Annotated in this window: 106 protein-coding genes, 1 tRNA gene and 5 pseudogenes (1 of these 112 running past the window's edge); 61 read left to right on the top strand and 51 right to left on the bottom strand. The window is 62.9% G+C overall.

All coding sequences use genetic code 11. From position 1 onward, the window contains the following. The 3 genes from HMPREF0291_RS00545 to HMPREF0291_RS00535 form a co-directional block, all read left to right on the top strand. Positions 1-92, top strand: partial view of a PucR family transcriptional regulator ligand-binding domain-containing protein gene (locus tag HMPREF0291_RS00545; RefSeq protein WP_005286298.1) — the final stretch only. The gene continues 1,462 nt to the left of window position 1, outside the view; only the last 92 of its 1,554 coding nucleotides appear in the window; its start codon lies off the left edge, out of view; its stop codon occupies positions 90-92. A 152-nt stretch (positions 93-244) separates the two neighbouring features. Then, on the top strand, positions 245-1,735 hold the full coding sequence (locus HMPREF0291_RS00540; RefSeq protein ID WP_040423411.1) for an NAD-dependent succinate-semialdehyde dehydrogenase: 1,491 nt from the start codon (positions 245-247) through the stop codon (positions 1,733-1,735). A 104-nt stretch (positions 1,736-1,839) separates the two neighbouring features. Further along, on the top strand, positions 1,840-3,084 hold the full coding sequence (locus HMPREF0291_RS00535) for an aromatic amino acid transport family protein (protein ID WP_005286293.1): 1,245 nt from the start codon (positions 1,840-1,842) through the stop codon (positions 3,082-3,084). Positions 3,085-3,151: 67 nt separating this feature from the next. Here HMPREF0291_RS00535 and HMPREF0291_RS00530 read toward each other — a convergent pair whose 3' ends face one another. Together HMPREF0291_RS00530 and HMPREF0291_RS00525 are read right to left on the bottom strand one after the other, a co-directional pair. Then, a complete protein-coding gene (locus HMPREF0291_RS00530; RefSeq protein WP_005286290.1) occupies positions 3,152-4,912 on the bottom strand; it encodes an acetyl-CoA carboxylase biotin carboxylase subunit in 1,761 nt (586 codons plus the stop codon). 145 nt (positions 4,913-5,057) lie between these two features. Then, a complete protein-coding gene (locus HMPREF0291_RS00525) occupies positions 5,058-5,936 on the bottom strand; it encodes a sulfurtransferase (protein WP_005286288.1) in 879 nt (292 codons plus the stop codon). A gap of 222 nt (positions 5,937-6,158) precedes the next feature. On the opposite strand from HMPREF0291_RS00525, the gene HMPREF0291_RS00520 reads away from it, so the two are divergent. Next, entirely contained in the window at positions 6,159-7,220 is a 1,062-nt protein-coding gene (locus HMPREF0291_RS00520; protein WP_005286285.1) for a Cj0069 family protein, read from the top strand. Positions 7,221-7,307: 87 nt separating this feature from the next. On the opposite strand, the gene HMPREF0291_RS00515 is transcribed toward HMPREF0291_RS00520, so the two are convergent. The 3 genes from HMPREF0291_RS00515 to betT are packed head-to-tail and all read right to left on the bottom strand — an operon-like array spanning position 7,308 to position 12,650. After that, positions 7,308-8,882 (bottom strand): GMC family oxidoreductase, encoded by a 1,575-nt coding sequence (locus HMPREF0291_RS00515; RefSeq protein WP_005286282.1) that lies wholly within the window; start codon positions 8,880-8,882, stop codon positions 7,308-7,310. 15 nt (positions 8,883-8,897) lie between these two features. Continuing rightward, positions 8,898-10,382 (bottom strand): aldehyde dehydrogenase family protein, encoded by a 1,485-nt coding sequence (locus HMPREF0291_RS00510; RefSeq protein ID WP_005286279.1) that lies wholly within the window; start codon positions 10,380-10,382, stop codon positions 8,898-8,900. A 51-nt stretch (positions 10,383-10,433) separates the two neighbouring features. Next, positions 10,434-12,650, bottom strand: coding sequence for a choline BCCT transporter BetT (gene betT, locus HMPREF0291_RS00505; protein ID WP_005286276.1), 2,217 nt, complete (start codon positions 12,648-12,650; stop codon positions 10,434-10,436). Between the two features lie 245 nt (positions 12,651-12,895). On the opposite strand from betT, the gene HMPREF0291_RS11140 reads away from it, so the two are divergent. Continuing rightward, on the top strand, positions 12,896-14,119 hold the full coding sequence (locus HMPREF0291_RS11140; protein ID WP_005286273.1) for a DUF4282 domain-containing protein: 1,224 nt from the start codon (positions 12,896-12,898) through the stop codon (positions 14,117-14,119). A 7-nt stretch (positions 14,120-14,126) separates the two neighbouring features. Here HMPREF0291_RS11140 and HMPREF0291_RS00495 read toward each other — a convergent pair whose 3' ends face one another. From HMPREF0291_RS00495 to HMPREF0291_RS00445, 11 genes and pseudogenes are all read right to left on the bottom strand, one after another. Then, positions 14,127-14,522 carry a DUF3151 domain-containing protein gene (locus tag HMPREF0291_RS00495; RefSeq protein WP_005286270.1) on the bottom strand — a complete coding sequence of 132 codons (396 nt, stop codon included), beginning with the start codon at positions 14,520-14,522 and terminating at the stop codon, positions 14,127-14,129. Between the two features lie 4 nt (positions 14,523-14,526). Next, complete coding sequence (locus HMPREF0291_RS00490; protein ID WP_005286268.1) at positions 14,527-14,772, bottom strand: DUF3253 domain-containing protein; 246 nt, start codon at positions 14,770-14,772, stop codon at positions 14,527-14,529. Continuing rightward, a pseudogene (locus tag HMPREF0291_RS11705) lies at positions 14,773-14,907 on the bottom strand (DoxX family protein); the annotation flags it as partial. A 49-nt stretch (positions 14,908-14,956) separates the two neighbouring features. Then, positions 14,957-15,547: a Maf family protein gene (locus HMPREF0291_RS00480; RefSeq protein WP_040423409.1), complete on the bottom strand. Its 591-nt coding sequence runs from the start codon at positions 15,545-15,547 to the stop codon at positions 14,957-14,959. Continuing rightward, positions 15,547-15,771 (bottom strand): acyl-CoA carboxylase subunit epsilon, encoded by a 225-nt coding sequence (locus HMPREF0291_RS00475; protein ID WP_005286259.1) that lies wholly within the window; start codon positions 15,769-15,771, stop codon positions 15,547-15,549. The genes HMPREF0291_RS00480 and HMPREF0291_RS00475 overlap by 1 nt, the downstream gene beginning before the upstream one ends. Positions 15,772-15,794: 23 nt before the next feature. Continuing rightward, positions 15,795-17,312, bottom strand: a complete 1,518-nt coding sequence (locus HMPREF0291_RS00470) for an acyl-CoA carboxylase subunit beta (RefSeq protein ID WP_005286256.1) — start codon at positions 17,310-17,312, stop codon at positions 15,795-15,797. An 83-nt stretch (positions 17,313-17,395) separates the two neighbouring features. Next, positions 17,396-18,112, bottom strand: a complete 717-nt coding sequence (locus HMPREF0291_RS00465) for a hypothetical protein (protein ID WP_005286253.1) — start codon at positions 18,110-18,112, stop codon at positions 17,396-17,398. A gap of 62 nt (positions 18,113-18,174) precedes the next feature. Beyond that, entirely contained in the window at positions 18,175-18,723 is a 549-nt protein-coding gene (locus HMPREF0291_RS00460; RefSeq protein WP_005286250.1) for an RNA polymerase sigma factor, read from the bottom strand. Between the two features lie 68 nt (positions 18,724-18,791). Then, entirely contained in the window at positions 18,792-19,145 is a 354-nt protein-coding gene (locus HMPREF0291_RS00455) for a hypothetical protein (RefSeq protein ID WP_005286248.1), read from the bottom strand. A 4-nt stretch (positions 19,146-19,149) separates the two neighbouring features. Beyond that, a complete protein-coding gene (locus HMPREF0291_RS00450; protein ID WP_005286245.1) occupies positions 19,150-20,967 on the bottom strand; it encodes an Hsp70 family protein in 1,818 nt (605 codons plus the stop codon). 124 nt (positions 20,968-21,091) lie between these two features. Beyond that, positions 21,092-22,606: a DUF7373 family lipoprotein gene (locus HMPREF0291_RS00445; protein ID WP_040423408.1), complete on the bottom strand. Its 1,515-nt coding sequence runs from the start codon at positions 22,604-22,606 to the stop codon at positions 21,092-21,094. Positions 22,607-22,846: 240 nt separating this feature from the next. On the opposite strand from HMPREF0291_RS00445, the gene HMPREF0291_RS00440 reads away from it, so the two are divergent. Both HMPREF0291_RS00440 and HMPREF0291_RS00435 read left to right on the top strand, forming a co-directional pair. After that, positions 22,847-24,673 (top strand): dynamin family protein, encoded by a 1,827-nt coding sequence (locus HMPREF0291_RS00440; RefSeq protein ID WP_005286240.1) that lies wholly within the window; start codon positions 22,847-22,849, stop codon positions 24,671-24,673. 3 nt (positions 24,674-24,676) lie between these two features. Continuing rightward, positions 24,677-26,164, top strand: a complete 1,488-nt coding sequence (locus HMPREF0291_RS00435; protein WP_005286235.1) for a dynamin family protein — start codon at positions 24,677-24,679, stop codon at positions 26,162-26,164. 36 nt (positions 26,165-26,200) lie between these two features. Here HMPREF0291_RS00435 and HMPREF0291_RS00430 read toward each other — a convergent pair whose 3' ends face one another. The 8 genes from HMPREF0291_RS00430 to HMPREF0291_RS00395 form a co-directional block, all read right to left on the bottom strand. Next, on the bottom strand, positions 26,201-27,151 hold the full coding sequence (locus tag HMPREF0291_RS00430; protein WP_005286232.1) for a DUF3800 domain-containing protein: 951 nt from the start codon (positions 27,149-27,151) through the stop codon (positions 26,201-26,203). A gap of 452 nt (positions 27,152-27,603) precedes the next feature. Continuing rightward, positions 27,604-30,483 carry an exonuclease domain-containing protein gene (locus HMPREF0291_RS00425; RefSeq protein ID WP_005286230.1) on the bottom strand — a complete coding sequence of 960 codons (2,880 nt, stop codon included), beginning with the start codon at positions 30,481-30,483 and terminating at the stop codon, positions 27,604-27,606. Positions 30,484-30,874: 391 nt separating this feature from the next. Further along, positions 30,875-31,129: a hypothetical protein gene (locus HMPREF0291_RS00420; protein WP_005286226.1), complete on the bottom strand. Its 255-nt coding sequence runs from the start codon at positions 31,127-31,129 to the stop codon at positions 30,875-30,877. Positions 31,130-31,402: 273 nt separating this feature from the next. Then, positions 31,403-32,263, bottom strand: a complete 861-nt coding sequence (locus HMPREF0291_RS11435; protein ID WP_005286224.1) for an alkaline phosphatase family protein — start codon at positions 32,261-32,263, stop codon at positions 31,403-31,405. A 15-nt stretch (positions 32,264-32,278) separates the two neighbouring features. Next, positions 32,279-33,418 carry an ABC transporter ATP-binding protein gene (locus HMPREF0291_RS00410; protein WP_005286220.1) on the bottom strand — a complete coding sequence of 380 codons (1,140 nt, stop codon included), beginning with the start codon at positions 33,416-33,418 and terminating at the stop codon, positions 32,279-32,281. A 2-nt stretch (positions 33,419-33,420) separates the two neighbouring features. Further along, a complete protein-coding gene (locus HMPREF0291_RS00405; protein WP_005286213.1) occupies positions 33,421-34,275 on the bottom strand; it encodes an ABC transporter permease in 855 nt (284 codons plus the stop codon). Continuing rightward, positions 34,260-35,213: an ABC transporter permease gene (locus HMPREF0291_RS00400; RefSeq protein WP_005286211.1), complete on the bottom strand. Its 954-nt coding sequence runs from the start codon at positions 35,211-35,213 to the stop codon at positions 34,260-34,262. Before HMPREF0291_RS00400 ends, HMPREF0291_RS00405 begins: the two co-directional genes overlap by 16 nt. After that, positions 35,213-36,346 (bottom strand): ABC transporter substrate-binding protein, encoded by a 1,134-nt coding sequence (locus HMPREF0291_RS00395; RefSeq protein WP_198002207.1) that lies wholly within the window; start codon positions 36,344-36,346, stop codon positions 35,213-35,215. Before HMPREF0291_RS00395 ends, HMPREF0291_RS00400 begins: the two co-directional genes overlap by 1 nt. A 202-nt stretch (positions 36,347-36,548) precedes the next feature. On the opposite strand from HMPREF0291_RS00395, the gene HMPREF0291_RS11135 reads away from it, so the two are divergent. The 4 genes and pseudogenes from HMPREF0291_RS11135 to HMPREF0291_RS00370 all read left to right on the top strand — a co-directional run bounded on the left by HMPREF0291_RS11135 (position 36,549) and on the right by HMPREF0291_RS00370 (position 40,805). After that, positions 36,549-37,214: an HAD family hydrolase gene (locus HMPREF0291_RS11135; RefSeq protein WP_156774772.1), complete on the top strand. Its 666-nt coding sequence runs from the start codon at positions 36,549-36,551 to the stop codon at positions 37,212-37,214. Positions 37,215-37,641: 427 nt separating this feature from the next. Continuing rightward, entirely contained in the window at positions 37,642-39,288 is a 1,647-nt protein-coding gene (locus HMPREF0291_RS11430) for an ATP-dependent nuclease (RefSeq protein WP_156774771.1), read from the top strand. A 288-nt stretch (positions 39,289-39,576) separates the two neighbouring features. Further along, positions 39,577-39,771: pseudogene (locus HMPREF0291_RS12040) on the top strand (transposase); the annotation flags it as partial. After that, positions 39,720-40,805: an IS3 family transposase gene (locus tag HMPREF0291_RS00370; protein WP_232210340.1), complete on the top strand. Its 1,086-nt coding sequence runs from the start codon at positions 39,720-39,722 to the stop codon at positions 40,803-40,805. The pseudogene HMPREF0291_RS12040 and the gene HMPREF0291_RS00370, both read left to right, overlap by 52 nt. Positions 40,806-40,911: 106 nt before the next feature. On the opposite strand, the gene HMPREF0291_RS00365 is transcribed toward HMPREF0291_RS00370, so the two are convergent. The 4 genes from HMPREF0291_RS00365 to HMPREF0291_RS12035 all read right to left on the bottom strand — a co-directional run bounded on the left by HMPREF0291_RS00365 (position 40,912) and on the right by HMPREF0291_RS12035 (position 43,944). Continuing rightward, a complete protein-coding gene (locus tag HMPREF0291_RS00365; protein WP_005286191.1) occupies positions 40,912-41,658 on the bottom strand; it encodes a hypothetical protein in 747 nt (248 codons plus the stop codon). Beyond that, positions 41,655-42,362 carry a 3'-5' exonuclease gene (locus HMPREF0291_RS00360; protein WP_198002206.1) on the bottom strand — a complete coding sequence of 236 codons (708 nt, stop codon included), beginning with the start codon at positions 42,360-42,362 and terminating at the stop codon, positions 41,655-41,657. The genes HMPREF0291_RS00365 and HMPREF0291_RS00360 overlap by 4 nt, the downstream gene beginning before the upstream one ends. 42 nt (positions 42,363-42,404) lie before the next feature. Then, a complete protein-coding gene (locus tag HMPREF0291_RS00355) occupies positions 42,405-42,857 on the bottom strand; it encodes a hypothetical protein (RefSeq protein WP_156774770.1) in 453 nt (150 codons plus the stop codon). 232 nt (positions 42,858-43,089) lie between these two features. Further along, the gene (locus HMPREF0291_RS12035) at positions 43,090-43,944 is read right to left on the bottom strand and encodes an excalibur calcium-binding domain-containing protein (protein ID WP_005286182.1); all 855 of its coding nucleotides are present in this window, start codon (positions 43,942-43,944) and stop codon (positions 43,090-43,092) included. Positions 43,945-44,135: 191 nt separating this feature from the next. On the opposite strand from HMPREF0291_RS12035, the gene HMPREF0291_RS00350 reads away from it, so the two are divergent. Together HMPREF0291_RS00350 and HMPREF0291_RS00345 are read left to right on the top strand one after the other, a co-directional pair. Continuing rightward, on the top strand, positions 44,136-44,462 hold the full coding sequence (locus tag HMPREF0291_RS00350) for a nucleotide pyrophosphohydrolase (protein WP_005286179.1): 327 nt from the start codon (positions 44,136-44,138) through the stop codon (positions 44,460-44,462). A gap of 11 nt (positions 44,463-44,473) precedes the next feature. Then, positions 44,474-46,375: a DUF2075 domain-containing protein gene (locus HMPREF0291_RS00345; RefSeq protein ID WP_005286177.1), complete on the top strand. Its 1,902-nt coding sequence runs from the start codon at positions 44,474-44,476 to the stop codon at positions 46,373-46,375. 207 nt (positions 46,376-46,582) lie between these two features. Here the strand turns inward: HMPREF0291_RS00345 and HMPREF0291_RS00340 are convergent, their stop codons facing one another. After that, the gene (locus tag HMPREF0291_RS00340; protein ID WP_040423404.1) at positions 46,583-46,924 is read right to left on the bottom strand and encodes an ArsR/SmtB family transcription factor; all 342 of its coding nucleotides are present in this window, start codon (positions 46,922-46,924) and stop codon (positions 46,583-46,585) included. 82 nt (positions 46,925-47,006) lie between these two features. Here HMPREF0291_RS00340 and arsB point away from each other — a divergent pair, with 82 nt between their 5' ends. Next, a complete protein-coding gene (gene arsB, locus HMPREF0291_RS00335) occupies positions 47,007-48,128 on the top strand; it encodes an ACR3 family arsenite efflux transporter (protein WP_005286170.1) in 1,122 nt (373 codons plus the stop codon). Between the two features lie 12 nt (positions 48,129-48,140). Further along, positions 48,141-48,560, top strand: coding sequence for an arsenate-mycothiol transferase ArsC (locus tag HMPREF0291_RS00330; RefSeq protein WP_040423403.1), 420 nt, complete (start codon positions 48,141-48,143; stop codon positions 48,558-48,560). 23 nt (positions 48,561-48,583) lie between these two features. Here the strand turns inward: HMPREF0291_RS00330 and HMPREF0291_RS11925 are convergent, their stop codons facing one another. Then, positions 48,584-49,018, bottom strand: coding sequence for a DUF488 domain-containing protein (locus tag HMPREF0291_RS11925; RefSeq protein ID WP_005286164.1), 435 nt, complete (start codon positions 49,016-49,018; stop codon positions 48,584-48,586). Between the two features lie 158 nt (positions 49,019-49,176). On the opposite strand from HMPREF0291_RS11925, the gene HMPREF0291_RS00320 reads away from it, so the two are divergent. After that, complete coding sequence (locus tag HMPREF0291_RS00320; protein WP_040423402.1) at positions 49,177-49,908, top strand: biotin--[acetyl-CoA-carboxylase] ligase; 732 nt, start codon at positions 49,177-49,179, stop codon at positions 49,906-49,908. A 10-nt stretch (positions 49,909-49,918) separates the two neighbouring features. Beyond that, the gene (locus HMPREF0291_RS00315; protein ID WP_005286159.1) at positions 49,919-50,356 is read left to right on the top strand and encodes a hypothetical protein; all 438 of its coding nucleotides are present in this window, start codon (positions 49,919-49,921) and stop codon (positions 50,354-50,356) included. Here the strand turns inward: HMPREF0291_RS00315 and HMPREF0291_RS00310 are convergent. Together HMPREF0291_RS00310 and budA are read right to left on the bottom strand one after the other, a co-directional pair. After that, positions 50,353-51,159, bottom strand: coding sequence for a hypothetical protein (locus HMPREF0291_RS00310; RefSeq protein ID WP_005286156.1), 807 nt, complete (start codon positions 51,157-51,159; stop codon positions 50,353-50,355). The genes HMPREF0291_RS00315 and HMPREF0291_RS00310 overlap by 4 nt on opposite strands. 196 nt (positions 51,160-51,355) lie before the next feature. Further along, positions 51,356-52,081 (bottom strand): acetolactate decarboxylase, encoded by a 726-nt coding sequence (gene budA / locus HMPREF0291_RS00305; protein ID WP_156774768.1) that lies wholly within the window; start codon positions 52,079-52,081, stop codon positions 51,356-51,358. 247 nt (positions 52,082-52,328) lie between these two features. Here budA and HMPREF0291_RS00300 point away from each other — a divergent pair, with 247 nt between their 5' ends. From HMPREF0291_RS00300 to HMPREF0291_RS00290, 3 genes are read left to right on the top strand one after another with little or no spacing between them, the layout of a single operon-like run. Then, positions 52,329-53,510, top strand: a complete 1,182-nt coding sequence (locus tag HMPREF0291_RS00300; RefSeq protein ID WP_040423401.1) for a 5-(carboxyamino)imidazole ribonucleotide synthase — start codon at positions 52,329-52,331, stop codon at positions 53,508-53,510. Next, the gene (purE, locus tag HMPREF0291_RS00295) at positions 53,511-54,014 is read left to right on the top strand and encodes a 5-(carboxyamino)imidazole ribonucleotide mutase (protein WP_005286147.1); all 504 of its coding nucleotides are present in this window, start codon (positions 53,511-53,513) and stop codon (positions 54,012-54,014) included. Further along, positions 54,007-54,492: a YdcF family protein gene (locus HMPREF0291_RS00290; protein ID WP_005286144.1), complete on the top strand. Its 486-nt coding sequence runs from the start codon at positions 54,007-54,009 to the stop codon at positions 54,490-54,492. Before purE ends, HMPREF0291_RS00290 begins: the two co-directional genes overlap by 8 nt. A gap of 10 nt (positions 54,493-54,502) precedes the next feature. On the opposite strand, the gene HMPREF0291_RS00285 is transcribed toward HMPREF0291_RS00290, so the two are convergent. Then, a complete protein-coding gene (locus HMPREF0291_RS00285) occupies positions 54,503-55,195 on the bottom strand; it encodes a TIGR03089 family protein (RefSeq protein WP_040423846.1) in 693 nt (230 codons plus the stop codon). Between the two features lie 179 nt (positions 55,196-55,374). Next, positions 55,375-56,997: an LCP family protein gene (locus HMPREF0291_RS00280; protein ID WP_083770205.1), complete on the bottom strand. Its 1,623-nt coding sequence runs from the start codon at positions 56,995-56,997 to the stop codon at positions 55,375-55,377. Between the two features lie 90 nt (positions 56,998-57,087). On the opposite strand from HMPREF0291_RS00280, the gene HMPREF0291_RS00275 reads away from it, so the two are divergent. The 3 genes from HMPREF0291_RS00275 to HMPREF0291_RS00265 all read left to right on the top strand — a co-directional run bounded on the left by HMPREF0291_RS00275 (position 57,088) and on the right by HMPREF0291_RS00265 (position 59,765). Beyond that, a complete protein-coding gene (locus tag HMPREF0291_RS00275; protein ID WP_005286136.1) occupies positions 57,088-57,966 on the top strand; it encodes a glycosyltransferase family 2 protein in 879 nt (292 codons plus the stop codon). 85 nt (positions 57,967-58,051) lie between these two features. Further along, the gene (gene manB / locus HMPREF0291_RS00270; protein WP_005286134.1) at positions 58,052-59,140 is read left to right on the top strand and encodes a mannose-1-phosphate guanylyltransferase; all 1,089 of its coding nucleotides are present in this window, start codon (positions 58,052-58,054) and stop codon (positions 59,138-59,140) included. Between the two features lie 334 nt (positions 59,141-59,474). Continuing rightward, positions 59,475-59,765 (top strand): WhiB family transcriptional regulator, encoded by a 291-nt coding sequence (locus tag HMPREF0291_RS00265; RefSeq protein ID WP_370687010.1) that lies wholly within the window; start codon positions 59,475-59,477, stop codon positions 59,763-59,765. On the opposite strand, the gene HMPREF0291_RS00260 is transcribed toward HMPREF0291_RS00265, so the two are convergent. Continuing rightward, on the bottom strand, positions 59,766-60,188 hold the full coding sequence (locus tag HMPREF0291_RS00260) for a metallopeptidase family protein (protein ID WP_083770338.1): 423 nt from the start codon (positions 60,186-60,188) through the stop codon (positions 59,766-59,768). It abuts the gene before it with no gap. A gap of 233 nt (positions 60,189-60,421) precedes the next feature. On the opposite strand from HMPREF0291_RS00260, the gene HMPREF0291_RS00255 reads away from it, so the two are divergent. The 6 genes from HMPREF0291_RS00255 to manA all read left to right on the top strand — a co-directional run bounded on the left by HMPREF0291_RS00255 (position 60,422) and on the right by manA (position 65,347). Beyond that, positions 60,422-60,886 carry a DUF3499 domain-containing protein gene (locus tag HMPREF0291_RS00255; RefSeq protein WP_083770202.1) on the top strand — a complete coding sequence of 155 codons (465 nt, stop codon included), beginning with the start codon at positions 60,422-60,424 and terminating at the stop codon, positions 60,884-60,886. Between the two features lie 66 nt (positions 60,887-60,952). Further along, entirely contained in the window at positions 60,953-61,192 is a 240-nt protein-coding gene (locus tag HMPREF0291_RS00250) for a type II toxin-antitoxin system Phd/YefM family antitoxin (protein ID WP_005286123.1), read from the top strand. After that, positions 61,192-61,611 carry a type II toxin-antitoxin system VapC family toxin gene (locus HMPREF0291_RS00245; RefSeq protein WP_005286119.1) on the top strand — a complete coding sequence of 140 codons (420 nt, stop codon included), beginning with the start codon at positions 61,192-61,194 and terminating at the stop codon, positions 61,609-61,611. The genes HMPREF0291_RS00250 and HMPREF0291_RS00245 overlap by 1 nt, the downstream gene beginning before the upstream one ends. A gap of 22 nt (positions 61,612-61,633) precedes the next feature. Beyond that, positions 61,634-63,022 carry a phosphomannomutase/phosphoglucomutase gene (locus tag HMPREF0291_RS00240; RefSeq protein ID WP_005286117.1) on the top strand — a complete coding sequence of 463 codons (1,389 nt, stop codon included), beginning with the start codon at positions 61,634-61,636 and terminating at the stop codon, positions 63,020-63,022. Further along, the gene (locus tag HMPREF0291_RS00235; RefSeq protein WP_005286114.1) at positions 63,019-64,020 is read left to right on the top strand and encodes a hypothetical protein; all 1,002 of its coding nucleotides are present in this window, start codon (positions 63,019-63,021) and stop codon (positions 64,018-64,020) included. The genes HMPREF0291_RS00240 and HMPREF0291_RS00235 overlap by 4 nt, the downstream gene beginning before the upstream one ends. Before the next feature lie 67 nt (positions 64,021-64,087). Next, positions 64,088-65,347 carry a mannose-6-phosphate isomerase, class I gene (manA, locus tag HMPREF0291_RS00230; protein WP_005286111.1) on the top strand — a complete coding sequence of 420 codons (1,260 nt, stop codon included), beginning with the start codon at positions 64,088-64,090 and terminating at the stop codon, positions 65,345-65,347. Positions 65,348-65,601: 254 nt separating this feature from the next. Here manA and HMPREF0291_RS11130 read toward each other — a convergent pair whose 3' ends face one another. Continuing rightward, a complete protein-coding gene (locus HMPREF0291_RS11130) occupies positions 65,602-66,537 on the bottom strand; it encodes a hypothetical protein (RefSeq protein ID WP_005286108.1) in 936 nt (311 codons plus the stop codon). A gap of 223 nt (positions 66,538-66,760) precedes the next feature. On the opposite strand from HMPREF0291_RS11130, the gene HMPREF0291_RS00220 reads away from it, so the two are divergent. From HMPREF0291_RS00220 to secA, 9 genes are all read left to right on the top strand, one after another. After that, positions 66,761-67,123, top strand: coding sequence for a DUF4259 domain-containing protein (locus tag HMPREF0291_RS00220; RefSeq protein WP_040423400.1), 363 nt, complete (start codon positions 66,761-66,763; stop codon positions 67,121-67,123). Positions 67,124-67,219: 96 nt separating this feature from the next. Beyond that, on the top strand, positions 67,220-68,668 hold the full coding sequence (ahcY, locus tag HMPREF0291_RS00215; protein ID WP_005286099.1) for an adenosylhomocysteinase: 1,449 nt from the start codon (positions 67,220-67,222) through the stop codon (positions 68,666-68,668). Further along, positions 68,668-69,294: a dTMP kinase gene (locus HMPREF0291_RS00210; RefSeq protein WP_005286098.1), complete on the top strand. Its 627-nt coding sequence runs from the start codon at positions 68,668-68,670 to the stop codon at positions 69,292-69,294. Before ahcY ends, HMPREF0291_RS00210 begins: the two co-directional genes overlap by 1 nt. A 9-nt stretch (positions 69,295-69,303) precedes the next feature. Continuing rightward, the gene (mtrA, locus tag HMPREF0291_RS00205) at positions 69,304-69,978 is read left to right on the top strand and encodes an MtrAB system response regulator MtrA (protein WP_005286095.1); all 675 of its coding nucleotides are present in this window, start codon (positions 69,304-69,306) and stop codon (positions 69,976-69,978) included. Between the two features lie 63 nt (positions 69,979-70,041). Then, positions 70,042-71,664, top strand: a complete 1,623-nt coding sequence (gene mtrB, locus HMPREF0291_RS00200) for an MtrAB system histidine kinase MtrB (RefSeq protein WP_408639915.1) — start codon at positions 70,042-70,044, stop codon at positions 71,662-71,664. 8 nt (positions 71,665-71,672) lie between these two features. Continuing rightward, a complete protein-coding gene (locus HMPREF0291_RS00195; RefSeq protein WP_040423834.1) occupies positions 71,673-73,463 on the top strand; it encodes an LpqB family beta-propeller domain-containing protein in 1,791 nt (596 codons plus the stop codon). Positions 73,464-73,583: 120 nt separating this feature from the next. Continuing rightward, positions 73,584-74,108, top strand: coding sequence for a ComF family protein (locus HMPREF0291_RS00190; RefSeq protein WP_232210310.1), 525 nt, complete (start codon positions 73,584-73,586; stop codon positions 74,106-74,108). A 136-nt stretch (positions 74,109-74,244) separates the two neighbouring features. Next, complete coding sequence (gene hpf / locus HMPREF0291_RS00185) at positions 74,245-74,919, top strand: ribosome hibernation-promoting factor, HPF/YfiA family (protein ID WP_005286086.1); 675 nt, start codon at positions 74,245-74,247, stop codon at positions 74,917-74,919. A 164-nt stretch (positions 74,920-75,083) separates the two neighbouring features. Beyond that, positions 75,084-77,654 (top strand): preprotein translocase subunit SecA, encoded by a 2,571-nt coding sequence (gene secA, locus HMPREF0291_RS00180; protein WP_005286080.1) that lies wholly within the window; start codon positions 75,084-75,086, stop codon positions 77,652-77,654. Between the two features lie 3 nt (positions 77,655-77,657). Here secA and HMPREF0291_RS00175 read toward each other — a convergent pair whose 3' ends face one another. Next, on the bottom strand, positions 77,658-78,032 hold the full coding sequence (locus tag HMPREF0291_RS00175; protein WP_040423399.1) for a hypothetical protein: 375 nt from the start codon (positions 78,030-78,032) through the stop codon (positions 77,658-77,660). A gap of 130 nt (positions 78,033-78,162) precedes the next feature. On the opposite strand from HMPREF0291_RS00175, the gene HMPREF0291_RS00170 reads away from it, so the two are divergent. Further along, a complete protein-coding gene (locus tag HMPREF0291_RS00170; RefSeq protein WP_040423832.1) occupies positions 78,163-78,573 on the top strand; it encodes an HAD-IA family hydrolase in 411 nt (136 codons plus the stop codon). A 1-nt stretch (position 78,574) separates the two neighbouring features. After that, positions 78,575-79,069, top strand: coding sequence for a DUF6912 family protein (locus HMPREF0291_RS00165; protein ID WP_005286071.1), 495 nt, complete (start codon positions 78,575-78,577; stop codon positions 79,067-79,069). A gap of 245 nt (positions 79,070-79,314) precedes the next feature. Here the strand turns inward: HMPREF0291_RS00165 and rsgA are convergent, their stop codons facing one another. Together rsgA and aroA are read right to left on the bottom strand one after the other, a co-directional pair. Beyond that, positions 79,315-80,463: a ribosome small subunit-dependent GTPase A gene (gene rsgA, locus HMPREF0291_RS00160; RefSeq protein ID WP_005286068.1), complete on the bottom strand. Its 1,149-nt coding sequence runs from the start codon at positions 80,461-80,463 to the stop codon at positions 79,315-79,317. Then, on the bottom strand, positions 80,456-81,757 hold the full coding sequence (aroA, locus tag HMPREF0291_RS00155; protein ID WP_005286064.1) for a 3-phosphoshikimate 1-carboxyvinyltransferase: 1,302 nt from the start codon (positions 81,755-81,757) through the stop codon (positions 80,456-80,458). Before aroA ends, rsgA begins: the two co-directional genes overlap by 8 nt. Between aroA and HMPREF0291_RS00150 the strand changes: the two are divergent. After that, positions 81,756-82,061, top strand: a pseudogene (locus HMPREF0291_RS00150) (SOS response-associated peptidase family protein); the annotation flags it as partial. The gene aroA and the pseudogene HMPREF0291_RS00150 overlap by 2 nt on opposite strands. A gap of 2 nt (positions 82,062-82,063) precedes the next feature. Here HMPREF0291_RS00150 and ybaK read toward each other — a convergent pair. Beyond that, entirely contained in the window at positions 82,064-82,534 is a 471-nt protein-coding gene (ybaK, locus tag HMPREF0291_RS00145; RefSeq protein WP_040423398.1) for a Cys-tRNA(Pro) deacylase, read from the bottom strand. A 28-nt stretch (positions 82,535-82,562) separates the two neighbouring features. On the opposite strand from ybaK, the gene HMPREF0291_RS00140 reads away from it, so the two are divergent. Both HMPREF0291_RS00140 and HMPREF0291_RS00135 read left to right on the top strand, forming a co-directional pair. Further along, the gene (locus tag HMPREF0291_RS00140; protein WP_005286057.1) at positions 82,563-83,138 is read left to right on the top strand and encodes a sigma-70 family RNA polymerase sigma factor; all 576 of its coding nucleotides are present in this window, start codon (positions 82,563-82,565) and stop codon (positions 83,136-83,138) included. After that, positions 83,138-83,413, top strand: a complete 276-nt coding sequence (locus tag HMPREF0291_RS00135) for a hypothetical protein (RefSeq protein WP_005286055.1) — start codon at positions 83,138-83,140, stop codon at positions 83,411-83,413. The genes HMPREF0291_RS00140 and HMPREF0291_RS00135 overlap by 1 nt, the downstream gene beginning before the upstream one ends. A 77-nt stretch (positions 83,414-83,490) precedes the next feature. On the opposite strand, the gene HMPREF0291_RS12175 is transcribed toward HMPREF0291_RS00135, so the two are convergent. Both HMPREF0291_RS12175 and HMPREF0291_RS00130 read right to left on the bottom strand, forming a co-directional pair. After that, entirely contained in the window at positions 83,491-83,565 is a 75-nt protein-coding gene (locus tag HMPREF0291_RS12175; RefSeq protein WP_408639916.1) for a 50S ribosomal protein bL37, read from the bottom strand. Positions 83,566-83,673: 108 nt separating this feature from the next. Then, positions 83,674-83,931 carry a WhiB family transcriptional regulator gene (locus tag HMPREF0291_RS00130; protein WP_005286053.1) on the bottom strand — a complete coding sequence of 86 codons (258 nt, stop codon included), beginning with the start codon at positions 83,929-83,931 and terminating at the stop codon, positions 83,674-83,676. 527 nt (positions 83,932-84,458) lie between these two features. On the opposite strand from HMPREF0291_RS00130, the gene HMPREF0291_RS00125 reads away from it, so the two are divergent. Next, positions 84,459-84,941, top strand: a complete 483-nt coding sequence (locus tag HMPREF0291_RS00125; RefSeq protein ID WP_005286051.1) for a hypothetical protein — start codon at positions 84,459-84,461, stop codon at positions 84,939-84,941. Here HMPREF0291_RS00125 and HMPREF0291_RS00120 read toward each other — a convergent pair. Both HMPREF0291_RS00120 and HMPREF0291_RS00115 read right to left on the bottom strand, forming a co-directional pair. After that, positions 84,938-86,164, bottom strand: coding sequence for an Rv3212 family protein (locus HMPREF0291_RS00120; protein ID WP_005286049.1), 1,227 nt, complete (start codon positions 86,162-86,164; stop codon positions 84,938-84,940). The two genes, HMPREF0291_RS00125 and HMPREF0291_RS00120, sit on opposite strands and share 4 nt — an antisense overlap. Further along, positions 86,161-87,483, bottom strand: a complete 1,323-nt coding sequence (locus HMPREF0291_RS00115) for a DEAD/DEAH box helicase (RefSeq protein ID WP_005286046.1) — start codon at positions 87,481-87,483, stop codon at positions 86,161-86,163. The genes HMPREF0291_RS00120 and HMPREF0291_RS00115 overlap by 4 nt, the downstream gene beginning before the upstream one ends. 77 nt (positions 87,484-87,560) lie before the next feature. Here HMPREF0291_RS00115 and HMPREF0291_RS00110 point away from each other — a divergent pair, with 77 nt between their 5' ends. From HMPREF0291_RS00110 to HMPREF0291_RS00080, 7 genes are all read left to right on the top strand, one after another. Continuing rightward, positions 87,561-87,785, top strand: coding sequence for a DUF3107 domain-containing protein (locus HMPREF0291_RS00110; protein WP_005286043.1), 225 nt, complete (start codon positions 87,561-87,563; stop codon positions 87,783-87,785). Between the two features lie 21 nt (positions 87,786-87,806). Then, positions 87,807-88,703, top strand: a complete 897-nt coding sequence (locus tag HMPREF0291_RS00105) for a DUF3152 domain-containing protein (protein WP_005286040.1) — start codon at positions 87,807-87,809, stop codon at positions 88,701-88,703. Positions 88,704-88,717: 14 nt separating this feature from the next. After that, positions 88,718-89,437 carry a hypothetical protein gene (locus HMPREF0291_RS00100; protein ID WP_005286037.1) on the top strand — a complete coding sequence of 240 codons (720 nt, stop codon included), beginning with the start codon at positions 88,718-88,720 and terminating at the stop codon, positions 89,435-89,437. 258 nt (positions 89,438-89,695) lie between these two features. Next, on the top strand, positions 89,696-92,818 hold the full coding sequence (locus HMPREF0291_RS00095) for an ATP-dependent DNA helicase (protein ID WP_005286034.1): 3,123 nt from the start codon (positions 89,696-89,698) through the stop codon (positions 92,816-92,818). A gap of 1 nt (position 92,819) precedes the next feature. Beyond that, positions 92,820-96,113, top strand: a complete 3,294-nt coding sequence (locus HMPREF0291_RS00090) for an ATP-dependent helicase (protein ID WP_040423827.1) — start codon at positions 92,820-92,822, stop codon at positions 96,111-96,113. Between the two features lie 11 nt (positions 96,114-96,124). After that, entirely contained in the window at positions 96,125-97,243 is a 1,119-nt protein-coding gene (locus HMPREF0291_RS00085; RefSeq protein ID WP_005286028.1) for a potassium channel family protein, read from the top strand. Between the two features lie 3 nt (positions 97,244-97,246). Next, on the top strand, positions 97,247-99,304 hold the full coding sequence (locus tag HMPREF0291_RS00080) for an ATP-dependent DNA helicase UvrD2 (protein ID WP_005286026.1): 2,058 nt from the start codon (positions 97,247-97,249) through the stop codon (positions 99,302-99,304). Between the two features lie 16 nt (positions 99,305-99,320). Here HMPREF0291_RS00080 and HMPREF0291_RS00075 read toward each other — a convergent pair whose 3' ends face one another. Next, complete coding sequence (locus HMPREF0291_RS00075; RefSeq protein ID WP_005286023.1) at positions 99,321-100,166, bottom strand: hypothetical protein; 846 nt, start codon at positions 100,164-100,166, stop codon at positions 99,321-99,323. Between the two features lie 34 nt (positions 100,167-100,200). Here HMPREF0291_RS00075 and HMPREF0291_RS00070 point away from each other — a divergent pair, with 34 nt between their 5' ends. Next, a complete protein-coding gene (locus HMPREF0291_RS00070; RefSeq protein WP_005286021.1) occupies positions 100,201-100,704 on the top strand; it encodes a M48 family metallopeptidase in 504 nt (167 codons plus the stop codon). On the opposite strand, the gene HMPREF0291_RS00065 is transcribed toward HMPREF0291_RS00070, so the two are convergent. Then, a complete protein-coding gene (locus HMPREF0291_RS00065; protein ID WP_005286017.1) occupies positions 100,701-102,182 on the bottom strand; it encodes a zinc-dependent metalloprotease in 1,482 nt (493 codons plus the stop codon). The genes HMPREF0291_RS00070 and HMPREF0291_RS00065 overlap by 4 nt on opposite strands. 111 nt (positions 102,183-102,293) lie before the next feature. On the opposite strand from HMPREF0291_RS00065, the gene HMPREF0291_RS00060 reads away from it, so the two are divergent. After that, the gene (locus HMPREF0291_RS00060) at positions 102,294-103,391 is read left to right on the top strand and encodes a YlbL family protein (RefSeq protein ID WP_232210309.1); all 1,098 of its coding nucleotides are present in this window, start codon (positions 102,294-102,296) and stop codon (positions 103,389-103,391) included. Between the two features lie 4 nt (positions 103,392-103,395). On the opposite strand, the gene HMPREF0291_RS00055 is transcribed toward HMPREF0291_RS00060, so the two are convergent. Both HMPREF0291_RS00055 and HMPREF0291_RS00050 read right to left on the bottom strand, forming a co-directional pair. Continuing rightward, a complete protein-coding gene (locus HMPREF0291_RS00055; protein ID WP_005286012.1) occupies positions 103,396-104,097 on the bottom strand; it encodes a hypothetical protein in 702 nt (233 codons plus the stop codon). 28 nt (positions 104,098-104,125) lie between these two features. Next, the gene (locus tag HMPREF0291_RS00050) at positions 104,126-104,620 is read right to left on the bottom strand and encodes a PPA1309 family protein (RefSeq protein ID WP_050748840.1); all 495 of its coding nucleotides are present in this window, start codon (positions 104,618-104,620) and stop codon (positions 104,126-104,128) included. A 117-nt stretch (positions 104,621-104,737) separates the two neighbouring features. Here HMPREF0291_RS00050 and HMPREF0291_RS00045 point away from each other — a divergent pair, with 117 nt between their 5' ends. The 5 genes from HMPREF0291_RS00045 to HMPREF0291_RS00030 all read left to right on the top strand — a co-directional run bounded on the left by HMPREF0291_RS00045 (position 104,738) and on the right by HMPREF0291_RS00030 (position 110,430). Then, positions 104,738-107,731, top strand: a complete 2,994-nt coding sequence (locus HMPREF0291_RS00045) for a UPF0182 family protein (protein WP_005286006.1) — start codon at positions 104,738-104,740, stop codon at positions 107,729-107,731. Positions 107,732-108,042: 311 nt separating this feature from the next. Beyond that, a tRNA-Met gene (locus HMPREF0291_RS00040) sits at positions 108,043-108,116 on the top strand. Between the two features lie 465 nt (positions 108,117-108,581). Then, positions 108,582-109,604 carry a DUF4192 domain-containing protein gene (locus tag HMPREF0291_RS00035; RefSeq protein ID WP_005286002.1) on the top strand — a complete coding sequence of 341 codons (1,023 nt, stop codon included), beginning with the start codon at positions 108,582-108,584 and terminating at the stop codon, positions 109,602-109,604. A gap of 159 nt (positions 109,605-109,763) precedes the next feature. Next, positions 109,764-109,907: a hypothetical protein gene (locus HMPREF0291_RS11920; protein ID WP_005285999.1), complete on the top strand. Its 144-nt coding sequence runs from the start codon at positions 109,764-109,766 to the stop codon at positions 109,905-109,907. A gap of 91 nt (positions 109,908-109,998) precedes the next feature. Next, a complete protein-coding gene (locus tag HMPREF0291_RS00030; RefSeq protein ID WP_005285996.1) occupies positions 109,999-110,430 on the top strand; it encodes a single-stranded DNA-binding protein in 432 nt (143 codons plus the stop codon). Positions 110,431-110,529: 99 nt separating this feature from the next. Here the strand turns inward: HMPREF0291_RS00030 and HMPREF0291_RS11420 are convergent. Then, positions 110,530-110,853: pseudogene (locus tag HMPREF0291_RS11420) on the bottom strand (recombinase family protein); the annotation flags it as partial. Positions 110,854-111,149: 296 nt separating this feature from the next. On the opposite strand from HMPREF0291_RS11420, the gene HMPREF0291_RS00020 reads away from it, so the two are divergent. Genes HMPREF0291_RS00020 through HMPREF0291_RS12110 form a run of 3 tightly spaced genes read left to right on the top strand, consistent with a single transcriptional unit; the run spans position 111,150 to position 112,572 of the window. Next, entirely contained in the window at positions 111,150-111,539 is a 390-nt protein-coding gene (locus tag HMPREF0291_RS00020; RefSeq protein ID WP_003849997.1) for an ArsR/SmtB family transcription factor, read from the top strand. Beyond that, a complete protein-coding gene (locus HMPREF0291_RS00015; RefSeq protein WP_005285982.1) occupies positions 111,529-112,413 on the top strand; it encodes a permease in 885 nt (294 codons plus the stop codon). The genes HMPREF0291_RS00020 and HMPREF0291_RS00015 overlap by 11 nt, the downstream gene beginning before the upstream one ends. Positions 112,414-112,443: 30 nt before the next feature. Then, positions 112,444-112,572, top strand: a complete 129-nt coding sequence (locus HMPREF0291_RS12110; RefSeq protein ID WP_005285980.1) for a hypothetical protein — start codon at positions 112,444-112,446, stop codon at positions 112,570-112,572. Between the two features lie 124 nt (positions 112,573-112,696). Here the strand turns inward: HMPREF0291_RS12110 and HMPREF0291_RS12030 are convergent. Both HMPREF0291_RS12030 and HMPREF0291_RS00005 read right to left on the bottom strand, forming a co-directional pair. Continuing rightward, positions 112,697-112,918: pseudogene (locus tag HMPREF0291_RS12030) on the bottom strand (arsenate-mycothiol transferase ArsC); the annotation flags it as partial. Positions 112,919-112,943: 25 nt separating this feature from the next. After that, positions 112,944-113,588, bottom strand: a 645-nt coding sequence (locus HMPREF0291_RS00005) for an IS3 family transposase (RefSeq protein WP_156774764.1), incomplete at its 5' end; no start/stop codon positions are given.

Here is a 113,588-nt window from a genome sequence, read left to right as displayed (position 1 = left end):
GCGCCGAGCAACGCTACGGGTTGCCTTTGGATGACCCGCTCGGCCGCGCGGAGATTCTTGTGCTGCTCAACGCTGCAGGATCGAACTCCTAGCACAGGAGTTTGGCGTTTTCAATGCCCCTGAACGGGGGCGTGCGGCAACCGTACGCTGAGTAGCCTGCAGCGGTATAGCGTGTTTTCGAGAAAAGGCTGGCGTGAGCCAGTTCGCTGAACACCGGCGAAATCAATCTACGAAAGGCGAGATCATGGCTGATTCCAACGGCGCTGTCGATACTGCACAACTGCTCGATTCCCTGCCCACCGGTCTGTTTATCGGTGGCCAGTGGCGTGACGCGTCCACCAACGAGACATTCGATGTGGAGAACCCGGCCACCGGCGAAGTCCTGGTGACACTCCAGTCCGCGAATAGCGACGACGCGGTTGCGGCACTAGACGCTGCGGTCGAGGTGCAAAAGGACTGGGCACGCACCCCGGCCCGCGAGCGCAGTGAGATCCTGCGACGTGCGTACGATCTGGTCACCGAACGCACCGAGGAATTCGCCACGCTCATGACTCTAGAAATGGGTAAGCCGCTGGCGGAAGCACGCGGTGAGGTGAAGTACGGCGCGGAATACCTGCGCTGGTTCGCCGAAGAGACCGTCCGTCAGTACGGCCGCTCCCAGGAAGTGCCAGAGGGCGGCATCCGCATGGTCACTCGGCGCAAGCCGGTCGGCCCGTGCCTGCTGATCACCCCGTGGAACTTCCCGCTGGCGATGGCGACCCGCAAGATCGCCCCGGCGATCGCTGCGGGCTGCACGATGGTGCTCAAGCCGGCTGAGCTTACGCCGCTGACCACCTACTACTTCGTTCAGACCATGGTTGAGGCAGGCCTACCGGCAGGTGTGCTCAACGTTGTCTGCGGTACCGATCCGGCAGCTATCTCCGAGCCTCTCATCGCGGACCCGCGTCTGCGCAAGGTCTCCTTCACAGGCTCAACGGCGGTGGGCAAGATCCTGATGAAGCAGGCAGCTGATTCAGTGTTGCGCACCTCCATGGAGCTTGGTGGCAACGCGCCGTTCATCGTCTTTGAGGACGCGGACATTGAGCAGGCGATCACCGGCGCAATGGCAGCGAAGATGCGCAATATCGGCGAGGCCTGCACTGCGGCGAACCGTTTCCTCGTGCACGAGAGCATCGCCGATGAGTTCACCGAGAAGCTCGTCGCGGCGATGGAAGCGCTCACCGTGGGCAACGGCCTCGACGAGGGCGTCAACGTCGGCCCGCTGATCGAGGAGAAGGCACGCAAGAATGTCGCCGCGCTCGTGGAAGACGCGAAACAGAACGGCGCCGAGGTTCTCACTGGCGGCGGTGCCGCTGAGGGTGATGGCTACTTCTTCCAACCGACGGTCCTGCGTGGCGCCAGCACTGATTCCCGGATCTTCAAGGAAGAGATCTTCGGGCCGGTCGCATCGGTCTACGAGTTCAGCGATGAGGACGAGGTGATCGAGCTGGCCAATTCCACCGAATACGGCCTCGCCTCCTACGTCTATTCGGAGGACCCGGACCGCATGTGGCGGTTGGCTGACGGCCTGGAATTCGGCATCGTCGGCTTCAACGCCGGTGTCGTCTCCAATGCAGCTGTCCCGTTCGGCGGCGTGAAGCACTCCGGCTTGGGCCGCGAAGGCGGAGCAGAGGGCATCGACGAGTACACCGAGGTGCAGTACATCGGTGTCCGCGACCCGTACGCCAACCAGTAGAACCAGCGCGTTCCGCGCAGTTGACGACGCACGGACCGGGGTGACATCTGGGCCACATAGGACCTCAAGTGTGACCCCGGTCAAGTTGTTGCTACATTCTCGCTATGTCATCAACCACTTCTGTGCACGCGCCGTTGCGCGACGACGAATCTGCCCGTTCCGATGAAGCGGGTCACGCCCTCGGTTTCTGGAAGGGCGTAGCCCTGATCTTCGGCACCAACATTGGCGCCGGAATTCTCTCCCTGCCGTACGCGGCCCGCAACGGCGGCTTCCTCGCTCTAGTGGTGGCGCTCGCGATCGCAGGCACCCTGACCACTATTTCCATGCTCTACGTCGCGGAAGTCTCCCTCCGGACAAAAGAGCCGCTCCAGTTGTCCGGCTTGGCGGAGAAGTACCTGGGTCAGACCGGCCGCTTCCTCGTCTTCACCGCGATCATGGTCAACAGCGTCGGTGCATTGATTGCGTACGCATCCGGCTCCGGCAATCTCATGCACAACCTGTTCAACCTGCCTTCCTTGGCGGGCACCTTGATCTTCTATGCCCTGGGTGCCTTCATCATGTGGAAGGGCCTGCAAGCCACAGGGAAGGTGGAAGGGCTGATCACCAGCGGCATGGCGATCATCATCTTCACGCTGGTGGTGTGGACAATCGCCGGTCCCGGCATTGAGCCCGCGAACCTTTGGGTGCTCAAGCCCTACTTCATCATCCCGATCATGAATCTGGCCGTGTTCACATTCCTGGCCCAGTACGTGGTGCCGGAGATGGCGCGCGGCATGGCCGCCACCAAGCCGGAAATACTGCCGAAAGCGATCATCGCGGGCATGTGCATCACCGCGTTCACCCTCGCGGCTGTGCCGTTCGCGGCGCTCGGCCTGCTGGGCACCGAGGTGACTGAGGTGGTCACCATCGCCTGGGGCGAGAAACTCGGGACTGCGGCTTACTACATGGCCAACTTGTTCGCGCTGCTGGCCATGTTCACGTCCTTCTTGGCCATCGGCTTCACTGCGATGCGCAACGTGCTGGACATCTTCCATTGGCCGGAACACGGGTGGCAGCGTCTCGCCGCAACTGGACTGACGGTGCTTCCGCCTCTCGTGATTGCCGTGGCGGGCCTTGGCGGTTTCGTCTCTGCGCTGACTTACGCCGGCGGTTTCGCTGGCGCCATCATGTCGGTCGTTCCCGTGTTGCTGCTTCGCCGCGCCCGGGCGAACGGGGATCAGACTCCGGTGTGGCAGGTGCGCGGAGTAGACAACACCGTCATCCAGGCGCTCATCATCATCGTCTACGTGGCGGCGTTCATCTACTCCATTATCTCGCTGCTGGGGCTTGTCCCGGCTGGCTGGGCATAAGAGAAACACCGGGGGAAGAGCTTGAACCCTCCCCGGAAAGCGGTGCGACCCGTACGCCAACCAGTAGTTAGCGGATTTCTAGGAGCACGGCGGTCTTATTCACCTGATCGCCCTGCTCAACAGCGAGCCCCTTCACGGTGCCGGACTTGTGCGCCTTGACGGGGTTTTCCATCTTCATGGCCTCGAGCACGAGGAGGATATCGCTCTCGTTGACGGTGTCGCCCTCTGCGACGTTCACCTTGACCACCGTGCCTTGCATCGGGGCGGGCACGGCATCGCCGGACAGGGCTGCCGCGGAATTGCGGCGCTTCTTGGCCTTGCGCTTACCGCTGCCACCGATCACGAGCGAAGCGGGAAGGGCGACCTCGACACGACGGCCGTCGATCTCCACGGCGTAGGTGCGCTTTGTGCCCGGCTCCTCGCCTTCTTCCTCATCGTCGGTATACGGCGGGATCTCGGCGGTGAACTCCTCCTCGATCCAGCGGGTGTAGACGCCGAAACCGTTCTCGTCGCCGATGAAGGCTGGGTCGTTCAGCACTGCGCGGTGGAAGGGGATCACGGTGGGCAGGCCGTCGACGATGAACTCGTCGAGAGCACGGCGGGCGCGCTGGATGGCTTCCTCGCGGGTCTCACCGGTGACAATGAGCTTGGCCAGCATGGAGTCGAACTGGCCGCCGATCACATTGCCGGTGCGCACGCCGGAGTCGACGCGGATGCCGGTGCCGGCGGGCTCGACATAGCGGGAGATCGTGCCCGGTGCCGGCATGAAGTTCATGCCCGGGTCCTCGCCGTTGATGCGGAACTCGATGGAGTGGCCGCGCGGGGCCGGATCCTCGGTGTGGCGCAGCTTCTCGCCGTTCGCAATACGGAATTGCTCGCGTACCAGGTCGATGCCTGCGGTCTCCTCGGTGACGGGGTGCTCGACCTGCAGGCGGGTGTTGACCTCCAGGAAGGAGATGATGCCCTCCGGGTTCTGCTCGTCGGCAGGGCTGACCAGGTATTCGACGGTGCCAGCACCGTGGTAGCCGGCTTCTTTCACGATGGCCTTGGCAGAGGAGTGAATCGCCTCGCGCTGAGCATCGGACAAGAACGGCGCAGGAGCTTCCTCCACGAGCTTCTGGAAGCGGCGCTGCAGGGTGCAGTCGCGAGTGCCGGCGACGATGACGTTGCCGTGAACGTCGGCAAGCACCTGGGCTTCGACGTGGCGGGCGCGGTCGAGGTAGCGCTCGACGAAGCACTCGCCGCGGCCGAACGCTGCGACGGCCTCGCGCGTGGCGGACTCGAACAGCTCGGGGATCTCTTCTCGGGTGTGGGCGACCTTCATGCCGCGGCCGCCGCCACCGAATGCGGCCTTGATGGCGATGGGCAGGCCGTGTTCGTCGGCAAACGCGAGAACCTCGTCGACCGAGCTGACCGGCTCTTTAGTGCCCGGTGCCATCGGCGCGCCGACCTTCTCGGCGATGCGGCGGGCCTCGACCTTGTCGCCCAGCAGCGCGATGGCCTCCGGCGAGGGGCCGATCCAGGTGAAGCCTTCGTCGATAACGCGGCGGGCGAAATCGGCGTTCTCGGACAGGAAGCCGTACCCGGGGTGGATCGCGTCCGCACCGGAGGCCTGGGCGGCTCCGATGATCCGGTCGAAGCTCAGGTAGGAATCGGCGGCGTTGGTCCCACCGAGCGCGAACGCCTCATCAGCCAGGCCCACGAACGGGGCGTCCGCGTCCGGCTCCGCGTAGACAGCGACGGATGCGAGGCCGGCATCTTTCGCGGCGCGGATCACGCGCACGGCGATTTCGCCACGGTTGGCAATGAGAACCTTCGAGATTGTCACGGGGATCTTCCTTCTAGCCGGGTGTACAGACAGTTATCGCCAAGGGTAAAGCACAGCGCAAGCACAGCTGAACTTCAACCGGGCAGTTACGGATGACTAATCGCAAAAACGCTTATCGACGTTTCCCCGCACCCCAAGCAGCCGCTTATTCTGCGTCCCGCTCGATCGGCATGCGGACCATGTTGCCCCACTCGTACCAGGAGCCGTCGTAAAGCGAGACGTTCTCCACGCCCAGGACGTGACGGAGGATGTACCAGGTGTGGGCGGCGGACTGACCGGCACTGCAGTAGGTGATCACCGGAGCACCGGCGGGCACATCGGTGTAGGCGGCGGCGATGGACTCGCGGTCTTTCACGCGTCCGTTGGGGTGGACGGAGTCACCCCACGGGTGGTTCACAGCACCCGGAATGTGGCCGTGGCGCAACACAGGGGAGGCGCAGTTGGAATCCGGGGCCACTTCAACCTCGGCGCCGGCGAAGTATTCGGGGCCGCGGACGTCGATAAGCAATGTGTCCTCGGGCCGCGACCGGACGTGCTCCACGAAGCTGCGCCACGTGCTGTCGTCGCGCTCGACCACGGGGTAGCCCTGCGCCGGGTACTCGGGCACAGCGAAGGAGGTGTCGCGCTCTTCGCCCATCCACGCGTCGCGCCCGCCGTCGAGCAGGCGCACGTCGGGGTGGCCGAACAGCTCGAACACCCACGCGGTGTAGGCAGCCCACCAGTTGTTGCGGTCGCCGTAGACCACCACCGTGTCATCGCGGCTGATGCCGCGGGCGTCCATGAGCGTCGCGAAGGCTTCCCCGTCGATGAAGTCGCGCTGCACCGGATCGTTCAAGTCGCGGTGCCAGTCAATGCGCACCGCCCCGGGAATGTGCCCGATGTCGTACAAGAACGCGTCCTCGTCCGACTCCACCACCCGCAAACCGTCGACCCCCAAGCGGGCCGACAGCCACGACGCGGAGACGAACTTCTCCGGGTGGGCAAAGTCCTGGAACTGAGGAAATGGGTCAAATGCTATGGCCATGCGAGATTCCTCTACGGCTTGGAAACGGTCACTGCCCTACCTTACTCGTCAACCATTCCTGCCGAGCACATTTAGTGTGATGAACACCCGGTGTGAAGTTAATTACTATCCCCGTCACTCGCTGAGCAACGACCTGAAGAAGGGCTTAATCTCAGGGGCGGATCACCCTTTTCCCGGTGGAGGTCCGCAGACGTACAAGCACAGATCGAAAGGGAATCTCACGTGCACAAGGCTATCGTCGTCTTCGAGGTCGAGGGCGGTTCTGACAAGTACTTCGACGGTCACCGTCGCGACACCATGCCGATTGTCAACTCCATCAAGGACAAGGGCTGGCACTCCGAGGTGGTCTTCTTCCGCCCCGAGTGGTCCGACGACATCTTCAACTACGTTTCCGAAAGCTTCGACGGCTACATCTCCCGCGTCAACCCGGGCAACATCCCCGGCGGCGAGAAGGGCTACTTCGACCTGCTGACCCGCCTGTCCGAGGCTGGCCTGGTGGGCATGTCCACCCCGCAGGAGATGATCTCCTACGGCGCGAAGGACGCCCTGGTCAAGCTGAACAAGACTGACCTCGTCCCGGAGGACACCGCCGCTTACTACGACGTCGAGTCCTTCCACGAGACTTTCCCGACTTCCCTTTCTTACGGCGAGCGCGTGCTCAAGCAGAACCGCGGCTCCACCGGCTCCGGCATCTGGCGCGTCCGCCTTGCCGACGAATCCCTGGCAGAGTCTGTCGAGCCGGGCACTGCTCTGCCGCTGGACACCAAGCTCAAGTGCACCGAGGCTGTGGACAACCACACCGAGGAGCGCGAGCTGGGCGAGTTCATGGACTTCTGCGACCAGTACATCGTCGGCGACAACGGCATGCTCGTGGACATGCGCTTCATGCCGCGCATCACCGAGGGCGAAATCCGCATCCTCCTCGTCGGCCCGCACCCGGTCTTCGTCGTGCACAAGAAGCCGGCTGAGGGCGGCGACGCATTCTCCGCAACCCTGTTCTCCGGCGCAAAGTACACCTACCAGAAACCGGAGGAGTGGCAGGAGCTCGTCGACATGTTCGCCGAGGCCCGCCCGGTCATCGCAGAAAACCTCGGCGGCGACAACATCCCGCTGATCTGGACCGCCGACTTCATGCTCGCCGACGACGATGACACCGGCGAGGACACCTACGTCCTCGGCGAGATCAACTGCTCCTGCGTCGGCTTCACCTCCGAGCTGGACATGGGCATCCAGGAGATGGTCGCTGACGAGGCGATCAAGCGCGTCGAGGAAAAGAACGCTTAAGCGCTCGCTTATCGACGTGAAAAGGTTCCCCGCCCTTCCAGGCAGGGAACCTTTTCGTTGCTGGGGCCGGTGTGACGGCCGGGAGGATTACTCGCCGGCGATCAGCTGGGCGGCGCGCTCACCGATGATGTAGCAGGTGATGTTCGGGTTGACTGCCACGATCTGCGGCATCACGGACGCGTCGGCGACACGCAGGTTCCTTGTGCCCTTGACGCGCAGCTCAGGGTCGACCGGCGACATCGTGTCGTCGGCGGAGCCCATGCGCACCGTGCCCACCGGGTGGTAGACGGTGTTGTGGGTGCGGCGGATGTAGTCCGCGATCTCCTCGTCTGTCTGAGCCTCCGGGCCTGGGGACAGCTCGCGCTTGACGATGTCCTTCAGCGCCGGCTGGGCCGCGATCTTGCGGGCCAGCTTGATGCCCTCGACGGCGATGTGCATGTCGTAGCCCTCTTCATCCGTGAAGTAGCGCGGGTCGACCTTCGGCTTGTCGCGGTAGTCGTTGGAGCGCAGCTTCACCGTGCCGCGGGAGCGGGCGTGGCAGACGTTCGGCGTCAGCGCGAACGCTTCGTCGGCCTGCGGGTAACCCTGGCGTGCGGTGTGCATGTCAAATGGGGTGCACCCGTAGTGCATCATCAGGTCCGGTAGGTCGGTGTCGCCCTTGATCTGGGTGAAGATGCCGATCTCCCACCACTGGGTCGAGTCGCGCACCATCGGCACGTTGGACTCGAACTGGATGACAGCTTCCGGGTGGTCCTGGAGGTTCTCGCCGACACCAGGAGCGTCGACAAGCACATCGATGCCGAACTCTTCCAAGTGCTCACGCGGGCCGATGCCGGAGAGCATGAGCAGCTGCGGGGTGTTGATCGCGCCGGCGCTGACGATGATCTCCTTGTTCGCGGTGATCGTGGTCTTGCGGTTGAACACGTCGGCAAGGAGTTCGACACCGGTGGCGGTGTTGTCTCCGCTGTTGTCGTCGAAAAGAATCCGCGTGACCCAGGCGCGAGTGATGATGTCCAGGTTCTCCCGGTCCTCGTTCGGGTGCAGGTAGGAGACCGCGGAGGAGCCGCGGGTGTTGTCGGCGTGGGAGTTGATTTGGAAGAAGTTCGCGCCGTGGGTGACCGTCTCACCGGTGTTGAACGGCTTGCGCGGCAGCCCCGCCTCCTCGCAGGCATCGAGTACGGCAACCCCCACCGGGTCATTCTGCGGAACATCCATGAGCTGCACGGGGCCATCGTGGCCGTACTGCTCGCCGTCGCGGGAGTTGGTCTCCATCTTCTTGATCAGCGGCGTGATGTTCTCCGGGGTCCAGCCGTTGGCGCCCAGCTTTTCCCAAATGGCCATGTCCTCGGCCGGCGGGTGGAACGCGATGCAGGAGTTGTGGGAGGAGCAGCCGCCCAACACCTTCGCGCGGGCGTGGCGCATAAAGGAATTGCCGTTCTCCTGCTCCTCGATCGGGTAGTCCCAGTCCAGGCCGGATTCGAGCAGCTCCGGCCAGCGCTTCAGGCGCAGCACCTCGTCGTGCTCGCGGTCGTCGGGGCCGGCTTCGAGCAGTGCGACGGTGACATCCGGGTTCTCCGACAAGCGGGAGGCGACAGCCGCTCCGGAGGAGCCTCCGCCGATGACGATGTAGTCGTAGGATTCGCGTGCGTCAGACAGGTTCATAGGTGGGGTCTCCTTCTAGTTCTGCTTGTTGGGGAACCAGCCGGTCACAGCAGGTTCGGTGTTGTGATAGATGTGCTTTGCCTGCGTGTACTCCTCCAAGCCGGCGATACCGAGCTCGCGGCCGATGCCAGACATTTTGAACCCGCCCCACTCCGCCTGCGGGATGTAGGGGTGGTAGTCGTTGATCCAGATGGTGCCGTGCTGCAGGGCACGGGAAACGCGGTTGGCAACGCCCATGTCAGAGGTCCAGACTGCGCCGGCAAGACCGTAGTCGGTGTCGTTGGCAATCGCGACGGCCTCTTCTTCCGTGCTGAAGGTCTCTACGGTGATGACCGGGCCGAAGCCTTCCTCTTGCACGGCGGGGTTGTCGCTGGCGCACTGGTCCAAAACGGTGGGGGAGTAGAAGTAGCCGTTTTCGTGTTCTGGGCCGCCCCAGTCGCCGCCGCAGCGCAGCCGCGCCCCGGCATCGATGCCGCGCTGAACATAGTCGGTGACCTTGTCGCGGTGCTCCTTCGAAATCAGCGGGCCGGTTTCAGCACGCTCGTCGAAGGGGCCGCCCATGACGATGTCCTTCGCGCGCCCGACGAGGTCATCGACGAACTTTTCCGCGATGGACTCGTGGATCACGAGGCGCGTGCCCGCGGAGCACACCAGGCCGGAATCCATGAATCCGGCATTGAGTGCGTTATCCAGCGCTGCGTCGTAGTCGGCGTCGGCAAAGATGACGTTGGGGTTTTTCCCGCCGAGCTCTAAAGCGACCTTCTTCACGCCCTCTGCGGCTGTCTTGGCGATGATCCGGCCCGTCTCCAGCCCGCCCGTGAAAGACACCAAGTTGATTTCTGGGTGGGAGGAGAGCACGGAACCAACGTTGGCGCCGTCACCGGTGACAACGTTGGCCACACCCTTCGGCAGGCCGAGGTCATCGAGCACCTCCGTGATGAGCAGCGTCGTGTGCGGGGTCAGTTCCGACGGTTTGATCACGAAGGAGTTACCGGTTGCCAGGGCCGGAGCGATCTTCCACGCAGCCTGCAACAGCGGGAAGTTCCACGGGGTGATCATTCCGCACACTCCGATGGGCTCGTACACGACGCGGTCGATCACGGAGTCGTCTCCGGCATCGACCAACCTGCCGGGGTTGGAGTCCGCGATCTTGCCGAAGTAACGGAAGCAGCCGGCAATGTCGTCCATGTCGCCCTCGGCCTCCACGAGGCGCTTGCCCGTGTCGAGAGCCTCCGCCTTGGCGAAGTCCGCTTTGCGTCGTTCAATTTCCTCGGCCACCCGAATCAGGAAATCACCGCGTTCCGAAGCGGGCGTGTTACGCCATTCACCCTTGTCGAAGGCTGCGCGGGCAGCCTCAACTGCACGGTTGGCGTCGTCCGAGGTGCCTTCCGACACGACACCGACCTCGGAACCGTCGGCGGGGCAGATGATTGTGCGCGTCGCCCCGTTAGAAGCGGCCACCCATTGTCCGTCAATGAACAAAGTTGCAGTTTCCGGCATATGCCGTGTCCTTTCGATCCTTAATTTCTAGAGGGCTGTCTCTTGCGCTCTCTACTGTGGATACGTTCCCGAGGGTACAGATCCTTGCGTGTCCGCCTCCGGGGCCGATGCTCCGGCATCCTCCCACGTGGTCGGTGCAGCGACGGTGGTATCAGCGATGACGGTTCCGAAGTCGTCTCCGGCCATGTCCATGTAGAGACGGTGTTGGTCGTAGTAATTCAAGACATCAGAAATCAGCTGGTCTGAGGTGTATCCCATGACATTGTGGCCGCGGGTGCCGCGGGCGTCGAAGACCTCTACGCGGTAGAAGAAGTCTTGGTCGTCTTCCGCGCCGACGGCATAACCCGGCATCTCGTAGGCAACGGGGCATAGCTGGTATTTGAAATCGTCCTGCTCATCGAATTTGACGTTCAAGTCGATGAACGGAAGCTGATTTTCCTCATCTACCCCCTCAATGAAGGTCGCATCCAGGCCCATGTTGCGCATCTCCAGATAGACCTCACGCAGCGCGGGCTGGGCGGTGGAGCCAATGAAGTCCCTGGCTTGATCGCTTGTTGGCCACGATATGTGGCGGGCGAGCCGCTTCTTCCAGTATTTCGAGTCTTCCCCGGTGCCGGCAGGTGCCGCGGCCCGCGATGCCAGTGCACGCTCCTGGGATTCCATCGCCCACTTCTCCGCGCGCAGCACCTTCATCACGGACGCCATGAGCAGGTACATCACCACCGAAAAGGGCAGTCCGATAAGGACGGTGGCTGCTTGGAGGGTGTACACACCGTCGATAAGCAGCATCGCGAGAGTGAGCACACCGATGATGACAGCCCACACAATGCGCAGCCACGGAGCACCGTCAGAATCTCCTTTCGTCGCGTGCGAGGTCATGTTCGCCATCACCAACGAACCGGAGTCGGCCGACGTGATGTAGAACAGCAGCCCGACGATAACGGCGAGCCCGATGAGGAACGTGGCACCCGGGTATTGCTGCAGCAGGTTGTAGAAACCGGATTCTGGCACTTCCAGCGCCTCATTCAGGAAGTCGGTGTCGCCGTCACGGAAGAAACGCAGCGCGGAATTACCGAAGATAGAAATGACCAGCACAATGAACCCCGGCGGCACAAGCAGCACACCGAGAATGAACTCGCGTAGCGTGCGGCCGCGGGAGATGCGGGTGAGGAAGAGCCCGACAAACGGAGTCCAGGCGATCCACCAGGCCCAGAAGAACAGGGTCCAGTCCTGCAGCCACTGCCCGGCTGGGTATTCGCTCATGCCGGCGGTATAGCCGAAGGTTTCCAGCAGCATGCCGGGGAAGCGGGAGATCGAGTCGCCGACGTTTTGCACCAACTGCGTGAGCAATGTCGCCGTCTGCCCGGTGATGAGGATCCACGCCAGCATGCCCAGCGCTAAGTAGACGTTGAGTTCCGAGAGGAACCGGATGCCTTTGTCGACGCCAGACACCGAGGAGACGATGGAGATCGCCACAGAGACGACAATCAGTGCCGTCCACACAGTGATGTTGTTCGGAATGCCGAATAGCGACGACAAACCGTAGTTGAGGAAGACCACACCAATACCGAGAGAAGTCGCGATACCGAAGATCGTGCCGATCGTGGCGGTGACATCCACCGCGTCACCGGCAGCGCCCTTGACGCGCTTGCCGAACAGCGGCGCAATAGCCGAGCGCAGCGACAACGGCAGGTGGTAGCGGTAGGCTGCCAAACCCAACGCCACGCCCATGAGCGCGTACATTGACCACCCCGGCACGCCGTAGTGGAAGATCGTCCAGATCGGGGCCATGCGGGCGGCCTCGTCCGACATCGGGGCGACATCTGGGGGAGTGGCGAAGTTCGTCGCTGGGCCCGCGATGGCGAAGAACATCAAGTCCACGCCAATCCCGGCTGCGAAGAGCATCGAGGCCCACGTGAACAGGCTGTACTGCGGCCGTGAATGGTCAGGGCCCATGCGGATATCACCGAATCTGCTCAGTGCGACAACGAGCACGAACAGCACGATGAGACCGGCGGTGAGCACGTAGTACCACCCCAAGTTCGCTCCGATCCAGTCCATTGACCCGAAGATCACTTTTTCTGCCTGGCCCGGGAAGAACGCCGACCAGAGAACAAAACCGACAATGAGCACACCCGAGGTGATGAATACGGGCTTGTTCACCCGGGCAAAACCTTTTTCGTTCAATGCATCGTCGGTTTGCGATTCACCGGAAGAACCGGGATGCGAACCGCCGACACCATCTGAGAAAGAAGCGGTGGTGGTCACCGTGACTCCTTGAGAAAGTAGATCAAAATTTGCAAGAACCAGCTCCCTGTGACCGGGGGCCAGCTTTACTACACAGTAGTGACAGTCACCACACAGGGTCATGTGTTGCATCTTTTCCAGTGGCGCGGTGCACTCCACTCACCCCACTCCGGGCACCGTCACCCCCGCAGCGACCCGTGGAAATTTTGCAGAAGATAGTTAAACTACAGACGTTCAAGTAGCCACGAACCGAGAAGGACCTAGCAATGTCTACACCGAATAAGCCGAACTCAAACGAGCCCATCAACCCCAACGCCAACGAGTACGGATCATCCGGCTTCGACACCACCAAACCCGGTTCCCGCTCTGACAACACCGGCTCTGATTCGGCGCCTGGCTCTACGCCGTACTCCGGCTACGTCGAATCCTCCGTCCCGTCTTCGCGCAGGAAGCCTGGTGCCGCTGCCGGCACGTCCGATAGTTCCCACCCGGACACTACGGTGATCTCCACGAACCGCGAAGGTGCCGCCGGTTCTGCTTCGACAGGGGGTTACTCGTCGTCCCAGGGCTCTACGGCCTACAGCGCTGGTTCCGCGGGCGCAGGCAACACCAGCGGCACCACTGGTTCCGCGGGTGCTGCTGGCACCACCGGCTCCGCAGGTTCTGCAGGCGCCACCGGTTCGGCTGGCTCCATGGGTTCTGGCGTGCACGTCGGCACCTACCAGTACGGCCAGTCTGCTGAGCCCGCAGGCAATTGGGCCGGTACGAGCGCTTCTTCCAGCGCTCCGCAGTCCTACGGTAACCAGTACCCGTCGTCGTACGGCACGCCGGCAGGCCAGCCTGGGCAGCCGGGTCAACCGGCACAGTCGACGCAGACGAACCAGCCGGGCAACCAGTTCGGGCAGCAGCCGAGCAACTTCGGCCAGCCCCAGCAGGGCCAGCAGGCACAGTCCCAGGCGCAGTTCGGTGGCCAGTTCCTCAGCTCCGAGCAGGCCTACGAGATCCGCAGCTCCAACCAGGCCTACGGCGCTGACCAACCGTACGGTGCTAACCAGCCGTACGGCCAGCAGCAGCAGTTTGAACAGCAGCAGTTCGACCAAATGCAGCAGTTCGACAAGGTCCCGCAGGAGAAGGGCAAGGGCTTCTTCAGCTCGTTGTTCGACTTCAGCTTCCGCGAGTTCATCACGATCGACTTCGTGAAGATCATCTACATCGTGCTGTTGGCAGCCTCTGTCGTCGGCTGGGTTGTGGGCCTGATCGCGTCCTTCTCGGGCTTCCAGGCGGGCGCAGGCACCGGCATCATGTTCCTGTTCGGCTGGCTGATCTTCGGCACGCTGGCGACGCTGCTGCAGATCATCCTCATTCGCGTCGGCCTGGAGGCTCTCGTGTCGGTGGTCCGCATCGCTCAGAACACGACTGATCTGGTGGATGAGGAAAAGGGCGCCGAGGACGCTGTGAGCGTCGACAGCGCTGAAGACACCACCAAGTAAAGCAGGCTTACAGCAGCTTTTCGGCGGCCGCCGGATCCGCATCCGACAGCATCTGGCGGCACCGGTCGTACTCCGCGTTGTCGCCGATGGCCTGAGAGGTCAAGGCCAGCATTGCGATCGATTCGAGGACGCCGCGGTTGGGTTCGTGGGAGTAGGGCACCGGGCCCCAACCCTTCCACCCGTTGGCGCGCAGGCGGTCCAGCGAACGGTGGTAGCCGGTGCGCGCGTAGGCGTACGCCACGAGCACGTCACCGCCATCTAGTTCGCGGCGGGCGCGGGCGGCCCACACACTGGGGGAGTCGGGGTGGGTGAGGGCGGTGTCGTCGTTGAGCAAGTCTTTGCCTGCGGCGGGGTCGTCCGGTAGCTGCACGGGCGGCGGGGCCATCATGTCCTTGAATTCCATGGGGTCAATCCTGCCACTTCGGGCCGCGGCGGATGCGGATCGGGCCTTTCGCCGCGGCCATGTCGACTTCGCGGTCGCCCTGGGTGATGATCACCGTGCCCGCAGCGGCGAGTTCAGCCGCAGCCGCGCGCACGTCGTCCATCAGGTCGCGCCAGTCATCGCCGTGGTCGCGTGCGACATCGGACGGGCAGATTGAGGATTCCGGTTTGCGCGCCGCCAGCTTATCGACGATCTCTTCCCCCAACCCCACCTAGCGCCCCCGGGCAATGTCGAGCGCGCCGGTGATCATCGGCACCTGGAGCGGCAACCGTGCCAGGGCGACGGCCTGCATGGGCAGGGGCTTCTTCCGCCACAGGTAGGCCATGTAGAGGTTGGCGGGGAACATGGGTGCCATGTTCTTCCGGAAAAAGTCAGTGAGGGCCATGCCCGCGAGTCTAGCCCCACAACTCGGAGGCGTTGACCCCGAACGAGTAGAGCGCCTTGCGCAGCAGCGGCAGCGACAGGCCGATGACGCTGGTCTGGTCACCCTGAATCGAGTCGATGAACCAACCGCCCAGGGCTTCCAGGGTGAACGCACCGGCGCACTCGAGCGGTTCACCGGAGCGAGCGTAGGCCTCGATGTCGGCGTCGGAAACATCGCCGAAGCGGATCTTCGTGGACACCGCATCGGTGATCCACGTGCCGCTGTAACCGATGGCGTGGCCGGTGATCAGCTCGGCCGTTCGGCCGCGCTGGGCCTGCCAGCGGCGGATCGTCTCCTCGACGGTGTGCGGTTTGCCCTGCAGCTGGCCGTCCAGAAAGAGCATGGAATCGCAGCCGACCACGATGTCGTCCGGGTAGGCCGGTGCGACGGCCTCGGCTTTAGCGTGGGCGAGGGCGCACACGGAGTCGGCGGGGGAGGCGTCGATAAGCGAGGCGAGCAGGACATCTTCGTCGATGTGCGCAGGCTTGACCACGGGCTCAACGCCGGCGTTGCGCAAGATCATCAGCCGCGACGGCGACTGGGACGCTAAGACAAGACGCACTAGAACAGCGCGGTCGAGTTGAACGCCGACGGGTTGAACACCACCGGCCCGTGCACGCGGTTGGAGGGACGGCCCCACAGGTTGCGGTGGCCGCCGGCGGTGCGGGACTTCGCCTCCTGCTGCAGGTCGCTCAAGACCTGGGTCAAAGCGGCGAGTTCGGCCTCAGTCGGGTTGCCCTTGACCACGGTGAACTGTGGCTGCGATGAGGACTGTGACTGTGTCATGGTTAGCTTCCTTCCAGATCTCGCTACAGCGGAATGTTGCCGTGCTTCTTCGGGATGGCGTAGACCACCTTGCGCTCCAGCAGACGCAGAGCTTCGGTGACCTGGGTGCGGGTGTGGGAGGGTTCGATGACAGCGTCGACAAGCCCGCGCTCGGTGGCCACGTAGGGGGTGAGGTGGGCTGCGGCGTACTCGTCGGCGTCGACGCCGAGGTGCTCGGCGGCGGTTGTGGCGTCCGCAAGCGCGATCTGCGCGGTGGGCCACGCGAAGACCATGTCGGCGCCCAAGTCCTTCGAGCCCATGACCACGTACGACGGGCCGATAGCGCGGCGGGTGATCACGGTGATCTTGCCCACCTGGGCCTCCGCGTAGGCGAAGGCAAGCGCCGCACCGTACTTGGCGGAACCAAGGTGCTCTTCCTCCTCGGAGGGGAAGAAGCCAGGGGAGTCAACGAACTCGACGATGGGCAGGTTGAAGGAGTCGCAGACGCGGATGAACGCGGCCGCCTTCTTCGCGGCGGCGTGATCGAGGCAGCCGGCCAGCACGCTCGGCTGGTTGGCCACAATGCCCACGGCGCGGCCGGAGATGTGCGCGAAACCGACGACAACGTTGTCGGCGTAACCGCGGCCCAGCTCGACCAGGCCCTTGTCGGTGACGCGGGTGATGATCTCGCGGACGTCGTACGCCGCGGAATCATTGTCCGGGATGTAGGTGTCCAGGGAGCTGGTGTCCGGCTCGGCGGAGTTGTCGTTGATCGGGGAGGCGGCGCGGTTGTTCTCCGGCAGGAACGCGGCCAGCTCGCGCACGGTCTGGATGGCCTCCAAGTCGGATCCGGCGGTCAGGTGCGCCACGCCGGTGACCGTCTGGTGAATGTCGGCACCGCCGAGGGACTTCGCGGTGGCCACGCGGCGGGTCACCTTGGTCACTGCCGAAACGGAAGTCAGGTGCATCGTGGCGGACTCGACCATGACCACCAGGTCGCTCAGCGGCACGAGCAGCGCCGCCAGGGAAGCGACTTCGCCCGCCACTACAGAGATCTGCGGCACGACACCGGAGGCTTCTGTCGCCTTGCGCAGGATCCGCGCCGACATTGCGGCGGTGACCACGCCTTCCTGCAAGCGTGCGCCGGTGGAGTCATGAATCGCGATGACGGGCACACCAGTCTTGATGGCCAAGTCGTAGACCTTCAGGATCTTCTCGGCGTAGACCTCGCCGAGCTGCCCGTCGAAAATCGAGGCGTCGTGGGCGTAGACGGCGACGCGTCGGCCGTCGATAAGCCCATAGCCCGTGACCACACCGTCAGTGACGGGCTTGGTGCGGTCCATGCCGTGCTCCTCGACGCGGTGGCGCGCCAAGGCGTCCGTCTCCACAAACGTGTCGGGGTCAACCAGCGCTTCCACGCGCTGGCGGGCCGTGGAAATACCGGCTTCACCTGCGGTGCGCGCGGCTTCGCTGCCCATCGGCTCGCGAGCCTCCGCCAAACGGTTGCGCAGGTCCGCGATTTTGCCGGCGGTGGTGGTCATGTCGGGCTTCTTGTCGGTCATAACGCCTCATCCTACGGGGTCGGGTGCATCCATTCGCTTATCGACGCAACCTCCCCCACCGTTAACCACCCTTGTCCTGGGCCCTACTCGCCGTAGTGGCCGAGCATGTACTGGCTGCCGTTCCAGTACTGATTGAACGCCTCGACATCGCCACTGATCGGTGCAATGCGTCCGTTGTCGAATCCGAGCGTGACGTGGTTCTGCAGCTTCACGCTTCCAGTGAGGTCCTGCTGGCGCTCGCTCCAGGAAAAGTCGATGGTGTCGCCGTTGAGGGTCACGTTGGTGATCCCGCGGAAGGTACGCATGTCTCCATCGGGCTTACCGTCGATGTAGAACGCGATGCCATCCGACACAGCGGCGCCGGTGCCAGCGGGCCCGTCGACGCTGCCGCGGCCACCGTGGAAGATGATCCAGCTCACCGGCGCGCACGGGTCGTAGTGGTTATCGATGTCCTCGATCCAGTAGTTAAAGTCCGATCCGTCCGTCGAGGGCATGCGACCCGGAGCTGAGCGCGACGGGTACTGCTCGCGCGGGTCCTTCGGCAGCTGCGTGCACTTCTCGTTTTGTTTTTGCTTCTCCTTGGGCTTTTCGGTGACTGTCTCGATGACGGTGGCCGGGCCCTCGGCGTCACTATCGTCCTGCGCGTCAGGGGCGGCTGCTGTCGTCAGGGCGGGCTCCTCCGAATCGGGGAGCGTGGACTGCGAGCAGCCTGCAAGCGCGAAAGCGCAGGCGAACGCTGTCGTTGTAGCGGCAAGCATTGTGGTGAAGCGGGTGCGAAGAATAAGCGGCGAGGAAGACATGTCAGCAGATTACACCGCAGCGGCCCCGTGGACCTGCGGTTGAGGGTGACAGTCCACACTCGCTAAGCGTTGGCGGCGAGTAGCTCGCGCAGGCTCTTCCGTGCCCGGTGCACCCGCACCTTTGTTGCAGAGAGGGAGGAGTCTTGGTGCTCAGCGATCTCCGCGAGCGTGAATCCGGCGACCTCGGCGAGCACGAGCGCTTCGCGGGACTGGTCGGGGATGGCGGCCAGGGCCTTGGTCAACGAGTCATTGTCGGCGATGGATTCCTCGAACTCTGCGGCGACGTCTTCGATCTCTAACGGGCCTGCATCATCGTTGTCGCCGAGCGGGGAATCGATGGAGACTTCTGGGCGCCGCTTCCGAACTATCTCCAGCGACGCATTCGAGGCGATGCGGTACATCCACGTGCCAAAGCCCGACTTGCCCCGGAACTTCTCCAGGTTCTTCCATCCGAGGTACATCGCCGCCGCGAAGGCATCCTCGGCATCGTGGTGGTTCGCCGTGATGCGCAGGCACACGTTGAACAGCTTCACTTCATGCTGTTTCACCAGCTCAGCGAAGGCCGATTGGTCGCCGGCCTTGGCGTTAGCGATGAGCTGGGATTCGTGCATAACGGACAGGCTACTTTAGGGCAGCCCGGACTGTCCGCATAACCCTTGCAGATATGCCGGCGCGGGGGTTAGAAGTCCGGATCGACGTCGAGATCCTCGTAGTCGTCGAGGGACATGTCGTCCGTGTCGTCGGTGTCCGCTGCGCCATCGAAGCTCTCCGTTGGGTCGGCAGAGTCCGGCATCTCGGGGTCGGTTTCTGGCGCAGGGTCAGTGTCTGGCTCGGTGGTAGCTGGGGCGGTCTCGGCGTCGGCCGGGGCGTCGAGCGCGAGGTCATCGTCTTCGATGGTGTCGATCGCGTCGTCCTCGGCGGCGACATCGGGAACGAGGTCAGCCTCGTCCCACTCCGGCCACTCTTCGGTGGTGAACGCGGTGTTCAGGGAGCATTCGGTCAAGCCTTCTGGGATCGGTTCTGGTGTGATCATGGCGTTAGAGAAGGTCGTAGGTTTTGAACCAGTCAACGGCATCCTGGGGCGAAGCGAAGTCGAACGAGCTCATGACTACGCCGGTCTCAGTATCGGCATAGGTGACTGAAGCATCGTAGAGATTGTCAGAGTCGACTCCCACGGCGGCGGAACCGTCGGAGCTTTCCTCCATGATCCCCTCATCGGACTTGGAGTAGCGGCCCTGTTTGATCAAGGCGCGTTCGCGCTTCGCGGCCTCCTGGCTCACGGCGAGGTTCACGTAGGCGGAGGCGTAGCGGCCTACCTCACGGAAGTGCTCGACCCCCTCGCTATTCACGTTGATCTTGCACTGGATGCTCGACGCGGCGAGGATACCGGAACTGTTCATTGAGCAGTTCTGGACGGCGCCCTGGAGCTTCTCCGGTAGTGCTGCATAGATCTCTTCGCCGGTCTTCGGCTCTGCGGACTCAGTTTGGGTTGGTGCCGTGGATTCGCCGGCGGATTCAGCCGCGGTGCCTCCATCCTGCGCCTGGTTCTCAGCGGGGTCGTTACCACCGCGGGTCAGGGCGAAGGCACCGATGCCGCCGATGAGGAGAACCGAACCCAAGACTGCGCCGACAGCCAGGGCGGTGCGGTTCTTCTTGCGGGGCTCGGCCTGGCTAGGCTGGCCGGTCTGGCTCGGCTGGCCCGGCCGACTTGCAGGACCGGGCTGGCCGGCGTACGTCGGTGTGGTGGGCGCAGTCGAGGTATGCAGACCGGTGACAATCGGCGCGACGGCAGACAGCGCACCCTGGGCGACCACCATCTTCGGGTCGTCGAGGTTGGCCACCGGGCCGAGGCTCTTGATCTCCTCCTGAACCATCGGGACGCGGGATGACCCGCCGGTCATGTAGAGGGCTTTCAGGTCGCCGGGGGAGGTGACGCCAGCGTCGATAAGCGTCTGGCGCGTCAGGTCAGTCGCACGCTGAACAGGCTGACGGATGATGTCCTCGAACTCGTTGCGGGTCAGCGTCAACCGGACAGACTCGGACTCGCCGGGGACGGTGATCGTCGCGGTGGGGGATTCGGAGAGGACCTCCTTCGCGCGGCGGATGCTGTCTTCGACGGCGTGGCGGTCGGACAGGGGCGCGCGGCGGCGGAGGTACTCGATCTGGTCCGGGTGGTCGTCCTCGAGCTGGCGGTCGACCCAACGGCGAATCAGGGCATCGAAGCTCTTGCCGCCCAGAGAGTTGTCGCCGCGGGCGGCCACGATGTGGAAAGACCCGTCGTTTTGCGCCTCCAGCACAGCCACGTCGAGGGTGCCGCCGCCGAAGTCGAAGACGGCGATCTTGTCGCCCGGTTCCAACGGCTGGTTCGCCGAGTAGTACTGGGCGGCTGCCTTCGGCTCAGAAACCGTGCGGATGTTGGTGGCGTTGAGGCCGAGCTGCGTTGCAGCGTCGAGAAGCACCTTGATCTCTGCGTCCGTCCACGCCTCCGGGTGGGTGAGCACGAGCTCACCCGGGCGGTGGTCATTGTGCTCGCGGGACGCCCGGCGCACCACCGACTCCAACACGGCGGCAACCGGGGTGGAGGCAGGAATGTCGTAGCCGTTGATCTGGAAGATCTGCTGCGGGATGACGCGCTTCGGCGCGGCGAGGAAGCCGTCCGGGTTGCCCTCCGCTTTGTTCAGGGCCACGTCACCAGTCTCGACGTGTTCAGGGGTCTCAATGTACACCGACGACGGCATGGTCATCCTGTCGTGGGACAGGCTGACGGCTTCCACGCCACCGCGGGTCGGGTTCGTGTGCGCCGCCGCGGTGTTGGATGTGCCGAAGTCAATGGACAGAGTCCAGTCCTTGGACATGGGGGTCCTCCCTAGCAGTAGGTGGTCTTCATGGCTAACAGTAGTTAGATGCCGGGGCGGGGCGGGAGGTTACACCCCGCCCCGGAAAAACCGGAGGGTATCCGGCCTTTCCAAGGAAGGGGTTCTAAGACTCCGCTGCTGGGGTTTCAGCAGTCGTTTCAGAGAGGGTTTTCGCGGCGCTATCCGCATTGTTTTCGGCCGTGTTCTCTGCAGAGTTTTCTGCAGTTTTTTCTGCGGTGTTCCCCGCCGAGCTCTCTGCAGCGCCGTCCGCGTTGCCCTCTGCCTCAGCTACCGCAGCGCGCAGCATCAGGTACTGGGCGGCAACCATCTGGGACAGCTGGGTCTTCGGGTCGACCTTGTTTGCTCCTTCTTCCGGGTCGTTGCCAATGGTCGCTTCGGAGTTCGCCGAAGTGTTTTCGAACTTGGAGATGTGGGCGTAGTAGTTCTCATACTTCAGGTAGCAGTAGTGGAGCTTTCCGCTGCCCTCGTAGGTGGAGTAGCACTCGGTGCCGGGCACGCCCTGCGGCTCGTCGAATTTCTCCGGTTCGTCTTCGGAGTCCAGGGCACGGAAGGACGCCAGCATCATTTCCGCGTTCTGCGGGTTGGCCAGTCGGAAGAGAGTGGATTCACCGATCGCCATGGCCTCGATGTCGGCTTGGTCCAGCAGGCGGGAGACCTCACCGGTGGCCTTGAACATGCCGTTCATCGCGCGCTTGTTCATGTGGGCGGGGACAGGGCCGTTCATCTCCACGCCCTCTGGGGACATCACGACGTACTTCAGGATGTTGTCCGGGTCCATCGGCTGCAGTTTGTCGTGTTTGCCGAAGCCTTCTTCGGTCTTGTGGGTTTCAATGTCATCCATCATCGGAAGCTGCATGGTGAGGAACTTCGACATGTAGTCCACCGCCCACGTCAGGTCTTGGTTCTTTTCCTCTTCGGCCATATCCAGGTCCCGGTTGTCCATGGCGTTGGCGAAGATGACGAACTCGTTGTACGTGGTCACCATGTGGACTTGGTCGCCTTCTTCATCCTTCATGCCGGCGGCGCCGGGGTGGCCTGGAATGTCGATGTACTCCAACGGGTAGGTCGTGTCGTCTTCCCAGTTGATGCCGCCCTCTGCCAGGTAAGTGTCGCGAATTGCGTTGGCGAACCCTTCGGCAGAGGTCGGGTCGGTGAAGCGCCAGATGTAGTTTTCGGCGATCTGGTTGCCGTCCTCGTCGCTGGCGGGGTGAATGTAGCCGGAGATGTAGTTCTTCTCAAACGGCTTGGTCGCCTCGTTCACTGCGTCGGGGAAGACCAGGCTGATCCGGCCGAACGTGTTGTAGCGCACTGGCATGCGGCCTTGGGTGAACCGTTCTGGGTCGACCTCGTAGGGCAGCAGGGTTTGGTAGCCGATCTGGTTGCCCTCTGAGTAGGAAGTCATGTCAACCGGGGTTTCGGGCCATCCCGGGTGCGGTTCCTTGCGGTACTGGCCGGTGTCGTATTTCTCTTCTTCGGGGACCTCGGAGGTGGCCTGCTCTTCGGAGGCTTGCTGCTCTTCTGGCTGCTGGAACTGCTCCAGCACGGAGCAGCCGGTCAGCGCGCCGGCAGCGGCAACGGTGGTGAGGATCGCGGCGACGCGGGTGCTGATACGGGACACGGGGGAGGGGCCTTTCTTCATGAAGGTGCGATGCGGTCACAGTTTGGATGCGGGGAAAGCCTGCGAAGGTTACACCTTGGAGGGCGGTTTCGTTCTGAATTTTGCATAAGAGTCTGGCATATCTTTCCTCCGCGCGCGTGGAAAGGGGCTGTCCCTGCCCCGCCCGGCGATATCTCCGCCACAATGGGGGACGCATATACTTCCCTCTAGCTAACCCCCACACGTGAGAAAGCTTAAGAAGTGACCCAGCCGGATCAATCCACCGCAGCGCCTGCAGCCCAGCAGGAGGACGTGCACGCCAAGGCCAAGGGCTACATTGACCGTGTCTGCGAGGGGATCTTGGACAAGCGCGGACGGGCGAAGGTGTCGGTGCGGGTCAAGCAAGCGGCGTCGGCGGAGCTGCAAACGAATACGGTGATTCTCGCCGGCGAGGTCAACCGCGGCAAGAGTTCGTTGGCGAACGCGCTTGTGGGGTGGCAGGGAGTCTCACCGTCGAGCACGGACTTTACGACGGTCATTCCCATCGCCATCGGACCTGAAACCGAGGAAATCCCCGCCGGTAGTGCGGCCTTGATCTCGGCCGAGGGAACGGAGATTCATCCGCTGACCGAATTGCCCAGCCGCGTGGACCGCGCGTTGCAGTCCTTCGACGGATTCGTACCCACCCGTGCGCACATTGCTGTCGACGGTTCCAAGATGGGCGACACCATTGTCATTGACACTCCCGGCATCGGCGGCATCGGCTCTGCGGACTCAGCTGTGCAGGCGGACACGGAGAACTTCGCCAGTGTGGTCGTTGTGGTGGCAGATGCTTCTAGCCCGTTGACCAAGCCGGAGATGGACTTTCTCAAGCACGCCCACGAGGTCTCCGCGTCCGTGGTCGTGGCGGTGACCAAGACGGATAAGAACATGACGCGGTGGCGCGACATCGTCGCCGAGGACGAGAAGCTCATTGCCGCCCACGTCGGCGAGAACATTCCCGTCATCGGTGTGTCCTCGCTACTGCCGTTCGCAGAACTGGGCACTGACGACGACAATGTCGATGCCTTCGCCGGCTTGGCACGGCTGCGCAAGGAGATCGCGGACCGCTTCGCAAGCGCGGAGTCGCTGCCGGTGGCCAACGCGCTGCGGATCATGAACCGTGCGCTGGAAGACATCGAAGCGGAAATGGAGACGGAGCAGCGCGATCTCGAGCAGGCCGAGGATGTTCTGCCTGAACTGGAGGAGCAGAAGGCCAGCTTCGAAGAGCTGCGCCAGCAGGCCAAAGTGTGGGAACGCCACTTGAACCGCGACCTCCAGCTCATGCGCCAGTCTGCCGCGGACAAGTTGGATGAGGATCTCATGGAGATCCGCACGAAGTGGACGGATTTCATCGACAAGCACGGCATCCAGGTCCTGCGCAAGGATCCGCAGCACTTCACCCGTTTGATGGAAGAGGATTTCCAGCGTGCGGTGGTGGTGTCGGTCAGCCAGTTCGGTAATGATGTGGAGGCCTATCTGCACAAGATCTTCGGCAACTCCACCGTCCCAGACGAGATCATCGCGGAGATCCGCGAGCAGCTGCACATCGGGGAAATCCGTACGGCTGAAGTGAACCGCAACATGCGCGACACGTTCGACCCGATGATGCTCATGATGGGTTTCTCCGGCGGTTCCACCATTGGTGGTCTGCTCGGTGCGGCCCTGGTGCCCGGCGTGGGCATCATTGCGGGTGCCGCGTGGTTCGGCGTGACCTTCGGGTTCCGTGCCATCAAGTCGGGTAAATCCCAGCTGAAGAGTTGGCTCAATGAGTCCCGCAATTCGGCGGTGAAGCACACCAACAACATCTTGACGCAGTTCACACTGGTGGCTCAACCGCTGATCTCCGCCCGTTACACAGCCCAGTTGGAAGCGCAACTGGGTGACTTGAAGCAGCGCATCGCGCGTGCTCAAAAGACCATTAATCAGCGGCAGGAGACACGGAATCGGCGCCTGGAAGTGATCAAGAAGAACCGGTCGCGCGTGCGCAAGGCTCACGGTGATGCAGAGACCATGATCGATCAGCTCACGGCACGGAAAGCGGGGTAGTACATGTCCATTCTCGAATTGATTGCGAATGAGCTGCACCGCTTGGCGTCGCTGTCGCCGGAGATGGCCCACGCCTGCGGCCCGCTCATCGCGCGCGTGCAGACGCCGCCGCGCATCGTCATTGTCGGCCGCATCAAGGCCGGCAAGTCGACGCTGCTCAACGCGCTCGTCGGCGCGCCTGTCGCGGAGACCCGCGCGCTGGAGGCCACCAACGTGGTCACCGTGTTCCAAAACGGCATGCCGGATCGCGCCGTGGCCTACCTGCGCAGCGGCGAGCAGGTCCCCATCCCGATCCAGCGTGGGCGCGTGTCCCAGTTGCCGGTGCCGGCGGCGGAGATCGCGTTCATCGACCGCTGGTTGCCGTCGCAAGCGGTGAGCAGGTACACGCTCATCGATACCCCGGGTACAGCAACGCTGACAGCGGAAAATGAAGCCACAACGCGCGCCGCGCTTATCGACGGCTACGAGCAAACCCGTTCCGCCTCCGTCGACGCCGATGCTGCCGTGTTCCTGTTTGACTCTGCACCCCGCCGCGACGAGGTCGAGTTCATCCAGCAGCTCGGTTTCACACCCTTGAACACGCTGGGCGTGCTGTCGCGCGCGGACTCCTTCGGTGAGGGGGCCTTGGGCGACGAAGACCCGATCATGAAAGCCCACGAGCACGCTGCGCGCCTGTCCCAGCAGCTGGGCGGTTTCGTCTCCCGGGTCATGCCGGTTTCCGCCCTGTTGGCGCAAACAGTGGCGACGGGCGTGGTCAGTGAGTCCTTGACCCGTGAGATCGCCGCGGTGACATCGCAGTCGCGTTTGGAGCTTGTCTCCGCCCTCTACTCGAAAGGCAATAAGGGTTCCGGTGGACCCCGCAACATCGATGCCAGCTTCTCCGCCCACTCCCTTCAAGCGGCCCCGGACCCGAACCGGCACGCAGCGCACCGCATCGAGAACGTCGTCGACCTGATTGGTGAGTACGGCCTGTTCCGCGGCCACGAGGAAGCCGTCAAGGGCGGCGCGGCGTTCAATGACTGGCTGATCCGCGCCTCTGGCATCGGTGCGATCCGCGAGGCGCTGGAGCGCGACCTGTCCTGGTACGCCTACCTGCACCGCGCTGGTGAGATCCTCACTGACCTTGAGGGGCTGGTCTACCGCCACCCGGCCTTCACCGAGCCGATCCGACACACGCTGCACACCCTGCGCAACCACCCCGTTGCCATCCCGGCGAAGTTGTTGATCACGCTGAAGTCGCTGCTGGCAGCGCATGCTTCCGAGGAGTTCATCCACGAAGCCGCGCGGCTCGCCCATGCTGGTCCGCCGCCGACGCGCTTGGACCTGCCGCCGAACGCGAACCCGTGGACGGTTCTGGACCGCATCCGCGAGCGTCGTTCCCAAATGCAGATGCTCTCCTTCGGGCTGCTCGACCCTTCGGAGGAAGAAGCGATGGTCGTGTTTAACCAGGCCTACGACCAGATGGAGCGCGACACCCAGGCGCTGACCTAAGCGGAGCCTAGCGCTGCTTTTGTTGCATCGAAGCACTTAGCAAGGTTCGCCGCTACGGATTTTGTAGAGTTTCTCCTGAAGGTCTGGTGAACCCGCATCGATCAAGCGTTGGAACATTCCATCATTTCGTAAGCGCTTCCTTTCCTGCTCCGCTTCACGTCGCTGCTCTACCTCCCAGAACCTAGTAGCCTTGGTGAGCTGATTTGGAAAACAAGTAGAATCCTTCGTCGGAGAATTGGACCATACAACAGAATTATCGGTCGGATGCGAGAGCTTAAAAATCTCTCGTCCTAGATCTACTGACCAAGCGAACTGGGACTCCTCCGCGAAGTGGTAGTCCGTCAACCTCCCCAAAAGAGCGCAAGTCCAGTCAGCTAGCTGAACGGTGTTGTAAAGATGGCTCTCGGTCTGTAATGGAGTTTCGACGATGCTGCGATTCGACTTGTTACTGCGCGAGTAAATCGTGGCGCTCAGAGTGGCCACTGCGCGTTCACGGTTGTCAGTTTCCGTAGCATCCATAACTACGAGTATTAGCTCTTCCTCGTCTGAGGCAAGGGATCCGAGCCTGTTGATGGCTTGAATAAGACAATGGTTCTCCCTGTCCTGGGATTCCTCTCTTGTTTTACTCACTGGACCAACGGGTTTCTGCTGTCCGTAGAAGAAGAGATGTCCGCCCAACTTTCCCAGCTTCCGGTAGATACGGGAGAGCGCCGGGGCTAGTTCGTCCCCGTAGCGCTTAATGTTTCGCGTCGTGAGTAATGCAGAACCTTTCTTTTCCCACTGGTCTGACGGCACTCCGGATAGTTCGATCTCCACAGCGAGTAGCTGCTCTTTAACGTACTTGAAATAGCCACTCATCTCGCGAACGTTCTCAGCAGGCAAGATGTAACCTGCGTAACCGAAACACGGATGCGTGTTGTATTTCGCGTGGTCGTGAGAGATGTACGGACCTTGGTGTCCAAACTCGTCAATATAAGCGATAAGCATTCGTGAAGCCCCCAGCAGATAGCTCAGTGGCCGAGTCGCTCAAAGCGACCCGGCCACCGGAAATAGCGCGGTACGTGTGTTTCAACGCCGCCACTGTGGTCCCAACTTTAGATGGTGCTTTGCGCGATCGCAAGCGGGATAAGACGATGCTTCACATTTCAAACCTTGTTCTCAAGTCCAGCTGACACACCAAAACCCAGGAAAGCAAGGTCCATGTGGTGCGTCACTCTGTGCTAGTCGTTTCTGGCAGCGCATGCTTCCGAGGAGTTCATCCACGAAGCGGCACGGCTCGCCCATGCTGGGTTACCGCCGAACGCGAATCCCTGGCCGGTTCTGGACCGTATTCGCGAGCGCCGGTCCCTGATGCAGATGCTCTCCTTCGGCTTGCTCGAGCCGTTAAGTGATCACATGGTTCACCGATTGATAAATTGATAAAACCGGAGCGCTGAGCCTCACAGCCCTTGGATCAGGTCGCCGTATTCGTCCTGGCCGCGGTGACGGAACACGGCGACGGTGCGGCGACGCGGGGTAGTTGGTTCAAGGTGAAGAGCTTCATTGATGGCGGCAAGCGCTGATTCAGAGTTGCCGGCGAGAGCCGGATCGAGGCCCATCGAGTCCAGTAGGTGAGCCAGGTCTACCACTGCGTCATCTGCGGGAAATGCACGAGCGGGAGCGGGGAAAACCGCGAATTCCTCCGGAGCGAAGCGGAGCCACACCCGGTCGCCCACGGATACCTCGGCCTCGAGAAGGAAGCGGCGGATCGTGGATGTGTCGGACTGCTCCGCTGCGTTCACGCCCACGAACTGGTCACCCAGGCGGCTCGGCACAGCGACTTCACCGCCCGCCGGTACACCGTAGATACTGGCCACACCGAGCGGCAGGCTGAAGCCGGATCCTCCCAAGTGATCGTGGTTGACAGTGAGCAGCATGCACCACGCATCGTCGCGCCAGTAGAGGTCCGGGTCATCCTGCGGGTCAACCTCGGTCGTCTCACCCCGGCTGGTATCAGAATCGCCGGTGGCATCGGAGTGGTCGTGGAGCACGGAATCCGCCCCACCGGCATAGGCCTCCAGACCCCACTCGCGTAGCCCGTAGAGGTCAGATGCCACACGAATAATGCGCTCATCGACGTTCACGGCGTTGGTGATAAAGCGCTCATTGATGTCCATCGGCGTTGCCTGGGCGATCTCCGCGGTGCTCATCGGCTCTCCATTGAGCGACAGCACGCCCGCGGCGAAGTCTTGGTGGCTGGACGCGATGAGGACGTGCGCGTCGTCGGAAAGCACGACCAGCCCGTTGCGCTGCGACATCCATTCCGCGAGAAGATCGCGGTCGGTCCCTAAAGACTCGGCGGCTGCGCTGATAAGCGCCGCGTTATGCTCGTCGACAAGCTCTGCCAGCGCCGCGTCGACAGCGTTTGCGAAACCCGGCGCGGCGATCCACGTTTCGTCGGTGTCCCACAAGCCCCACATGCGGAAGTAGTGCTCGTACGTGCCAGTGAACGGCTCTGCATCCATTGCCAGAGCTGGAAGCTGCGCGTTCACCGAGGCGGTTGCTGACAGCGGCAGGAACCTCGCCGCGAGATGGTGTGCAACGTCAGTTGATAGGGCGGTGGTCCCCACGACGTCGTGTCTGATCTCCGCGTCGAGCTGCTGGATGCGCTTTTGCGAGATGTTGTAGAGTTCGCCCAGCTCTTCCAGTGTCGTGTCACCCATGTAGTGCATGGATATCATGGTCATCTTCATCGGATCGTCCGCGCACGCTGCGGCTAGTTCTTCGACGCACCGCGCGAACAGTCCCGCAATCGCGTCTCCCGCCATGCGCTTTTCGACGCCCGGTGCCAACCCCCTTACCCCACGCGGCAACTCCGTCCCCGTCAGCGTGAGCCAGCCAGCGAGAATATCCAGTTCCTTTCCGATTTCAGCCTCCGTCTCCGACTCTGTGGCGTCATCGGGGCCGGGGTCGGCGGACGCCAGCGGCTCGTCGGGTGCGTCTGCGGGTGATGCCGGCTGATCCTGCGGTTGTTCTGTCTCCATGCTGGCCAGCAACCGGGAAAAGTGCAGCTCGCTGACAATCGGGATGTTTAGTTCGCGGGCACGGCGGGCCTTGCGGCTCATGGTGTCCGGGTTCGCAGCAACGAGGAGCGCAGTATTCTGTCCTACCCCGCCGACCGTTAGGCCGTGGCTGAGTGCCCGGGTTCTCCACTCTTCGCGCGACACGTCCATGGAACCGGTGAATGCGATGCGGTCGTGTGGGATCAGCTCGACCCATTCCTCATCGTGATCGTTGTCCATCTGAGGCGTGGCGATGAGCTCATGGACCAAGGCCGGGTCAACGGCGAGTTGTTCGGCCAGCGTGCACAGTTCGGTTTTCTCGCGTTCGGTGATGACACCGTCGACCCAGGCTTTGCTGGCGATCTGGCGGATGAACTCCTCGTGGATCTTCGCGACATCCTCCTCGGTGAGTCCTGTGTCGTGGGCGAAACGGGCCAGGCCGTAGAACTCCGCCGGGGTGAGGTGCCGGTCGCCGAGGCAGACCCGCAACAGCTCGCTGTACTGGTCCGTGTCCGTGTCGCCGCCTGCGGGAAGCGATTGGATGAGACGCGCGAGCCAGTTCTCCTCATCGCCTAGCTCATTGGATTCGGCCGTCTCGGTGTGCTCGGTGTGCTCGGTGTGCTCGGCCGTTTCATCGGGCTTGGCGGTCCCGTTGAGCCCGTTGAGCTTGGTGGTTTCAGCGGTCTCCACAGGGGGCGTCGCAGTGAGATCTTTCCGGGTCACCAGAGCGGCGTTGGTGGGGGTCATGGCACCGGTGAAAAGCAGGGGAACGCCAATGAGTGTGCCGGAGAGCGTGCGCAAGAGTTCCGCTGTCGCTGCCGCGTTAGGTAGTGCGGCGTGTGGCTCGCTATTGGTCAGACCTGCTGCCTCGAGTGCGTCGGCGAGGCTACCGCAGCCCAGCTGCGCCGTGGCCAAGTCCTTCGTATCTACCCAGTGGGCCTCACCGACGTTCGTGGCAATGCCCACGCGACAAAACTCCTTCGAAAGGAACCGCTTCTCAAACGACGCGTTGTGCGCCACCCCGATCCTTCCCCTGATCACTTGAGCAAGTTCGGGCGCGACTTCTTCCCACGTCGGCGCGTTCTTCAAATGCGTTGCGGTGAGCTTGTGCACGTGGCAGGTGGCAATGTCCCGGTTCGGCTGCACCAATGTCTCCCACGTTCCCTGCTCCCGCAGCTGCTGGTCCAGCAGCACGACACCGACTTCGACGATGCGATCAGAACCACCAAAACCGGTTGTCACAACGTCGATGACAGCGAAGCCGGGGTGCGGGCTCATGGCAGAAAATTCTCCAGCAGGAAGGGGCTAGGACTCCCCCACGGTAGTTCACCCTCCAGTGGGGCGCACGGCGAAAGATCGGGCTGGAAGGGCTACTGCGGATATTCAACGGTGGTGTTCAGGAAGTACCCCTCAACTTCACCGGCGGCGTCCAGTGCCCGGCCTGTCTGGAACCGTTCAGGCAGTCTTTCTCACCGGCCCAGATGAAGATGACGATGACACCGGATAACGGTGCGGTCCGGACAGGTTTAAGTCCTTTTGTGTGCTCGGGAAAGATCCCCTAACCCGCTTATTCTGGCATCCACGAAACCGGCACGACGTTCTTCACCGTTGGCACCAGCGGGTGGACGCAAAACTGCGCTGCTCAGATGATGTAACCACCTGCCGGCTTTCAGCTTTCGTCGAGCGAGGAGGATCGGTCACGCCATTTTCTTTTGATAATCCAGAGATGGATCACGGCAAGTGCGGCGCCGCATGTAAGTGGCGTCGTAAAGAGCAGCGTCAACGCCAGTGCGATTCCCCACGTGCTGTCCTTCACTGACTCCGTTGACTGAAGAACAACCCAAAGTCCCACGGCAGCCGCGACCGTCGTCACGAGCGACGCAAGGAACAACACGGTGAATGCTCTGATCCACTGCTTACCCATTGCGGTCAAATTCTGCCTAGCGGAGTGCGGCGATGACGCAGCAGACTGGCGCGCTCCGCCACGCGGCAGCCACGTGCTCGGCGGGGGATCGTTCGGCCCAGGTTCCGGCTCAAACTGGTTCCAATAGCTCTCCGGCCTTCCGGTGGGGTGAGCCATGTCGCTGTCGCCTTCCTCTGGGGGCCGAAGTGGATATCAGTCAATATCACGGTACGCATAACGCGAGGCCACTGTGGTGTGTGACCTCGCGTTATGGTCTGAATTCTGTGCCGGAGTTTACCCGTATCGGGCCTCGAGAATCAAGGGTGTGAGCTGGGTAGGCTTTAGTTCCTCCGGCCAATCTGGCAGGGCCCCGCTCGGGGCCCAAGCGATGGCCCAGGAGGCGCGTTCTTCGGGGGAGTCGCCTCCGTGGCCGCCCTCGTCCACGTGACCGTGGTCCGTGGTAATCACCACGAGCCAGTCTTCACCGAAGGTGTCGTAGCGGAACTGAATGTCCTCCGTCAGGGTCTGGACATGCGCATCCACCCGTCGGATCGCGTCGGCGTACTCATCCGACACTGCGCCGTAGACGTGGCCGGCGTCGTCCACGTCGCAGCAGTATACGAACCCCATGTCGAATGCCGGCCCCCGCAGTGCTGCGTGGGCGTAGGCCACGCATTCAGCGTCGGTAGCAATGTAGCCATGGGTTTCTCCGTCGCGTGCGACGATGCGGTGCAGGCCCGCCTTCTGCTGATCGTCCCGCGGGTGGAGAATCGGTCCCAGCCCCGCCGGATCGATCAGCACCGGCCAACCAGCCGCCGCAAACGTGCGGGTGGTGGTGTCCCGGTGGAACGCCAAAGAGAGAACGTCGGGGTAGGCCCAATGGTGGCTTCCCACCATGGTGTTGTCCACAATCCCGTGCTCGGCGTGCGAGGCTCCCGTCAACAGGGAGGCCCACCCCGGCCCAGAGATGGTCGGCACTTCCATCGTGATGGTGGAGAAGCGGCCTTCCTCGGCCAGGCGGGGAAGAACGTTACCGACGCCGTCACGCTGGACGAGGTCCCACCGGGTCCCATCGAGACCAATGATCAAGATGGGCCGGTGCGCACCCGGGCCGACATCGTTCGTGCCCTGATGCTCGTTGCTTGGGATCAGCATGTGTGAACCTGCTCCTTACTCGTGCGGCTGACCTGCTTGGAGCGTCGGGTAGGTGCCCAGCGGACGCTTCGCGTACAGCTCCTGGGCGACGGTCAGCTCCTCCTCGGTTGGGGTGTCGATCACGGCCTCGGAACGGACTAAGTCCAGCTTCACTCGCTGGCCCGGGGCGATCTGGTCGGCCTTCGTGGTGGAGACGTCGACACGCACCTGGCCCGGGTAGTCGTCGTGGTCGAGCATCACGGCGGAGAAGATGCCACGGAGCTGAATGTCCTGGACGGTGAAACGGCCCTGCTCGTCGTGACGCAGCTCGAACTCCTCCGGGCGGAGAAGCGCGATCATGATGTCGCCGTCGGAGGCGGGCATGTCCTTGTTCACAATGTCCATCTCGACATCCATCACGTTGAGCCGGCCGTTGCGCACCACGCCGGGGATACGGTTGGTAATGCCGACGAAGGAAGAAATGAACGGGGACTCCGGGTGGCGGTAAATCTCGGCCGGGGTACCGATCTGGGCGATCACACCCTCATTCATGACACCGATGCGGTCCGCCATGACCAGAGCTTCCTCCTGGTCGTGGGTCACCATGAGGGTAGCGATGCCCTCTTGCAGCTGAATGCGGCGGATCTCGTCGCGCAGCTGCACACGGACCTTGGCGTCGAGGGCGGACAGCGGCTCGTCGAGAAGCAACACCTCCGGCTCCACCGCGAGAGCGCGAGCGAGCGCGACACGCTGCTGCTGACCACCCGACATCTGTCCCGGGTACTTCGCGGCGTGCTCATTCAGGCCGACGAGCTCAACGAGCTCTTCCGCGCGCTTACGGCGAGCTCCCGCATCAACGCCACGGATCTTCAGGCCGTATGCGACGTTCTCCACCGCATCCATGTGCGGGAACAGGGAGTACGCCTGGAACACGATGCCCAGGTTGCGCTTGCGGGTAGGTAGGCCCGACACCTCGCGGCCGTTGATGATGACCTCACCGGAATCTGCTTGCTCAAGACCGGCGAGGATCTTCAGCGAGGTGGACTTACCGCAACCGGAGGGGCCGAGGAGAGCGACCATCTCGCCCTCGCCGATGGACATGTTGAAGTTACGCAGGACGGTTTTTTCACCGTAGGACTTGACTAGATCCTTGAGGATCACAAAGGGCTCAGCCATGGCTACGAGGCCTTTCTATTCTTTTTGAGCGAGATGGTGGATGCCGCCGAGATCAAACTGAGCAGAATCCAGGTGAAGATCATGACGAAGAACGACAGGGCGGCGATACCGCGCGGGTTCGTCGAGGACACTTCGACCATGAACACGGGGAAGGTGTACTGCAGGAGCAGGGAGGCGATAGCGAACTCGCTGACCACCATTGCGATGCAGAGCAGCGACGCGGACAGCATGGCGACGCGCAGGTTGGGGATGACTACGCCGCTCAACGTCTGCCAGGTAGTCGCACCCAGCGACGACGACGCAGCGAACATCGTGCGCAGGTCCAAGGCCTTTACACCAGCGTCAATGGCGCGGTAACACAGCGGCAGCGCGTTGATCACGTACAGCGGAACGAGGATCCACATCGAGGTGAGCAGCCCCGGGGCGAACGGCCGGAAGAACACCGACACACCGTTGACCAGAGCCACGGCCGGGACCACGAGCGGGAGCACCGACAGGAACTCCGCCGCCTTTGCCATCTGCGGCGCCTTGAGGTTCAGGAAGATGATGGTGGGCACGAGAAGAATCAGCATGACCAGGGTGGTCACCACCGTCAACAGCAGCGTGTTGATCAGGGATTCGCCTGCGCGCGAGTGGTTGAAGGTTTCCGCCAGGGTGTCTGTGGTGAAGCCGACACCCGGGCGGGTGAAACCGAAGACGGCAGCCGCCAACCAGGGCAGCGCGAAGTAGATCGCAGCGACGATGAGGATCGCGGTCGAGGCTGCCGACGTCTTGTGCTGGTTGCGGCGGCGGACCTGCTTGTCGGACGCGGGGTCAATGGCTTCCTCGGCCGGAGCTGTCGTTACTGGTTGAGCCATTTTTCACTCCTTCTGGTGAAGTAGATGCGCAGAGCCATCGCCGCGATGATGATGAGCATCATCCAGGTGACCAGCGCAGCTGCAAGGCCCGGGTTGAGCAGCACGTTGCCGCTGATGAAGAAACCGATGAGGATCGGCACCAAGTTGAGCGAGCCGCCGGCCAGGGCGAACGCGGTGGCGTAGGCAGCGAATGCGTTAGCGAACAGCAGCAGCAGGGAACCCAGGATGGCGGGCCACAGAACGGGGATGACCACATCCTTGATGTATTGGCTGCGGGTGGCGCCGAGAGACGATGCAGCGTCGTACCACTCTTTGCGGATGCCCTGTATGGCCGGCAGCATCAGTGTGGCCATCAGCGGAATTTGGAAGTACAGGTACACCAGCGACACACCCCAGAAACCGGTCAACGAGAAGACGTCGCGGAAGCCGGGCCAGCCGTTGGCGATGGCAACGGTGAGCAAGCCTTCGGTGCCCAAAAGCGCGATGAACGCATACGCCAGACCCACACCACCGGACTGGGCGGCGAGAGCGGAGAAGCTGTTGATCAGACCGGAGAGCTTGCCCGGGCGCCTGTCGTGGGTCAGTGCCCACGCCAGCAGCACGCCGAAGAAGCCACCGACGACGGCGGTGAACAGGGACAGGTTGAAGGTGAGGACGAACGCACTGCGGTAGGTCGAACCCATTGCCTCGCCCATCGTCGCGAGCGTGAAGTTGCCTTGGGGATCTTGGAACGACTTTAGGGTGTTCGCCAGGATCGGCATGATCAGGAAGACAGCCAGAAAAAGGAAGTACGGGAGGGCACCGAGGGAAGCAGGGTTGAAACTGAACTTCCCTTTGGGTGTGCGCTCCCGCTTTTCCTTCTTCTTGCCGTTCTCGTCATGCCCCAGAGTAGATTGCGGTTCCACCGCGTCCTGGGAAGAAGAGACGGCGCTAGACATTAGTTACGGACCCTCTTTGCCCACTCGGTAGCGATGACTTCGTTGGCCTTGTCGCCCTGCTCAACGGACGGGACCTGCACCTTTTCCAGGACAGCCGGGTCCGGCAGCTTCTCCATAGCCTCATCGGAGAGTTTGCCTTCTTCTGCCAGCTTGGTGAAGCGGGACGGGATAGCGCCGCCGAGGGCGTACTGCTCTGCGCCCTCGTCGGAGTTGAGCCACTCAACCCACAGGCGTGCCGCGTTCGGGCGCTTCGGGTTGACGGAGATCGGCTGCGCGTAGAAGTTGCCGAAGACGCCGTCTTCCGGAACGACGCGCTCAAGGTCGACGCCGTCCTTCTCCAGCTGCTCGGTAGCGCCAACCCAGTTGTAGTTCCAGTCGAGGACGATCGCGGCCTCACCGGTGGTCAGAGCGGCAGCCGGGTCGGAAATGCTCACCAGGTTGCCGGACTTGGACAGCTCCTCAAAGAAAGCGACACCCGGCTCAATGTCGTCGAGGGAGCCGCCGTTAGCCAGCGAAGCAGCGAACACGCCGGCGATGGAGGATGCGCCCTGGCGCGGGTCGCCGGACAGAGCAATCTGACCCTTGTACTTCGGGTCGAGCAGGTCCTTGAAGGTCTTCGGGACGTCGTCGACCTTCTTGGTGTTCACACCGAACTCGATCACGCCGTAGTACGCGGACACCCACTTGCCTTCCGGGTCCTTGAAGTCGTCGGGGATCTCGTCGAAGGTGGACGGCTTGAACGGCTCCACCAGACCCTGGTCAATGGCTGGGTTGGTGAAGGAGTAGCCGATGTCCAGCACGTCAGGCTGGGAGTCCTGGCCTTTGAGGTTCTGGACGGCTTGGAGCTCCTCGGCGGAGGACGCGTCCGGGGAATCGACGGCGACCTTCACGTCGTACTTCGAGGTGAACTCGTTGAAGTGGCCTTCGTAGTTCGCCCAGGTCTTCGGGTAGGCGATGAGGCGGACTTCACCCTCCTCCTTGGCCAGCTGGGCGATCTCCTCAGGGGAGCCACCCACGTTTGCCGAGGCGCCGTCATCGCCCCCACCACCGCACGCCGCGAGGCCGAGAGTGGTGGCGACTGCGAAGCTGGCTGCTGCTACGCGTGCAGCCGCGGACTTCTTTGTAAAGAACATGTAGAGCCTTTCCATTAGGGCGAAGCTGGGCAGGAGTTTGCCCGCTTTCCGCTTAAAGGTTTCACAGGTTTCTTAATGATCAGTGGCAGCTTTGTGACAAATCGGCGAACAGGAGTTGATCATTATCTTGCGTTGGTTTCTGCGAAAACTGCTGGTCAAAAGGTTGCGTGTCGTCCAAACGGGCCGTGGCACAATCTATTGCATGGCCAATTTCTTCCTAGAACAGCTCAGGGATTGTGACGGGGTCTTGTTCGATTTCAACGGCACGCTGAGCGATGACGAGCCGGTTCTGGAAGCGGCATACGAAACGGCCCTGCAGAACGTGGGGCTCGACGGCTTACGTTCCAGTGAATATGAATCCTTGGTCGGCCTGTCCGATCCCGATATCGCCCGCCGGCTTTTGGCGGCGCGGTCCTCGGACGAATTCGATGCGCTAATCGGCCACCTGTCAGAGGCATATTCAGCGGCGGTGGCTGAGCGTCCGACGATTACGCGCGAATCGGCGCGCTTCGTCGCCGCGCTTATCGACGACGGCAAGCGCGTCGCCGTGGTCACCGGAACCTTCCGCGCACTGATGCAGAGCGGCTTAGCCCAAGCCGGGCTCGCTGCGGTAGGGGAGCGTAGCGTCGCAATCGAGGATGTGTCTCACGGCAAACCTGATCCCGAGGGGTTTCTGCTTGGTTCCGCGAACATTGGCGTGCCCACCGACAGGATCATCGGGTTCGAAGACTCCCGGGCCGGGGTGGAAGCGCTCACACGTGCTGGCATTCGTGCCGTCGGCATTGGTCCCCACCTGGTGGAAGCAGACGGGCTCATCGCGCGCTTCCCGACGATGGATGACGCGGCGCGAGCGTACCTGGGGCGGTAGCGGTCGATTGCCCTTACGCTCGGCGCGCGAGTGCGTGGAGTGGTTCGTGCAGTGTTGTGATCGAGTTGCAAAACGTGAAGCCGTCTTCGGGTGGCTGCGGTCAGCTATCGGCTGGAACCACCTGTTTGAAAGTGGTCTTCCGGAAGTAGCGTCGGTGCCCAGTTTGGCTCCTGCCTGTTTAATGGACCAAGCGACGCTCGGCTTGCCGGGATTGAACCGGGTCTCTCGACTTCCAGTGGAGGAATAACTTGCTGGGCTAGTTTATTCAGTAATCCTGCCGCCCACGGTATGCAGTGCACACGCCACAAAGGGGCGCACGTTCGATTGGAGTGTGAAATACAATGAGACTCTAGAATCGGACAAGCTGGCAGTGATGGCGCAGGAGTAGTTTTCGTTGTTCAATAACGTTTGGATTGAGTCGATTGCAATGAAAACCCAACGGGTTATTGAGCTTCAACCCGGCACTGTCGTAGCGCTAGTAGGTGCAAATAATTCCGGGAAATCACATTTTCTCAATCAAATTAGAGCCGAGCTGTACGGATCGGCAGTTGCTGGTGTATCGCCTGGCCAAGGTCTTATTGACAATGTGCTGGTTAGATGGCCCGACGAAAATCGCATAGACTTTCTGCGGCAGGTAGCCGAAATTGAGTTTCCTATGCGGAACGGGATCTACGATGTCAGTCTTGGTCCCGATTATTCGGCCCCTTCTGCGTATCTTTCAGATCAGACTATCGCTCAACTTTCAACCCAAGATTCAACTCTTGGGTATTTCATCGAGGCTTTTGTGCGCTACGATGACCCGCTTTCACGAATAAATGAAGCTAATCCGAAACCGTTAACCGAACAGGATTCGACACTTGTGCAATTGCGTAAGCAGGATGATTCTTTCGGTCTGGTTCGCAAGCACTTCGAGAGAATTTTCAACGAACCATTGGAATTCGGTGGAATTGAAGAAGGGTACGTTTCTCTCTTGATGGCAAAGCCAGAAGAAGAAATGCCTCGGATTCACGAACCTTTGAACGCCAAAGCTCTTCGATATCTGGAAGAGGCCCCCCGTCTGCACCAGCAAGGCTTAGGCATGAGAAACGTGTTCGGGCTACTTTCACGGCTCTTTACAGACTCTCGGCCGATTGTCTTGTTGGATGAACCGGAAGCTTTCTTGCATCCTCCCCAAGCGAAACGCTTGGGGGAGACCATTGCGGAGATATGTGCGTCACAGGGTAGGCAGGTTTTTTGCGCTACGCACGATAGAAGTTTCATGGCAGGGCTTGCCAGTGGCGGTCGGTCACATCTGCAAATTGAGCGGCTATTTAAGTATGAGGATGGCGGTCATTCTGAAGCGTTCACGTCCGAACCTGTCGACTCAGATTTCGTGGCTGAGGCTAAGAATGAGAGCAGAATACGTTTTACGACGATCCTTGACACACTTTTTTCGGGGGTGGCGGTGGTCGTGGAGAACGAGAAAGATGCATTCTTCTTCGATGAGATCTTGACCAGTCTGATCGAGAAAAGCGGCGGGGGCAAGGATTGGTTGTTATTGGACAACGTCACTTTCATTCCGGTGAGCGGAAACGGAAATTTTCCGTCGACAATCGCCTTGCTTCGTAAACTTAAGACACCTACATTAACCGTGGGGGATCTGGATCTGATTTCGAACGTAAAGCTGTTCAAGGGAGTCATTTCCTCCGTTTCCGCAAGCGGGCAAGCCGAACTAACCCAGCTTGTACTCGATATTCACGAACAGTTCCGTGCCCAACTTGAGGATTCAGGTAAAGGCAAGGTAAGCGACGATAAGCTCCGTCAAATCATCGCGAAAAAGGTATCAGTCCATAACGAGGATGAAGGAATTGCCGAGTCTGTTAGCCGGCTGCTGCAGTGCCTTAATAAGACCGGTTTAATCTTGATACCAAATGGGGAGCTTGAAGACTTGTATCCGCGTATACAAGGAAAAGAGGAATGGACTAGACGTGCTTTAAACGATGGTGCCGCAAACGACCCCGGCGTGATCGACTTTGCGAGGATTCTTTATGACGCAGTTAGCTCAGTCTTGTCTTCGCCGAATAGTGACACCTAATAAAGAAGGCAACTCAGACGATAAGGTTTATCGCTCATCTAGCGTCGATGGCTAGACCTCGGATAGCTCGAGCATAGGAGGCAGAGTTCTGGAATCGGCCTACGACTAGGCCTTTCAAAACCTTAACAACCTGCGGACGCCTGAGCACTCGTCGTTGGTTGGAAAATTTGCCCCGACATAGCCCGCCGTCTACTGAAAGCGTGGTTCTCTGGGGGACCCCTTGTGAGCGTCTGCGTTGGTGAAGTGTCCTGGGTTTAGTTCCGATCGTTTCTAGAGGAGGATTGGATCATGCCTAGGAAGTTCAGTGACGAGTTCAAGGACAAGGCGGTGCGGTTAGCCGAGGAGCTCGTTGAGCTTGAGGGGTGTTCGAAGTGGGCGGCGGCGGAGGAGATCGGCGAGAAGCTCGGCGTCTCGGCGCACACGCTCAACAACTGGTTGAAACCTGTCAAAGCGTCCCCCGACGTTCAGCGGAGCACTGGCGAGTCGGTCGACGACGAACTGAAGCGTCTGCGGCAGGAGAACAAAGAGCTGCGCAGGTCAAACGAGATCTTAAAGACCGCTTCAGCTTTTTTCGCAGCGGAACTCGACCGTCCCACCAGAAGATGATCGAATACATCGATGCGTATCGCGGTCGCTTCGGGGTCGAGGCCATCTGTCGCACATTGAAAGAGACAGAGTGTGGGTTTATCACCTCTCGTGGCTACCGAGCAGCGAAAACACGAGCCCCGTCGGCCAGGAGCTTGTCAGATGCGCTGCTTATCCCCGAATTGGTGAAAGTCTTCGAGGACAACTTCAGCGTGTACGGGGTACGCAAGATGTGGAAGGCCATGCAGCGCGCCGGCTGGGACATCGGTCGTGATCAGACGGCACGGTTGATGAAACTCGCCGGCATCCAAGGCCGCAGAAGGGGCCGCACTCCGATCACAACGCTTCGGGCTGATGTCCCGGATTGTCGTCCTGATCTGGTCAATCGTGACTTCACCGCGTCAGCGCCGCACCGGCTGTGGGTCGCTGACATCACCTACGTGCGTACCCTGTCGGGGTTTGCGTACACCGCGTTCATCACCGATGCGTACTCCCGCAAGATTGTCGGGGTTGCCACCAGGGCGAGCATGCGCACCGATGAGCTGCCTTTGGAGGCTTTTGAGCACGCTGTTTATCACGCAGGTGATCTCCGTGCTGAAGGACTTGTCCACCACAGCGATCGCGGCTCGCAGTACGTGTCCATTCGTTACAGTGAGGCACTTGCTCAAGCTGGGATCGATCCGTCCGTTGGCACCGTCGGCGATTCCTACGACAACGCGTTGGCGGAAACGGTCAACGGTCTCTACAAGACCGAGCTGATCTATCCCCACCGGCCGTGGGCGTCGGTTGGGGAAGTCGAGATCGCGACCCTTCGCTGGGTGTACTGGTGGAACAACCACCGCCTGCACGAGTCATTGGGATACATCACCCCACAAGAGATGGAAGACGCCTACTATCAACAATCACACGCCCACCCGTTGGGCGTTCAATAAGCGGAACGAAAACCAGGACGCTTCATGTCGGGCCCAACCTAGTGGATACACTGGGGCTGATTCCCCGGCACCCGACTATGCCGCGCGAGCGGGAAACTCACCCCGCCTAGCGGATGAGCTCAGGGTGATCGTCTTCATTGGGGTTGATGGGGCGGAAGTACCTGCTGCGTGGCCCTTCCAGCATTTTCTGGCCCTCCTTGAGCCCCGCCTTGTAAATGAGCATTGCCCCAGCTGCGGCAACGACGAAAGAAAACGCAATGTTCGGGGCGGCAAACACCATGAACGTGATGTACATGGTGGCCATGATCATTTGGAGTGACCATGCAAAGGGAGGTTTCTCCTCAGACGGTTGCTGAACCCCCGCAGACGGCTTCTTTTCCAACGCTGCTTGCTTCATTGCCGGCAGGGGAGCCCGTTCTTTCGGTTTCGGTGCCCACCGTCCCGGCTCGTCGAGCTGTGACGTGGCGGGTAGGCCCAGTTCTTCGTTGTGCCGCCTCTGCTCGGCGACAGCGGCCGCGACGACGAGTTCCACGAGCATGGTCTGACGGCGCGGGCCCACCCCTTCCAGGGTGAGCAGATCCCGCGCACTCCAGGCGAGCATGTCGGGGCTTTGCCGCTTCCATTCGTCGATGAACAGGTCGAGTCTGGTGCCGTTGCCCGTGATCTCCGTCGAGCGGGCGACGTAGCGCGACATGGCGAACAGCGGCTTGAACGGGTGCTTGGAAATCCAGGCCGAGGTCACGCGCGCCAGGTTGGCCGGGCCCGCCTGGTCCGGGAAGCTCTTCATCCACGGGAATAAATCGTTGAGCTGCGTCTCCGGACGCGAACGCACCTCGGGCCGCGGTATGGTCACCGGCTTAGAGATGACTTTGCGCTGATGGGAAACCGTCGGTGTCGGCCGCGGGCAAGGGTGGGTGAAGGGCTCCGGCGGGGTGCTGCGGGTGCTGTGGCGCGAGTCGTCGTGTGTTCCGGCTCTGTCGCGGAGCGGCCACGGAAGAACGCCGTAGGGTAGCCGGTGACCGATGCGTCGTGCTCTTCATGGAGGTGGCGCAAAAGGTTGGCGGTAGCGGAGGCGTCGGAAAGCGCGTCGAGCGTCTTCAACGCGGGGAGCTTTGCGACGTCGAGTGCCTCCTTGAGCTTCTTCACCCCCAAGTACCGCGATGAGAGTTGCATGGTGTCGATCCATGTGTCCGGCACGGTGTCGTCCATGCCCCAGCGCTCGAACTCGTAGCGCAGGTAGCGCTTCTCGTACGTCGCGTCGTGCGCGACGAGGGTGCGGCCGTGCAGGAGATGCTTGAAGTACCCGGCGAGGGCGGGGAAAGTCAGGCCCCTGTCAACGTCGTCTTCCTCAATGCCGTGAACGTCGGTGTTGAGGATCAGCCGGTGCGGGTTGACCAGCGCTTCCCAGGTGTCCTCGACCGACAGGTCCTTGTCGAGCAGCACCACGCCGATCTCCACAATGGCGTCGTTGTCACGCATGCCTGTCGTCTCGAAGTCGATGACCGCGTAACCGGTGTTCAGACTACGGCGAAGTGATCCCCCGTTTCTGGCGTGCACCGTCGACATAGTAGTTCACCCAGCTCGTCGGTGGCGGCGGGCCTAGAAATCCGGGCCGAACACGACAGCCAGACCGGTTACGTTACGGGGAGAGCTATGGTCGACACTGACGGTGCATCTGTACTCGCCGTGGACGGAGGTGCCATCGCTACTGGTGAAAACTACAGCTCCTTCTGACTCATAGAAGCGAGTTTCGTCGAGCCAGCTGTCTCCCGATACGAACTCAATGCCATCCGGATAGCTGATTTCGTCGGTGTCCTTACCCCATTCTGCAACGCGTTCCACGCACTCCTGCTCCGAGAGCTGGCGATCTTCTTGCAACGTGGAGAACCTTGCCCAGAGCACGACCGACTGGGGGATGGCAATCATCAGGAGCAACCAAAACCACCGACGTTTCCACACTGGTTTCCCCGGAGCCACGCTCTGCTGCTGGACAGGTGGATAGTGATTGGGCTCAACCGAGCTGTAAGGAAAAGCGTTGGCGTTAGGGTTCACAGGTGTCCTCCCATTTCTGCGTGATCAGTCTCGCACAATCGTGTTCGGACTTTCTTCCCTCGGGTGAAAATGAGTTAGCTGGGGAGGAGGCGGGGTTTAGGCGCAGGTACCAACGAGCTGGAAACGAACAGGCACGTCTTACGACTATGGAAGGTGGCGGGGTGCCCTTAGCTCACGGCACCATTTGGCCTCCGGATCTCCAGCCCTCAATTGATTCGGTCGTCACCGACTTCTAGCGGGGGTCATTCTCGCACCCAACCCCATCGCCATCGCGGTCGAGGTGGCCAGCGTAACCTGGCTGGCCTGCATAGATCGGGCCTCCGGTCGCATTCCAGACTGCGGTGCAATTCTCGTAATACGCGGACTGCGGTGGCGCCGGAGCAGGTTCTGGCGCGGGCGGTGGAATGAGTTGTATAGGTTGGTCATTCTGCTGCTGTTGCGGTGCAGTTTCCACAGGTTTTTGGCGGTCTCGCTCTTCGTTTTCACGGCGCTCTCGTTCTATCCGTTCTTCTTCGGATCGACGAGACTCTTCGGCAGCACTGGAGGAGGCAGAAGCGGCGCTAGACCTAGACTCGTCCGCCGCGGTGTCGGCCGTCGAGGTTGGTTGAGTAGTTGTGGGAGTTTCCGGCGTAGTGGATGGAGTTTCCGTGTTTGCCTCGGCTCCCTCCGGAAGTGGCATGATAATGACCGCCAGGACAAAGAGAACGACGCTTAACGAGGTCGTCAAGGGCCAGTGGCGCCTCTTTCGTTCCGGGACCTTGACATACGACATACCCTCAAGGACTAATCTGTCCTCTTCGGTGAGAAACTTGCTCAACTCCTCATTAGTGGTAACGGTGTCCTGAAACCGAGCTGCGGCCTTTCGGTCTTCGCTGACGCAATAGAACCACCAAGCGGAAGGAAGCAAGAATGCTAATCCAGAAAGAACGAGCGCTAAACCTTCCAGTAAAGAAGCGGCTCCAAAAAAGCCAACAACGATAGAGAGTATCCCCCAGATGAAAGCAGCTACAGCTAGCAATCGAGCCAGCTTGTTGGGTGGCTTGATCTCTTTCTTGTCGGCAACCTCGGGATGAAAAGTGGTGGACATTCCTGACTCCTAGTCCAGGGCCATTCTGATAGAAACTTGGCTGTTAGCTTCTCACATCATTCGAGTTATTTTCCGGAAACAGCTTGCAGAAATCATTTGGCGATAGACAGAACCTGAAAGGCTAGCGCCGAGTCTGTTTCGGAAAGGTTAAGCTCGTTCCAGTTGAAAGGGCGGAAATTAAGAGGAGAGCGGTGGAGAACGTCGAAGATCGGGTGCTTGGGCAGCTACGTGCTTTTTCCGAAGCTCGCAACTGGAGCCAATTCCACACTCCAGCGCATTTGGCATCCGGCATTGCCATTGAGACAGGAGAGTTGCTGGAATGCTTCCAATGGGGCAAGGAAGATCTGAACGAAGCTCGGCTGGAATTAGCTGATGTACTCACTTACGCATACCTGCTCGCGGATAAGCTGGGGGAATCGCCTGCGTCTCTCATCGCTGAGAAACTTGAGATCTCCGAGCAAAAGTACCCTGTGGAGAAAAGCTACGGGCGTTCGGATAAGTACGACCAACTGCACTAGCGGAGGCAACCATGCAATTAAAAGGTAACCAGAAAGCTGTGGTGAAATCCTTCCGCTACGACGTAGACAGTCTCGAAGATTTTATTGCGGAGGCTGGGCGGAGCGAAGAGATGCGGCAGCTCCTGCTCAAATACCCAACCGTGTACGTGATCTACCAAAACACCGCTGGCTCCTACCAAGTCTATGTCGGTGAGACGAACAACATTGCCCAGAGGACTAGAACCCACCTCGAATCCGATCCGGACAAGATCGATCTGACCGTTACAGAGTTAGACGCGGCGATCCGGCCTAAGGAGGAAAACGAACCCGAAGCCTTGAAACCGTCCAAGTGGAATGAGTTCCGGGACAGGGATTCTACAATCATCGTCATTGGTCACACGCTTTTCAACAAGTCACTCACCCTTGACATCGAAGACCGTTTGATGCTTTACCTCTCCAGCGTGGAAGGGGTGAAAGGGGCGGAAAGCGTTCAGCTGACCAACGCACGCCGGAACATTCAGACGGATTACTTCACGCGAGAGTACGTAGACGATACATTCCGCTCGATCTGGCGGAAGTTGAGAAAACACGACGATGTTTTGTTCCCATTGGAACGGCTGATTCAAGAGTCGGCCCTTTTCAAGGCGTCGCCGTTTCATCGCCTCAATGAACAGCAAGTAGACGCGAAGGTGAAGATTCTCGATGCCATCGACCATGCTCTGACACCAAACGAATTTGAACGCGAGAAAATGCGTTCGGAGTTCATCTTGGTTCAGGGCGGAGCCGGAACTGGTAAGACCGTTCTGCTCAGCAGTATCTTCTACGACCTTATTCAGGAACGGGCAGGAGCCACTGAACTGGGTGAGCAGCTGGACTTTAGCGCGTACCTGCTGGTTAACCATGATGAACAGGTAACGGTCTATGAACAGATAGCGGAAAAGTTGGGGATCCACGACCGCAAGCGGCCGCACGTGATGAAGCCGACGAGGTTCATCACTACGCACCAAAAGAACAACACCAGAGCGAACGTTGTGCTTATCGACGAAGCTCACCTTCTCTGGACTCAGGGAAAACAGTCGTACCGGGGTAAGCACATGCTGAAGGACATTCTTGAACTGGCAGATGTTGTCGTGGCTGTCTTCGATCCGCAGCAAGTACTTGCGGGTAACCAGTACTGGACGACCGAGCAATTGGAAGAACTCCGTGCCCGCGCGGGGGAGGAGAACACCATCAATCTGACTCAGCAGATGCGGATTGATTCAGCGGGGCCAGCGGAGGATTGGATCCGGGCAATTGTCGATGATGGCAAGGTGCGGCCTCTGCCCTTAAACGACCACTATGAGATCGACATCTTCGAATCTCCCGAAGAGCTTCACCGAGCAGTCAAGTCGAAAGCTGATCCGGGTAATGAGTCGGAAGTGCAAAAGGGGCTGAGCCGTTTGATCGCCACGTACGACTGGAAGTTCTCGTCCGGTAAAACGCGGCCAGAGAATAGCGACACGTGGGATGTCACGATCGGCGACTTCCGTTTGCCCTGGAACAACCAAGGGAACTACTCCCGTGCGGAAAAGGCAGTTTCATGGGCTGAACGTCAGACGACTGTGGATGAGGTGGGTTCGATCTTCACGGTCCAGGGTTTCGATCTGAACTATGCCGGAGTCATCCTCGGTCCATCAGTCAAATTCCGGAATGGTGAGATTGTCTTCGACTCCAGTGCGAGTAAGAATCCGAATGTCGTTAGCAAACGCACGATGATCGTCGACGACGAAGTCAAAAAGCTCGATGTCAGCGAAGAACTCCTGCGGAACCAGCTCAACGTCCTGTTGACTCGGGGTGTCCGCGGGATGGGGATTTACGCGGTCGATGCCGAACTTCGTGAGGCGCTGCTGCAAGCTCAGCATGGCCAATCTGATTTTACTGGTGACAGGGTTTAAGCCAACTCCGGCCAATTCGCCCCCAAACCCTCTACCCCAGAACCGATCAACAACCAGAATCCCCGGCTGAAAATCTCGCTGAGTCTTGGGGTCTGGTGCCACGTGGAAGAGGCCACCTCGGCGAACACGGAGCGGTTCGCCTTGGGGGAGCGGGCCAGGTGCTCATCCCGGACGAGAAAACCGGCGTTGGCGATCTGTGCGCCCGCGCTAATCCATCTGCAACACCGTGCGCAGTTCTGCGAAGGTCCCGGGGAGAACTTGGTGCGTGACTGTGCGGCCCTGCCGAGTTTTGGTCAGTAAGCCGGCGTCGGTGAGCTTCTTCAGGTGGTGGGAGACTGTGGGTTGGCTCAGGCCGGATTGCGCGGCAAGCTCGGAGACGCTGATGGGCCCGCAGCCGTCTTCGGCGAGTTGGGAGAGGAGACGCAGGCGGGCGGGGTCGGCGAGCACTTTGAAGAGCTGGGCGTACCGGTCGGCTTCTGCGTGGGTGAGCAACCCGGCGCTTAGGGAGCAGCAGGTGGATGCTGTCGGAGGGGTATTCGGGGCGGCCATGATTCCCACTATTTCATATTGACAGGCATCTATAACAGTCTTAATGTTTTATATTGATAGTCGTCGATACGAAAGGTGATCTATGTCTGAGCCGGTCGCGGCGCAGGAACCCGCCCGCATGTCATTCCTCGACCGATTCCTGCCGGTCTGGATCCTTCTTGCCATGGCGCTGGGGCTGGGGCTGGGCAACTGGTTCCCAGGTTTGAGTGGAGCCTTACAAAGCATGGAAGTCGGTGGAATATCGCTTCCGATCGCGCTGGGGCTGCTGGTGATGATGTACCCGCCGTTGGCCAAGGTGCGGTACGACAAGACGAAGGAGATCGCCACCGATAAACGGTTGATGGCGGTCTCCATCGTCCTCAACTGGGTCGTCGGCCCTGCGGTCATGTTCGCCCTCGCGTGGATCTTCCTGCCCGATGAGCCCGCACTTCGCACCGGTTTGATCATCGTGGGCCTTGCCCGCTGCATCGCCATGGTGCTCGTGTGGTCGGACCTGTCGTGCGCGGACCGTGAAGCCACCGCTGTGCTGGTGGCCATCAACTCGGTCTTCCAGGTGCTCATGTTCGGTGTGCTGGGGTGGTTCTACCTGCAGATCCTGCCCAACTGGCTGGGACTGTCCACCACGTCGGTGAACTTCTCCTTCTGGGCGATCGTGACCTCCGTCTTAGTCTTCTTGGGCATACCGCTGCTCGCAGGCGTTGTCTCCCGGATCATCGGTGAGAAGGCCAAGGGCCGGGACTGGTACGAAGAGACATTCCTCCCGGCGATCTCCCCGCTCGCGCTGATCGGTCTGCTGTACACCATCGTGCTGCTGTTCTCCCTGCAAGGAGACCAGATCATCGCCCGTCCTTGGACGGTGGCCCGAGTGGCGGTGCCGTTGCTGATCTACTTCGTGGGCATGTTCACGCTGGGCCTCATCGTGTCCAAGATCTCAGGGATGGGGTACGCGCAGTCCGCGTCAGTGGCGTTCACCGCGGCGGGCAATAACTTCGAGCTGGCTATCGCGGTGGCCATCGGAACATTCGGCGCCGAGTCAGCCGAGGCGCTCGCCGGTACGATCGGGCCACTCATTGAGATCCCGATCTTGGTGGGCCTGGTCTACGTCATGCGGGGCATCGGCCCGAAGCTCTTCCCCGGTGACCCGACCCTGCCTGAGCGGCAGTTGTCGCCCGAACGTGCATCAGCAGTGAGTTCACCGGCATAGAAAGGAAGCATGATGTCACCTACTCCAAAGATCCTGTTCGTCTGCGTCCGCAATGGCGGGAAATCCCAAATGGCTGCTGCTTTGGCGGAAAAGCACGCGGGGAAGCGGCTTGAAATCCACTCGGCCGGCACCGAACCCGGAACGTCGATCAACGCGGAATCTGCCGCCTCGCTGGAAGAGGTCGGCGCGGACATGTCCGACGGGCACCCGAAGGCGGTTGACCCGGAGATCCTCCGCACTGCAGACCGTGTTGTGGTCATCGGTGAGGAAGCGCAGCTGGACCTGCCCGATGATGCCCGCGGGACGATGGAGCGGTGGGTGACGGATGAGCCGTCGACACGCGGAATTGAGGGCATGGAGCGAATGCGGCTGGTCCGCGACGACATCGACGCGAAGGTGCGTGGGCTGATTGCTGACGTGCTCGGCGAGTGACGGAGCTGCCCGTCAGCGGTCCGCTATAGGTGGATGACTTCCACCCCGGACCATTTCTCCGCCAGGTATTCCGCCGCAACGAGTCGGTGGCATGTGGACGGGTCCGCCTCCGAGCACAGCAGCGCCGCACAGTCGAACGTCGCCTTGGTGGGCATCTTGCGGTCGTCGAATTGCTTGCGGAGCTTCTCGGCGAACTCGTCGAAAGGCAGACCCTCCTTGCGGTAGGCGTGCATGAGCTCCTCACTCGGGGCGAGCTCCAAGACGTGCTCGTAGTCGATGCCCACAATGACATCGAGGAACCACGCGAGGTCGTCCTGTTTGGTGAAGCCAGCGAGCTGGTTCGTGTTGTGCCGGCGGATGTCCACCACCCGCTTCACGCCGTTGTCGCGCAACAAGTCGAAGAACTCCTCGGCGCTCTTTTTCGAATAACCGACAGTGAACAGCTTCATGTCCGACATGGCGCCCAGTGTAAGTCCAGCGGCGGGGTTGCGGAGCGGGTGCAAAACCGCAGGAACTCCGCAGTGCGGAGTCGGCGGAGCGTCTATTGCCGTTGAACTTCCTGGGTGCGGTGGTGATGCTGCGCGCGTTACCTCGATGTCCCGATACTCTGGACCCCATGACAGTTCAGGACATTGCCCGCATTGAATCCGAGGTCGCCGAGTACTGGAGCGACGTGCGCCATGTGGAGACAGCATCCTCGACGAATACAGAGCTGCTGGCGTCGGGGGAGCCGGGCCACGTGCTCATCGCGGACCGGCAGACGGGCGGCAAGGGCCGGCTCGGCCGGGTATGGGAGGCGCCGGCGGGAGCGAGCCTGCTCATGTCGGTCGCGGTGGAACTGAAGCACGTCGAGGATGTCGGCCTCGCCAGCCTAGCTACCGGCCTGGCCGTGACGGATATCATACCGAACGCCCAGCTCAAGTGGCCCAACGATGTCCTACTGAACGGCAAGAAGTTCTGCGGCATCCTCGGAGAGATCGACGTAAACGGCGACAACACCATGCTGGTCATGGGCCTTGGCCTCAACATCGCGTGGCGTGCGGAGGATCTGCCCACGGACTGGTCCACGGCGCTCAACCTCGAAGGCATCACTATTGAGTGGGACTCATTTGTCATCGACCTGCTGCGCGCGCTCGGCGAGCGGCTCACCCAGTGGCAGAATCGCGACGCGGTGCTTCTAGGTGATTACAGGGCAGTCTCGGCCACCATCGGCCAACGCGTTCGCTTGTCGACGGCGCAGGGTGACGTGGAAGGGGTCGTCGACGACGTCGATAAGCATGGCGAAGTAGTCGTGGATGGGGTGAGCTACTCGACTGGCGACGTGACTCACCTGCGACCCGCCAACTAAACTCCCTGACGTGTCCAAGATCAAGCTCGGTAGGGGAGAAGTCGTCCTGGCGGACATGGCGCCGCCGATGACGACGCTGGTGTTCCCCTTCCTCGAGCTGATCGTCATCACCGCCCTGTCGTGGATGGCAATCGGATGGATGGACGTCAACAGGGTGGATGTAGCTTTCCGCAACGGTGCCGTGGCGGTGTGGGCGGTGCTCGCCCTGTGGCGGTTTGTGTTTCCGCTCGTGCGCTCGCGCCGGCAACGCTTCGTGGTGACTAACAAGCGTGTCCTCTACATCGGCCGCGGCCGGACCGAGTCGATCCCGTTGGCGCAGATCCGCGGTGCCCGGCGCTACCGCGGAGGAATGAGCATCGCTGTGTTCGGTTACGCGCAGCCGGTGTACTTCCCCGATGTGGGGCGCTCCAAGCGGGTGGAGGAGCTCATCCGCCGGCAGTTGCTCTAGCTGGAAGCTCTCCTTTTCCTTGGGTCGTCCCTCAAGATTCCGGGGATCGGGTCGTTGGAAGAGTAGTGCTCGAGCACGGCCGGATCAAGACAATTGAGAAGTTCAAAGATTTCCTTTCGCAATCTACCGCAGTCAATGTCAATTAGGGACTCTTGGTGGCCGATCCGGTTCCTAAGCAAGTTGATCCGGTGCATCAAGAAACTTGCTCGATCGGGATCAATCGGTCTGGGGCCCGCAGAAAGCGCCGGCTCAGTAATGGCCTCGTAGACCCTTGTGAGATCGTTGTATCGAGTCTCATCCGGAAAGAACTTGACTTCCCCGTCCGGCTGCGTTTCGGGGGAGCGGTAGAAGAAGTTTTCCTTCCACTGAGTCAGGGTCACCTGAGCAATCAGGTCATCCCGCGTAATTGGCTCCCCCATGCGGGGATGTTGCCCTCCAATTAGGCCTTCACCACTATCGCGTAGCTCCTTGGCTTTCGCTGCCTTGCCTTTAGCTGAGTTAGCAATGGACGCGCTCACTTTGGAAAGCGGCTCACGAACATTGTCCTTCGGCTCCTTGATCCACTGCTTATTGCTAGGGGGAGTGACTGAATCGCTCCAAGCATCAATTGCATCGCAAAGCTTGTTCCTTAAAACGACCTCGAAAAGCGAAATCAAACTCCACATCGCGGCAGATAGTCTCGAATCCCACTTGTACAAACTCAAAGCCCGATCAGCGTTGTTTCCCGTCTGAGCCAAATACTTCGCAGTGCGCTCTTCACTAAGCGCGCTCAGAACTAGCTTGCCGTGCTCACTGCCGTGCATCCGATTTCCCCTTCGAACCGATGCGTCTCTTGATTTTCCTCGACTACCGATCTATTATCTTATGTTGAGAGAGCACAGGGGCCGTATTGGCCCTTTGGATAGCTCCAGCCGAAGGGGTCACGTCCGAATACCGGTCCTAGAACCGAAGCATCGGAAGGGATCCCTTCACTTATTTCCGCTCCCACCGGCAGCTGCTTTAGCTTTTCACCTCAGTGTCGTGGATCTGCTGGTCCAGATCCTCCGGTGAGAGGTTGCCCGCGGCGAAGTCGGCCGTCAGCGGCAGGTGGAGTTCGATGTCCGTGGCGGGGCAGAGCTCAATCACGGCCTCATGAACGGTGTAGTCCAGCACGTGGCCGCCGGTGGTACGGTCCTCATCGATGAAGTGCACGTGGCAGCCCGGCACACCAATGCCCTTCGCGTAGCCGGGGGTGCGGAAGCCGCCGATGATGCCGCAGACGTTTTCAAACTTGATTTCTTTGTCGTCGGCAACGGCGTCCTGCATCGGCGGGTAGGGTTTCTCCTGCTTGGTCACCGTGCGGGTGGTCACGGTGTCGAAGCTGCCGGTAATGCGCACAGCGTGCAGGTAATTCCCGGACGGCTGCAGCTCGTCGATGAATGCGGATAGCTCGCTGCGGCGCATCCCCTTCGGTGCGTCGGCGACGATCTTCGGCACGAAGTTGGTCACTTGCCCGAACGGGCTCTTCTGATCCAGGTCGGCGATGGTGGCGGAGCCGTCGCCGCGCAGCTGGTAGCACGTGCCGTCCAGGATGATCATCTCCCCGTCGAGGGCGTCGAAGGTGCCCAGGCCGAAGTTGCCGCGAGACAGCATGTCGCCGATGGTGAGTTCACCGTCATAGATGCCGTCGAGAAGCGCGGACATGAGGGAGTTTTGGAAAATCGTGTGGCGGCCAATCGTGGTCATAGGCCCGATGGTAGCCATGCGAGGCGGTTGGGGACGAGGGGTGCCGGACTGCGCCATGGAACTGCGTAGGACCCATCCCGAACTGAGTCACCCCTGTCACATAGATGGCATTGTGTCCCGCGCGCCTAGTTGTGGCTGCTGTGGCGCATGGGACTGAGTTCGGGATGGGGCCTACGCCGCCCTGGATGGCATACCGAAAGCAGGTCCAGCGCTCGTCGGGCGGGCAGGCTCACTAGAGTGGACAAGCGTGAGTGACGCAGCGAACAGAGACCCCCAGGGAATGCCCATTCTCGCCGTGATCGGCGATGGCCAGCTTGCCCGGATGATGCACACCGAAGCTATTGAGCTGGGCCTGAAACCCCGGGTGCTCGCCAGCTCCGCCGACGCGTCCGCCGCGCAGGTTTTCGGCGACGTGGTCATCGGCGATTACACAGTGCTTGACGACGTCAAAAGAGTCTGCTCCGGCGCCGCCGCCGCTACCTTTGACCACGAGCATGTTCCTAATGAATTCTTGAATGAGCTCATTGCCTCCGGGGTGAGCGTGCAGCCGCAACCCCAGGCACTCATTTACGCCCAAGACAAGCTGGAACAGCGCCGCAAGATGGCAGAGATCGGGGCGCCAGTCCCGGAGTTCGCGGCCATTGAGAGCGTCGAGGATGCGGAGACCTTCTTCGACTCGGTCGAAGGCGCGATGTGCCTCAAGGCCACCCGCGGTGGGTACGACGGCCACGGTGTGTGGTTCCCGAAGTCGCGGGAGGGGGCGGGTGAGCTCGTCGATAAGCTTTTGGCAGACGGCACCCCGCTGTACGCGGAGCGCAAGATCGACTTTGACCGCGAACTCTCCGCGATGGTCGCGCGCACCCCGTCCGGCGAGATCCGGGCGTGGCCGGTCGTGGAATCCCGCCAACGCGACGGCATTTGTGTGGAAGCGATCGCGCCTGCGCCGAACATGGCGCCGGAGATGGCCACCTACTGCCAAGAGCTAGCGATGAACGTGGCCGAAGAGCTCGGCGTGACCGGCGTGCTGGCCGTGGAGCTGTTCGCCGACGGTGACGAGGTGATCGTCAACGAGCTGGCCATGCGTCCGCATAACACTGGCCACTGGACGCAGAACGGCTGCGTGACCAGCCAGTTCGAGCAGCACCTGCGCGCAGTGCTGGACTGGCCACTCGGTTCGGTGGAGATGACCGCGCCGTTCACCGTCATGGTGAACACTCTCGGCGGGGAGACCGAGCCAACCCAGCCGATGGAGGAGCGCGTTGCAGAAGTCATGCGCCGCTACCCGGAGGCGAAAGTGCACCTCTACGGCAAGGGCTACCGCCCGGGGCGCAAGATGGGGCACGTCAACGTCGCGGGCCACGACCTGGATACTGTGCTGGAGACGGCGAAGGCGGCCGCGGAGATCATCGTGAAGGGAACAGGAGCGTAGATGGAACCGCAAGTAGGCATCATCATGGGGTCCGACTCTGACTGGGACACTGTCGCCCCGGCGGCGGAGGTCCTCGCGGAGTTTGAAATCCCGTTCGAGGTGGGTGTCGTCTCCGCCCACCGCACCCCAGAGCGCATGCTCGCCTACGCCAAGGATGCGCACACCCGTGGCCTGCAGGTCATCATTGCCTGCGCGGGCGGGGCAGCGCACCTGCCGGGCATGGTGGCGGCCGCGACGCCGCTGCCGGTCATCGGCATCCCGCGCGCTCTGGCGGACCTGGACGGTCTCGACTCTTTGCTGTCTATCGTGCAGATGCCCGGTGGTGTGCCCGTGGCGACTGTCTCCATCGGTGGGGCGAAGAACGCCGGGCTGCTCGCCGCGCGCATCCTTGGTGCCACCGACCCAGCGGTGCAGCGCAAAATGGTCAACTACCAGGAGAACATGGCCAAGGACGTCGAGCGCAAAGACCAGGCCCTGCGCGAGCGTCTCCTCGGCGGTGAGTAACACCTCGGGCCGCGACCCGTTAGTCGTACTTGGCGCCCGCATTATCGACGGCCGCCCCTCCCGCATGCTCGAAGCTCGCCTCCGCACAGCTACCGAGTACGTCGCGTCCCACGGCCGGCGGCCCGTCGTCGTATCCGGTCATGGGGAAGCTGCCGTCATGGCTGCGTGGCTGGCCGACAACGGTGTCGATGCCCGCGACATCATCGAAGAGCCTTTCGCCACCTCCACCAATGAGAACCTGGAACAGTCGTGGGCTCTGTTCCCGGACGCGCGGCGGCTGATCGTGGTCACCAACGGGTTCCACGTCGCCCGGGTACGCGTGTGGGCGGCGCACCTCGAGGTGCCCGTGACAGTGGTGGCTGCGCCGACGCCGGGAAAGTCCCGGTTGAAGAACTACGCCCGCGAGATTGTGGCCACGCCGCACTCGGCGGCGCGGGTGGTGTGGCGCAAGTACGTGCGGCGCCGCTACGGGCGCTAGCCGGTTTCGGTTAGCTGAGCGTCTCCGTGACCTTCTCTGCCTCCATGATCTGCTCTACGCGCTCGGCGGACGCCACGCCTGCAATGACCACGACGGACCCGCCGGCAGCCAGCGGGCACATGATCCGGCGCTCGAATTCCGGGCCCGTGGTCCAGCCGGGGACCAGGTAGCGCTCGGGGCCGTCCTCTGGGAGAACCCAGCTGTTCAGATCGTAAGGGTTGTCATAGAACTGGTCGCCGTAGAACCGCACCGTCGGGCCGAAGTCGACCAGCCCCGGTGGGAGAGTGCCGCCGGATTCGACCACGCCCCGGCCGAATGGGTCGTTGGAGACCACGACGACATCCGGTACGCCGTCCCAATCCTTCGCCCGCTCAACGGTGGTGAACACGAGTCTCGGACCCGCAGAGGACTGGTGCTTCTCACGGTTGACGTCCACATACGGGCTCAAGCCCGCGTTGTATATGCCTACCGGGATGACTGCCGCCTGCCACGACACTGGCAGGTCCACGATGATGGTCGGGGATTCCCCGAAGGGATCGTGGGGGTCGAGGTCGAATTCGTCGATAAGCATGTTGGCAATCTTGTTGGCCCAGTTGTCCAACGTCATCGCCGAGAACTCCATGCGGGTGCCTGCGACCTCGTCGTAGACGGTCAGCCTGGGGCTGGCGGGGTCGGCGGAGAGGAGGGGTGTGAGCAAGCTCATGCGCCCCATAGTAAGGATTTTCTCGGCAGGGAGTGGCCGCGGTCACGGTTGGGGCGCGTAACCCCGGGGAGCTGGAATACTGCTCGGGGTTTTCCGGAATACTGCTCAGATGAACTCGCTGGTCACAAGGTTGCAAAAAATTGCATAAGGCCGAGCAGTATTCCAGCCGGCAGACACGGTTAGTTCACGCAGCGGGGGCCGGTGCCGCCGGCGTTGAACTCTGGGGCGACCTCGGCGGCTCCGAAGTCCTCACCGGGCGTACCCACGGTCTCTTCCTGGGAGACCTCGGTGGGAGCGGCGGCGGCAGAGTCGGAGGTCGGGCCGGTGTAATCGTCGTGGATGACCACGACGACAGAGCTTGCCTCCACAGTCTCATGTGCCACGATGGGCAGGCCACCGAGTGCTTCTGCCAGCTTGACCGCTGCCGGATCACTCGGGTTAGCGGCGAGGATCTGGGACTCGAAGTACAGGCCGGGGCTCGCGTTGCTGACGCTTTCGACCGTCATGCCCTGTTCCGACAGGTAGGCACCCACGCCGCTGGCCTGGCCGGTGATCTCCCCGGCGTTGAGGACCGTCGCTGTGTAGTTCTGCACGGTATCCGGCAGGGCAGCAGCGGCGCCTCCGGAAGCGTCCTTATCTGACTCTGCAGCACCGGCACCTGCACCGGCACCTGGATCGTCTGCACCTGGCTCCGTGACACCCTCCTCGCGCGCCAGCTCATCCATGAAGTTGTGCACCTGGCCGGTATCGACGGTGACGATGGACTCGCCGTAGTCACCCACACCGTTGACGGAGGTGACAGGGATGGTCACGAAATGCACGTTGCCGGCAGCCAGGTCGGACATCTGGGTGGCCATGGACATGATGTTCCAGCCGGTGTCCACCGTCACGGAGCGTTCCACGGCGGTGGACAGCTCGCGCAGTTTCGCCGGGTTCGACAGCGTGCCGGCGGAGATAGCCTTGTTCACCAGGGAGGCCATGAACACCTGCTGGCGCACAATGCGGTCCAAGTCGCCGCGGGGTAGGTCGTGGCGCTGGCGCACGAACGCCAGGGCCTGGGTGCCGTTGAGGGTGGAGCGGCCAGCGGGGAACCTCGCACCGGATAGCGGCTCGTCCACGGCGGCGTTCAGGCAGACGTCGACACCGCCGACAGCGTCCGTGAGCAGCACGAAACCGAGCAGGCCCACCTCGGCGTAGTGGTCGACTTCGACACCGGTCAGGTCCGCCACGGCGTTGATCAGTCCCTGCTGGCCAGCGCGCGCGACCTGTTCCTCCATGGGTTTGCCTTCGTCCATGCCGTCTGCGGTGAGCTCCTCGCGCTTGTCCAGCGCGTGAAGGCCGTAGACACCGTTGATCTTCGTGTTGCCGAAGGTGTCGTCGTGGACGTACGTGTCGCGGGGGATGGATACGGCGGTGGCGCGGGAGCCGTCATTGGGCACGCGCACGACCATGATGGTGTCGGTGTTGAGCTCGCCCTCGGCCTCACCGGCGTTGAGGCGGGCGAGTTCCTCGTCAGAGAGGGGGTTGCCCTGAGCGTCCGTGCGCGAGTCTGATCCGACCAGGAGAATGTCCACGGCACCGTCGGCACCGTCGAGGTCGTTGTTGCCCAGGTCCAGTTCGGAGGCGGACAGGCTGTTGCCCAGGCGGCCGATGGAGTAGTAGCCCATTCCGGCGATAACGAGCAGCACAACAGACAACGTGGCCAGCAGGCCCTTGACGGCCGGGTGCCCTGCTTGGGAGATGTCCCGTGCACGCGACGGAGCCGCCTGAATGTCGCGCACAGGCCTCAAGTGCTCACTCACGAATCGTCTCGCCCCTTGTCTCGAATTAGCTCAGAAGTATACGGTACGGGCCCGCCAAAACTCTTCCCGCGCGCGGTAAGCTGCCCCACTGTGACCAACCCCGAAACTCCGCTGGCAGTGATCACCGTGACCTACTCGCCGGGCAGGCATTTGCCGGCGCTAGTGGAATCGCTTGCCGAGGCAACCGTGTTTCCCACCCGCCTCATCTGCGCGGACAACGGTTCCACCGACGGGGTGCCGGAGGATGTCGCCTGCGCCAACGACAGCGTGGATTTCCTGCCCACAGGCGGCAACATCGGGTACGGCCCCGCGATCAACTTCGCAGCGCGTTCGCTTATCGACGCTAAAAACACCGGCCACATCAACCCCACCTACTTCCTCATCGTCAACCCCGACGTGGAGTTCCTGCCCGGTTCCATCGATGCGCTTATCGAGTGCGCACGGACGCACCCGGAAGCCGGGGCAGTAGGACCGAGGATTCAAGAGGCGGACGGGTCGGCGTATCCGTCGGCACGCGAAGTGCCCACGCTGGTCACCGGGATTGGCCATGCTGTGCTGTACCCGTTCTGGCCGGGCAATCCGTTCAGCCGCGCCTACAAGGCTGGGGAAGATATGGACACCCTGCGCCGCGCTGGATGGCTGTCCGGGTCATGCCTGCTGGTCCGCTGGGATGCGTTTGAGGCGCTCGGTGGCTTCGACGAGCGCTACTTCATGTACTTCGAAGACATTGACTTTGGCGAGCGCTTGACCCGCGCCGGGTGGACGAACCTGTTCTGCCCCGATGCCCTCATCACTCACGACCAGGGCCACGCCGCGAAGAAGTACTCCGCGGTGACCACGCCGGCGCACCACGACTCCGCCTACCGGTTCCAGGCTGACCGCCATCCGCACTGGTGGGAGGCTCCGCTGCGGCTGGTGCTGTGGTCAGGGCTGAAGGCGCGCGCCCTGCTCGCCCGTGCTGTGGGGTAGCTGGGAGCTTGCTCCTATGAAGTTGCAACCGATCCGTGACAGGTTAATGCGCGGTTTTCTTGATCGATCGGGTTAGGTTGAACGCATGGTTTCTACGATTGATCCTGCGCAGACGGACGCCGTTGTTCTTGTCGGCGGCCAAGGCACGCGCCTTCGCCCGCTCACAGTCTCCACGCCGAAGCCGATGCTTCCTACTGCTGGCTACCCGTTCCTGGCGCACCTTCTTGCGCGGATCCAGGCCGCTGGCATCAAGCACGTGGTCATGGGTACCTCATATAAGGCGGAGGTGTTTGAGAAGCACTTCGGTGACGGCTCCGACCTCGGCCTAGAGATCGAATACGTTGTGGAGGAGGAAGCCTTGGGCACCGGCGGCGCGATCCGCAACGTCGAGTCCCGGCTGCGGTATGACACCGCGATGATCTTCAACGGCGATGTCCTCTCCGGTGCTGACTTGGGCCAGATCCTGACCACCCACGCCGAGCGGGAGGCGGATGTCACCCTTCACCTCGTGCGCGTGCCGGACCCGAGCCAGTTCGGTTCCGTGCCCACTGATGCCGACGGCCGCGTCCAGGCCTTCCTGGAGAAGACTGAGGCGCCGCCGACCGACCAGATCAACGCCGGCTGCTACGTCTTCCAGCGCGACGTGATCCAGTCCATCCCGCAGGGCCGCGCAGTGTCCGTCGAGCGCGAGACCTTCCCCGGCCTGCTGAAGTCCGGCGCCCGCGTCTACGGCCACGTGGACACAACGTACTGGCGCGACATGGGTCGCCCGTCCGACTTTGTCCAGGGCTCGTCCGACCTTGTGCGCGGCATTGCTCCCTCGCCTCTCCTTGAGGGGCGCACGGGCGAATCGCTTGTCGACGATTCCGCCGGCGTTGCCGGTGGTGCCATCCTCGTCGGCGGAACCTTCGTCGGCCGCGGCTCTACCATCGGCGCGGGCTGCCGTCTAGACGACTGCGTGATTTTCGACGGAGTGACCGTCGAGCCAGGCGCCATGATTCGCGATTCCATCATCGCCTCCGGCGCGCGCATCGGTGCGAACGCGCGCATCCAGGACTGCGTGATCGGCGATGGCGTGCAGATCGGCGCACGGTGTGAACTGCAGGGAGGCATGCGCATCTGGCCGGGCGTGAACATTCCGGACTTGGGTGTGCGCTTCTCCCCGGACGCGTAGCGGCACGCCAAATTAGTAGCGGAATAGTTGCTAACTCCTATTTCGGCTACTACATATAGTACCCCCAGGGTTTACCCCCGGAAAAAGCCCCGTGTTACTGGTGTGACTGGTGTGGTGCCTTACGCGGAAAATGAACAGCTTTCTCTGAGGAAACCCTCTTATTCGGCTGAGAAGAGTCAATCTCAGTTGACGCTATTTGGTGACCGCCGTTTTAATCGCATTAGTGTAATTCCACACGGAAAGCACGGAACCCACGAACTTCCAGTCGGCGACTCCAGACGGTGTCTCCAACGGTGCGATCGAAACTAATCAGAAAGGGGATGGCGTGGAAGACATGGTTGACAACGCCATTCTTCGCGGTGCGGCCGCGGGCGGAATGACCCTCGACGAACTGTTCGGCACCGTCGAGCAGGAATGGCAAGACCAGGCGCTGTGCGCCCAGACGGACCCGGAAGCATTCTTCCCCGAGAAGGGCGGCTCCACCCGCGAGGCTAAGCGCATCTGCCAGGCCTGCGCGGTGCGTGATGAGTGCCTCGAGTATGCGCTCGAGCACGATGAGCGCTTCGGTATCTGGGGCGGCCTCTCCGACCGTGAGCGTCGCCGCCTCCGCCGCCAGATCGGCTAGCTACCACTGGAAGTCCGGGTCAATATCCCGCGGATCCAGGTTGAGGTAGTTGGCCACCAAGGCGGTCAAAACAGTAGTCAACAGCTCGGCACGTTCCCGGGCTGTTTTTGCTCTGCGCTCAATGGGTGCGCGGAACACCACGAAACGCGCGCGGGTCGGATTGCCGTAGCGGTCCACGCCAGCTTGCAGGACGCGGCCGAGGGGGACCGGGCCGTCCGCGAAGATCTCATCCGGCAGAACTGCCGAAGCGCTCGCGTGCGCAGCATCCCGGCGCATCCGCATGCGCGGGATTGTGTCTACAGCCAGGTCCACGCCGGACAGCTGCGTAGAGTACGCGTTCTGCAACGGCGCGTAGGCCTCTAAGACGAGCTGGTCGAACGCCATTGAACGGGTCCGGTACCGGGGTACCGCCACCGGCAGCATAGGCCCGCGGACTCCGCGGCCGTGCCGGTCCCGGCGCGGTGGCAGCCACGACGGGTCAGGTGGCGGGCCGGCTTGTGCGTCGTTGCGCTCGCCCCGCGGATCGCGCTCGTGGTCAGGGCCTGTCACGGTGGAGGACATGCCTTCAATCTAAGCCAGCCGGTCACGGGGGAGGATGGGGGCACGCCGCGTGGCGAGGGGCAAAAATCTGTCAGGCGCGCTTACACTAGTGAGCCGTGAGTACCTTTCGTCGTTGCTGCCGCCCGGGGTGCGGCCGGCCTGCCATCGCCACGCTGGTGTACGCGTACTCCGAGAAGACGGCCATTGTCAGTCCGTTGTCACCCAGCCCGGACCCGCACGCGTGGGATTTATGCCAGCGACACTCGGAGCACATCACAGCGCCGGTGGGGTGGGACATGGTGCGCATCGACAACATTGAGCTGTCTGATGAAGAAGAGCTCACCGCGCTGGCCCAAGCTGTGTCTGAGGCAGGGCGTGTGACCACTGGCCTGGTGGATACTACCCGTGACCCGATCGAGTTCGACGGCCGCGACTTCACCAACCCGCAGACCTCCAACCACCCCGTCTACCGCACCAAGCGCATCGGGGAGCACCTCGAGGAACACAGGGCTGCCCGCCGTGCGCACTTGAGCATTGTGCCGGATCCGGAGGCGGAGGCTGCCGCCGAAGAGGGGAATTAGCGGCAGGCGTTGACCGCAGCCCGGACGCGGTGGACTATGTAACTACGTAACTACAAGGAGGGTGCGGTGACGACGATTTCTTCGCGCGATTTCAACCATGATGTTGGCGCCGCTAAGCGCGCCGCTCTCGACGGTCCTGTTGTCATCACCGAGCGGGGAAAACCTTCGCATGTCCTGCTCTCGATAGAGGCATACCGGAAACTGCAGGGGGATGGATCGAGCTTTGTAAGAAAGCTACGCATGAGCGATCCAGTCGACGCTGAGTTTGAAAGGGTAGATCTAGAGTTCAGGGTTCCGGAATTCTGATGTATCTCCTCGACACAAACATTCTCAGTGAGTTTCAACGGTCCCGCCCCCATGAAGGGGTGCTGAGTTGGGTCGAGTCTGTGGACCCTTTCAAACTCAACATTTCTGTTCTCACCGTGCTCGAGATCGAAGTGGGTATCTTGCGGCTATCGCGTCGAGATGAGGTCCAGGCCATGCGACTGCGTAACTGGCTGGATGAAGCCGTGTTGGATGGATTCGAGGGCCGTACTCTACCGATTACGCTGGAGATCTCCCGTCGAGCAGCGCAAACGCACGTGCCTAATCCAAAGCCAGCGATAGATGCCTTGCTGGGTGCCACCGCCTCAGTGCACGGGCTCACGGTGGTGACGCGCAATGTCAAGGACTTTGCAGAGCTCGGTGTGCCTGTATTCAATCCCTGGCGCGCACCCGAGCGCTGACACCGGTCTAGGATCGTAAGGCATGAGCGAACCACTTAAGCGCAGCCGCGAGGCTGTCACGCAAGCAGTGAAGGCCTACGACATCCGCGGTCTGGTCGAGCCCGCCGATAAGGCCACTGTTGGCCGCGACTTCGTCTTCGATGCCGGCGCCGCCTTCGCGTCCATCCTGCGCGAAGAAGGGGAGAAGACCGTCGCCGTCGGCCACGACATGCGCCCGTCCTCTCCGGAGCTCGCCGCCGCGTTCGCTGACGGCGTGACCAGCCAGGGCCTCGACGTCGTCGCGCTCGGACTGACCTCCACAGACCAGCTCTACTTCGCAGCCGGCACGCTCGGCTGCGCAGGCGCAATGTTCACCGCCTCGCACAACCCCGCCCAGTACAACGGCATCAAACTCTGCCGCGCGGGCGCGACACCGGTCAGCCAGGAGAGCGGTTTGGCGGAGATCACTCAGATGCTTATAAACGGCGCTCCCGCCTTCGACGGGCCCACCGGCACCGTCAAGGAAGACGACATCCTCGACGACTACGCCTCCTTCCTGCGCGAACTGGTGCCGCTTCCCGAAGATCGGAAGCTCGTCATCGCGGTCGACGCCGCCAACGGCATGGCCGGACACACCGTGCCCGCGGTGCTTGGGGACCAAGATGTTCGCCCCCTCTACTTCGAACTGGACGGCACCTTCCCCAACCATGAGGCCAACCCCTTGGAGCCGGAGAATTTGCGGGATCTGCAGGGGTTCGTCGTCAAGCAGGGCGCAGATATCGGCCTTGCCTTTGATGGTGACGCTGACCGCTGCTTTGTCGTCGATGAAAAGGGCGACCCGGTGAGCCCGTCTGCGATCACCGCACTGGTGGCAGAGCGCACGCTGGAGGACAATCCCGGCGCGACGATCATCTACAACGCGATCACCTCGCAGGCCGTGCCCGAGCTGATCGACGCGAAGGGCGGCCAGGGTGTGCGCACGCGTGTGGGCCACTCCTACATCAAGGCGCAGATGGCGGAGAAGGGCGCGCTGTTCGGCGGCGAGCACTCGGCGCACTACTACTTCGCCGACTTCTTCAACGCGGACTCGGGCATGGTGGCCGCCCTGCACGTGCTGGCGGCCCTGGCGGAGCACGACAAGCCGTTGAGCGAGCTGATGGCGCAGTACAACCGCTACGCCGCTTCCGGCGAGATCAACTCCGAGGTCGCCGACCAGCAGGCCAAAATGGACGCCGTCGTCGACGTGTTCGCCGACCGGACGGAATCGGTGGACACCCTCGACGGTGTGACCGTCTCTTTGGCGGGGTCGAAGACGTGGTTCAACGTCCGCGCGTCCAACACCGAACCGCTGCTGCGGTTGAACGTCGAAGCCGAAACGCAGGCTGAGGTCGACGCTGTGGTCGACGAAGTGCTGGGAATCATCCGGTCATGACCGACCCCTCCAACCGCTACTTCGAGGGCGCAGCGCACTACGACCGGGAAACCGTGCGGTTCTTCGACGTCGCCCATGAAGGTGCGCAGCTGCGCGCCGTGGCCGAGGCTGCGGGGCGGTTGGAGCACCTTGCCGGGGTGAACCCGCGCAGTGTGGTGGTGCTGGCCACCGACCAGATCGCGGCTGTAGCGGCGCGGTGTGCTCTCGCTCTGGCGGGGCAGGATAGTGAGGCTGGGGCCGGTGCTGGCCTGCGCTGGCCTGTTGTGGTGGCTGACGAGTTGCCGGGCTATGTTGGCCCGCTCGATGTCGTCGTGGTCGTCGGCGACGCGCCCGATGCACAGGCCGTGACCCGCGCCATGGCCACCGCGGCAGGCCGTGGTGCTGAGACCGTTTTGGCCGGGCCGCAGACGGGGCCCGTTGTCGAGGACGCGCCTGATTCCACCGTGGTCCTCCCCGCCCCGCCGACCACGCTCGGGGCGTCGCCGCTGCGCACCATCGCGGCTGTAACAGCTGTGCTGCAGACGCTGGAGGGGGCATTGCCGCATGAGGTGGCTGAACTCTCCGCAGCAGCCGACGACGTCGATGAGGAACTGCGCCAGCTCTCACCCGAACGCGACGCGACGACCAACCTGGCCCGCCAGCTGCGCGAGTTCGTGGCGGGCAAGCGGATCATGCACACCGGCTACACGCGTACCGGGGCAGTGGTGGCCGAGGTGGCTGCGGTGTTGTGGTCGGTGAAGGGGTTGGCGGGAGGATTCGTCGATAAGCATGAGCTTGCTGGCGCGCTGGAGGAGACCTCGAGCCCTGCGGACGACATCTTCCACGACCCCTACCTAGACGGCCCGGTGGTGTCCGTGGGCACGATCGTGTGGGGCGAGGACGATGCGCGGCTGGCCTGTGGGCGAGCAGAGAGGTCGGCTGCTGCTGGCTCGTTTGCGCAGGCACTGTGCTTGATTGTGCGCGCCCACGCCGCTGCGGCGCTCTCAGACGATTCCTAGCTGGACCGCCCGTGAACGGGCCGTGCGCGCTCTATCATTGAGCTGACAAGATAGTAGGGGAGCGACCGTGAAACTGATCACTCCAGCCCTGCAGACTTACCCCTGGGGCTCCAAAACAATGCTGGCCCAGCTGCGCGGCGAGCCGGCGCCAACGGCGCAACCCGAAGCAGAACTGTGGTTCGGTGCCCACCGCACAGCGCCGTCGCTCGTTGACGGCACCGGTCTTGACTCCCTCATCTCCACCGATCCGACATCCGCCCTGGGGGCTGCGGTGGAGTCCCGCTTCGGCGCCCAGCTGCCATTCCTTCTGAAGATCCTCGCGGCAGAAGCGCCCCTGTCCGTCCAAGCGCACCCGGACAGCGCGCAGGCGCAGGCTGGTTTCGACGCGGAGAACGCCGCCGGTATCCCGCTGAGCAGCGCCAAGCGGAATTACAAGGATCCCAACCACAAGCCTGAGCTCCTTGTCGCGCTGACCCCGTTCCGCGCGTTGGCTGGTCTGCGCCCCGTCGCTGACACCCTCGCGTTGATCGAGCACCTCGACTGCGCCCCGCTGAACCGCTACGCGCCCTTCCTCCACTCGGACAACGAGGAAGAGGGGCTGCGCGCCCTGTTCACCACGTGGATTTCGCTGCCGCGCGCAAAACGCCTCGAGCTTATCGACGCTATATACGCCTCCGCCCAATCCCCCTCACCTGAAGCGGAAGCGTGGATGGTTGAGGCGATGGCCTGCTTCATCGAGCTCAACGACCGCTATCCCGGTGACGTCGGCGTGCTGGCCTCCCTGCTGCTCAACTACATTGAGCTCGCCCCCGGTGAGGCCCTCTTTCTCGGCGCTGGGCGGCTCCACGCCTACATCAGCGGCATGGCCGTCGAGATCATGGCCAGCTCCGACAACGTCCTGCGCGGCGGGTTGACCTCCAAGCACGTCGACGTCCCTGAGCTCGTGCGGATCTGCGACTTCACCACCCAAGCCGACCCGCGCATCGCCACCACCACCTCAACCGCCCCCTACGGTGAGGCCACCGAGTATCCCGTCCCGATTGAGGATTTCGTGCTCACCCGGCACCGGCTCTACCCCAGCGCAGGAGCGTTGCAGGTGGGCGACGGCGGTGCCGGCTCTGATGCCGGTGCGGGTCCGGGTGCAGGTTCCGGTGCGGGTCCCGGCATTCTTCTGTGCACAAAGGGTGCTGTCACGTGCGGTTCTGGCGAGGCCATTGACCTCAAAGCTGGCTCAGCCGCATGGATCCCGGCCGATGACGGGCCTTTCTCTGTTCGCGCTGCCGGCCACGAGGTGGCTGAGGTCTTCTACGCGCGAGTGGCTCTGTGAGATACCGACTGTGAGACGCCACCCGACGGGGGCGCCGGGCTGGAAGGGGTGAGCATCTGCGCAAAAGTTGACATCCGCCAGATACTGGTAGAGCGATAGAAATTCACTACCTCCGTGTTTGAAACCATAAAGAATCACGCATGTAAAGTTTTGCGCACGCTTTGCGCGCAACGCCGCTGGAAGCGGGTTAGAGGGGTGGCAGCCGCGAGGGATCGCGCTTTAAGGCCAGGCTGATCCGAGCGCTAGGCCCCGAACTACTCCTGTACTTGGCTCTCGCTGCCTGCGCGCTCTTCGCGCGTGGCAGCGGAGAAGGGATCTTCGGAGCGCTGCTCGCTGACCTGGACGCTCTGCGGTGCAGCGTTACCACTCTGGACCGTGGAGTTACCGCCCTGCGGAGAAGCACTTCCGCTCTGGACCGTGGAGTTACCGCCCTGAGGTGCAGCATTACCGCCCTGGGGTGTGGCGTTGCCACCCTGAGGCGCAGGGTTGTCGCCTTGCGGTGTTGCGTTTCCACCTTGCGGTGTGGCGTTGTCGTCGGCAGGCGAAGCGGGCTGGTCCGCAGGCTGCGAAGTTTGGTCGTTGGCGGACTCCGGACGAGGTGCGGGTTCGTTGTTCTCGTTCGGAACGGTTGCCGGTGCGGTGCCGGGGTCCTGCGGGCGCTCCGGACGGGTGGTCTCGCCGTTGCCGCGGGTGGTTGGGCGTGACTCGGGCTGGGAATCAGAGTTAGAACGGGACTGGTTGGCCTGGCCGGATCGCGGGGTCTGGCTCGGGGTGCGGGAACCGTTCTTTCCGTTCGTGCTCTCATCGGCGTTGCCGTTGTTTCGCGGGCTCGGGGCGGCGTTGGTAGGGCGGTAGTAGCTGGTTTCACTACCGTCCTCACGCGCGCCGTCGAGCCGAGCGTTGGGCGGGGCGAGCGGGTCGGCTGCGTAGTTAGAATCTGCGCGATCTTCCGTGGCTGCACGTGAACCACTCTCGGAGGCTTGGAGGTCCTCGGTCATGGATATGGGGTCGGTGCTTGCTGCGGCTTCTTCATCGCCAGTTTTGGCGACGGGTTGGCCGGCGATCTCAGTGTCGTCGGAACGCATGTTCATGCTGGGGCTGGGGATCTTCCACACTGCGAGCCCGAGGAGCAGCGCCAAGGCAAGACCGGATGCCATGTAGACGGCGAAACGGCGTTTGGTCAGCTCCATGACATCCTCCTTCGCTCATTGTGTCGCGCAATGTCCCCGCGTTGTTGCTGATCAATAACAACTCGGTAACAAGTTACCATGGAAATGTAGGCTAGGCTAGACCCAATTTCCCGCGCGTTGCCTGGTTCTTGTAGACAGGCAGCCTGCCAAGCGCTAGTAGTAGATTCTGAAAAGCGCTGTATAGGGGCGAACTTGAGCAGATGTGAAGGGTAAGGAGCAAGGCATGAGCACGTGGGATACCGCGATCTTCAATAAGGATGTCAACGTCGACTTCCTCGACGAACTGGCCTCCCTTGATGCCGACGAGCGAATGGAGGCAGTGCGTGATGCTTGCCTGCTCGCCGTCGACCGCGACAACGCGTCTGAGGATGAGCTCCTCAACGGCCAGGCTGCAGCCACGGTCGCCGCGATTTGGGCGGGCGCGCCGTTCTCCGCAGGGGACATCGCGGATTCCTACCCGTTTTTGCGTACGACGTCCGCGGAGCTCGATGAAAAGCTTGTCGACGCTGCCGTGGCCATCCTCGAAGACCTCGCCGCGAGCGACACAGAGTACGACGTAGACCAGTTCATCGAAGCCCTCTCCTAAGGGGCTGGGAGCTGACCCCGTATTCTCGTGCTGAGTCACTGAGACGCTGAGACGCTGAGACGCGAGACACTGCAGACAATAAGGAGAACCCCCACCATGGATCTGGACTTCAAGGTCGCTGATCTTTCCCTGCACGAGGCAGGCCGTAAGCAGATTGAGCTGGCTGAGCACGAGATGCCGGGGTTGATGCAGCTGCGGCGCGAGTACGAGGAGGAGCAGCCGCTCAAAGGCGCGCGCATTGCTGGTGCGATCCACATGACCACGCAAACGGCTGTGCTCATTGAGACGCTGACGCACCTGGGCGCGGAAGTCCGCTGGGCCTCCTGCAACATCTTCTCCACCGAAGATGCGGCTGCCGCGGCGATCGTCGTGGGCAAGGACGGCACCCCGGAGAACCCGCAGGGCGTGCCTGTGTTTGCCTGGAAGGGCGAGACCCTGGACGAGTACTGGTGGTGCATGAAGCAGATCTTCAGCTGGGGCGAACGCTACGGGGAGGCCATCTTCCCGAACATGATTCTGGATGACGGCGGCGACGCCACCTCCGCCGTGATCAAGGGCGCTGAGTTCGAGAACGCCGGCGCCGTGCCGTCTACTGATGAGACCGATTCGGACGAGCAGATCTCCTTCTTCAACATGCTGCGCGACACCCTGGCTGAAGAGCCGAACAAGTGGACCCGCACGGCAGAGCAAGTCAAGGGAGTCACCGAAGAGACCACCACCGGCGTTCACCGCCTGTACCACTTCGCCAATGAGGGCACGCTGCCGTTCCCGGCGATGAACGTCAACGACGCGGTGACCAAGTCGAAGTTCGACAACCGCTACGGCACCCGCCACTCCGTCATCGACGGCCTCAACCGCGGCACCGACATGCTCATCGGCGGCAAAAAGGCCCTTGTCTGCGGTTACGGCGACGTGGGCAAGGGTGTGACTGAAGCACTCGACGGCCAGGGTGCGATCGTGTCTGTCACGGAGATTGACCCGATCAACGCGCTCCAGGCGCTCATGGACGGCTTCAAGGTGGTCACGGTCGATGAGGCGATTGGTGATGCGGACATCGTCATCACCGCGACCGGCAACCTGGGCATCATCGGTTTCGACGACATGATGAAGATGAAGGATCACGCTGTCCTGGGCAACATCGGCCACTTCGACAACGAGATCGACATGGCATCCCTGCTGCACCGCGATGATGTCACCCGCGAGAGCATCAAGCCCCAGGTGGACCTGTTCACGCTGCCGTCGGGCAACTCCATCATCGTCTTGTCTGAGGGGCGCCTGCTCAACCTGGGCAACGCGACCGGCCACCCGTCGTTTGTCATGTCCAACTCGTTCGCGGACCAGACCATCGCGCAGATTGAACTGTTCACCAACACCGACAACTACGAAAACCAGGTTTACCTGTTGCCGAAGATCCTCGACGAGAAGGTCGCGCGCATCCACGTCGAAGGCTTGGGCGGCCACCTCACTGAGCTGACCAAGGAACAGGCGGAGTACATCGGCGTCGACGTCGCCGGCCCGTTCAAGCCCGAGCACTACCGCTACTAATGATTGTCGCACTCGAGGGCATCGACGGCGCCGGCAAGAACACGCTGGTCCAAAAACTGATCCGCGAACTCGGGGCCACCGACAGGATCGACAGCGCGGCGACCATGGCGTTCCCGCGTTACAACGAGTCCCTCCACGCCCAGCTCGCGGCCGACGCACTGCACGGCAAGATGGGCGACCTCACCGACTCCGCCCACGGCATGGCCGTCATGTTCGCCCTCGACCGGTACGGGGTGGTCGGGGAGCTGTGGCAGTGGGCGTCGTCGCCAAGCGATGTGCTCCTGCTCGACCGCTACGTCGCCTCGAATGCGGCGTACACGTCGGCGCGCACGGGGCGTATCGACGACCGCGCGTGGGTCGCCGGGCTCGAATTCGATCGCCTCGGGCTGCCCCGACCCGCCCTGCAGGTGCTCGTGGACACCGCGCCGGACACTGCGCGGGCGCGGGCACGATCCCGCGAACAGGCGGACGCTTCGCGGGCCCGCGACCGTTACGAACGCGATGCCTCCCTGCAGGACGCGACGTACGCGGCGTATGCGGAAATGGCGGAGACGAACTGGGAGAGTCAGTGGGTCCGTGCCACTGATGCAGCGCCTATTATGGAAGTGATTGGGCACCTGCGCTAAGGAGTAACGATGCCACCGAAGATTCTGGTTGTTGATGACGACCCTGCCATCTCCGAGATGCTGACCATCGTCCTGGAAGCCGAGGGCTTTGAAGCCGTTCCGGTGACCGACGGCGGTGCCGCTGTCGGCGCATTCCGTGATCAGGACCCCGACCTGGTCCTGCTGGATCTGATGCTGCCGGGCATGAGCGGCGTGGACATCTGCAAGGAAATCCGCAAGGAATCCAACGTGCCGATCGTCATGCTCACCGCCAAGACCGACACTGTCGATGTCGTGCTCGGCCTGGAATCTGGCGCGGACGACTACATCACTAAGCCGTTCAAACCGCGCGAGCTCATCGCCCGCATCCGTGCGCGCCTGCGCCAGAACTCTGAGGAACCCAGCGAGATCCTGGAGATTGGCGATCTGCAGGTGGATGTGCCGCAGCACATTGTCACCCGGGACGGGAAGGAGATTTCTCTCACCCCGCTCGAATTCGATCTGCTTGTGGAACTAGCGCGCAAACCGCAGCAGGTGCATACCCGCGAAGAACTCTTGGAATCCGTGTGGGGCTACCGCAACGCCTCCGACACCCGTCTGGTGAACGTGCACGTGCAGCGGCTGCGCTCAAAGATCGAGCACGACCCGGAGAACCCGGAGATCATCCTCACCGTCCGCGGCGTGGGATACAAGACCGGTAAGTAGGGGATCGCTCTGGGTCGTTTTGGTCAGGCGAGGGACCGCTTCTCCCACAGGTGGCGCACCTCGCTGCAGGTCAGGTTCGTGGGCACGGTTCTCATCGTGTCCACGATTGTCATGGGCGTGCTCGTGTTAGCCCTGGCGTCTGTGGTGACGCAGCGCCTGGTCGACACGAAGGTCGATAACGCCCAATCTGACCTTGAACGCGTCCGCGTTGCCGTCGAAGAGCAGCTCCAGAACACCGCCACGACGACGTCCACGCAAGGCCGCCTGAACACTGCGCGTGCTGCGTTGGCGCAGCGGTCGCAGCAGGATCAGCCGTCGACAGGCGCCTACGAGCCGGTGCTCTTGGTGCCGTCCGAGGATGGCGCGATCAGCGCCCCAGAGAACTTCGTCATTCCGCAGCGCCTTGTGGATTTCGTGGGGCGTGGGCAAGTGGCGTACCAGTTCACGCCGGCGCAGCACGACGGTGAAGCGTACAACGCGATGATCATCGGCACGCCGACCAACTCCGACATTCCAGACCTGCAGCTCTACCTGGTCATGGACATGGAGAGCGAACGGCAGACCCTGGCCCTCATGCGCGGTCTGCTCACCTCTGCCGGCATCGTGGTGGTGGTGCTCCTGGTGGGTATTGCGTGGCTGTCTTCTCAACAGCTCATTTCCCCGGTCCGCTCTGCTTCCCGCATTGCAGAGCGCCTGGCCGGCGGTCACCTCAAGGAGCGCATGGCCGTCGAAGGCGAGGACGAAATGGCCCGCTTGGCGCTGTCCTTCAACAACATGGCCGACAAGCTGTCCAGCCAAATTAACCAGCTCGAGGAATACGGTGACCTGCAACGGCAGTTCACCTCCGACGTGTCCCACGAGCTACGCACGCCGCTGACCACCGTGCGCATGGCGGCGGACATGATCGCCGCCGACGAAGAAGCACTCGAGCCCCACGCCCGTCGCGCGTCCCAGCTGATGACCAAGGAGCTCGACCGCTTTGAGGCTCTGTTGGCGGACTTGCTGGAGATTTCGCGTCACGACGCTGGTGTCGCCGAACTCTCCGCCACGAGCATCGACGTTCGCAGCCCGATCGAATCCGCCTGGGCACAGACCAGCCACCTCGCCGAAGAGCTCGATGTTGCAGTGGAGTTCGACATGCCGGACACACTGGTCACGATGATCGGCGATCCCCGCCGTATCGAGCGCATTGTGCGAAACCTGCTGGCCAATGCCATCGACCACTCCGAGGGCAACCCGGTCGTGCTGGAGCTCACCTCCAACGAGGATGCCGTGGCAATCACCGTCACCGACGGCGGCGTTGGCCTGAAACCCGGCCAGGAGGAGCTCGTGTTCAACCGCTTCTGGCGTGCGGACTCGTCCCGCAAGCGCCATTCAGGCGGCACCGGCCTGGGCCTGGCCATTTCGCGCGAGGACGCCCAGCTGCACCACGGTCTTCTCGACGCCGCCGGCACCCCCGGCGTGGGCTCCCAGTTCCGGCTCGTGCTGCCGCGCGATCCCGAGGTTCCCTACTCGGAGCCGCCAGTGAACTTGGTGGTGCCGCAGGAGCCCGGGGCTGCTGAAGCGACAGATGCTGTGGGCGGCCCTGGCGTGGCTCCCCGTGAGATCGGATGGGCATATGTGGACCCCGGTTTTGCCGGTGCGAAAGCGCAGCGGATGGTGCGCTCCAAGGAAGAGGGGCGATAATGCACTTCATGAACCCCAGCACTCACCGCCGCCGCACAGCTGTACTCGCGCTGGCTGGCGCGGGGCTGCTGTTCACTGCGACCGGCTGCGCCACGCTGCCGACAAGCACTGAGCCGCACGTGCTGCACCCGTTCAACGACCAGCGCGCTCCGATGCCCGTCGAAGAGCCCCGCGAAGGCATGGAGCCGGACCTACTCCTGCGCGAGTTCTTCGCTGCGTCCGCGAACCCGACCGGGGACTTCGAAGCTGCTCGCCGGTATATGACTGCGCCGATGGCGGAGATGTGGGCGCCGCGGGACATCACGTTCGTTCTCGATAGCTTCGACTTGACGTCGCGGGCCTCGACGGACCAGAACAAGCGCTCTTACTCTGTCGCCGGCCGCATCGTGGGCTACCTGCTGCCCGGTGGCGCGTTCCAGCCCGGTGACAACCGCCAGTACGAGGCGACAATGGAGCTGTCCCAGCAAGACGGCGAATGGCGCATTGGCGCCCTGCCCAATGAGGTGGTCATTGACCGCACTGACCTGCGCAGCCACTATGAACCGCGCAACCTCTACTACTACGACACCACCGGGCAGTCTCTCGTGTCGGACCGCCGCTGGGTCTATGCGCGGGTCCCGTCGATAGAGACCCTGTTGATGAACATGCTCGTCGGCGGCCCTGAGGAGCGCATTGCTCCCGCTGTGCGCTCAGCCATCCCGGAGGACGTGGCGTTCACCGGGCTTAACGACGGCATCTACGAGTTCACCGGCCTCGCCGACGCCGACGAGCAAACCCGCGCCCGGTTCGCCGCCCAGGTGGTGTGGACCCTCAACGAAGCAGGGGTGCGCGGTCCGTACTCCATCAAGGCGGATGGTGCCGCGTTGCTCGATGAGTCCGTGGAGTTGACCACCGACGACTTCGCTGACCTCAACCCAGTCCCGCAGCCGGATGGTGGCCCCAGCCTGTACACGCTGTCTGACGGTTCCATTAAGGCTGTGAGCTATCCGGGCGGCGATGACAGTGAAGTCGAGTCCATCCCGGAGCTGGACAAGATCGGCGACATTTCCCACATCGACATCAGTGACGACGGCGCTTACGCCGCGGCGGTCAACGTCAGCGAGCGGGAGCAAGCCCTGGTCTTCGGCAGGCTCGGCTCTGACGGGAACAACGGCGACAACGGCCGGGGCAACAGCAATAAGGCGAGTTCGCGGGAGGTTCTGCGCGCGGAGAGTCTCACCCGCCCCTCGCTGGAGCCGGACCACACTGCGGCGTGGACTGTGCTCGACGGCCAGCGCGTCGTGCGCCTGGACCGCTCATCGACGAACGGCGAGGTCACAGTCAACGACGTTGAGATGAACCTGCCGGAGTCCCTGGGCGGGGAGATTTCGGTGCTCCGGCTGTCCCAGACTGGCGCGCGCGTGGTGATGATCATTGATGGACATCTGGCGGTCGGTGTCGTCGAAAGGCGTGACGACGGCAGCCGCGCCGTCGTCAACGTGGTGAAGTACGCCGCGACCGAACTCGGTGGGGCAGCCGTTGCTGTGGACTGGCAGCCGGACGGGTCCCTGCTGGTGGGAACGTCAATCATGAACACTCCGGTCTATCGGGTAGAGATGGATGGCTCCACGGCCACTGCACTGCCGTCAGGCAACATCAGCGGTCCGGTGGTGGCCCTCGGGGCGTCCGACGACACGATGTACATCACGGACTCCAAGGTGCTCATGCAAATGCCAGTGCAGATCCGCGAGAACGTGAACTGGCGTGAGGTGCCCGGCCAGCAGGGCGTGCGCGCGGCGCCGGTGCTGCCAAGGCCCTAAAGAGAGCTCGGGGGCACGGGCATGGGGATGCTGGGGGAGTTCGGTGAGCTGATCTTGCCGCGCCGCTGCGCCGGCTGTGGGGAACACGGACACCTACTGTGCTCGGCCTGCCGGCGCCAGTTGGCCTCCCCACCATTCCGACACTCACCGAACGTGAACCCGCATGTGCCGGTGTACGCCCTTGGGCCGTATGCGGACCCGCACCGGGGCGTGGTGTTGGCGATGAAGGAGCGCAACAACGTCGCGGTGCGCCGCCATGTCGGGGCGGTCGTCGCTGCCGCGTTGGACTATCTGGAAGCCTGCGGTGACCTCCCGGCCGGGACCCATCTCGTGCCTGCCCCGACACGCCCCCGGTCGGCGCGGGCTCGGGGTGGTGACCCCGTCACCGCGATCTGTGCGGTGAGCGGACGTCCCACCCATCCGGTGCTGGCGTTGCCTGACCGGCTGGCCGACCAAGCCGGTCTCGACGAAGCCGGCCGGCGCCGAAATCTGCAAGGAAACGTTGTCTTGACTGGGGTGCCGCGGCAGCCGGTCGTGGTGGTTGATGATGTGGTGACGACGGGGGCGACGTTGCAGTCGAGCGTCGAAAAGCTCATGGCTGCAGGCGCGACTGTGACTGCGTGCCTTGTGCTGTGCGCAGCGTAAAGACAGTAGCAGTGAACCAATGGATGAACAAGATGAACTAATGGCTGACAGATATTAGCGGGCGGTATAATTTAGGTGAAACGGTATATAACGATTGTGTTCAAAACGTCCGATCCGAAGCCGAAGGAGGCAGCAGATGACTTCTGCAGACGAGAACCGCCAAGAAACCTTGAGCCCGAACGCCCAGGTGACCATCACCGGCCGAAACGTTGAGGTACCGGAGCACTTCCAGGAGCGTGTGAACACAAAACTGGCCAAGATTGAAAAACTCGATCCGACGCTGAACTTTTTCCACGTTGAGCTGAAGCACGAGCCCAATCCGCGCCGTGAAGCGCAGGCCAACCGCATCCAGATCACCGCGACCGGCAAGGGTCACCTCGCCCGCGCAGAGGCGAAAGAGGACAGCTTCTACGCCGCGCTGGAATCCGCGATTGGCAAGATGGAGCGTTCCCTGCGCAAAGTGAAGGTCCGCCGCGAGATCTCCATGGGCGGCCACCGTGCACCGAAGTCCACCTACGAGGTCACCTCCGAGCTCGTCGCGGAGGCCGAGCAGGCACGCCAGGAGCAGGACGACCGTTATGCCGACAAGTACGCGGAGTCCATCAACGAGAATCTGCCGGGCCAGGTCGTGCGCACCAAGGAGCACCCGGCCACCCCGATGTCCGTCGATGAGGCTCTGTCTGAGATGGAGCTTGTCGGCCACGACTTTTACCTGTTCATCAACGACGAGAACCAGCGCCCGTCGGTGGTCTACCGCCGCCACGCCTACGACTACGGACTGATCACGCTCGTTCCGGAGGAAGAGGCTTAAGCCTTCGCCGCTTATCGACGCTGCCTGCCCGGCCCCACGCCGCGGCAGGCAGTTTCGCAACTTCCGACACGCTTCCCAGCTGCCTGAAAGTAGGACTTGGGCGGGGCGTGCGTACAATTGTCCTTTGAATTTGAATTCTGACCCAGACACAAAGGAAGCACCACGTGTTCGGACTGTCCAAACTGCTGCGCGCCGGTGAAGGCCGCACGGTCAAGCGTTACGACAAAATTGCTGACCAGGTACTCGCCCTCGAGGACGAGTACGCAGCGCTGACCGATGAAGAGCTCAAGGCCAAAACCGACGAGTTCAAGGCGGCTCTGGCAGACGGCACGAGCATGGATGAGATCCTGCTCGACGCCTTTGCCACTGCCCGGGAGGCGTCCTGGCGCGTGCTGGGGCAGAAGCACTACAAGGTGCAGATCATGGGTGGTGCCGCCCTGCACTTCGGTTCCGTCGCCGAGATGAAGACTGGTGAAGGTAAGACTCTGACCTCGGTGCTGCCGGCCTACCTCAACGGACTGGGCGGCGAGGGCGTGCACATCGTCACGGTGAACGACTACCTGGCTAAGCGTGACGCCGAGATGATGGGCCGTGTGCACCGCTTCCTCGGCCTGACCGTCGGAGTGATCCTTTCGGACCTGCGCCCGCCGGAGCGCAAGGAGGCCTATGCTTGCGACATCACCTACGGCACCAACAACGAGTTCGGTTTCGACTACCTGCGCGACAATATGACCAAGTCGGTGGAGGACATGGTGCAGCGCGGCCACAACTTCGCCATCGTGGATGAGGTCGACTCGATCCTTATCGATGAGGCCCGTACTCCGCTGATCATCTCTGGTCCGACTGATTCGACGAGCCAGTTCTACACCGTCTTCGCTCAGCTGGCGCCGCGCATGAAGGCCGGCATCCACTACGACGTGGACCAGCGCAAGCGCACCGTCGGTGTTTCCGAGGTCGGTGTGGAGTACGTCGAAGACCAGCTCGGCATCGATAACCTCTACGCGCCGGAAAACTCCAGCCTGGTCAGCTACCTGAACAACGCCATCAAGGCGAAGGAGCTGTTTACCCGCGACAAGGACTACATCGTCCGCCAGGGTGAGGTCCTCATCGTCGACGCGTTCACCGGCCGCATCCTGCCGGGTCGCCGTTACAACGAGGGCATGCACCAGGCGATCGAGGCCAAAGAGGGCGTGGAGATCAAGAACGAGAACCAGACCCTGGCCACCGTCACCCTGCAGAACTACTTCCGTTTGTACAACAAGCTTGCCGGCATGACCGGTACCGCGGAGACGGAGGCCGCCGAGCTCAGCCAGATTTACAAGCTGGGTGTGGTGGCGATCCCGCCGAACAAGCCGAACATCCGCAAGGACCACGACGACCTGATCTACAAGACTCAGGAAGCGAAGTTCGCCGCTGTGGCCGAGGACATCGCGGAGCACGTGAACAAAGGCCAGCCGGTGTTGGTGGGTACCACCTCCGTCGAGCGCTCTGAGTACCTGTCGCAGCTGCTCACCCGCAAGGGTGTCAAGCACAACGTGCTCAACGCGAAGTACCACGAGGAAGAGGGCCGCATCATCGCCGAGGCCGGCCTGCCCGGCAACGTGACCGTGTCCACCAACATGGCCGGCCGCGGTACCGATATCGTGCTCGGCGGCAACCCGGAAGTCCTGCTCGATGCCCGCCTGCAGGAGCAGGGCCTGGACCCCTTCGAGGACGAAGAGGCATACCAGGAAGCATGGGATGCCGGTTTGCCGCAGGCGAAAGAGAAGAGCGAGAAGCTTGGCGACGAGGTGCGCGACGCCGGCGGCCTGTACGTCATCGGCACCGAGCGGCACGAGTCCCGCCGCATCGACAACCAGCTGCGCGGCCGTTCTGGCCGTCAGGGTGACCCGGGTGAGACCCGCTTCTACCTCTCCATGCGCGATGAGCTGATGGTTCGCTTTGTCGGTGCGTCCATGGAGAACATGATGAACCGCCTCAACGTTCCCGACGATGTCCCGATCGAGGCCGGCATGGTGTCCCGCTCCATCAAGGGTGCGCAGTCCCAGGTGGAGAACCAGAACTTCGAGACCCGTAAGAACGTCCTGAAGTACGACGAGGTCCTTAACGAGCAGCGCAAGGTGGTCTACCGTGAGCGCCGCGAGATCCTCGATTCCAAGGACATCAAGGACCAGATTCGCCGCATGATCGACGACACTGTCGGCGCTTATGTCGATGGTGCCACGATGGACGGCTATGTCGAGGATTGGGATCTGGACCAGCTGTGGACCGCGCTCGACTCCCTCTACGGCCCGTCCATGACGCCCGATGAGCTTATCGACGGCTCCGAGTACGGCTCCCCAGGCGAGCTTTCCGCCTCCCAGCTGCGCCAGGCCGTTATCGACGACGCCAACGCTCAGTACGACCAGCTGGAGGACAACGTCGCCGAGATCGGTGGCGAAGAGCAGATGCGCAACGTCGAGCGCATGGTCATCCTCCCGATCATCGACACCAAGTGGCGTGAGCACCTCTACGAGATGGACTACCTCAAGGAAGGCATCGGCCTGCGCGCCATGGCGCAGCGCGACCCCCTGGTGGAGTACCAGAAGGAGGGCGGTGACATGTTCAACGCCATGAACGACGGCGTGAAGGAAGAGACCGTCCGCCAGCTGTTCATGCTGCGCAAGCAGTTCGAGCGCCAGCAGGACGGCGTTGACGGCAACGGTGCAGAGGGCCCTGGCACCGTCCAGGTCTAATCCTCACAGGATGCGGAAGGTGATCAGGCGGCTCTCGTCGATAAGCGCGACCCAGCCATACGTTCTCCCGTCAGACACAATGCTGCCGTAGAGCTCGGTGCCGTGGGGCGTGTCGCGGCCATGGCACGACAGCACGCGCACAGTCGAGGGTGACTGCAACGCGCGACGCCGCGCCGCAACGTGTTTGCGCACACCGAAGCTATACGCGCGTTGTTGCAGAACGCGCAGCTCTCGGACACCGAACGCGGCGTCGAGAGCAATGCGCACAAGCGGCGACAACCGCGAACCGCTCGGCAACGGAGATTCCGGCTCCGGGCCGACCGCAGGCTCCGGAACAAGGACCTTCAAGTGGGTGTGACCGGGGACAGGATGGTACATGCGTACCTCCATAGGGGCGGGACAATGGCGGCAGCGGACGCGACGTGGGCTATGTATCATTGTGCCGGTAAAAGCAGTCCTGCGGGGCGCGGTGATGCGCACTACAGTGAGCAATGAAAGGACGTGGATGATGCAGGGTTTGATCGTGGACTACTGCGGTGTTCTGGACGTCGATGAGGAAGACACCCGCCGCTGGCGAGAGCTGCTGGCCGCGCTGCGCGAGCACGACATTGCCACCTCGATCCTCTCCAACGATCCGGGCGGGCCTGACGCGGACCACATCCGCGAGTGGGAGTTCCGCGGCCACGTCGACGCTGCTGTCCTTTCCGGTGAGATCGGCGCGGAAAAGCCCGAGGCCGCTGCATTCCAGGCTGCTGCTGATGCGATGGACGTGCCGCTGAACGAATGCGCGCTGATCGACGACAACATTCTCAACGTCCGCGGCGCCGTCGAAGCCGGTTTGATCGGCATCCTCCACACTGCCTTCGACCGCACCGTCGTGGAGATCCAGTCCCTGTTCGACATCGAGGGCGAGTTCTAGCGTGCGCGTGTACATTCCCGCCACGTTCGGCATGCTCAAACAGCTCGACAACGATGGGTTGATCCACGCCCGCAACGGCTGGGCATTCGCCGCGACGCCGGCCCTGACCGAGTTCTTCACCTCCGGTGACGAGGAGGAAATCGAACTCGTCGCGTTCGACGACGCCGCTCTCGCCTCCCTGCGCCTGCTCGCCATCGGCGATGAGGAGGACTTCCCGCACCGCCGCGTGGTCATCTCCGCCGACGTTGACGCGAGCCTGGAGCCGGAGATGGGGGAGTCCACGGTCAAGCTTGCCGGTCCCGTCGCGCTTGAAGACGTCGCTGCCATCCACATCGACATCGCCGAAGCCGAGGATGCCACACGCCGCGCCACAGAGCTTATCGACGAAGCCGACCTCGGCGACCAAGACGCCGAACTCGCCGTCGGCGACGCCCAGGACAACTACCTGGCCTTTTACGACCCCACCGAGCTGCCCTTCCTCATCGAGCTGCTCTAGCCGCCCCCGGCCCGCTGTTCTGGGCCGGCGCCGCTGGCCTAGCCTGGCGCCCCGCTGGCCCGCCGGCCTAGCCTGGCGCCCTGCTGCCCCGCCGTCCCGGCCTGCCACCCCCATTTCCCGGTTAGCTAGTTCCAGACAGCTAGTTCGTTCGATTTGGGGCCGATAAACCAACAAACTAGCTGTTTGGATCTAGTCATTCGCGGTGGGGAGGTCTGCCGGGAGCCTGCTGGGGCGGCTGCGGGTACCTAGTCGTAGGTGGTTTCGTTGATGCGGAGGGCCGCAAGCAGGCTGCGGACCGCGTCGACCCGGCGGCGGATCACCGAATCCTCGCCGCCCGAGGCGGTCGCAGCGGTGTCAGCGGGCGCAGCGGTGTCAGCGGTGTCGGTGGTCTCGGTGGCGAGCTGGTCCCACGCACATTCCGGATCAGCTGGCGGACCCATGTGGGTGCAGCCGCGGGGGCAGGCCTCGGTGGCCTCGGCAAGATCCGGGAACGTCGCGATGACATCGTCTGGCGAGACGTGGGCGAGGCCGAAGGAGCGGATACCCGGGGTGTCGATGATCCAGCCGCCAGACTCGAAGCCGCCGGATTCAACCTCGGTCGCGCCATCCTGTGCGGTGTCCCCATCGGCGGGGAGCTCGAGCGCCACCGACTGAGTAGAGGTGTGGCGGCCTTTACCAACCCCGGAGACCTCCCCGGTTTCACGGTTCGCGTCGGGGACAAGCCGGTTGACCAGGGTTGATTTGCCGACGCCGGAGTGGCCGATGAGGGCGGAGAGGCGGCCGTCGATAAGCGAGCGGAGATGCGCGAGGTCATCCTCGATGCCGGTGCGCAGGACGTCGACGTTCAAGTCGCGCAGCTCGCGCTCGAACTCGCCGGGGTCGTCCAGGTCAGATTTGGTCAAGCACACGACAGGCGTGACGCCGCCGACGAACGCGGCGATGAGGGCGCGCTCGACGAAACCGGTGCGCGGCGGGGGATCAGCCACAGCGCAGACGATGAGGAGGATTTCGGCGTTGGCGACGACGATGCGCTCGTACGGGTCGGTGTCATCGGCAGTGCGCCGCAGCTCAGACGTGCGCTCCTGGCGTTTCACAATGCGCGCGAGGGTGTCCTTCTGGCCGGAGGTGTCGCCAACGACGCCGACGCGGTCGCCGACCTCGATGGAAGTGCGGCCGAGTTCGCGGGCGCGCATGCACACCACGCGCGTGCCGGCCTCCGGGCCTTCCTCCAGGACGACGCCCCACCGGCCGCGGTCCTTCGACACGACGAGGCCAACGACGGCATCTTCATGTTTCGGCCGGTCCTTTGTCCGCGGGCGCGAGCCTTTGCCGGGGCGGACGCGGACGTCGGATTCGTCGTAGCTGGAGAAGTCCCGCGAGGCGCGTCTAGCCATGGGCACCGCCGACCATGCCGGACCACATGTGCTCGAACCCGGGCAGCGTCTTCGCTGTCGTGCCGATGTCCTCGACAGTCACGCCCTCAACGGTCAGACCGATGATCGCACCGGCGGTGGCCATGCGGTGGTCGGCATAGGAGTGCCAGGTGCCGGAGTGGAGGGGGGCGGGGGTGATGCGCAGGCCGTCGTCAAGCTCGTCGCACTGGCCGCCCAGCGCGTTGATCTCGGCGGAGAGCGCTGCGAGGCGGTCGGTTTCGTGACCGCGCAGGTGCGCGATGCCGGTGAGTTCGGACGGTGTGGTGGCGTGGGCAGCAAGCGCGGCGACCGTCGGGGTGAGTTCGCCGATGTCACTCATGTCCAGCGAGATCCCGCGCAGTTTGCCGCCTTCCGGGCCGGTGACTTTCAGCGCGTGCGCCGGCCCGTTGGGCACGAGCGACACGTCGCAGCCCATGCGTTCGAGAATGCCGCGGATCGCGTCCCCGGCCTGGGTGGTTTCCTGCGGCCAGAAAGGGACAGTCACTTCGCCGCCGGTCACGGCCGCAGCTGCGAGGAACGGGGTGGCGTTGGACAGGTCCGGTTCGATCATCCACGTCCGCCCGGCGATGGGGCCAGGCTGCACGGTCCACTCGTTGTCGCCGGTCTCAACGGTCACGCCGGCGTCGCGCACCATGTCGACAGTCATCTGGATGTGCGGCATCGACGGCAGCTTGCCGCCGGTGTGCACCAGTTGCACGCCGCGCTCAAAGCGGGCACCAGCCAAAAGCAAAGCCGACACAAACTGCGAGCTTGACGACGCATCAATCTCCACCCGTCCCCCCAGCGCCGATCCCGATCCATTCACCGTGAACGGCAGGGAATCCCCGTCCACGTGAACGCCAAGGTCGCGAAGCGCGTTGAGGATGGTCGAGACGGGGCGGGAACGGGCTTGTGGGTCGCCGTCGATAAGCACGGGCCCGGACGCGAACGCTGCGACGGCGGGCACGAACCGCATGACAGTGCCTGCGAGCCCACAGTCGACCTCCGCGCCCGTGAGCGCGCCTGGGGTGGCAGTGACCGCGTCCCCATCGCGCGTGAACTGCACGCCCATGCTCTCCAGCGCGGACTCCATGAGATCGGTGTCGCGGGAACGCAAAGCTCCGACCAGCGTCGATGGTCCGTCAGCGAGGGCGGCGAGCACGTAGGCTCGGTTCGTCAACGACTTCGACCCCGGAATCACCTGGGTGTGGATGATGGGGTCGGGGTGGTAGGGCGCGGGCCAGAGTTGCGTCATGCGGTTAATATTACCGAGCATGTGCGGACGCTTCGTTCTCTTCACCACCGGCCACGATCTCGTCGAAGCTGTCAGCCAGCTTCCCGGCGTCACTGACGTGGCCACACCCGACGGCACCCCGCCGCCGCGGTACAACATCGCGCCGACCAACCAGGTGCCGCTCATCCGCATCGCCGAATCAGCCGCGCAGATCGACTCCGCGCGCTGGGGCCTGTTGCCCACTTGGAAGAAGGACGAGGACGGCCCGCCGCTGTTCAACGCGCGCGGGGAGACCGTGGCGGAGAAACCGTCCTTCCGGGCCGCGTTCAAGGAACGCCGGCGGCTTAACTAGCTGCTGGCGATGTCGGCGAACTCAGCCCCCGCTGCCGCCGCGAGGTCCTGCGGGCTCACCGCGAACGAGAGACCGCGTTGGCCGGCGGAGCAGGTGATGCGGTCGGTGTGGGCGACGGAGGCGTCGATAAGCGTGGGCAAGGTGCGGGAGGTGCCCAGTGGCGAGATGCCACCGACGACATAGCCCGTCATGCGCTGCGCGGCGGCAGGGTCTGCCATCTCGGCGTTCTTCCAGCCCAGAGCCTTGGCAGCTTTCTTCAGCGACAAGTGGCCTGAGACCGGCACGCAGCACACGGCGAAGTCGCGGCCGTGGGAAATCACGAGTGTCTTCAGCGTCAACGTGGGGTCCAGGCCGAGCTCCGCGACGGCGTGATCACCGAAGTGATCGCTGTGCGCAGCGTATTCGAGCAGCTCATAGTCGATACCGGCAGTTTCAAGCGCTTCCAGCGCGCGGGTACGGGCAGCCATGGCAGCAAGCCTAGCTATAGTGGCACCCATGCCCGATAAAGACCTCGAGCGCCGCTTCACCGAGGAGGCCATGCCGCTGCTGGACCAGCTCTACGGCGGCGCCCTGCGGATGACGCGCAACCCGCAAGACGCAGAGGACCTGGTGCAGGAGACCTACCTCAAGGCGTTCAACGCGTTCGATTCCTTCAAAGAGGGCACGAACTTGAAGGCGTGGATGTACCGCATCATGACGAACACGTACATCAACAGCTACCGCAAGAAGCAGCGCCGCCCGTTGGAGACGTCCGCCGAAGACGTCACGGACCGCCAGCTGTACACCACCAGCTCGCACGATTCGACAGGTCTGCAATCGGCTGAGGTTGAGGCGCTGGACAATCTTCCGGACCAGCAAATCGCCGACGCGATGAACTCGCTTAACGACGACTACCGCATGGTCGTCTACCTCTCCGACGTCGAGGGTTTGGCCTACAAGGAAATCGCCGAAGCGCTGGACATTCCCATCGGCACAGTGATGTCCCGGCTGCACCGTGGAAGAAAACAGCTGCGCGGGTTGTTGAAGGACGTAGCAAACGCGCAAGGAATCGGTTTGGAGGACGCGAACTAATGTCTCAAGACGACTGCCGCATCGAGCCCGCCCAGGCTCACGCGCTTTTGTGCGAATACTTCGACCCGGCCACACCTGCTGAGCGTGCCGACGAGATCGAAGCCATCATTCAAGCTTGCCCCCAATCTTTTGCGTGGCTCGAGTCGGAGAAGCAAGTGCGCTCCATCGTCCGGCGGTGCAACTGCCAGGACCAAGCCCCGGAAGGACTCCGGCAGAAGATCGTGCAGTCAATCTCCATTTCCTCGGTGTCCTACACCCAGATCCGCTTCGACTAGCGCAATCTGCCGGGGCAGACTGGCAGCAAAAATGTCCCCTCACCGATTTCTCGGCGAAGGGACATTTCTATTACTGCTTAAGAGTTGGGACGCTTGCCGCGGCTTGCACTCTTTTTGCGGCGGTCCTTGCGCTTACGACCACGCTTGCTCATCACGACCTCCTTGGGCCATCGGGGTGTTAGGAACTATGCGTTCACTGTATCGGGGTTCAGCGGTGGGGCGATAATTGCCCCCGTTCACACCGCTGTGGCAGCGGGACTTTAAGCGGAAAGGCGCTGGCGGTTGCGCTGCTTGTTACGGCGCTTCAGCGCGCGGCGCTCCTCCTCGGACATGCCGCCCCACACGCCTGCATCCTGGCCGGTCTCAAGTGCCCACTTCAGGCACTGGGAGGTGACGGGGCAGCGGTTGCAGACCAGCTTGGCCTGGGCGATCTGGGACAGTGCGGGGCCGGAGTTACCGACCGGGAAGAACAGTTCGGGGTCTTCGTCGCGGCAAACAGCTTCGTGGCGCCAATCCATGATGGGGGTCTCCTTTATTCAGTGGGTTCTGTGTGATGTTGTTGCGTTCTTGGTCGAGCGTGCGCACCACTAACAAACCCCCGTGAAGCAGGCATGCATCTGGAAAGCACAACGCCTCAAAGCGAGTGCGGTACAGGCACACTGCGGTCACGGTGATCCTGGAGATCAGGGTTTGCGCAAAGTAGAAGAATCCGGCTTCCCTACGGGCGGTGTTCTCGGTGGCTCCGAGACCCGTCTTCCGTTTACCGGATGTTAACTCCGTGGTGGCTTGGAGTTAGTGGCTAGGTAACTAGCTCTTTGTTTTTGCTACCCGAGAATAATGGCATGTTTACATAGCGCGCGCTAGGGGTAAACGCCAAATTGTGACCTAATTCATATTCAGTGCTGCTTGCCGGCTGGGGTTTGGAGGGGAGGGGGACGAAGCGTCGATAAGCGAAAACCGCGTTGTGGTGCACAAACGTGGGCACCGCGGGAAAACCGCGCAAGGGGAGTTCGTCAAATCGCGGACGCCACATAGGATGAGATGCGTGAGTTCGACACCCAGCCCCCAAGAAACCCCGGACAACCTCGTGCCTACGTCTGCGCCTGCGCCGATGAAAATGTCTGCCGCGGTCGCAATCGTCGAAGGTGCCGCCGCGATCGGCTACGGCATCTACTTCGCCATCACGCAGGCACGCATGGGGGCAGATGAGGCTTTAGTGGAGTCGGACACCGCCGCTTTCGCCTTCGTGGGAGTGGGCACGGCACTGTTCATCCTGGCAGCCTTCGGGCCGATGGTCTACGGCGCCATCAACATCCTGCGCGGCGGCCAGTGGGGCCGGTCCATCATCGTGTTCATCAACGCGCTGCTGCTCGGCATCGCGTTCTTCATGTTCAGTGGGGGAGCAGTCGCACTCGGTGTGACCACGCTGATCGCGGCGTTGCTCGCACTCGGGTGCGCGCTTCACCCGGCATCGACGGATTGGGCGACATCGAACTTTAACAAGCGCCGCGCGCGACAGCAGCGCTAGGGCGCGTCCAGCACGACGACGTCAGCGCCTCGCTTTTCGACGATGGTCGGCCCAGCCGACGCCACCGCCACCTGCCCCGTGAAACCGCCACGGTCGACAGGGATGACTTTCTCCACGGTCTCGCTATCCCAATCCGCCACGGCGATGCCGTCTGAGCTGGCGTAGAGCAGCCGGCCACCAATGGCGGCACCGGTGCCGAGCGCGCCCTGGTAAATCGTGGTCACGGCCAAGGTAGCCGGGTCAAGCAGGAGCAGGTTGTTGCCGTCGAAGTAGCTCATGTGGTGCGGCAGATCCGCAGTCTGGACGTCGGCGACACCGATCGCGGAGTCCGCCAGCAGGTTTGACTCTGGGACGGATGCGCTGGCGAGTTCCGCGCCGTCCTGGTCGTAGGAGGTGACCTTGGAGGTCGCTGGGTCGTGGATCGCCGCAGCGTCCTGGCTGATGCCCACAAGGTAGGCGCCGTCCGGGATGGAGACGGACCCGTCGTGCATCTCCGGTTTACGGGAATCTTCCGGAGTGGTCTTCTGGAAGCGCAGCCACGCCCCGTCTTCACAACGCTCCGTGATGGCCAACAGCTCGGTGCGGGTGAGCGCGGAGGTCAGGGTGCAACCGGGGTTCGGTTGCGTCTCCGGCTCCTGGCGTGCTTCCAGTTCGCCGTACTCGACGGTGCGGACCAAGTCGGAGCGCCACAACTCGGCACGCGAGATGCCCGCATTACCGACGGTGCCCACGCGGTCATTCGACGCGATGACAGCCACTTGCTCGGGTGAGATAGCGGAACGGGTGTCCACGTATTGGCCGGTCGCTGCCTTAATAGACACAACATCGCCGCATCCGATCTTGGTGCGGTACACAGCAACGACGTTGCCCCATGCGCTGGCCATGCCGCACAGCTCAGGTCCGCGCTTGTAGGTCCACTCTGTCTCACCTGCCGGGTTCGTGGCGGTGATCGTGTTGTCTGCGTAAGTGATCACGAGACCATTGACCACGAGCGGCCTTGGCGAGGGGGAAGCATCCGGCAAGGCGTGACTCTCAGTGAGGCCGTTCGGCACGTTCGCCAAAATGCCGGCATCGGGGAACTCTTCGGCGGCAGGTGCGAGCTCGTCCTGGCGGATCGGCGCCGTGAAGTACGCAATGAGCAGGAGCAAAACGCATACGGCCGCGATCACGGCCGTGGCGATGAGGTCTCCACGGGTGCGCCGCAGGGGAGTGTTGGAGCTCATCGGCGCCTCCCGGAACGCGAGCGCGAACCGGAGCCAGAACGCGAGCGGGACCGCTGCTTCTGCCCCTCACCGCCGGAGCGCTTGGGGATGCCGTGCACCTCCCGGGCCGGTCCGACGGAGGACTTTGCGTCCTCGGGGATGCTCAACGCGTCGAAAAGCTCGGGCGACGTGGAGAACCACGACGGCGGCTCCGGCATGTCCAGGCCCAGCTCGTCGGAAATGATCTTCCACTTCCCGGTTTCATCGAACCCGACCAAGGTCACAGCCGTGCCTGTGCGGCCCGCGCGGCCGGTGCGGCCAATGCGGTGGACATAGGTCATCGGGTCATCCGGAGTTTGGTAGTTGATCACGTGAGTGACGTCGTCGACATCGATGCCGCGGGCGGCGACATCAGTGGCCACGAGGATTTCCACATCCCCCTTGCGGAACGCCTCCAGCGACCGCTCGCGGGCAGATTGCCCCAGGTCACCGTGGACGGAGCCGACGGCGAAACCGCGCCGCGCCACGTCCTCGGCGACCTCAGCGGCGGTGCGCTTCGTGCGGGTGAAAATAATGGTCCGGCCACGGCCGTCGGCCTGCAGCACGCGGGCGACAACCTCCGGCTTATCCATCTTGTGGGACACGAACACGACCTGCTTGGTGGTGTCGTGCAGCTGGGAGGAATCAGCAGACTCGGCGCGGATGTGCACCGGCTTGTTCATCATCTCCCGCGCCAGCTTCAGAATCGGTGCTGGCATCGTGGCGGAGAACAGCATCGTCTGCAGCGGCTGACTCAACGCTCCCCACAGCCGCTGGATGTCGGGCAGGAAGCCCAGGTCGAGCATCTCGTCGGCCTCATCGAGCACGAGAATGGCCACGCGGTCCAAGACCAGGTCGCCGCGCTCATGCAGGTCCAGCAGACGGCCGGGCGTGCCCACCACGACATCGACACCGGCTTCCAGGGCGTTCAGTTGCTCGTCGTAGGGGCGGCCGCCATAAATCGTCGTCAAGCGGACGGGCGTTTTCGACGCTGCCAGCGTGAGATCCTCGCTGACCTGAACTGCGAGCTCGCGCGTGGGGGTGATCACCAGAGCGCGCGGGGTGCCGTCAAGTTCCTCAATTGCCGCATCGTCGAACACGCGGTCCAACAGGGGAACCCCAAAGGCGAACGTCTTACCCATGCCCGTGCGGGCCTGACCGATCAGATCGCGGCCCGCCAACGCGAGGGGCAACGTCAACTCCTGGATGGAGAAAACGCGCTCAATGCCGGACTCTCCGAGCGCCTCCACAATCTCTGCGGCGACACCGAGCTCGGCGAAGGTGGGTTGCTGATCGGACACGTGAACATCTTAACTGCCCACCGTTACAATGTGACCATTGCAGCAACGAGCAAGTAACAACGAAGTTTAAGGACACAATGGAAATCAAGATTGGTTTGGCTGACAGCCACCGCGAACTGTCCATCACCTCCCCGCAGAACCAGGAGGACATCCAGGGGCAGATTACCCGTGCCATCGAATCCGGCGCACCGACGCTGACCCTGGAGGACGAGCGCGGCATGAAGTTCGTCGTGCGCACCGAGCGCATCCTGTATGTGGAATTGGGTAACTCCACCCCGCGTGCTGTTGGCTTCTCCGGTTAAGCCCGGGATAGATTAACCCCTATGAGCCACCACCCCGACACCGCCAGCGACGGCGCTCTGGCACGCTTCGCGCGCACTTACGGTTGGCGCGCGTATGCCATTCCCGTCTTGATTGTGGTGACGGCGCTGGTCATCTGGAGCATTGTCAACACCCCGTCCGGGGAGACCATCGGTGCATCAGACCGCGCTCCGGGACAGGTGGAGGGGCAGGAGCAGGAGACCCGCAAAACGGTGGCCCCGATGCCCGAGGGGGAGGTAGCCATCACGGAGTTGCCCCCAGGCGGCCCCTACACCGAGGAAGGGGCGGGCACGTTCCGCCCCATCGGTGCGCCCGGAATGAACGTGGGCAAGGGCGAAGAGCAGGTGGTGCGCTTCAGCACCGAGGTTGAAGACGGCATTGACACCAGCCGCTTCGGTGGTGATGACAGCTTTGCCACGATGGTGGACACCACCTTGTCCGACCCGCGCGGGTGGACTAATGATCCGGGTGTGCGCTTCGAGCACGTCAGCGCCAGTGATGAACCGGATCTGCGTATCCAACTGGCATCGGTGGGAACAGCCCGCGAGTTGTGCGGCGACGACTTGGGCCTGGAAACGTCGTGCCGTCTCTTCAGTGAGGAGCACGGTGACAGGGTGCTCATCAACGAGTCCCGCTGGGTCCGCGGTGCCGCCCCCTTCAACGGTGACTTGGGGTCCTACCGCCAGTACGTGATCAACCACGAGGTCGGCCACGCCCTGGGGTATGCGGCCCACGAGCCGTGCCCGACCAACGGGGAGCTCGCGCCGATCATGATGCAGCAGACTCTGAGCCTGAACAACGCCGAGCTGTTCCGCGTTGCGCCGGATGAGGTCTACCCGGACAACGCGGACACCTGCCTTGCGAACCCGTGGCCGTATCCGCGCCCGGCTGCGTTGTAGAAAGGGCGGCTGATATGGCGATTCCGGGGCATGTATTGACGTCTTTCCAAGTCGATGACGCACGCCCGGAGCCGCTCGGCAACGAGTGGGGCAACGGGGTGCGCTACGGGCGCATCGTCATTTCTTCCGCGCCTGCGCACGCCGCGTGGTCGTCGAAACTGCGGGAGAAGGTCACCGTTCCGGGCCTGCGGATTGCGCGCCCCGTGCGGACCACCGACGGCCGTTTTGCTCTGGCCGGTTTCCGCGCCACCGACTTCATCGAGGGGCAGCCCGGCCACCGCATCGACGAGGCGATCGCCGCAGCCCTGCGTTTCGACGACGCTGTCGCCCATTTCCCCGCCCCCGCCATCCAGCGTGATGATGCTTGGGCCCGCGCCGAGCGTGCCGCTTGGTCTTCCGCGCCCGGCGTCGCCGTCAAGGGCGGGCAGCTCACCCACGCGGATTTCCTCGCCTGTTGCCTTTTCTCCGGATCGCTCGCACCCGCGCTCAGCGACATTGTGCCCAGCGCCGAGCCGCGCCCGCACGGTTACACTGCGGCCCTGACGCTTATCGACGGGATGTTGGCCGGCGCCGTCGACGATCACGTCCTCAGCCGCTGGTCCCACATCCCCGACCTGTTCTTCCTGTGCGAGCGCGCGTTGGAGTACAGGGCGATCTTGGCGGCCGGTAACCCTCACGTGGCGGCGGCACAGACCGAGCGGATCGAGCGCGTTCGGGGTTTGTTGGCGCTCTAGCCGTCTGCGCTTGGGGCTCGCCGAGGCCTGCAGCCCCCTCCCCATGGCGATTAGCTAGATTCAGACGACTAGAAGGCTCCGTTTCGGGCCAAAATTCGGACAATCTAGCTGTCTGGCTCTAGCTATTCGCCGGGTGGGGCCTGCACCGGACCCCTATTCGCCGAGCGGGGCGCGCACCGGACCCGATTAGAAAACGTGTTCCAATCCTTTGCGGCGTGTTCCGCCCCGGTGTCGGGGTGAGATGAGAGACTGTTATCCATGAGTTCGCCGCACCTGACTCTCCCTCCGAACCCGCAGGCCTACCTGGTCCACCGGGACCGCCGCGACAGCACGCGGTCGTGGCCGGTTGATCTGCCCGAACGCGGTGTGCACAAGGTCACCGGTGAGGCTGGGGCCGGTGTGACGAGCTTCCTCATCGACGTTGCCGCCGCCCGCATCGCAGCTGGACAGGACCCCTCCAGCATCGTCTTCGTCACAGCGTCGAAGGAGTCGGCAGCCCGCGTGCGCGAGGAATTGTCCGAGAAACTCACCTCTTCCGGGTTCGTCGCTGACGAGCCGATCGCCCGCTCCGTCCACTCCTTGGCCTTCGCGTTGCTTCGCGCTAGCGAGGATCCGGCGGTCGCCGCGGCGACCCTGATTCGGTTGATTTCGGGTGCTGAGCAGGACTTCGCCATCCGTGAGCTGTTGCAGGGCAATGCCGCCGACGGCACTGGCTCGTGGCCGGAGGAGCTGCGGCCTGCGTTGCCCATGGTCGGGTTTGCGCGCCAGCTGCGCGATTTCCTGCTCCGCGCCGTTGAACGCACCCTCACTCCCGGTCAGCTGCGGGACATGGGCCGCACTCACGGCATTCCGGTCTGGTCCGCGGCGGGGGATTTCCTCGCCGAGTACCAGGATGTCATGGCGCTCTACGGCGCTCGCAGTTATTCCGCCTCCGAGCTCGTGGCCGAGGTCGTGCGGCGCCCGCTGCCGCGCACGTGGGGCACAGTGTTTATCGACGATGCTCAGCACCTCGACCCCGCCTCCGGCATCCTTGTGAACCAACTCATCGCGGAGGCGGACCTTGCCGTGGTGGGTGGTGACGAGGAGCAGGCTGTATTCCGGTTCCGTGGCGCCTCCCCGTTGTTCTTCAAGAATCTGGACGCGCCCACCATCGACCTCGGTGTTTCCCGGCGCACTCCCACTGCACGCGCTGTCATCGCTCCGGATGGCGCGATGAACAACGCGTTCGTAGCCGACACCTTGCGCCGCGCCCATCTGGAAGAGGGGGTGCCGTGGCGGGACATGGCAGTCGTCGTGCGCTCGGTAGGGATGATCGAACCGCTGCGTCGCACGCTCCTCCAAGCAGGGGTGCCAGTGGCGATCAACCCGACGGACCTCGTATTGGGGGAGCAACGCATTGTCGCTGCGATGCTGCTGGGTCTGCGCGCTCTGAACGGTCTGGATGCCACGCACTGGCGTGAGCTCCTGCTCGGACCGGTCGGTGGTGCAGATCCGGTCACGTTGCGTCGTCTGCTGCGCGGCCTGCGCCGCTGGCGGCCAGAGGTCCGCGCGGAGGACACGCTGAGCGAACTGCTGGCGTTGCGCGGAGAGTTGCCCGATTTCGGAGCCATACTCACCCAGCGCGAGCTGGACATCCTGGACCGCATCCGCGGGGTTCTGGAAGCTGGGCGCACTTCGCTTGACGACGGCGGCAGCGTCGAAGAGGTGCTCTGGGCCGTCTGGGCGCAGACTGGTCTGGCAGAATCCCTCATGGCCATTGCGCTGCGCGGCGGGGCGGCCGGATCCCAGGCAGACCGTGACCTTGACGCGATGATGGCGCTGTTCGACGCAGCGGGTGACTTCACTGAGCGTCGCCCGACTGCCACCATTGAGGCTTTCATCGCGCACATTGAGGAGCAGGAGTTGCCCACCGGTGTGCGCGACCGGCGCACCGCCGTTCCGGACGCGGTGCCGTTGCTCACGGCCCACGGTGTGGCGGGGCGTGAATTCGCCCGCGTCATCGTCAGCGAAGTGCAAGAGCTGTCCTGGCCCACACTGAGCGAGACCGGCACGCTCATGCGCCAGGAAGACCTCATCGACCTTGTTGATCAAGGCATTGATCCAGCGACACCGGTCTCTCACACCGTGGACCGCCTCAAGGAGGAACGCCGCCTCTTCCACGTCGCTGTCACCCGTGCGACGGAGCAGGTGATCGTCACCGCTGTGGACGCTCCGGACGGGGATGAGGTCATCGAGCCCTCGCGCTTCGTGCAGCAGTTCGCCGACGCGCGTGGCACCATTCCGGAGCATGTCAGCACCGGCACTGCCGCGTCCGGAGCTGCTGAGCAGCAGACCCTGTTCGACGGGGTGGACACTAGTACCACCGGCAGAGAAGAAGTGCACGTCGATGTGGCACCGGTCCGGGTGCTCGCAGTCGAAGACATTGTCGCTGAACTGCGCCGCGCCATCACCGACGAGTCCTCCAGCGAGGACGTCAAACTACAGGCTGCCCGCCAGCTCGCCCGCCTCGCCGAGGCCGGTGTGCCTGGGGCGGATCCGGGTCAGTGGTGGGGGATCAGGGAGGCGTCGATAAGCGAAGGCGTGGAACCGCCTGGACGCCTGTCGCCCTCGCGCATTGAAGGACTACTGGAATGCCCCATGCGCAACGTGCTGGAGCGCGATGTCGCGCCTGCGTCGAGCGACGCAATGACACGCGGAACGCTCGCGCACTACTTCTTCGAGGCTGTCGGAAACGGGGCCGATGTGGAACTCGCCCAAGCGGACACGCTGGAGGCATACCGCGCACTGTTCACCGTTCCGTCCTGGAAAGAGGTCAGCGATCTGGGGGAGTTCACGCGTCTGCTCGGTCGCGCGGCGCAATGGGTCGAGGAGACGCGCGGCACGTTCGAGCTTGTGGACACAGAAGTTCCGGTCGACGTGGAGGTCGCACCGGGGCTGCGCATCGGCGGTCGGATCGACCGGCTGGAGCGCGAGGAAAGCGGAGCGGTCCACATCGTCGACTTGAAGACCGGCAAGAATCATCCGTCTGCCGCAGAGGCGGAAGAAAACCCGCAGCTGTTCGCCTACCAGCTCGCACTGTCGCGCGGGGCTCTCAGGGAGGGCACAGACGCCTCGGTGGCGACGGCGGGTGAGACCGACTCCCTCGACGTCGGCGGGGGAACGCTGATTTACCCTGGCAGCGACCAGGTGAAGGTGACCGCTGCCCACCAAGCCCCAAAGGACGCGGAGCAACTCGAGGAGTTCGCGGCGCGCATTGCCACGCTGCCTGCGGAGATGACGGGGCCGCGGCTGCGCGCTGTGACAGGCAAGCACTGCGACTTTTGCCATGTCAAAGCAATCTGTCCGGTGCAACCGGAAGGGGAGGTGACCACCCGTGGCTGACATGCAACCCGTGACACTGTCGCGGTATCTGAAGGAGAAGTTCCCGCCGACCGATCAGCAGGCGGCGGTCATCGGGGCAGACCCCGGCCCGCTCCTCGTTGTCGCCGGCGCGGGCGCAGGCAAGACCGAAACGATGGCGGCCCGCGTCGTGTGGCTGGTGGCCAACGGCTACGTCCGGCCGGAGGAAGTGCTCGGCCTGACGTTCACGCGAAAGGCCGCGCACGAGCTGGGTAGGCGCATTCGTACCCGGTTGGAGAAGCTCGCCGCGAATGAGCAGCTGGTGCGCCACTTGGACCCCAGCGGCGGGCTCGCGGAGACGCTCGAGGTCATCGCGCCGACCGTGTCCACCTATGACGCGTTTGCCGGCGACCTCATCCGCGAATACGGCCTGCTCGTCCCCGTGGAGCCTGACGCGCGGCTTATCACCGATGCCGAGCTGCATTCCATCGCCTGGGACGTAGTGAGCAATCACGGTGGCGCTTTGCTCGACGGTGTCGATGCGAACCCCGGTGTGAGCACCGTCGTGGACACTCTGCTGCGGCTCGTGGCCAACATGGGCAACGACCTCATGCCGCCGTCGCGGGTGCGGGAGGAAGCGGAGGCGTTCATTGATAACGTCGCAGCCCTTCCCCGCGGCAGAGCGAAAGAGCAGTACGCCAAGGAAGTCCGCGGCTGGATAGACAAGCAGCGTCTTCGCGCCGCCTACACCGACCTCGCGGAGGAGCTCAGCCGCGAGCTGCGCGAACGCGGAGTGGTCACGTTCAACGAGCAAATGTCCGTCGCGGCGCAACTGGCCAGTAACCACCCGTCGGTCGGGGAGAGCCAACGCGGCCGCTTCCGGGTGGTCATGTTGGATGAATACCAGGACACCTCCCACGCCCAGCGCGTGCTTCTGCGCAGCTTGTTCGGCGAAAACCGCGACGACCTCGCGCGGCACCCGCACCCGCTGACCGTCACCGCCGTCGGTGACCCGATGCAGGCGATTTACGGCTGGCGCGGAGCCACTGCCGCTAATCTGCAGGCGTTCGTCGACGACTTTCCGCTTGCCGACGGTGCCTCCGCCCCGAAAGCCCAGCTCACCACCTCATGGCGCAACCCACCGGAAGTGCTGGCACTGGCCAACTCAGTGTCGTCGGCCGTGCTCGGCGCCCCGGGGCCGCAGCGCGCCGTCGAACCGCTCAATCCGAATCCGGCGTCTGACCCCGGTAACGTGGAGGTGGGCTTCTACGGGCCTGTGGACGAGGAAATCGCCGCCGTCGCTGACATGCTGGCCGCGGACTTCCATGAGCAGTTGGCGGAGCACGGTGATGTCTCCTCGGCTGTGCTGGTGCGCAAGAACAAACAGTCCGCACTGATTGCTGAAGCTCTGGAGGAGCGCGGCATCCCTTATGAGATTGTCGGTCTGGCAGGTCTCCTGACCGTGCCGGAGGTCGCCGATGCGGTTGCTGTAGCGAAAATGCTTGTTCACCCGCAGGATTCTGCCGCTGCTCTGCGCATCCTGGCTGGCCCCGCATGCGGATTGGGGCTGAAAGACATCACGGCCTTGTCTCGGCGAGCAGTGAACCTGGCCGGCGGCCGGGCGCACGACCAAGACGACAGCGCTGTAGCGGGGCTGGGGCCTGATGCAGATCCGCGGGAACGGTTGCAAGCCCAGCTCACCGACCTGATCCGCGAGGCTGAGAACGCCGTCGGTGAGAACGAGCGCTCCGTTGGCCTCGCCGACGCGGTGGCGGACCTCGGTGAGCCGGAGCGCTACACGGAGGAAGGTCTGGCGCGCCTGCAGGTGCTGTCCTCGCAGCTGCGCGCCCTGCGCATGCGCAGCTTGGGCAAGCGCCTGCCGGACCTGTTCGATGACATCGTCTCCATCTTCGGCATCCGCACCGAGGTGCTCTCCCGCCCCTCCGACACCGGCACTGTGCATCTGGACAAATTCGCTGAAACGGTCGCGTCGTATCCGGGTGCGGATCTGGAAGGCTTCCTGAACTACCTGGAGTTGGCCACCGAGCATGAGGACGGTCTGGCGCCCGGCACTGTCGCGAACACCGGCGACCGGGTGCAGATCCTCACCGCGCACAAGGCGAAAGGCTTGGAATGGCGCACCGTCGCTGTCGCCCACGCTGACGCCGCAACGTACGGCGGAACGGCGGAGACCTTCCTCGGCTACGTAGCGACGGTCCCGGACGACTCCTACACCGCACTCGCCGAAGCCGATACCCGCAGCGACTTCCAGAAGCTCACCAACCAGTACAAGAAGGACAAGACCGCTGAGCTTGCCGAAGAGTCCGCTCGGCTCTTCTACGTCGCGGTGACCCGGGCGGAGCGGCGTCTTTTGGTCACGGCGTCCGGGATCTCTCCGACGCGGAAGAAGCCGGTGGAGCCCTACTCCCACTTCCTGCCCTTCCGGGATATGGCGGAGGTGTTGTCCTGGTGGGACGGAACAGTGACGGATGAGCTGACGGACATTCGCGAACGCGAAGGCTTCTGGCCCCACTACAGCGCCGAGCCTGCCGCAGTGGATGCCGCTGAGCGCGTCAACGCGGCCCTTAAGGACCTGCCGCAGCTCACCGCCGGTGAGCTCTACGGGCTGTGGGAGCGCGATGTGACAGCGCTGATCGAGGAGCATGAGGCCACCATGAGCCCGTCGGTGCCGGTCATCATGCCCGCAATGCTCACCGCCTCCGACATCGTCGCGCTGCGCGCCAACCCGGAGCAGTTCGCCCGCCGCGCGCGCCGCCCGGTGCCGTTCAAACCGAACTCTTATGCCAAGCGCGGAACAGCGTTCCACGAATGGATCGAGGGGTTCTTCGGTGCGCGCCCGCTTCTCGACGACGACGAGCTGCCCGGCAACACCGAACCCGACGTCGACGCGACCACACTGGCACGCCTCAAGGCGTCCTTTGAGGCCAGCCACTGGGCGCAGCGCGCTCCGGCGCACATCGAGCACCCCTTTGAGATCGACTTGGGCTCGGCGAGCGTGCGCGGCCGCATTGACGCTGTGTACCGTGACGCGCCCACACCAGAGGCGCCGCACGGCAGCTGGACCATCGTCGACTGGAAGACCGGCGCCAAACCCCAGGCGACGGAGATGCGGGCCGCGAAACTGCAGCTGGCCGTCTACCGGGAGGCGTGGAAACGCATCGCCGGCGACGGGCTGCCAGTCAACGCAGTGTTCTTCTACGTCCGCACCGGGGAAGACTTCGCCCCGCACGACCTGCCAGAACGCGGCGAGCTGGAGGAGCTGCTGCAAACCGCCGCGGCAAGAGGTCTAGAGTCCGATATAGACATGCAGCATTAAGGAGGTGACCCATGGCACCATCGTTTCGTCCGCCGATCCGTTTCCGCGATAACCGCAGCGACGAGTTGACGGCGTTGCCAGACCACGCTCTACTAAATGTCATCCGTCTGCCGCAGGCGGACAAGGCAACGCCGTGGGCACTGATCAGCCGGCGGTTCCTGTACGCCATCTTGCTTGTTGTCATCGTCGCTGTGCTTGTGTGGCTGGACAAGGACGGTTATTCGGAGCACCTCACCTTCATTGACGCGGTGTACTACTCGGCGGTGTCGCTATCCACCACAGGTTACGGCGACATCACCCCGGTGACGCAGACGGCGCGCCTAGTGAATATCTTGGTGGTCACCCCGATGCGTGTGGCGTTCCTGATGCTGCTCGTCGGTACCACCTTGTCCGTCCTGACCGAAGACTCGCGTAAGACCCTGCAACTGCAGCGCTGGAGGAAAACCGTGCGCAACCACACCATCGTCGTCGGCTATGGAACGAAGGGCCGCTCCGCGGTCGAGGCGTTGATCGCAGAAGGCATGCCGCCGTCGGAGATCGTCGTGATCGACGACAACCAGGAGGCCCTGTCCCACGCGGAGAACCGCGGCCTGATCGCCGTCCACGGCAATGCGACCAAGTCCGACGTGTTGAAGATTGCCGGTGTGAGCCGTGCACGCTCCGTGGTGGTCGCACCGTCCAGCGACGACACAGCCGTTTTGGTCACGTTGTCGGTGCGCGAGATCAACCAGGGGGTCAACATCGTCGCGTCGGTACGCGAAGGCGAGAACCAGCACCTGCTCGAGCAGTCCGGGGCGGACTCGGTGGTCATCTCCTCGGAAACCGCGGGCCGCCTGCTCGGCATCGCTACGTCGACACCGACGGTGGTGGAGATGATCGAGGACCTGCTCAGCCCCGATGCCGGTTTCGCCGTGGCTGAGCGCGCGATTATTGATGACGAAGTCGGCGCCAACCCCCGGCACCTCGCCGATATTGTGCTGGGCGTGGTCCGCTCCGGCGAGCTCTACCGCCTCGATTCGCCGGAAGCGGAGACCGTCGAGCCGGGCGACCGCCTGCTGTACATCCGCTACACCGACGAGACTCCGGACGACCTGAGCGAAGCCGCCCGCGCAGAGGAAGAGGACCGCTAGCCGATGATCGACCTGAGCCAGCTCGAAACTCAGCTCGACCCCGATCAGCTCGTCGCCGCCACCGCTCCGCGCGGGCCGGTGTGCATTCTCGCCGGCGCTGGCACCGGTAAGACGCGCACCATCACCTACCGCATCGCGCACCTCATCGATCAAGGTTTTGTCGCCCCGCAGCGCGTGCTCGCCGTGACGTTCACCTCGCGTGCGGCAGGGGAGATGCGTGACCGTTTGCGCGACATGGGCATTGGCGGTGTGCAGGCCCGCACGTTCCACGCTGCAGCGTTGCGCCAGCTGCGTTACTTCTGGCCGCAGGTAGCAGGCGACATGCCGTGGCACCTCATTGACAACAAATTCCCGCTGGTCGGTCGCGCAGCGCGCTCTGTGGGGCTCGAGTCCCACAAGGATATGGTGCGTGACCTGCTCAGCGAGATCGAGTGGGCCAAAGCGTCTCTAGTCACCCCGGAAAGCTACGCCGAGACCATCGCTAACTCTCGCCGTGAGCCGCCGACGGACGCGGAGAAGGTCGCCGCCGTGTACAAGCGGTACGAGCAATCCAAGACGAGCCCCGACGGCATGGCCCTCGACTTCGATGACCTTCTGCTCCACGTCGCCGGTGCCCTGGAGAACGCGCCGGCGGTAGCCGAGGAGTTTCGCACCCAGTACCAAACCTTCGTCGTCGACGAGTACCAAGATGTCACCCCGCTCCAGCAACGTGTGCTTGAAGGCTGGCTGGGCCAGCGCGATGATCTGACTGTCGTCGGCGATGCCAACCAGACCATCTACTCCTTCACCGGGGCTTCCCCGGACTATCTGCTGAACTTTTCGCGGACGTACGGGCACGCGACCGTGGTCAAGCTGCAGCGCGACTACCGATCCACCCCCGAGGTCACAGACCTGGCGAATACCGTGATCTCTAAAGCCACCGGCCGCGCTGCTGGCACCCGCCTTGAGCTGCAGGGCATGCGCGCACCAGGCCCGGAGCCGACGTTCGCGTCCTATGCTGATGAGCCGACGGAGGCGCGCGAAGTCGCGGCACAGATCCGCACGCTTATCGACGGCGGCGTCCCACCCCGCGAGATCGCCATCCTCTACCGCCTCAACGCGCAGTCGGCGGTGTTCGAGCAGACGTTGTCTGACGCTGGCATCGTCTACCAAGTCCGCGGCGGCGAAGGCTTTTTCAACCGCCCAGAGATCCGCGAGGCGATCGGCGTGCTCGTGCAGGCCACCCGCCGCAACGACCTGCCGGACGACCCGGTGACTGTCGCCCGCACCGCTTTCGCCCCGCTGGGTCTGAGTGCCACGGAACCCGAGGGTGCGCAGCAGCGTGAACGGTGGCAGACACTCAACGCGTTGGTGGAGCTCATCGCCGACATCGTGAACACTGGGGAAGCAGACTCGCTGCCCGGAGTGTTGCAGTCGCTGCGCCAGCGCGCGGAGTCGAAGCAGCCCCCGGCTGTCGACGGTGTGACGTTGGCCAGCCTGCACGCCGCCAAAGGCCTTGAGTGGGATGCGGTCTTCCTTGTTGGCCTGGTGGAGAAGACGCTGCCCATCTCGCATGCGATCAAGGCTGGCGACGAGCAGATTGAGGAGGAGCGGCGCCTGTTCTACGTGGGCATCACCCGCGCCCGCGAGCACCTGCACCTGTCGTGGTCGTTTGCCCGCCAGGAGGGCGGCCGGAAGAGTCGCGACAGGTCCCGGTTCCTCGACGGCATTGCCCCGCAGCTCGACGTCGAGACCACCCCTGACCGCCTCAAGCGTCCGAAGAGATGCCGGGTGTGCGGCAACCCCATCACCACGCCCGCCGAGAAGACCCTCGGCCGGCACGAGGAGTGCGAGCCGACCTACAACGAGGCCGCATTCACAGCCTTGAAGCAGTGGCGCTTGGACACCGCCCGCGAGAAGCAGCACCCGCCGTACATGGTCTTCACTGATGCGACACTTCTGTCTGTCGTCGAGGCGATGCCGGCAAGCCTCGCAGAACTACTGGACATCTCCGGCATCGGCCCGTCCAAGCTGGAACAGTACGGCGAGGACGTGCTGGCCGTCTTGGAAGACTTCCGCTGACCCCTTCCGTGCCCCCTCACAAGCAGGCAGGGCAGCTCTTGTGCGTGCCCAGGGGGTGCTCAGCCACCCACTGCGGCCCGAAGGGGTCGATGATCAGCGCGATTCCGGGCTCCGCTTCCGGAACGAGCACACCGGGAGGTTCTGGCACCTCCGCGCACCGGCGCACGATCACCGCGGCGGCAGCTGCGCCAGCGGCGACCACCGCAGGATCCGGGGCATTCGTGCTCGAGGCCTGCGACAGTGCCGTAGCGGTGACATGCGTGTGCGGGTCGCGCTCCTGGGCGTGCATGAGCACACACTCAAGGCACGGACCGTCCCCGTCGAGGCTTGCCGGGCCGACCACCACCCGCGAATCCAACGTGAATACCGGGATGATCCACCCGGTGTGATCGGCCAGCGCCTCGCGCAGCCGCACCAGCTGGGGCACCTGGTCAACAACCACGACGGGTGTATCAGGGGAGAGGAGGGAAAAGAAGGGGTGGAGGGGTTCGTCGATAAGCGGTGTGCGCACTGTGATCCCGCCGGTGCGCAGCAACCGCACCACCTCGTCCGCCAAAGCTGAAGTGCCGAGCACCACGACGGTGCGTTCGCTGGCGTCGACGAGGATGCGGTAGTTCAGCAAATCGTTGACCAGCGCCCGCGCCTCCGGCTCATCAATCTCGGGAATGCCTCGCAGGGCGTTGAGAACATCGCGCACGGCCGTAGGCTCGATCATGGCATCCAGGATGGCCTTGAGCTGGCGCGGGTGCGCCGTGTCCAGCACCGCGCTTCTCGACGCATCCAGCCCGAACTGCACCGATCCCTCCCCACGGACCAGCACATTCACACCGGGCGCCAAACGAACTAATGTTGAGTCCCCCATAGGAGCCATTGCAGCACACGGGAGGACACTGCGCATGCTCGACCGCGACAACGTGGACGTGATCCGCTCTGAGCGCAGGACCCGCACGGTACAGGCGCGGTTCAAAGGCGACCGCATTGAAGTCCGCATTCCGGCACGTTTCACCGCCGCGCAGGAACGCGACGCTGTCGACGGCATCCTGGCGAAGATGGAGCGCAAACTCACCACCAGCACGCTGTCCGACGAGGACCTGCTCGCTCGCGCACAGTCCCTCAACGACTCCGTCCTCGACGGGCAAGCGCGCATCGGATCCGTGCGGTGGACCTCCAACCAGTCGACACTGTGGGGGTCCTGCAGCACGGCGACCGGTGACATTCGCATTTCTGACCGGCTACGGGACGTGCCCGACTGGGTGGTCGACGCCGTGTTGGTTCACGAACTCGTGCACACCTTCATCCCCGGCCACGGCCCTGAGTTCTGGGAGCACGCCGACAAAGCCCCCCGCGCTGAGCGCGCGAAGGGCTATTTAGAGGCGTTCCAGAGGTTCGGGCAGAACTAGTCGTTCTTGTCGTCCTCGGTGCCGGAGCTGCCGTCAGTGCCGCGGTCGTCCTCGCTTGGGCCGGGCTCTTCAGCGAGCATCTCCTCGAGTTTGGCGATCTCTTCGTCGAACTGGTCGTCCGGAGCATCGTCGAGAAGCGTGTCGATGAAGGCAGCCGGATTCTCCAAGTGCTCTCCCGTCGGCAACAGGTCCGGGTGGTCCCACACCTTGTCGCGTCGCTCCGCACCAACGGCAGTGGTAGCGCGGCGCCACAGGTCGGCGGCTTCGTTCGTCTTCGGAGCGCCCAGCTCAATGCCGACGACGTTGGCAAAGGCGTTCTCAGCGGACCCGCCGGTCGCGCGGCGGCGTGCCCACGACTCCGTCATCGCCGCAGTGGACGGGATGCGGGAGCCGAGGGCGTCCTCGACGACAACCTCGACCCAGCCTTCGACGAGCGCGAGCAGCGTTTCCAACCGGTCTGCTGCGGCAGCGTTGCGCGAGGTGACGCGCGGGGACATGTCCGCGCCCTGCATCTCCTGCATCGCCTCCTGGATCTTCGCTGGGTCGCCCGACTCGAGGTTGAGATCCCGGATCTTCTCCTCAATGTGGGAGGTGTCCAGCTCCAGGCCGACGGAGTATTCCTCAACCGACGACACGATGCGCTCGACGAGCCACGGCACGTGGGTGAACAGGCGCTGGCGAGCGGCCTCGCGCGCCGAGATGTAGACGAGCACCTCTTGCCCCGGCACAGACAGCTGTTCCGAAATCGGCTCAATGTTCTTCGGCACAATGCCGATGACACCCTTCGGCGCGACCGGAAGGCCGAAGTCATTGCCGGTCAGCGCCTGGTTGGCTAAGTCACCGAGCGCCTGGCCGAGCTTGGCGCCGAAGTTCATCGAGTTGAAGTGGCCGAGCATCTGCGTGATGGGGCCGAAGATCTCGCGTGCCTCCTCCGGCATCGCGTCGAGCTGGGCGCGGCCCATGTGCTCTGCGACGGGGCTGACCATGCGCTTCCACGTGGGCAGGGTGTTGGTCAGCCAGTCGTCCGCGCTCCATGCCTCGGGGCGGGAGCCGGAATCGGGGAGCGCCGTTGCGTCATCAATCCACAGGTTCGCAAGCCTCGTCGACTCTGTAACGGCATTCGTGTCGCCTGCAGTCGCACCACGCGGGTTCTTGACCACCTGGCGGGCAGCGCGCAGCGCCACGTCGTAGTTGACCGCGTCCTGCTTGGGGCGCTCTTGGCCGGCCTTATTGGCCTGCTCGCCCAAGCCGGAGAGCATCTCGCTGAACTGGCCCAGGACCTCGCCGAGGTTGCCGAAGCCGCCGCTAAAGCCTTGGGTGCCGCCAATGCCGAACCCGAACTGGCCGAACGGGTTGTCCTGGCGGCCCTGATCGTCGCGGCCGTTGCCGTCGTTGCGGCCGTTTCCGTCCTGGCCGTCCCGGTCGTCGCGATCATCGCGGTCGTCGTTAGGGAAAGAGAACCCGAATCCATTAACCATGGTGGCCAGCCTACCGGCGGTGAAACACGCCCTACAATGAAAAACGGGCTGAACAGGCAACGCTCTAAGCGAACACGGTCTTTTGAACAGGCTGTTGTAGGCTTTACTGCCGTGACTTTGCCTGCTACTGCGGACCAACCCGCTCCCTCCGTGAAACGCCGCCGTGCTGCGGTGGTGTGGGGCGGTATTCCCCTTGCGGTGGCGGCTGCGTTGTTCGTGGCCGGGGGCATTCCGGGGACCGATATCCGGTTCACAGTGCCGTTCGCGGCGCAGGGGCCGGGGCCGACGTTCAACACCCTGGAAGAAGTCGATGGCACCCCCGTCATCGAAATTGAGGGGGCGGATGTCGATCCGACCGCAGGCAGCCTGGACATGACGACAGTGTCTGTGCGCACCAACATGACCGTGGGGCAAGCGCTGAGCCGCTGGCTGATCTCCGATGACACGCTCGTACCGATCAACCAGATCATGCCGGCAAATATGTCGGACGAGGAGATGCGCAAGCACAATGAGGCCACGTTCGTCGCCTCCGAAGCTGCCGCCACGGTCGCGGCAATGCGCTACCTGGGGGAGCCGACCCGCGTCCTCATTCACGACGTCCTCGAAGACGGCGCTGCGGCCGACGCACTCAAGCCCGAAGACATCATCACAGCTGTCGATGGCACCGATGTTTCCGCCCCGCAGGAGGTCCAGGACCTCGTCCGGTCAAAGAATCCCGGAGACGAGCTCACTATTTCTTACGAGCGCGACGGTGAGCCGGGGGAGGCCACCATCACCCTCGGCACCAACCCCCAGGATGAGTCCGTCCCGCTGCTGGGTGTGACCATGTCTTCGGAGCCCACTGGCGATGTTGCGGTGAACTACAACTTCAACGACGTGGGAGGCCCGAGCGCAGGAATGATCTTCTCGCTCGCGGTCATCGATAAGCTCTCGCCCGGCGAACTCAACGGCGGCAAGCACGTCGCGGGCACCGGCACCATCTCCGAAGATGGCTCCGTCGGTCCGATCGGCGGCATCACGCACAAGATCGAAGGCGCACGCGACGGCGGCGCAGAACTCTTCCTCGCGCCCGAGAACAACTGCAAGGAAGCAAGCAAGGTCGATGCGGGGGATATGGTTGTCGCGAGCGTCGCCACGCTTGACGACGCAGTAGCCGCCATGTCCGCCTTCTCCGAAGGATCCCCCGTCAAAACCTGCGCGGCGGACTAGCGCGCTACTGCTCGTTGGTGAGCTGCTTCGCGTCTTGCTCTTCTTGCTCGCCTTCCTGCTCTTCTTCATCCGTGGCGAGCGCAGGGGTCTTCACTCCGCTGCCGTCGTCTTCAGCTAGCCCCAGCTCGTAAATGCGCTGCTCAGGGTCAACATCTCCGCTGTCGACCATCTGCTGCAGCAGCTGGCCCTTGTCGGAGTCCACCACGGTGAGGACGGCGGTCCGGCCCAGCATCGACCAGCCGACGATCTTGTTGCCGTCCTCGGACTCTTCAACGATGCGGGAGCTCCTCAGCCCAGTCAGCAGATCCTTTGTGTCTGCGGCCATGGACTCGGACTCGAAGAACTGGATCTTTCCCACATCAGCGCCGGTGCATTCGATGGAGCCTTTCAGGCTGGTTTCCGAGCAGGTATCTAGTGCGTCGAAAAGCTCTGCGGGCGCAAGCGCCGCGAATTGCTCCGCGACTTGAGCCACGAGTTCTGGATCGTCGCTGCGGCGGCGCCACCCGTTCTGCTTGCTGGTTTCCGCCGTGGATTCCTCAGCCGTGGATTCGTCGGCCACAGTCTCAGCGGAGGTGGATTCCGGCGCAGGTGTCGGCAAAGGCTCTTTGCTCTCTTTGTCAGAGCAGGCGGCGAGCGTGACAACCAAGCTCATCGCCGCGAGCGCGACAGGCGCACGGCGATGGCGGGGCAGGGACGAAGACGGCACGGGGGTAACTCCTTTAAAGTAGACCCCCTTAGTGTAGATCGTCTTCCTGCGGATCGTTCTCCAAGCTGTACCGCAATGCGCCGATGACTGCGGGTGCGACGTTGGGTCCGCCGCGCAGTTGGATATCGTCTTCTGCGAACGGGCCAGCCGCTTCCAGCTCCTCTTCGGTCGGGCGGATCTGCAGCAAGGTCTGCTCAATATCTTCGTCCCGCAGCACGCCGGAGAACAACCGGGCCGGGGACGCTTCGGCAGTGCCGCTGGTGTCCATGAAGACGATCTCCTGCGCCAGGATGACGCCCTCGACCTCTGCTGGCCATGCCAGGCGCGCGATATAGTCGCCTAACTCGTCTGAACCAGGCAGGATGTGCTCCGGGAGCTCCTGAACCACCAAGGTCAACGGGGAATCCGCCTCCTCGTCGAGTGCGGCGAGCTGGTCCACGACCAACTCCGTCGGCACCAGGGCGAACAGCGTGGGCGGCGCGTCCCAGCCTTCCGCGTGGACGAACTCGACGGCCTCCATCATGGCCTTGTTGAGAGCTTGCTGGCGCAACTGGGGAACCCTTCTGGTCTTTTAGGCGTTAGGCACTTTAGTGTTAAAGCTTAATAGTTCATCGTTCTAAGCCGTTATAAGGAGCTGGATTTGGCCACGCGCCTGAACCGCCCCCGCCCGGAGTCGGGGAAATCCACGAATAAACTACTGGTGACCTTCGGAATCATTGCGCTGATTCTGTTCCTCGTCCCCCTACTTGTGGGCCTCTACACAGAGTTCCGCTGGTTCGGTGAGGTGGGATACCGCGGGGTGTTCACCAACGTCATCCTCGCCCGTGTGGCACTGTTCGTGATCTTCGGTCTGCTCGGCGGCGCGATCACGTGGGCCGCCGCCTTCATCGCGTGGCGCACCCGCGAACGGGTCTCCGTCTTCGCCGACCCGAATTCGCCGATGGCGGCATACCAGTCCTCCATCCAGTCCAGCGTGCGCTCCATGCTGGTGTGGCTGCCTATCGTGGTGGGGCTCATCAGCGGCATGATCGGGCAGGGTTCCTGGCGGACATTCCTGCTGTGGATCAACTCCTCTTCCTTCGGCTCCCAGGACCCGCAATTCGGCCGTGACTTAGGCTTCTACGCCTTCGCGCTGCCGGCGCTGTCCACGCTGGTCAGCGTGCTGTCGATGCTGCTGATCGTTGCTTTCCTTGTCGCTTTGGTGACCCACTACTTGCTGGGCAGCATCCGGGTGGCCAACCAAGTCAGCGGGACGAAGGGCCACATTTCCAAGCCTGCGCGCGTCCAGCTCGCGGTCACTGCCGGTCTGTGGATGCTGGTCAAGGCGCTCGACTACTGGCTGGAGCGCTACACGCTGCTCTACGACAGCAATGACATCTTCACCGGTGCCTCCTACACCGATATCAACGCTCAGCTGCCGGCGCGCATCATCCTGGTAGTCATCGCGGTGCTGGTAGCGGCGGCATTCTTTGTGTCGATCATCTTCCGCGATTTCCGCATCCCCGTGCTGGCGACTGTGCTGATGCTGTTCTCCTCGCTCATTATCGGCCAGGCATGGCCCGCGATGGTTGAGCAGTTCTCCGTCAAACCCAACCGCCAGGCGCGCGAGTCCGAGTACATTCAGCGCAACATTGAAGCCACGCGTGAGGCGTACGGGCTTACCGACGCCACAGTGACCTACGAAAGCAACTGGGGTTCCGAAAGCACGAACGACGGGGAAGTGGGCCGCGACTCCGCGACTATCTCCAACATCCGTCTGCTCGACCCGGAGATCCTGTCGCCGACGTTCACGCAGAATCAGCAGCTGCGCAACTTCTACGGCTTCCCCGACCAGCTGGCCATGGACCGCTACACAGTCGACGGGGAGCTGCGCGACTATGTCGTCGCGGCTCGCGAGCTGGACCCGAATGCTCTGCGTGAGAACCAGCAAGACTGGCTCAACCGCCACACGGTGTACACGCACGGAAACGGCTTTGTGGCTGCACAGGCCAACATTGTCGACGAAGCTGCCCAGGACGCCGGCTCCACCCGCGGTGGCCTGCCGGTGTTCACGGTGTCGGACCTGCAAGCCAACGCCAACGCGGAAGAAAAGGAAGACGCCGAAGAGCTGGGTATCCGTGTGGACCAGCCGCGCGTCTACTACGGCCCAGTCATTGCGTCCGCTGAAGATGGCCTCGACTACGCCATCGTCGGCGATGTCGGCCAGGGCCCGCTCGAGTACGACACCGACTCTTCCTCGTTCACCTATGACGGTGAAGGCGGCGTGAGCATCGGCAACTGGGTCGACCGCCTCGCGTACGCGGTGAAGTACCAGGAACTCAACCTCATCCTGTCGGACCGTGTCGGCAGCGAGTCCAAGATCTTGTACGACCGTGACCCGCGCCAGCGCGTGGAGAAGGTCGCACCGTGGCTGACCACCGACAGCACCACGTACCCCGCTGTTATCGACGGTCGCATCAAGTGGATCGTCGACGGCTACACCACGCTGTCTGCCCTGCCGTACTCCACCCGTGAATCCCTGCAGAACACCACGCAGGACGCGCTCAACCCGGAGGGCACCAACCAGCGATTGGTCAACAACGAGGTCGGTTACATCCGCAACTCCGTCAAGGCGACAGTCGACGCCTACGACGGTTCGGTCGACCTCTACGCCTTCGACGAAGAGGACCCCGTCCTCAAGGCGTGGATGGGTGCTTTTCCGGACACGGTGAAGCCCGCTTCGGAGATTTCCGATTCGCTGCGCGACCACCTGCGCTACCCGGAAGACCTGTTCAAGGTCCAGCGCGAGCTGCTGGCCCGCTACCACGTGTCTGACCCGGGCGTGTTCTTCAACAACGACGCCTTCTGGTCCGTCCCGAACGATCCGACCGCGCCGGAAGGCCGCCAGGAGCTCAACCAGCCGCCGTACTACGTTGTGGCCGCCGACCCAGAAACGGGTGACCCGACCTTCCAGCTGATCACCCCGTACCGCGGTCTGAGCCGTGAGTTCCTCGCCGCGCACATGTCGGTCACCTCCGACCCGGACAACTACGGCCAGATCACCGTCCGCGTTCTGCCGACCAATACGCAGACGCAGGGTCCGAAGCAGGCTCAGGACGCGCTGATGTCCTCTGACCAGGTCGCCCGCGACCGCACCCTGTGGGAGGGCTCCAACACGCTGAAGAATGGTAATTTGCTCACCCTGCCGGTTGCTAACGGCGAGATCCTTTATGTCGAGCCGATTTACTCGCAGCGCAAGGACCAGGAGTCCGCGTTCCCGAAGCTGCTGCGTGTGCTGGTGTTCTACAAGGGCCGTGTCGGTTACGCCCCGACGATCTCCCAGGCGCTCAGCCAGGTGGGCATTGACGCGAAGGAGGCCCAAGACATCTCCATCGTGGACTCCGATGACTCGACTACTTCCGACGCCGAGGACCAGGCCACGGCGACGGACCCGGACAACACCGACGCGGAGACCGAGGAAAGCGAGGGCGACGGCGACACAGCCACCCCGCCCGCCAACCAAGAGGAAGCCCTGACGGCTATCGACGAGGCCTTGCGCGGCCTCGAGGACGCCCGTGACGGTTCCTTCGAGGAATACGGCCGAGCCCTGGACGAGCTCGACCGCGCCGTTGAGGACTACCAGAAGGGGCAGTAGTCGGGTGCGGCCCGACGGCCGTACCTGACCCATTAGCGGTGAACGATTTGAGGGTTCCAGCCCCATAACGGTCGCGCCATAAGCTCCTGACCGGCAGTTATTGTCTTGGACTTATGGGTCGGTGCGCTAAATCGTTCACGCAGTCTCAACCTGAATAGCTGGCGAACCCCCGGCGAACGGGCGGTGAACACCCCCACGAGCCCCTGGCCCACTTTCACGTGTGGCCAGGGGATTTGTTGTTCAGGACAAGTCTGCGTATAGTTAACACCCGTTGCCGATACGGCAGCAGGTGAAGTTCATAACTCACTCGACGCGGGGTGGAGCAGCTCGGTAGCTCGCTGGGCTCATAACCCAGAGGTCGTTGGTTCGAATCCAGCCCCCGCTACTAAGATAAGGCCCCTACCAGTGGAAACGCTGGTAGGGGCCTTCTTCATTTTGTGATCGGATCGCCATTTGGTGCACTAGCTGGTGCACTAGGGTCAAAATCCTGCACCAAACGGAACTGCGACGCTCCAACGACGCGGCGCAGGTTTTCGGTGCATTGCTTAGTGATTGCTAGGACGGCAGCAACGAAGGAACGCCACGGGAGCCGGCAGTTCGAGGAAAGCAACTGCGAACTGCTGTGCAAGTCTCACAACCGCGCCAAAGGTAACGCTTAACCAGCGGCGACGCGGGGATCTAACAATGCTGCGTCGCTAGCGCTCGCACCCAGCGAGCGAGCATCAGGCTGCGCTAGCGACGCTCAGCACGCTTCAGGTGCGGTGGTGCCGTGGCAGGGCGCGACCGGCAGAGCCGGACTGAATACGGGATTGCCCACGTACACCCCGTATTCGTGCAAAGGAGCACTGCCATGTCCACTCATTCCCACACGCTTGCATCCCACGGCGAGATCCTCGCGAACCTCCCCGGCATCCTCGGGTTCTACCCGAACAACTCGCTGATCCTCGCGTTCTTCGTCGACGACGAGGGTGTCGACACCGTCCGCCTCGGCCCGGTCGCGCGGTTCGACCTGGACGAAGCTGTTGCAAAGCTCACCGAGAGCCGCGAGCGGTTCGCAGCGTGGATCAACCACCTGGAACTCGACGCTGTTATCGCGTACATGATCAGCGACGACATTGCACAGCCGATCTTCGACGAGACGGCCACGTACCTCACCAGCGGGGCAGTGCACCTACCGCCGCTGCTCGGGGTGGTGCAGGTGCCTGAGATCGTCACCGGGGCTGCGTGGTGGTCTGTGTACCAGCATCCGCTCATCGACGAGCCGCGCCACGGCGTTGTCGGCGAGGTCGCCGCATCGGCGGCGCTGCGGCAGATGCTAGAGCACACCGGCGAGCTGCCGGAGCCGAGCAAAGACGACATCGAGGCACGGTTGAACAGCACCGATCACGGCATCGACGCTGCCGAGCACGCCGACATCATCGAAGACGCGCTGGCGTATATCCCGCCCATGTTCTCCGACGTGCTGCAGCGTGAATACGAGCAGGCGGCGGCAGGAATAACCCAGCCGAGCACGCGCGCTGTTCGATCGGCGCTGAAATGCTTCACTACAAAGCGCTTGCGAGACGCGCTGCTCGCGGCGCTGCTCGATGACCCGCAGGCGGGCCTTGCGTTCATAGAGAAGGTTATGCGCGCTGTCCCGACCAGCTGGCCGGGGATGCGGGCGCAGCTCACCGCCACTGTCGCAGTGCTCGCGCACGCCACCGGCCAGCCGGGGCTAGCTGGCGTGGCTGCGCAGCGAGCCACCGAGATCGGGCCAGACGAGAACTTCCCGTCGCTGGTGGCGAAGCTGACCGATATCGGCCAGGGCGAGCGGATGGTCGAGCTTGTCCGCGAAGGCGCCGAGAAGACCCGCAGGATCTTGTTCACCGAGTAGCACCACACACCCCGTTGCAGCGATGCAACGGGGTTTCTTTTTCTCGCGGGGCCGTGGCCTGCAGAGATGCACACCTAGCGGGGCGGGGGAGAACCCCCTAGACAGCAGAGCTGTCTCCAACAGACGGATTGACCATCAATCCGAACAAGGAGGCACGTGATGAGCGACTTCATTCACACCGACCTGGAACTGCTCTACCAGCTCGCCGACGGCATCGACGGCGAGGACGCCGATCCGGGCGCAGCGCAAGAACTGCGCGACCTAGAGGCGGCAGGCGCACCGCTGCCCTGGGCAGTGCTGTAACGGCAGCGCAACCACCCCGCAGCAGCAAAGCAGCTGCTTAAGTACCCAAATTGCACGGCAAATCACACCCACTCACGTAAGGAGAACCATCATGTCCAACCCCTTCAACAACGGCACCATCGTCGGCAACGCAGCTCGCGCACCCAAGCTGTTCGAGCACGCAAACGGTGGCGCGACGGTGAAACTCAGCGTCTATGCGCGCAACACCTTCAAGAACAAGGCCACCGGCAAGGTGGAAAGCGAGATCGTGGAGCTGACCGGCTACGTCCAGGACGCGAAGAACCCCGGCGTGTTCGGCTGCGTCGGCTCCGGCGATCGCGTTGCGGTGAGCTACTCGCTGAAGACCGACGTCTACATCGACAAGGACGGCCAGAAGCAGTACCCGCTGGTGGCGCGCATCGACACGGTGCAGCTGATCGACTCCAAGAAAGAGTCCGCTGCGCGCGCAGCCCGTCGCGGAGGCGAGGCGGCGAACGCCGCCCTGGCTGGCGCTGACGCCGACAACGACGAAGCACCGTTCTAACAACGACACCCCGCAGGGAAACCTGCGGGGTTTTTTTTCAACTATTTCACGGTGTTGATCCAGCTCTTTCACGGCCTTACCCAACTGAACAAAACCCAACAGCCCTAGCATCAGCTTGGCGATCGGGGTGGAGTCTTTTGAGTAGGTCTGTCCCTCCTTGAGGAACTTCACCGACACTCCTTTGCTGACTAGCTCGTCAACAATGGCGTACAGATCCGTCAGTGAACGCGCGCACCGATCCATCGACGTGACGACAAGCTGATCTCCTGCACGGACATATCGCATTGCTTCATCAAGTCCAGGGCGCTCACGCGATCCACCACTGGCCTTATCCGTGTAATAGGTGAAGACCTTCTCTGCCTTGAGTTGTTCAATCTGACGATCAAGGTTCTGATCTTTCGAACTCACCCGGGCATAGCCCACCTTTTGTCCTGAGATCGCCCCCAACTGTTCAGTGATCTCCAGAGGCAGTGACGGTTCTGTTCCGTTAGTCTTGGAACTAACCCTAGCGAACAGGAAGTTTTGTCATTCACAAATTGTTCGCTTGGGGTGTGACTTGTGAGACATGCTCCTCCTGGGGCTATGTATTTTCAATCCATTGTTGTTAATGGTGTCTCACTTCCTTAGAAGTGAGACACTCGGGAAGGCGGGAAGGGTCCCCTTTTCCGACGTTTAAACCATCGCTTGAAATACAAGTAGTCGCTTGTTAATGTCGGGGTGTGCTTACAGAGATTTCCTTATCCATCCCCGCGTCGGATCTCAGTCCCGCCGAGCGGGCCCAGTTACTCGTGCCCACCCTGTCCGCGCTGTCGGATGAAAACCGGTTGACGATCCTGCTCACCTTGGCGGAGAAGTCGATGACCAACCGCCAGCTCCATGAGGTCACCGGGATGAGTCAGGCATTGGTTAGCCATCATCTGGCTGCCCTACGCAAGGCCGGACTGGTGGACTCGGAGCCGACGGGTCGTGCCACGCTGAATTCGGTGTGTTGTGCTCAGCTGGCTGATCCGGTGCGCTGGCTGGCGCACCTGGCGACGTTGACGCCGGAGGGACAACGCGCCTGCTGCACGGACACCTCCCTGAGAAACGAGGTCGTTGATGCTGATTAGCGCGCTCGGCACGTTCGCTACCCTCCTGGTCGAACTGCTCCTGCTGTTTCTGGTGATCTCCTATGCGGTCGCGTTGATCAACCGGCGCTTCGGCCCGGAGCGGTTGCAGAGCTGGATGGCTGGTGGAGCGGTTCCCGGTCAGGTCAAGGGACTGGCGTTGGGGGCGATCACTCCGTTTTGTTCCTGTTCGACGATCCCGATGTTTGTCAGCATGCTCAAAGCCGGGGTGGCCTTTCGTACCACCGTGACCTACCTGATCGCTTCGCCGCTGCTCAACCCGGTTATCGTCGGCGGGATCTGGCTGACCCTTTCCTGGCAGGTCGCGATCAGCTACGCGGTGATCATGGTGCTGCTGTCGCTGGGAGCACCCTGGGTCTGGACCGCGCTGGGCATGGAAGACCAGCTGCGCAAGGTCAAGGTCAAGGGCGGGCGCCAGCTGGACGGGACCCCGTGGCGTGGAATCAAACAAGAAACCCCGGCAGCGATCCGTCAGGCATGGGACGATCTTCGCCCCATGCTCCTTCCGATGATCATCGGCGTGGCCATCGGTGCATTCATCTACGGGGTCGTGCCCGAAGACGGCCTGAGATTTATGGCCGGTGAAAACGTCTGGTGGCTGATTCCACTGGCTGCGGCGATCGGTATCCCGCTGTATGTCCGACTGGAGACGATGCTGCCGGTCGCCCTGGCTTTATCGGGTGCCGGGGTGGCCATCGGCCCGATCTTCGCGATGATGATCGGCGGGTCCGGGGCCTCGCCACCGGAAATCTCGATGTTGGCGGCAGTGTTCAAGCCGAAACTGTTGGCCACCTTCGTGATCACCATTCTGCTGGCGGCCATGCTGGCCGGCTACGCGATGACGATCATCCTCTAAACCACGTACCTCTAACGAAAGGAGACCCTCATGGGCTTCAAAGACCTGTTTCACAAGAAGAATACGAACTCCGATTGCTGCAGTGTCGAGATCGTCGCCGACGACGACACCGACACCACCAGTAACCAGGAGGAGGAGCATCCGCAGGCTCAGTCCTAACCTGCCACGCTCCTGGTATCTACCAGCATGTCCGGTTTCAGGCCGACGACGCTGATGATCAGTTCAGGCATCAACGACCCCGCGCGAGTTCGCGCGGGGTCGTTGATGGTGTGAGGTGGGGTGGTCAGTTCTCGAGCAACTCGGCAACGAGCCGGCGTACACGCGTGTCGATGTCGTCACGGACCAGACGCATGCGCTCGATCCCCTCTATCCCCCTCCTGGACGGCTCGTCAGTCACTCACCGTTCGCACGTTCCGTGGGCGTCGTCGGGAAGTTCCAGCTGGGCATCACCTCCCAGGATGATCACGCGGTCAACCTCGCGCAACAGCTGTGGATCCACACCCTTTGAAGCGTCCTGGTTTTCGTTCCGCTTATTGAACGCCCAACGGGTGGGCGTGTGATTGTTGATAGTAGGCGTCTTCCATCTCTTGTGGGGTGATGTATCCCAATGACTCGTGCAGGCGGTGGTTGTTCCACCAGTACACCCAGCGAAGGGTCGCGATCTCGACTTCCCCAACCGACGCCCACGGCCGGTGGGGATAGATCAGCTCGGTCTTGTAGAGACCGTTGACCGTTTCCGCCAACGCGTTGTCGTAGGAATCGCCGACGGTGCCAACGGACGGATCGATCCCAGCTTGAGCAAGTGCCTCACTGTAACGAATGGACACGTACTGCGAGCCGCGATCGCTGTGGTGGACAAGTCCTTCAGCACGGAGATCACCTGCGTGATAAACAGCGTGCTCAAAAGCCTCCAAAGGCAGCTCATCGGTGCGCATGCTCGCCCTGGTGGCAACCCCGACAATCTTGCGGGAGTACGCATCGGTGATGAACGCGGTGTACGCAAACCCCGACAGGGTACGCACGTAGGTGATGTCAGCGACCCACAGCCGGTGCGGCGCTGACGCGGTGAAGTCACGATTGACCAGATCAGGACGACAATCCGGGACATCAGCCCGAAGCGTTGTGATCGGAGTGCGGCCCCTTCTGCGGCCTTGGATGCCGGCGAGTTTCATCAA

The sequence above is a fragment of the Corynebacterium genitalium ATCC 33030 genome (assembly GCF_000143825.1).
GTDB lineage: Bacteria > Actinomycetota > Actinomycetes > Mycobacteriales > Mycobacteriaceae > Corynebacterium > Corynebacterium genitalium.
The sequence above is the reverse complement of the archived record's forward strand: the minus strand, read 5'-3'. Positions and strand labels throughout refer to the sequence as shown.

Excerpts from the sequence above, each read along its gene's own strand:
- HMPREF0291_RS00540 (WP_040423411.1), top strand. The coding sequence starts at position 245 with ATGGCTGATTCCAACGGCGCTGTCGATACTGCACAACTGCTCGATTCC.
- HMPREF0291_RS00535 (WP_005286293.1), top strand. The coding sequence starts at position 1,840 with ATGTCATCAACCACTTCTGTGCACGCGCCGTTGCGCGACGACGAATCT.
- HMPREF0291_RS00525 (WP_005286288.1), bottom strand. The coding sequence starts at position 5,936 with ATGGCCATAGCATTTGACCCATTTCCTCAGTTCCAGGACTTTGCCCAC.
- HMPREF0291_RS00515 (WP_005286282.1), bottom strand. The coding sequence starts at position 8,882 with ATGAACCTGTCTGACGCACGCGAATCCTACGACTACATCGTCATCGGC.
- HMPREF0291_RS00510 (WP_005286279.1), bottom strand. The coding sequence starts at position 10,382 with ATGCCGGAAACTGCAACTTTGTTCATTGACGGACAATGGGTGGCCGCT.
- HMPREF0291_RS11140 (WP_005286273.1), top strand. The coding sequence starts at position 12,896 with ATGTCTACACCGAATAAGCCGAACTCAAACGAGCCCATCAACCCCAAC.
- HMPREF0291_RS00495 (WP_005286270.1), bottom strand. The coding sequence starts at position 14,522 with ATGGAATTCAAGGACATGATGGCCCCGCCGCCCGTGCAGCTACCGGAC.
- HMPREF0291_RS00475 (WP_005286259.1), bottom strand. The coding sequence starts at position 15,771 with ATGACACAGTCACAGTCCTCATCGCAGCCACAGTTCACCGTGGTCAAG.
- HMPREF0291_RS00470 (WP_005286256.1), bottom strand. The coding sequence starts at position 17,312 with ATGACCGACAAGAAGCCCGACATGACCACCACCGCCGGCAAAATCGCG.
- HMPREF0291_RS00465 (WP_005286253.1), bottom strand. The coding sequence starts at position 18,112 with ATGTCTTCCTCGCCGCTTATTCTTCGCACCCGCTTCACCACAATGCTT.
- HMPREF0291_RS00460 (WP_005286250.1), bottom strand. The coding sequence starts at position 18,723 with ATGCACGAATCCCAGCTCATCGCTAACGCCAAGGCCGGCGACCAATCG.
- HMPREF0291_RS00455 (WP_005286248.1), bottom strand. The coding sequence starts at position 19,145 with ATGATCACACCAGAACCGATCCCAGAAGGCTTGACCGAATGCTCCCTG.
- HMPREF0291_RS00450 (WP_005286245.1), bottom strand. The coding sequence starts at position 20,967 with ATGTCCAAGGACTGGACTCTGTCCATTGACTTCGGCACATCCAACACC.
- HMPREF0291_RS00435 (WP_005286235.1), top strand. The coding sequence starts at position 24,677 with ATGTCCATTCTCGAATTGATTGCGAATGAGCTGCACCGCTTGGCGTCG.
- HMPREF0291_RS00430 (WP_005286232.1), bottom strand. The coding sequence starts at position 27,151 with ATGCTTATCGCTTATATTGACGAGTTTGGACACCAAGGTCCGTACATC.
- HMPREF0291_RS00425 (WP_005286230.1), bottom strand. The coding sequence starts at position 30,483 with ATGAGCCCGCACCCCGGCTTCGCTGTCATCGACGTTGTGACAACCGGT.
- HMPREF0291_RS00420 (WP_005286226.1), bottom strand. The coding sequence starts at position 31,129 with ATGGGTAAGCAGTGGATCAGAGCATTCACCGTGTTGTTCCTTGCGTCG.
- HMPREF0291_RS11435 (WP_005286224.1), bottom strand. The coding sequence starts at position 32,263 with ATGCTGATCCCAAGCAACGAGCATCAGGGCACGAACGATGTCGGCCCG.
- HMPREF0291_RS00410 (WP_005286220.1), bottom strand. The coding sequence starts at position 33,418 with ATGGCTGAGCCCTTTGTGATCCTCAAGGATCTAGTCAAGTCCTACGGT.
- HMPREF0291_RS00405 (WP_005286213.1), bottom strand. The coding sequence starts at position 34,275 with ATGGCTCAACCAGTAACGACAGCTCCGGCCGAGGAAGCCATTGACCCC.
- HMPREF0291_RS00400 (WP_005286211.1), bottom strand. The coding sequence starts at position 35,213 with ATGTCTAGCGCCGTCTCTTCTTCCCAGGACGCGGTGGAACCGCAATCT.
- HMPREF0291_RS00395 (WP_198002207.1), bottom strand. The coding sequence starts at position 36,346 with ATGTTCTTTACAAAGAAGTCCGCGGCTGCACGCGTAGCAGCAGCCAGC.
- HMPREF0291_RS11135 (WP_156774772.1), top strand. The coding sequence starts at position 36,549 with ATGGCCAATTTCTTCCTAGAACAGCTCAGGGATTGTGACGGGGTCTTG.
- HMPREF0291_RS11430 (WP_156774771.1), top strand. The coding sequence starts at position 37,642 with ATGAAAACCCAACGGGTTATTGAGCTTCAACCCGGCACTGTCGTAGCG.
- HMPREF0291_RS12035 (WP_005286182.1), bottom strand. The coding sequence starts at position 43,944 with ATGTCCACCACTTTTCATCCCGAGGTTGCCGACAAGAAAGAGATCAAG.
- HMPREF0291_RS00345 (WP_005286177.1), top strand. The coding sequence starts at position 44,474 with ATGCAATTAAAAGGTAACCAGAAAGCTGTGGTGAAATCCTTCCGCTAC.
- HMPREF0291_RS00340 (WP_040423404.1), bottom strand. The coding sequence starts at position 46,924 with ATGGCCGCCCCGAATACCCCTCCGACAGCATCCACCTGCTGCTCCCTA.
- arsB (WP_005286170.1), top strand. The coding sequence starts at position 47,007 with ATGTCTGAGCCGGTCGCGGCGCAGGAACCCGCCCGCATGTCATTCCTC.
- HMPREF0291_RS00330 (WP_040423403.1), top strand. The coding sequence starts at position 48,141 with ATGTCACCTACTCCAAAGATCCTGTTCGTCTGCGTCCGCAATGGCGGG.
- HMPREF0291_RS11925 (WP_005286164.1), bottom strand. The coding sequence starts at position 49,018 with ATGTCGGACATGAAGCTGTTCACTGTCGGTTATTCGAAAAAGAGCGCC.
- HMPREF0291_RS00320 (WP_040423402.1), top strand. The coding sequence starts at position 49,177 with ATGACAGTTCAGGACATTGCCCGCATTGAATCCGAGGTCGCCGAGTAC.
- HMPREF0291_RS00310 (WP_005286156.1), bottom strand. The coding sequence starts at position 51,159 with ATGCACGGCAGTGAGCACGGCAAGCTAGTTCTGAGCGCGCTTAGTGAA.
- budA (WP_156774768.1), bottom strand. The coding sequence starts at position 52,081 with ATGACCACGATTGGCCGCCACACGATTTTCCAAAACTCCCTCATGTCC.
- purE (WP_005286147.1), top strand. The coding sequence starts at position 53,511 with ATGGAACCGCAAGTAGGCATCATCATGGGGTCCGACTCTGACTGGGAC.
- HMPREF0291_RS00285 (WP_040423846.1), bottom strand. The coding sequence starts at position 55,195 with ATGAGCTTGCTCACACCCCTCCTCTCCGCCGACCCCGCCAGCCCCAGG.
- manB (WP_005286134.1), top strand. The coding sequence starts at position 58,052 with ATGGTTTCTACGATTGATCCTGCGCAGACGGACGCCGTTGTTCTTGTC.
- HMPREF0291_RS00265 (WP_370687010.1), top strand. The coding sequence starts at position 59,475 with ATGGTTGACAACGCCATTCTTCGCGGTGCGGCCGCGGGCGGAATGACC.
- HMPREF0291_RS00260 (WP_083770338.1), bottom strand. The coding sequence starts at position 60,188 with ATGCTGCCGGTGGCGGTACCCCGGTACCGGACCCGTTCAATGGCGTTC.
- HMPREF0291_RS00245 (WP_005286119.1), top strand. The coding sequence starts at position 61,192 with ATGTATCTCCTCGACACAAACATTCTCAGTGAGTTTCAACGGTCCCGC.
- HMPREF0291_RS00240 (WP_005286117.1), top strand. The coding sequence starts at position 61,634 with ATGAGCGAACCACTTAAGCGCAGCCGCGAGGCTGTCACGCAAGCAGTG.
- HMPREF0291_RS00235 (WP_005286114.1), top strand. The coding sequence starts at position 63,019 with ATGACCGACCCCTCCAACCGCTACTTCGAGGGCGCAGCGCACTACGAC.
- HMPREF0291_RS11130 (WP_005286108.1), bottom strand. The coding sequence starts at position 66,537 with ATGGAGCTGACCAAACGCCGTTTCGCCGTCTACATGGCATCCGGTCTT.
- HMPREF0291_RS00220 (WP_040423400.1), top strand. The coding sequence starts at position 66,761 with ATGAGCACGTGGGATACCGCGATCTTCAATAAGGATGTCAACGTCGAC.
- ahcY (WP_005286099.1), top strand. The coding sequence starts at position 67,220 with ATGGATCTGGACTTCAAGGTCGCTGATCTTTCCCTGCACGAGGCAGGC.
- HMPREF0291_RS00210 (WP_005286098.1), top strand. The coding sequence starts at position 68,668 with ATGATTGTCGCACTCGAGGGCATCGACGGCGCCGGCAAGAACACGCTG.
- mtrA (WP_005286095.1), top strand. The coding sequence starts at position 69,304 with ATGCCACCGAAGATTCTGGTTGTTGATGACGACCCTGCCATCTCCGAG.
- HMPREF0291_RS00195 (WP_040423834.1), top strand. The coding sequence starts at position 71,673 with ATGAACCCCAGCACTCACCGCCGCCGCACAGCTGTACTCGCGCTGGCT.
- hpf (WP_005286086.1), top strand. The coding sequence starts at position 74,245 with ATGACTTCTGCAGACGAGAACCGCCAAGAAACCTTGAGCCCGAACGCC.
- HMPREF0291_RS00175 (WP_040423399.1), bottom strand. The coding sequence starts at position 78,032 with ATGTACCATCCTGTCCCCGGTCACACCCACTTGAAGGTCCTTGTTCCG.
- HMPREF0291_RS00170 (WP_040423832.1), top strand. The coding sequence starts at position 78,163 with ATGCAGGGTTTGATCGTGGACTACTGCGGTGTTCTGGACGTCGATGAG.
- rsgA (WP_005286068.1), bottom strand. The coding sequence starts at position 80,463 with ATGGCTAGACGCGCCTCGCGGGACTTCTCCAGCTACGACGAATCCGAC.
- aroA (WP_005286064.1), bottom strand. The coding sequence starts at position 81,757 with ATGCTCGGTAATATTAACCGCATGACGCAACTCTGGCCCGCGCCCTAC.
- ybaK (WP_040423398.1), bottom strand. The coding sequence starts at position 82,534 with ATGGCTGCCCGTACCCGCGCGCTGGAAGCGCTTGAAACTGCCGGTATC.
- HMPREF0291_RS00140 (WP_005286057.1), top strand. The coding sequence starts at position 82,563 with ATGCCCGATAAAGACCTCGAGCGCCGCTTCACCGAGGAGGCCATGCCG.
- HMPREF0291_RS00135 (WP_005286055.1), top strand. The coding sequence starts at position 83,138 with ATGTCTCAAGACGACTGCCGCATCGAGCCCGCCCAGGCTCACGCGCTT.
- HMPREF0291_RS00130 (WP_005286053.1), bottom strand. The coding sequence starts at position 83,931 with ATGGATTGGCGCCACGAAGCTGTTTGCCGCGACGAAGACCCCGAACTG.
- HMPREF0291_RS00120 (WP_005286049.1), bottom strand. The coding sequence starts at position 86,164 with ATGAGCTCCAACACTCCCCTGCGGCGCACCCGTGGAGACCTCATCGCC.
- HMPREF0291_RS00110 (WP_005286043.1), top strand. The coding sequence starts at position 87,561 with ATGGAAATCAAGATTGGTTTGGCTGACAGCCACCGCGAACTGTCCATC.
- HMPREF0291_RS00105 (WP_005286040.1), top strand. The coding sequence starts at position 87,807 with ATGAGCCACCACCCCGACACCGCCAGCGACGGCGCTCTGGCACGCTTC.
- HMPREF0291_RS00100 (WP_005286037.1), top strand. The coding sequence starts at position 88,718 with ATGGCGATTCCGGGGCATGTATTGACGTCTTTCCAAGTCGATGACGCA.
- HMPREF0291_RS00095 (WP_005286034.1), top strand. The coding sequence starts at position 89,696 with ATGAGTTCGCCGCACCTGACTCTCCCTCCGAACCCGCAGGCCTACCTG.
- HMPREF0291_RS00090 (WP_040423827.1), top strand. The coding sequence starts at position 92,820 with ATGCAACCCGTGACACTGTCGCGGTATCTGAAGGAGAAGTTCCCGCCG.
- HMPREF0291_RS00085 (WP_005286028.1), top strand. The coding sequence starts at position 96,125 with ATGGCACCATCGTTTCGTCCGCCGATCCGTTTCCGCGATAACCGCAGC.
- HMPREF0291_RS00080 (WP_005286026.1), top strand. The coding sequence starts at position 97,247 with ATGATCGACCTGAGCCAGCTCGAAACTCAGCTCGACCCCGATCAGCTC.
- HMPREF0291_RS00075 (WP_005286023.1), bottom strand. The coding sequence starts at position 100,166 with ATGGGGGACTCAACATTAGTTCGTTTGGCGCCCGGTGTGAATGTGCTG.
- HMPREF0291_RS00070 (WP_005286021.1), top strand. The coding sequence starts at position 100,201 with ATGCTCGACCGCGACAACGTGGACGTGATCCGCTCTGAGCGCAGGACC.
- HMPREF0291_RS00065 (WP_005286017.1), bottom strand. The coding sequence starts at position 102,182 with ATGGTTAATGGATTCGGGTTCTCTTTCCCTAACGACGACCGCGATGAT.
- HMPREF0291_RS00050 (WP_050748840.1), bottom strand. The coding sequence starts at position 104,620 with ATGATGGAGGCCGTCGAGTTCGTCCACGCGGAAGGCTGGGACGCGCCG.
- HMPREF0291_RS00035 (WP_005286002.1), top strand. The coding sequence starts at position 108,582 with ATGTCCACTCATTCCCACACGCTTGCATCCCACGGCGAGATCCTCGCG.
- HMPREF0291_RS11920 (WP_005285999.1), top strand. The coding sequence starts at position 109,764 with ATGAGCGACTTCATTCACACCGACCTGGAACTGCTCTACCAGCTCGCC.
- HMPREF0291_RS00030 (WP_005285996.1), top strand. The coding sequence starts at position 109,999 with ATGTCCAACCCCTTCAACAACGGCACCATCGTCGGCAACGCAGCTCGC.
- HMPREF0291_RS00015 (WP_005285982.1), top strand. The coding sequence starts at position 111,529 with ATGCTGATTAGCGCGCTCGGCACGTTCGCTACCCTCCTGGTCGAACTG.
- HMPREF0291_RS12110 (WP_005285980.1), top strand. The coding sequence starts at position 112,444 with ATGGGCTTCAAAGACCTGTTTCACAAGAAGAATACGAACTCCGATTGC.